The sequence below is a fragment of the Williamsia sp. CHRR-6 genome (genome assembly GCF_018474015.1).
Lineage (GTDB): Bacteria > Actinomycetota > Actinomycetes > Mycobacteriales > Mycobacteriaceae > Williamsia_A.
Genome location: NZ_JAHCSG010000002.1, coordinates 400990 through 515210, shown reverse-complemented (window position 1 = coordinate 515210; position 114221 = coordinate 400990). Strand labels below are relative to the sequence as shown.

At 67.2% G+C, this 114221-nt stretch carries 119 protein-coding genes and 2 tRNA genes (2 of these 121 only partly in view); 54 read left to right on the top strand and 67 right to left on the bottom strand.

All coding sequences use genetic code 11. From position 1 onward, the window contains the following. The 3 genes from KIK15_RS08335 to aroQ form a co-directional block, all read left to right on the top strand. Positions 1–441, top strand: partial view of an MFS transporter gene (locus KIK15_RS08335; RefSeq protein ID WP_214243705.1) — the 3' end only. 789 nt of this gene lie to the left of the window's left edge; the window shows 441 of its 1230 coding nt (coding positions 790–1230); its start codon lies beyond the left edge, outside the window; the stop codon is at positions 439–441. Positions 442–1030: 589 nt separating this feature from the next. Further along, positions 1031–2254, top strand: a complete 1224-nt coding sequence (locus tag KIK15_RS08330; protein WP_307851794.1) for a serine/threonine-protein kinase — start codon at positions 1031–1033, stop codon at positions 2252–2254. A 33-nt stretch (positions 2255–2287) separates the two neighbouring features. Further along, the gene (gene aroQ, locus KIK15_RS08325; RefSeq protein ID WP_214243704.1) at positions 2288–2905 is read left to right on the top strand and encodes a gamma subclass chorismate mutase AroQ; all 618 of its coding nucleotides are present in this window, start codon (positions 2288–2290) and stop codon (positions 2903–2905) included. A gap of 7 nt (positions 2906–2912) precedes the next feature. On the opposite strand, the gene KIK15_RS08320 is transcribed toward aroQ, so the two are convergent. Continuing rightward, the gene (locus tag KIK15_RS08320) at positions 2913–3572 is read right to left on the bottom strand and encodes a response regulator transcription factor (RefSeq protein ID WP_214243703.1); all 660 of its coding nucleotides are present in this window, start codon (positions 3570–3572) and stop codon (positions 2913–2915) included. Beyond that, a complete protein-coding gene (locus KIK15_RS08315) occupies positions 3569–4846 on the bottom strand; it encodes an ATP-binding protein (protein WP_214243702.1) in 1278 nt (425 codons plus the stop codon). The genes KIK15_RS08320 and KIK15_RS08315 overlap by 4 nt, the downstream gene beginning before the upstream one ends. Before the next feature lie 149 nt (positions 4847–4995). On the opposite strand from KIK15_RS08315, the gene KIK15_RS08310 reads away from it, so the two are divergent. The 5 genes from KIK15_RS08310 to KIK15_RS08290 all read left to right on the top strand — a co-directional run bounded on the left by KIK15_RS08310 (position 4996) and on the right by KIK15_RS08290 (position 9534). Next, positions 4996–6354, top strand: coding sequence for a PspC domain-containing protein (locus tag KIK15_RS08310; protein ID WP_214243701.1), 1359 nt, complete (start codon positions 4996–4998; stop codon positions 6352–6354). After that, positions 6347–6562 carry a hypothetical protein gene (locus KIK15_RS08305; RefSeq protein WP_214243700.1) on the top strand — a complete coding sequence of 72 codons (216 nt, stop codon included), beginning with the start codon at positions 6347–6349 and terminating at the stop codon, positions 6560–6562. Before KIK15_RS08310 ends, KIK15_RS08305 begins: the two co-directional genes overlap by 8 nt. A gap of 74 nt (positions 6563–6636) precedes the next feature. Continuing rightward, a complete protein-coding gene (locus tag KIK15_RS08300) occupies positions 6637–7773 on the top strand; it encodes an NAD(P)/FAD-dependent oxidoreductase (RefSeq protein WP_214243699.1) in 1137 nt (378 codons plus the stop codon). A 248-nt stretch (positions 7774–8021) separates the two neighbouring features. Beyond that, positions 8022–8567: a hypothetical protein gene (locus KIK15_RS08295; protein ID WP_214243698.1), complete on the top strand. Its 546-nt coding sequence runs from the start codon at positions 8022–8024 to the stop codon at positions 8565–8567. Between the two features lie 781 nt (positions 8568–9348). Beyond that, positions 9349–9534, top strand: coding sequence for a hypothetical protein (locus tag KIK15_RS08290; RefSeq protein WP_214243697.1), 186 nt, complete (start codon positions 9349–9351; stop codon positions 9532–9534). 44 nt (positions 9535–9578) lie between these two features. Here the strand turns inward: KIK15_RS08290 and KIK15_RS08285 are convergent, their stop codons facing one another. The 5 genes from KIK15_RS08285 to guaB form a co-directional block, all read right to left on the bottom strand. Next, a complete protein-coding gene (locus KIK15_RS08285; protein WP_214243696.1) occupies positions 9579–10787 on the bottom strand; it encodes an MFS transporter in 1209 nt (402 codons plus the stop codon). A gap of 111 nt (positions 10788–10898) precedes the next feature. Continuing rightward, positions 10899–12482, bottom strand: a complete 1584-nt coding sequence (gene guaA, locus KIK15_RS08280; protein WP_214243695.1) for a glutamine-hydrolyzing GMP synthase — start codon at positions 12480–12482, stop codon at positions 10899–10901. Positions 12483–12493: 11 nt separating this feature from the next. Beyond that, positions 12494–14278, bottom strand: a complete 1785-nt coding sequence (locus tag KIK15_RS08275; protein ID WP_214243694.1) for a GMC family oxidoreductase — start codon at positions 14276–14278, stop codon at positions 12494–12496. 77 nt (positions 14279–14355) lie between these two features. Then, the gene (locus KIK15_RS08270; protein WP_214243693.1) at positions 14356–15498 is read right to left on the bottom strand and encodes a GuaB3 family IMP dehydrogenase-related protein; all 1143 of its coding nucleotides are present in this window, start codon (positions 15496–15498) and stop codon (positions 14356–14358) included. A 40-nt stretch (positions 15499–15538) separates the two neighbouring features. Next, complete coding sequence (gene guaB, locus KIK15_RS08265) at positions 15539–17077, bottom strand: IMP dehydrogenase (RefSeq protein ID WP_214243692.1); 1539 nt, start codon at positions 17075–17077, stop codon at positions 15539–15541. Between the two features lie 194 nt (positions 17078–17271). Between guaB and KIK15_RS08260 the strand changes: the two genes are divergently transcribed. Further along, positions 17272–17661 carry a DUF5319 domain-containing protein gene (locus KIK15_RS08260; protein ID WP_214243691.1) on the top strand — a complete coding sequence of 130 codons (390 nt, stop codon included), beginning with the start codon at positions 17272–17274 and terminating at the stop codon, positions 17659–17661. 10 nt (positions 17662–17671) lie between these two features. Here the strand turns inward: KIK15_RS08260 and KIK15_RS08255 are convergent, their stop codons facing one another. The 3 genes from KIK15_RS08255 to KIK15_RS08245 all read right to left on the bottom strand — a co-directional run bounded on the left by KIK15_RS08255 (position 17672) and on the right by KIK15_RS08245 (position 20147). Then, positions 17672–18541 (bottom strand): anti-sigma-D factor RsdA, encoded by an 870-nt coding sequence (locus KIK15_RS08255; RefSeq protein ID WP_214243690.1) that lies wholly within the window; start codon positions 18539–18541, stop codon positions 17672–17674. Beyond that, positions 18538–19113, bottom strand: a complete 576-nt coding sequence (locus tag KIK15_RS08250; protein WP_214243689.1) for a sigma-70 family RNA polymerase sigma factor — start codon at positions 19111–19113, stop codon at positions 18538–18540. The genes KIK15_RS08255 and KIK15_RS08250 overlap by 4 nt, the downstream gene beginning before the upstream one ends. Before the next feature lie 212 nt (positions 19114–19325). Continuing rightward, entirely contained in the window at positions 19326–20147 is an 822-nt protein-coding gene (locus KIK15_RS08245; RefSeq protein WP_214243688.1) for a hypothetical protein, read from the bottom strand. Positions 20148–20611: 464 nt separating this feature from the next. Between KIK15_RS08245 and KIK15_RS08240 the strand changes: the two genes are divergently transcribed. Next, positions 20612–20908, top strand: coding sequence for a WhiB family transcriptional regulator (locus KIK15_RS08240; RefSeq protein ID WP_214243687.1), 297 nt, complete (start codon positions 20612–20614; stop codon positions 20906–20908). A 71-nt stretch (positions 20909–20979) separates the two neighbouring features. On the opposite strand, the gene groL is transcribed toward KIK15_RS08240, so the two are convergent. The 10 genes from groL to glmS form a co-directional block, all read right to left on the bottom strand. Further along, entirely contained in the window at positions 20980–22593 is a 1614-nt protein-coding gene (gene groL, locus KIK15_RS08235; protein ID WP_214243686.1) for a chaperonin GroEL, read from the bottom strand. Positions 22594–22699: 106 nt separating this feature from the next. Further along, positions 22700–22999: a co-chaperone GroES gene (gene groES / locus KIK15_RS08230; protein ID WP_214243685.1), complete on the bottom strand. Its 300-nt coding sequence runs from the start codon at positions 22997–22999 to the stop codon at positions 22700–22702. Between the two features lie 208 nt (positions 23000–23207). Next, on the bottom strand, positions 23208–24236 hold the full coding sequence (gene tsaD, locus KIK15_RS08225; protein ID WP_214243684.1) for a tRNA (adenosine(37)-N6)-threonylcarbamoyltransferase complex transferase subunit TsaD: 1029 nt from the start codon (positions 24234–24236) through the stop codon (positions 23208–23210). Next, complete coding sequence (rimI, locus tag KIK15_RS08220) at positions 24233–24724, bottom strand: ribosomal protein S18-alanine N-acetyltransferase (protein WP_214243683.1); 492 nt, start codon at positions 24722–24724, stop codon at positions 24233–24235. The genes tsaD and rimI overlap by 4 nt, the downstream gene beginning before the upstream one ends. Further along, positions 24721–25395, bottom strand: coding sequence for a tRNA (adenosine(37)-N6)-threonylcarbamoyltransferase complex dimerization subunit type 1 TsaB (tsaB, locus tag KIK15_RS08215; protein WP_214243682.1), 675 nt, complete (start codon positions 25393–25395; stop codon positions 24721–24723). Before tsaB ends, rimI begins: the two co-directional genes overlap by 4 nt. Before the next feature lie 6 nt (positions 25396–25401). Beyond that, entirely contained in the window at positions 25402–25941 is a 540-nt protein-coding gene (tsaE, locus tag KIK15_RS08210; protein ID WP_214243855.1) for a tRNA (adenosine(37)-N6)-threonylcarbamoyltransferase complex ATPase subunit type 1 TsaE, read from the bottom strand. Between the two features lie 14 nt (positions 25942–25955). Next, on the bottom strand, positions 25956–27029 hold the full coding sequence (locus KIK15_RS08205; protein WP_214243681.1) for an alpha/beta fold hydrolase: 1074 nt from the start codon (positions 27027–27029) through the stop codon (positions 25956–25958). Beyond that, entirely contained in the window at positions 27026–28189 is a 1164-nt protein-coding gene (alr, locus tag KIK15_RS08200; RefSeq protein WP_214243680.1) for an alanine racemase, read from the bottom strand. The genes KIK15_RS08205 and alr overlap by 4 nt, the downstream gene beginning before the upstream one ends. After that, positions 28186–29646, bottom strand: a complete 1461-nt coding sequence (locus KIK15_RS08195; protein ID WP_307851792.1) for an NAD(P)H-hydrate dehydratase — start codon at positions 29644–29646, stop codon at positions 28186–28188. Before KIK15_RS08195 ends, alr begins: the two co-directional genes overlap by 4 nt. A 2-nt stretch (positions 29647–29648) precedes the next feature. After that, positions 29649–31511, bottom strand: a complete 1863-nt coding sequence (gene glmS / locus KIK15_RS08190; protein ID WP_214243679.1) for a glutamine--fructose-6-phosphate transaminase (isomerizing) — start codon at positions 31509–31511, stop codon at positions 29649–29651. A gap of 75 nt (positions 31512–31586) precedes the next feature. On the opposite strand from glmS, the gene KIK15_RS08185 reads away from it, so the two are divergent. Further along, on the top strand, positions 31587–32432 hold the full coding sequence (locus tag KIK15_RS08185) for a dienelactone hydrolase family protein (protein ID WP_214243678.1): 846 nt from the start codon (positions 31587–31589) through the stop codon (positions 32430–32432). 7 nt (positions 32433–32439) lie between these two features. Here KIK15_RS08185 and KIK15_RS08180 read toward each other — a convergent pair whose 3' ends face one another. The 8 genes from KIK15_RS08180 to KIK15_RS08145 all read right to left on the bottom strand — a co-directional run bounded on the left by KIK15_RS08180 (position 32440) and on the right by KIK15_RS08145 (position 39429). Further along, positions 32440–32622: a hypothetical protein gene (locus KIK15_RS08180; RefSeq protein ID WP_214243677.1), complete on the bottom strand. Its 183-nt coding sequence runs from the start codon at positions 32620–32622 to the stop codon at positions 32440–32442. 16 nt (positions 32623–32638) lie between these two features. After that, a complete protein-coding gene (locus KIK15_RS08175) occupies positions 32639–34048 on the bottom strand; it encodes a hypothetical protein (RefSeq protein WP_214243676.1) in 1410 nt (469 codons plus the stop codon). Beyond that, the gene (locus KIK15_RS08170) at positions 34045–34380 is read right to left on the bottom strand and encodes a hypothetical protein (protein ID WP_214243675.1); all 336 of its coding nucleotides are present in this window, start codon (positions 34378–34380) and stop codon (positions 34045–34047) included. Before KIK15_RS08170 ends, KIK15_RS08175 begins: the two co-directional genes overlap by 4 nt. 114 nt (positions 34381–34494) lie before the next feature. Beyond that, complete coding sequence (gene glmM / locus KIK15_RS08165) at positions 34495–35832, bottom strand: phosphoglucosamine mutase (protein ID WP_214243674.1); 1338 nt, start codon at positions 35830–35832, stop codon at positions 34495–34497. A gap of 106 nt (positions 35833–35938) precedes the next feature. After that, positions 35939–36475 carry a 30S ribosomal protein S9 gene (gene rpsI / locus KIK15_RS18340; RefSeq protein WP_214243673.1) on the bottom strand — a complete coding sequence of 179 codons (537 nt, stop codon included), beginning with the start codon at positions 36473–36475 and terminating at the stop codon, positions 35939–35941. Then, on the bottom strand, positions 36472–36915 hold the full coding sequence (gene rplM / locus KIK15_RS08155; protein ID WP_214243672.1) for a 50S ribosomal protein L13: 444 nt from the start codon (positions 36913–36915) through the stop codon (positions 36472–36474). The genes rpsI and rplM overlap by 4 nt, the downstream gene beginning before the upstream one ends. Before the next feature lie 207 nt (positions 36916–37122). Beyond that, on the bottom strand, positions 37123–38454 hold the full coding sequence (locus KIK15_RS08150) for a type VII secretion-associated protein (RefSeq protein ID WP_214243671.1): 1332 nt from the start codon (positions 38452–38454) through the stop codon (positions 37123–37125). Positions 38455–38478: 24 nt separating this feature from the next. After that, complete coding sequence (locus tag KIK15_RS08145) at positions 38479–39429, bottom strand: 4-hydroxy-3-methylbut-2-enyl diphosphate reductase (RefSeq protein WP_214243670.1); 951 nt, start codon at positions 39427–39429, stop codon at positions 38479–38481. A 69-nt stretch (positions 39430–39498) separates the two neighbouring features. Between KIK15_RS08145 and KIK15_RS08140 the strand changes: the two genes are divergently transcribed. From KIK15_RS08140 to KIK15_RS08125, 4 genes are all read left to right on the top strand, one after another. Further along, positions 39499–40188, top strand: coding sequence for a lipid droplet-associated protein (locus KIK15_RS08140; RefSeq protein ID WP_214243669.1), 690 nt, complete (start codon positions 39499–39501; stop codon positions 40186–40188). After that, positions 40185–41444 carry an exodeoxyribonuclease VII large subunit gene (gene xseA / locus KIK15_RS08135; RefSeq protein WP_214243668.1) on the top strand — a complete coding sequence of 420 codons (1260 nt, stop codon included), beginning with the start codon at positions 40185–40187 and terminating at the stop codon, positions 41442–41444. Before KIK15_RS08140 ends, xseA begins: the two co-directional genes overlap by 4 nt. Continuing rightward, positions 41441–41689 carry an exodeoxyribonuclease VII small subunit gene (locus tag KIK15_RS08130; RefSeq protein WP_214243667.1) on the top strand — a complete coding sequence of 83 codons (249 nt, stop codon included), beginning with the start codon at positions 41441–41443 and terminating at the stop codon, positions 41687–41689. Before xseA ends, KIK15_RS08130 begins: the two co-directional genes overlap by 4 nt. A 119-nt stretch (positions 41690–41808) precedes the next feature. Beyond that, positions 41809–43239, top strand: a complete 1431-nt coding sequence (locus tag KIK15_RS08125; RefSeq protein WP_214243666.1) for a lipopolysaccharide assembly protein LapB — start codon at positions 41809–41811, stop codon at positions 43237–43239. A 4-nt stretch (positions 43240–43243) separates the two neighbouring features. On the opposite strand, the gene KIK15_RS08120 is transcribed toward KIK15_RS08125, so the two are convergent. From KIK15_RS08120 to KIK15_RS08110, 3 genes are all read right to left on the bottom strand, one after another. Then, positions 43244–43969, bottom strand: a complete 726-nt coding sequence (locus tag KIK15_RS08120) for a metallophosphoesterase (RefSeq protein WP_214243665.1) — start codon at positions 43967–43969, stop codon at positions 43244–43246. Next, the gene (locus KIK15_RS08115; protein ID WP_214243664.1) at positions 43870–44670 is read right to left on the bottom strand and encodes a nucleotidyltransferase domain-containing protein; all 801 of its coding nucleotides are present in this window, start codon (positions 44668–44670) and stop codon (positions 43870–43872) included. Before KIK15_RS08115 ends, KIK15_RS08120 begins: the two co-directional genes overlap by 100 nt. Before the next feature lie 251 nt (positions 44671–44921). Continuing rightward, the gene (locus tag KIK15_RS08110) at positions 44922–45506 is read right to left on the bottom strand and encodes a DUF4245 domain-containing protein (protein ID WP_214243663.1); all 585 of its coding nucleotides are present in this window, start codon (positions 45504–45506) and stop codon (positions 44922–44924) included. Between the two features lie 101 nt (positions 45507–45607). Between KIK15_RS08110 and glpX the strand changes: the two genes are divergently transcribed. Continuing rightward, positions 45608–46615 carry a class II fructose-bisphosphatase gene (glpX, locus tag KIK15_RS08105; protein ID WP_214243662.1) on the top strand — a complete coding sequence of 336 codons (1008 nt, stop codon included), beginning with the start codon at positions 45608–45610 and terminating at the stop codon, positions 46613–46615. 25 nt (positions 46616–46640) lie between these two features. Further along, a complete protein-coding gene (locus tag KIK15_RS08100) occupies positions 46641–48050 on the top strand; it encodes a class II fumarate hydratase (RefSeq protein ID WP_214243661.1) in 1410 nt (469 codons plus the stop codon). Between the two features lie 63 nt (positions 48051–48113). Here KIK15_RS08100 and KIK15_RS08095 read toward each other — a convergent pair whose 3' ends face one another. The 7 genes from KIK15_RS08095 to KIK15_RS08070 all read right to left on the bottom strand — a co-directional run bounded on the left by KIK15_RS08095 (position 48114) and on the right by KIK15_RS08070 (position 54917). Beyond that, the gene (locus KIK15_RS08095) at positions 48114–48740 is read right to left on the bottom strand and encodes a hypothetical protein (protein ID WP_214243660.1); all 627 of its coding nucleotides are present in this window, start codon (positions 48738–48740) and stop codon (positions 48114–48116) included. 34 nt (positions 48741–48774) lie between these two features. Next, a complete protein-coding gene (locus KIK15_RS18575) occupies positions 48775–48903 on the bottom strand; it encodes a hypothetical protein (RefSeq protein ID WP_284149962.1) in 129 nt (42 codons plus the stop codon). Positions 48904–49048: 145 nt separating this feature from the next. Beyond that, positions 49049–49714 (bottom strand): L,D-transpeptidase, encoded by a 666-nt coding sequence (locus KIK15_RS08090; protein ID WP_214243659.1) that lies wholly within the window; start codon positions 49712–49714, stop codon positions 49049–49051. A 231-nt stretch (positions 49715–49945) separates the two neighbouring features. Beyond that, complete coding sequence (locus KIK15_RS08085) at positions 49946–51244, bottom strand: PhoH family protein (RefSeq protein WP_214243658.1); 1299 nt, start codon at positions 51242–51244, stop codon at positions 49946–49948. A 220-nt stretch (positions 51245–51464) separates the two neighbouring features. After that, the gene (locus KIK15_RS08080; protein WP_214243853.1) at positions 51465–52298 is read right to left on the bottom strand and encodes an acyl-ACP desaturase; all 834 of its coding nucleotides are present in this window, start codon (positions 52296–52298) and stop codon (positions 51465–51467) included. A 75-nt stretch (positions 52299–52373) separates the two neighbouring features. Beyond that, positions 52374–53684: a serine hydroxymethyltransferase gene (gene glyA / locus KIK15_RS08075; RefSeq protein ID WP_214243657.1), complete on the bottom strand. Its 1311-nt coding sequence runs from the start codon at positions 53682–53684 to the stop codon at positions 52374–52376. A gap of 9 nt (positions 53685–53693) precedes the next feature. After that, the gene (locus KIK15_RS08070) at positions 53694–54917 is read right to left on the bottom strand and encodes a DUF885 domain-containing protein (RefSeq protein ID WP_214243656.1); all 1224 of its coding nucleotides are present in this window, start codon (positions 54915–54917) and stop codon (positions 53694–53696) included. A gap of 119 nt (positions 54918–55036) precedes the next feature. Here KIK15_RS08070 and coaA point away from each other — a divergent pair, with 119 nt between their 5' ends. After that, on the top strand, positions 55037–55969 hold the full coding sequence (gene coaA / locus KIK15_RS08065) for a type I pantothenate kinase (protein ID WP_214243655.1): 933 nt from the start codon (positions 55037–55039) through the stop codon (positions 55967–55969). Positions 55970–55972: 3 nt separating this feature from the next. Here coaA and KIK15_RS08060 read toward each other — a convergent pair whose 3' ends face one another. Next, positions 55973–56773, bottom strand: coding sequence for an isoprenyl transferase (locus KIK15_RS08060; RefSeq protein WP_214243654.1), 801 nt, complete (start codon positions 56771–56773; stop codon positions 55973–55975). Positions 56774–56938: 165 nt separating this feature from the next. Between KIK15_RS08060 and KIK15_RS08055 the strand changes: the two genes are divergently transcribed. Further along, positions 56939–57625 (top strand): hemolysin III family protein, encoded by a 687-nt coding sequence (locus tag KIK15_RS08055; protein ID WP_214243653.1) that lies wholly within the window; start codon positions 56939–56941, stop codon positions 57623–57625. On the opposite strand, the gene KIK15_RS08050 is transcribed toward KIK15_RS08055, so the two are convergent. Continuing rightward, positions 57586–58719: a 3-deoxy-7-phosphoheptulonate synthase gene (locus KIK15_RS08050; RefSeq protein ID WP_214243652.1), complete on the bottom strand. Its 1134-nt coding sequence runs from the start codon at positions 58717–58719 to the stop codon at positions 57586–57588. The two genes, KIK15_RS08055 and KIK15_RS08050, sit on opposite strands and share 40 nt — an antisense overlap. A 412-nt stretch (positions 58720–59131) precedes the next feature. Here KIK15_RS08050 and praA point away from each other — a divergent pair, with 412 nt between their 5' ends. Further along, positions 59132–59644, top strand: a complete 513-nt coding sequence (gene praA / locus KIK15_RS08045) for an alkane oxidation protein activator PraA (protein WP_214243651.1) — start codon at positions 59132–59134, stop codon at positions 59642–59644. A gap of 87 nt (positions 59645–59731) precedes the next feature. On the opposite strand, the gene KIK15_RS08040 is transcribed toward praA, so the two are convergent. Together KIK15_RS08040 and mca are read right to left on the bottom strand one after the other, a co-directional pair. Beyond that, the gene (locus KIK15_RS08040) at positions 59732–59998 is read right to left on the bottom strand and encodes a hypothetical protein (protein ID WP_214243852.1); all 267 of its coding nucleotides are present in this window, start codon (positions 59996–59998) and stop codon (positions 59732–59734) included. A gap of 5 nt (positions 59999–60003) precedes the next feature. Then, positions 60004–60888, bottom strand: coding sequence for a mycothiol conjugate amidase Mca (gene mca, locus KIK15_RS08035; protein WP_250324389.1), 885 nt, complete (start codon positions 60886–60888; stop codon positions 60004–60006). Positions 60889–60991: 103 nt separating this feature from the next. Between mca and KIK15_RS08030 the strand changes: the two genes are divergently transcribed. The 11 genes from KIK15_RS08030 to KIK15_RS07980 all read left to right on the top strand — a co-directional run bounded on the left by KIK15_RS08030 (position 60992) and on the right by KIK15_RS07980 (position 68208). Further along, a complete protein-coding gene (locus tag KIK15_RS08030; RefSeq protein ID WP_214243649.1) occupies positions 60992–61426 on the top strand; it encodes a DUF4307 domain-containing protein in 435 nt (144 codons plus the stop codon). 104 nt (positions 61427–61530) lie between these two features. Then, positions 61531–62181 (top strand): LppP/LprE family lipoprotein, encoded by a 651-nt coding sequence (locus tag KIK15_RS08025; protein ID WP_214243648.1) that lies wholly within the window; start codon positions 61531–61533, stop codon positions 62179–62181. A 26-nt stretch (positions 62182–62207) separates the two neighbouring features. Continuing rightward, complete coding sequence (locus KIK15_RS08020; RefSeq protein ID WP_214243647.1) at positions 62208–63002, top strand: queuosine precursor transporter; 795 nt, start codon at positions 62208–62210, stop codon at positions 63000–63002. Positions 63003–63166: 164 nt separating this feature from the next. Next, the gene (gene greA, locus KIK15_RS08015) at positions 63167–63661 is read left to right on the top strand and encodes a transcription elongation factor GreA (protein WP_214243646.1); all 495 of its coding nucleotides are present in this window, start codon (positions 63167–63169) and stop codon (positions 63659–63661) included. Positions 63662–63740: 79 nt separating this feature from the next. Continuing rightward, positions 63741–65168, top strand: a complete 1428-nt coding sequence (locus tag KIK15_RS08010) for a serine hydrolase (protein ID WP_214243645.1) — start codon at positions 63741–63743, stop codon at positions 65166–65168. Next, positions 65152–65763: a DUF3887 domain-containing protein gene (locus KIK15_RS08005; RefSeq protein WP_214243644.1), complete on the top strand. Its 612-nt coding sequence runs from the start codon at positions 65152–65154 to the stop codon at positions 65761–65763. Before KIK15_RS08010 ends, KIK15_RS08005 begins: the two co-directional genes overlap by 17 nt. Before the next feature lie 84 nt (positions 65764–65847). Further along, entirely contained in the window at positions 65848–66201 is a 354-nt protein-coding gene (locus KIK15_RS08000) for a hypothetical protein (RefSeq protein WP_214243643.1), read from the top strand. Between the two features lie 147 nt (positions 66202–66348). Further along, positions 66349–66510, top strand: a complete 162-nt coding sequence (locus tag KIK15_RS07995; RefSeq protein ID WP_214243642.1) for a hypothetical protein — start codon at positions 66349–66351, stop codon at positions 66508–66510. After that, positions 66440–66763, top strand: a complete 324-nt coding sequence (locus tag KIK15_RS18880) for a type II toxin-antitoxin system RelE/ParE family toxin (RefSeq protein ID WP_214243641.1) — start codon at positions 66440–66442, stop codon at positions 66761–66763. The genes KIK15_RS07995 and KIK15_RS18880 overlap by 71 nt, the downstream gene beginning before the upstream one ends. Positions 66764–66874: 111 nt before the next feature. Then, positions 66875–67249: a Swt1 family HEPN domain-containing protein gene (locus tag KIK15_RS07985; RefSeq protein ID WP_214243640.1), complete on the top strand. Its 375-nt coding sequence runs from the start codon at positions 66875–66877 to the stop codon at positions 67247–67249. Between the two features lie 38 nt (positions 67250–67287). Beyond that, positions 67288–68208: a restriction endonuclease gene (locus tag KIK15_RS07980; RefSeq protein ID WP_214243639.1), complete on the top strand. Its 921-nt coding sequence runs from the start codon at positions 67288–67290 to the stop codon at positions 68206–68208. A 410-nt stretch (positions 68209–68618) separates the two neighbouring features. Here KIK15_RS07980 and KIK15_RS07975 read toward each other — a convergent pair whose 3' ends face one another. The 3 genes from KIK15_RS07975 to KIK15_RS07965 form a co-directional block, all read right to left on the bottom strand. Continuing rightward, positions 68619–69497: a histone-like nucleoid-structuring protein Lsr2 gene (locus KIK15_RS07975; RefSeq protein WP_307851791.1), complete on the bottom strand. Its 879-nt coding sequence runs from the start codon at positions 69495–69497 to the stop codon at positions 68619–68621. 94 nt (positions 69498–69591) lie between these two features. Then, positions 69592–70764 (bottom strand): cystathionine gamma-synthase, encoded by a 1173-nt coding sequence (locus tag KIK15_RS07970; RefSeq protein ID WP_214243638.1) that lies wholly within the window; start codon positions 70762–70764, stop codon positions 69592–69594. Positions 70765–70772: 8 nt separating this feature from the next. After that, positions 70773–72161, bottom strand: coding sequence for a cystathionine beta-synthase (locus tag KIK15_RS07965; protein ID WP_214243637.1), 1389 nt, complete (start codon positions 72159–72161; stop codon positions 70773–70775). A 54-nt stretch (positions 72162–72215) separates the two neighbouring features. On the opposite strand from KIK15_RS07965, the gene KIK15_RS07960 reads away from it, so the two are divergent. Further along, positions 72216–73190, top strand: a complete 975-nt coding sequence (locus KIK15_RS07960) for an SGNH/GDSL hydrolase family protein (RefSeq protein ID WP_307851790.1) — start codon at positions 72216–72218, stop codon at positions 73188–73190. A 49-nt stretch (positions 73191–73239) separates the two neighbouring features. Continuing rightward, positions 73240–74460: an acetyl-CoA C-acetyltransferase gene (locus tag KIK15_RS07955; protein ID WP_214243636.1), complete on the top strand. Its 1221-nt coding sequence runs from the start codon at positions 73240–73242 to the stop codon at positions 74458–74460. 73 nt (positions 74461–74533) lie between these two features. On the opposite strand, the gene KIK15_RS07950 is transcribed toward KIK15_RS07955, so the two are convergent. Both KIK15_RS07950 and KIK15_RS07945 read right to left on the bottom strand, forming a co-directional pair. Beyond that, positions 74534–75385, bottom strand: coding sequence for a Bax inhibitor-1/YccA family protein (locus tag KIK15_RS07950; protein ID WP_214243635.1), 852 nt, complete (start codon positions 75383–75385; stop codon positions 74534–74536). 133 nt (positions 75386–75518) lie between these two features. Continuing rightward, complete coding sequence (locus tag KIK15_RS07945; protein ID WP_214243634.1) at positions 75519–76688, bottom strand: DUF5995 family protein; 1170 nt, start codon at positions 76686–76688, stop codon at positions 75519–75521. A 270-nt stretch (positions 76689–76958) separates the two neighbouring features. On the opposite strand from KIK15_RS07945, the gene KIK15_RS07940 reads away from it, so the two are divergent. The 3 genes from KIK15_RS07940 (at position 76959) to KIK15_RS07930 (ending at position 78332) form a co-directional block, all read left to right on the top strand. Beyond that, positions 76959–77032 (top strand) — tRNA-Leu (locus tag KIK15_RS07940). A gap of 65 nt (positions 77033–77097) precedes the next feature. Further along, positions 77098–77583 carry a GNAT family N-acetyltransferase gene (locus KIK15_RS07935; RefSeq protein ID WP_307851789.1) on the top strand — a complete coding sequence of 162 codons (486 nt, stop codon included), beginning with the start codon at positions 77098–77100 and terminating at the stop codon, positions 77581–77583. Beyond that, entirely contained in the window at positions 77583–78332 is a 750-nt protein-coding gene (locus KIK15_RS07930) for an SIMPL domain-containing protein (protein ID WP_214243633.1), read from the top strand. Before KIK15_RS07935 ends, KIK15_RS07930 begins: the two co-directional genes overlap by 1 nt. A gap of 3 nt (positions 78333–78335) precedes the next feature. Here the strand turns inward: KIK15_RS07930 and KIK15_RS07925 are convergent, their stop codons facing one another. Then, on the bottom strand, positions 78336–78881 hold the full coding sequence (locus tag KIK15_RS07925; RefSeq protein ID WP_214243632.1) for a hypothetical protein: 546 nt from the start codon (positions 78879–78881) through the stop codon (positions 78336–78338). Continuing rightward, positions 78878–79549 (bottom strand): TetR family transcriptional regulator, encoded by a 672-nt coding sequence (locus KIK15_RS07920; RefSeq protein WP_214243849.1) that lies wholly within the window; start codon positions 79547–79549, stop codon positions 78878–78880. The genes KIK15_RS07925 and KIK15_RS07920 overlap by 4 nt, the downstream gene beginning before the upstream one ends. 178 nt (positions 79550–79727) lie before the next feature. On the opposite strand from KIK15_RS07920, the gene KIK15_RS07915 reads away from it, so the two are divergent. The 5 genes from KIK15_RS07915 (at position 79728) to KIK15_RS07895 (ending at position 84517) form a co-directional block, all read left to right on the top strand. Continuing rightward, positions 79728–80825 carry a ferredoxin reductase gene (locus tag KIK15_RS07915; RefSeq protein ID WP_214243631.1) on the top strand — a complete coding sequence of 366 codons (1098 nt, stop codon included), beginning with the start codon at positions 79728–79730 and terminating at the stop codon, positions 80823–80825. Positions 80826–80836: 11 nt separating this feature from the next. Beyond that, positions 80837–82021 (top strand): acyl-CoA desaturase, encoded by a 1185-nt coding sequence (locus tag KIK15_RS07910; RefSeq protein ID WP_214243630.1) that lies wholly within the window; start codon positions 80837–80839, stop codon positions 82019–82021. Positions 82022–82067: 46 nt separating this feature from the next. After that, entirely contained in the window at positions 82068–82370 is a 303-nt protein-coding gene (locus KIK15_RS18335; RefSeq protein WP_250324295.1) for a hypothetical protein, read from the top strand. Between the two features lie 42 nt (positions 82371–82412). Beyond that, complete coding sequence (locus tag KIK15_RS07900; RefSeq protein WP_214243629.1) at positions 82413–83924, top strand: DHA2 family efflux MFS transporter permease subunit; 1512 nt, start codon at positions 82413–82415, stop codon at positions 83922–83924. Positions 83925–84016: 92 nt separating this feature from the next. Beyond that, positions 84017–84517, top strand: a complete 501-nt coding sequence (locus KIK15_RS07895; protein WP_214243848.1) for a DUF4395 domain-containing protein — start codon at positions 84017–84019, stop codon at positions 84515–84517. 12 nt (positions 84518–84529) lie between these two features. Here the strand turns inward: KIK15_RS07895 and KIK15_RS07890 are convergent, their stop codons facing one another. The 5 genes from KIK15_RS07890 to KIK15_RS07870 all read right to left on the bottom strand — a co-directional run bounded on the left by KIK15_RS07890 (position 84530) and on the right by KIK15_RS07870 (position 88841). After that, positions 84530–85474 carry a Ppx/GppA phosphatase family protein gene (locus KIK15_RS07890; protein WP_214243628.1) on the bottom strand — a complete coding sequence of 315 codons (945 nt, stop codon included), beginning with the start codon at positions 85472–85474 and terminating at the stop codon, positions 84530–84532. Continuing rightward, positions 85471–86058 carry a DUF501 domain-containing protein gene (locus KIK15_RS07885; RefSeq protein WP_374222831.1) on the bottom strand — a complete coding sequence of 196 codons (588 nt, stop codon included), beginning with the start codon at positions 86056–86058 and terminating at the stop codon, positions 85471–85473. The genes KIK15_RS07890 and KIK15_RS07885 overlap by 4 nt, the downstream gene beginning before the upstream one ends. Then, positions 86051–86560, bottom strand: a complete 510-nt coding sequence (locus KIK15_RS07880) for a septum formation initiator family protein (protein ID WP_307851788.1) — start codon at positions 86558–86560, stop codon at positions 86051–86053. The genes KIK15_RS07885 and KIK15_RS07880 overlap by 8 nt, the downstream gene beginning before the upstream one ends. Before the next feature lie 83 nt (positions 86561–86643). Beyond that, positions 86644–87930 carry a phosphopyruvate hydratase gene (gene eno, locus KIK15_RS07875; protein WP_214243626.1) on the bottom strand — a complete coding sequence of 429 codons (1287 nt, stop codon included), beginning with the start codon at positions 87928–87930 and terminating at the stop codon, positions 86644–86646. Between the two features lie 164 nt (positions 87931–88094). Then, a complete protein-coding gene (locus KIK15_RS07870; protein ID WP_307851787.1) occupies positions 88095–88841 on the bottom strand; it encodes a lytic murein transglycosylase in 747 nt (248 codons plus the stop codon). Positions 88842–88972: 131 nt separating this feature from the next. Here KIK15_RS07870 and KIK15_RS07865 point away from each other — a divergent pair, with 131 nt between their 5' ends. After that, on the top strand, positions 88973–89401 hold the full coding sequence (locus tag KIK15_RS07865) for a hypothetical protein (RefSeq protein WP_214243624.1): 429 nt from the start codon (positions 88973–88975) through the stop codon (positions 89399–89401). Between the two features lie 71 nt (positions 89402–89472). Here the strand turns inward: KIK15_RS07865 and KIK15_RS07860 are convergent, their stop codons facing one another. Further along, on the bottom strand, positions 89473–90195 hold the full coding sequence (locus KIK15_RS07860; protein WP_214243623.1) for a MazG family protein: 723 nt from the start codon (positions 90193–90195) through the stop codon (positions 89473–89475). Continuing rightward, positions 90192–93875, bottom strand: coding sequence for a transcription-repair coupling factor (gene mfd, locus KIK15_RS07855; protein ID WP_307851786.1), 3684 nt, complete (start codon positions 93873–93875; stop codon positions 90192–90194). The genes KIK15_RS07860 and mfd overlap by 4 nt, the downstream gene beginning before the upstream one ends. 59 nt (positions 93876–93934) lie before the next feature. Here mfd and KIK15_RS07850 point away from each other — a divergent pair, with 59 nt between their 5' ends. Together KIK15_RS07850 and KIK15_RS07845 are read left to right on the top strand one after the other, a co-directional pair. Continuing rightward, on the top strand, positions 93935–94345 hold the full coding sequence (locus KIK15_RS07850) for a hypothetical protein (protein WP_214243622.1): 411 nt from the start codon (positions 93935–93937) through the stop codon (positions 94343–94345). Beyond that, complete coding sequence (locus tag KIK15_RS07845) at positions 94342–94881, top strand: GNAT family N-acetyltransferase (protein WP_214243621.1); 540 nt, start codon at positions 94342–94344, stop codon at positions 94879–94881. The genes KIK15_RS07850 and KIK15_RS07845 overlap by 4 nt, the downstream gene beginning before the upstream one ends. Positions 94882–94894: 13 nt before the next feature. On the opposite strand, the gene KIK15_RS07840 is transcribed toward KIK15_RS07845, so the two are convergent. After that, positions 94895–95551, bottom strand: a complete 657-nt coding sequence (locus tag KIK15_RS07840) for a TetR/AcrR family transcriptional regulator (protein ID WP_214243845.1) — start codon at positions 95549–95551, stop codon at positions 94895–94897. Positions 95552–95737: 186 nt separating this feature from the next. Here KIK15_RS07840 and KIK15_RS07835 point away from each other — a divergent pair, with 186 nt between their 5' ends. Next, entirely contained in the window at positions 95738–96289 is a 552-nt protein-coding gene (locus KIK15_RS07835; protein ID WP_214243620.1) for an RNA polymerase sigma factor, read from the top strand. Further along, on the top strand, positions 96282–97301 hold the full coding sequence (locus KIK15_RS07830) for a CU044_5270 family protein (RefSeq protein WP_214243619.1): 1020 nt from the start codon (positions 96282–96284) through the stop codon (positions 97299–97301). The genes KIK15_RS07835 and KIK15_RS07830 overlap by 8 nt, the downstream gene beginning before the upstream one ends. A gap of 106 nt (positions 97302–97407) precedes the next feature. Here the strand turns inward: KIK15_RS07830 and KIK15_RS07825 are convergent. Then, positions 97408–97482: transfer RNA gene (locus KIK15_RS07825), tRNA-Gln, on the bottom strand. 67 nt (positions 97483–97549) lie between these two features. Then, positions 97550–98305 carry an SDR family oxidoreductase gene (locus KIK15_RS07820; protein ID WP_214243618.1) on the bottom strand — a complete coding sequence of 252 codons (756 nt, stop codon included), beginning with the start codon at positions 98303–98305 and terminating at the stop codon, positions 97550–97552. 279 nt (positions 98306–98584) lie between these two features. Here KIK15_RS07820 and glmU point away from each other — a divergent pair, with 279 nt between their 5' ends. The 3 genes from glmU to arsC are packed head-to-tail and all read left to right on the top strand — an operon-like array spanning position 98585 to position 101448. After that, entirely contained in the window at positions 98585–100114 is a 1530-nt protein-coding gene (gene glmU, locus KIK15_RS07815) for a bifunctional UDP-N-acetylglucosamine diphosphorylase/glucosamine-1-phosphate N-acetyltransferase GlmU (RefSeq protein ID WP_307851805.1), read from the top strand. Continuing rightward, positions 100111–101088: a ribose-phosphate diphosphokinase gene (locus KIK15_RS07810; protein ID WP_214243616.1), complete on the top strand. Its 978-nt coding sequence runs from the start codon at positions 100111–100113 to the stop codon at positions 101086–101088. The genes glmU and KIK15_RS07810 overlap by 4 nt, the downstream gene beginning before the upstream one ends. Positions 101089–101103: 15 nt before the next feature. After that, the gene (arsC, locus tag KIK15_RS07805; RefSeq protein WP_214243615.1) at positions 101104–101448 is read left to right on the top strand and encodes an arsenate reductase (glutaredoxin); all 345 of its coding nucleotides are present in this window, start codon (positions 101104–101106) and stop codon (positions 101446–101448) included. Positions 101449–101459: 11 nt separating this feature from the next. On the opposite strand, the gene KIK15_RS07800 is transcribed toward arsC, so the two are convergent. Next, positions 101460–101909 (bottom strand): limonene-1,2-epoxide hydrolase family protein, encoded by a 450-nt coding sequence (locus tag KIK15_RS07800; RefSeq protein ID WP_214243614.1) that lies wholly within the window; start codon positions 101907–101909, stop codon positions 101460–101462. Between the two features lie 324 nt (positions 101910–102233). Here KIK15_RS07800 and KIK15_RS07795 point away from each other — a divergent pair, with 324 nt between their 5' ends. From KIK15_RS07795 to KIK15_RS07780, 4 genes are all read left to right on the top strand, one after another. Beyond that, entirely contained in the window at positions 102234–102899 is a 666-nt protein-coding gene (locus KIK15_RS07795) for a 50S ribosomal protein L25/general stress protein Ctc (protein ID WP_214243613.1), read from the top strand. Further along, positions 102900–103466, top strand: a complete 567-nt coding sequence (pth, locus tag KIK15_RS07790) for an aminoacyl-tRNA hydrolase (RefSeq protein ID WP_214243612.1) — start codon at positions 102900–102902, stop codon at positions 103464–103466. A gap of 74 nt (positions 103467–103540) precedes the next feature. Next, positions 103541–104599: a beta-ketoacyl-ACP synthase III gene (locus KIK15_RS07785; protein ID WP_214243611.1), complete on the top strand. Its 1059-nt coding sequence runs from the start codon at positions 103541–103543 to the stop codon at positions 104597–104599. Between the two features lie 30 nt (positions 104600–104629). Further along, positions 104630–105646, top strand: coding sequence for a beta-ketoacyl-ACP synthase III (locus KIK15_RS07780; protein WP_214243610.1), 1017 nt, complete (start codon positions 104630–104632; stop codon positions 105644–105646). A 42-nt stretch (positions 105647–105688) separates the two neighbouring features. Here KIK15_RS07780 and KIK15_RS07775 read toward each other — a convergent pair whose 3' ends face one another. Beyond that, the gene (locus KIK15_RS07775; RefSeq protein ID WP_214243609.1) at positions 105689–106558 is read right to left on the bottom strand and encodes a type IV toxin-antitoxin system AbiEi family antitoxin domain-containing protein; all 870 of its coding nucleotides are present in this window, start codon (positions 106556–106558) and stop codon (positions 105689–105691) included. Positions 106559–106684: 126 nt separating this feature from the next. Between KIK15_RS07775 and KIK15_RS07770 the strand changes: the two genes are divergently transcribed. After that, entirely contained in the window at positions 106685–108271 is a 1587-nt protein-coding gene (locus KIK15_RS07770; protein ID WP_214243608.1) for a peptide chain release factor 3, read from the top strand. Here the strand turns inward: KIK15_RS07770 and KIK15_RS07765 are convergent. The 6 genes in view from KIK15_RS07765 to KIK15_RS18570 are tightly spaced (at most 50 nt apart) and all read right to left on the bottom strand, a layout consistent with a single transcriptional unit that may run on beyond the window. Next, the gene (locus KIK15_RS07765; RefSeq protein WP_307851785.1) at positions 108268–108984 is read right to left on the bottom strand and encodes a 2-phosphosulfolactate phosphatase; all 717 of its coding nucleotides are present in this window, start codon (positions 108982–108984) and stop codon (positions 108268–108270) included. The two genes, KIK15_RS07770 and KIK15_RS07765, sit on opposite strands and share 4 nt — an antisense overlap. 32 nt (positions 108985–109016) lie before the next feature. Then, positions 109017–110027 carry an enoyl-CoA hydratase/isomerase family protein gene (locus tag KIK15_RS07760; protein ID WP_214243607.1) on the bottom strand — a complete coding sequence of 337 codons (1011 nt, stop codon included), beginning with the start codon at positions 110025–110027 and terminating at the stop codon, positions 109017–109019. Positions 110028–110077: 50 nt separating this feature from the next. After that, positions 110078–111898 (bottom strand): ABC-F family ATP-binding cassette domain-containing protein, encoded by a 1821-nt coding sequence (locus KIK15_RS07755; RefSeq protein ID WP_214243606.1) that lies wholly within the window; start codon positions 111896–111898, stop codon positions 110078–110080. Between the two features lie 22 nt (positions 111899–111920). Then, positions 111921–112841 carry a 4-(cytidine 5'-diphospho)-2-C-methyl-D-erythritol kinase gene (locus KIK15_RS07750; RefSeq protein WP_214243605.1) on the bottom strand — a complete coding sequence of 307 codons (921 nt, stop codon included), beginning with the start codon at positions 112839–112841 and terminating at the stop codon, positions 111921–111923. Between the two features lie 11 nt (positions 112842–112852). Continuing rightward, positions 112853–113749 carry a 16S rRNA (adenine(1518)-N(6)/adenine(1519)-N(6))-dimethyltransferase RsmA gene (rsmA, locus tag KIK15_RS07745; RefSeq protein WP_250324374.1) on the bottom strand — a complete coding sequence of 299 codons (897 nt, stop codon included), beginning with the start codon at positions 113747–113749 and terminating at the stop codon, positions 112853–112855. Then, positions 113713–114221 carry the final stretch of a transglycosylase family protein gene (locus tag KIK15_RS18570; protein ID WP_307851784.1) on the bottom strand. It continues 613 nt past the right edge of the window, so only the last 509 of its 1122 coding nucleotides appear in the window; the start codon falls outside the window, past its right edge; its stop codon occupies positions 113713–113715. The genes rsmA and KIK15_RS18570 overlap by 37 nt, the downstream gene beginning before the upstream one ends.

Sequence of the window (114221 nt, the reverse complement as noted above, 5' to 3'; positions counted from 1 at the left end):
AGCTACACGATGATCGCAGTCGGTGGCCTGCTGGGTACCGCCGTGTCACCGACACTGGCCGCGCGGGTGCCGATCCCCACCATCACCATCGGTGGATTGCTCATCGGCGCAGCCGGATTCGCCGGGTGGATCTGGGCGCCGAGTTTCGTCATCGGGTTACTGGGTCTGGTGGTGTTCCAGACCGGCGGCACCGTGGTGATCCTCAACGCCATCACCGTGCGCGCCCGTCTCACCCCCGATGCGCTGCAGGGACGGGTGAACACCACCGCCCGCATGGTGGCCTGGGGTGGGCAACCGATCGGTGCCTACCTGGCCGGCGGCATCGTCGGGATCATCGGGGTGACCGGCACCCTGTCGGTGGGGATGAGCATCTTGCTGATCACCGCCGTCGCCGCAGCCTGCTCGCCGCTGCGCCACATCGGCCGCATCGCCGACCACTGACCGTCGCGGCCGCCGACCCGGCAACCCCGTCGGTTGGGCGGAAGTCCGCATCGGTTGGGCGGAAGTCCGCATCGGTTGGGCGGAAGTCCGCATCGGTTGGGCGGAAGTCCGCGTCGGTTGGGCGGAAGTCCGCATCGGTTGGGCGGAAGTCCGCGTCGGTTGGGCGGAAGTCCGCGTCGGTTGGGCGGAAGTCCGCGTCGGTTGGGCGGAAGTCCGCATCGGTTGGGCGGAAGTCCGCATCGGTTGGGCGGAAGTCCGCATCGGTTGGGCGGAAGTCCGCGTCGGTTGGGCGGAAGTCCGCGTCGGTTGGGCGGAAGTCCGCATCGGTTGGGCAAAAGTCCGCATCGGTTGGGCGGAAGTCCGCGTCGGTTGGGCGGAAGTTCGGGTGGGCTCACATGGTCAACCTCAGTTTCGGCCCAGTCGACGGGAGTTACCGCCCAGTCGATGCGGTTTTGCGCCCAGTCGAAGGGAGTTACCGCCCAGTCGACGCGGTTTTGCGCCCAGTCGACGCGGTTTTGCGCCCAGTCGACGGGAGTTACCGCCCAGTCGACGGGGTTGTTCGCCGGGTCGGTCCACTAATCTCACTGAGGTGACCGCCCCCCGCACCCCCCGCCAGGTACCCGGTCCAGGATTTCTGGTCGCCGGGCGGTACCGATTGCGCTCCAAGCTCGGTGGCGGCGGTATGGGCTCGGTGTGGCTGGCCACCGACCGGGTGCTCGACCGCGACGTGGCGGTGAAACAGGTGGTGTCCACTGAGGGGATGAGCGACTCCTCGGCCGAGGACCTACGCGCCCGCGCACTGCACGAGGGCCGGATGGCGGCGCGCCTGAACCATCGCAACGCGATCGCCATGCACGACATCGCCGTGGAGAACGGTGAACCGTGGCTGGTGATGGAGTATGCGCCCTCGCGTAGTGTCGCCCAGATCCTGCACACCATGACAACGCTGCCGGTCGCGCTGACCGCCCAGATCGGGGCGCAGGTGGCCGCTGCGATGGCCGCCGCCCACGCCCAGGGCATCGTGCACCGAGACATCAAGCCCGGCAATATCTTGATCACCAACACCGGACGTGCGGCAGGCACGGTCAAGATCTCCGATTTCGGGATCTCGCGCGCCGTCGACGAATCACCCGAAGCCGCCGGCAGCGTGATCACCGGCACCCCAGCATATTTCGCGCCGGAGGTGGCCAGGGGCGCCGAACCCACCGAATCCTCCGATGTGTACTCACTCGGCGCCACCGTTTACACGATGGTCGAAGGTGAACCACCGTTCGGTGTCGACGAGGATTCGATGGTGCTGCTGCACCGTGTGGCGCGCGGCGTGATCAATCCGCCCACCAAAGCCGGACCGCTCACCCCAGCGATACTGTCAATGCTGGAACCGAGTCCGGCCAAACGCCCGACGATGGCTGCGGCCCGAGATCAGTTGGCGCGAGTCGCCGCCGGCCCTGGTGGCAATCCGGCGCTGATTCTCAGCTCACCGCTTCCCAAGAGCGACACCGGAATACCGATCTGGGGTAGCTCCGGCCGCGCCGGCACCCGCACCGGTCGCAGTGCCCCACGAACCGAATCCGGCTTGCCCGCAGCGCAACCCACGCCGGTGCGCCCGACCACCAGACCCAGCCCCGCTCCACCGCAGGCCCCCCAGCCCACCGTACCGAGTCCCACCCCGCAGATCCCCACCCCGACGAGAGCAACCCCGACAAACACCACCCCCACGAACACCGGGGAATCAGGCATATCACCCCAAATCATCGGCGCCGCAGTGGTTGCCGTCATCGTCGTGGTCCTCCTCATCCTGCTGGTGGTGTGACCTCCCCGGGGCGAGCACCCTAAGGTGGGTCATATGAACAAGCACACGACGCTCGCTGTCATCCTGGCCACCGCCGGCGTGCTGTCCCTGGGGGCCACGGGGGCGGTAACGGCAACTCCACTCGCTCCACCGAGCACCACCGCACCCCTCAGCAGCACCGCAGCCCACCCTCGGTTCGACCGGCTCACCGATGCGATCGCTGCGCGGGCCGGAGCCGCCGACATCGTCGCCCGGTCGAAGTGGGTCACCAAAGCACCCATCGACGATCCCGCCCGCGAGGCAACGGTGATCTCCGCGGCAGTTGCGGCCGCGGCGGCCAAGGGCATCTCGGCCGCCCGCGCCACCGCGGTGTTCACCGATCAGATCGAGGCCAGCAAGATCGTGCAGCGTGCGTTGTTCGCCTACTGGCAGGCCAATCCGGCTGCGGCACCCACCACTGCGCCTGACCTCGCAGTCCCCCGGGCAACCATCGACGCCCAGTCGGCCATAATTGTCACCGAGCTGGGGACGACCGCCTCTCTGAGCACATCGCCGCGCTGCCTGGGCGCGTTGACCAAGGCCACCCAGCGCACCATCCGCACGGCCAAGCTCGACGTCCTGCACGTCACCGCTCAGCTGCGCGCGGAGAAATCCATCTGCCAGCGCCGCTGAGGCGCGGTCAGTCGATCTGTCGGCGCGCGGCCCACCGGGTGAGCGCGTTGCGGTTGGACTGCTGGGTCTTGCGCAGCACGTTGGAGGCGTGCGTCTCCACCGTCTTGACCGAGATCACCAGTTCCCCGGCGATCTCGCGATAGGTGTAGCCGCGTGCCAACAGCCGCAACACCTCCAGCTCGCGCGGGGTCAATGAGTCCAACTCGGGGTCCAGCCTCGGTTCGGGAACTGCCGACCGGCCGGTGAACGAGTCCAAGACGAAGCCGGCCAACCGGGGGCTGAACACCGCGTCGCCGTCGGCCACCCGTCGGATGGCTTGCGCCAGTTCAGGTCCGGCGATGGTCTTGGTGACGTAGCCGCGGGCGCCAGCACGGATGGTGGCTATCACGTCCTCGGCGGCATCGGACACGCTCAGCGCCAGGTACACCGGCGCGCTCGATCCGCGCGAGTCGGCGACCCCCTGGATCACCGCAATGCCGCCGCCGTCGGGCATGTGCACATCGAGCAACACCACATCTGGTGCAGCGGAGACGATCCCGGCGATCGCCGCGGCCACGGTGCCGGCCTCGCCGACCACTGCCAGGCCCGCCGCGGTGGACAGCTCGGCTCGCACGCCCGAGCGGAACACCGCATGGTCGTCGACGAGGAACACGCGAACCTCGGTCATGAGGCTGCCTCCGGGCTGGATGTTCGCGGGATATGCAGGGCGACCTCGGTGCCCGACTCCGGGCTGGATCGGATGGTGACGGTGCCGCCGTGTCGCTGCACGCGACCGCGGATCGATCGGGCGATGCCGTGGCGGTCCTGCGGCACCGCATCGGGGTCGAAGCCTGCACCCCGATCGCGCACGAACACCTCGACATGCTCGGGTGCCACCTCCGAGTAGAGGTCGACCCGTCGCTGCCCAGAGTGCTTGGCCGCGTTGATCAATGCCTCGCGGACCGCCCCCACCAATGCGCTCCAGCGGGGCGAGTCATCTGGCCAGGTGAGGTCGCCGACGGTTACCACGTTGACTTCGATCGCGAACGAGTCCTCGACCGCCGCGGCCACTGCCTTCATGGCCGCAGCCAACGAGCTCGCCGCATGCGCAGTCTCACCGAACAGCCAGTCACGCAGTTCGCGTTCTTGCCCGCGTGCCAGCCGAACCACCTCGTCGGGGTGGTGGGATTGTCGTTGGATGAGCGCCAGGGTCTGCAGCACCGAGTCGTGCAGGTGAGCGGCGATCGCATCACGTTCGTCGGCTCGGATGCGGGCGGAGCGCTCGGCGTCGACGGTGCGCAGCAGCCGCGTCCACACCGGAACCGTCAGCAACACCACCCCGAACAGCGTGGCGAGCACCGCGAGGATGGTGGTGTCGAGGCCCGATGTCGACCCGCCGGTTGCCAGCACCGCGACCACCAGCCCAGCGATGACGAGTGCGCCACCACCAACCACCCGGGTCAGGGTCAACAGCCTCGACGTTCGGGACGGCCCAGACGAGTTCGACCCAGGGGAATCTGCGGTATTCGGCGCCGGGTCCACCTCCCGCCACACCACGGTGACCCCGATGGCCACCACCACCAGCGGCACCAGATAGCGGATGGGGGTGCCACCGCCGACCAGCCCGACCACCAGGACCGCTGCGATCCCGACTGCGGCCAACCCGTAGGCCTGGGTGCGTTCGGCGCGGCGTGGGGCGTCGGTGTCGGTGCCGGCCGGAGTCACGAACCACAGCAGTCCGTAGGCGACCGCGCCGGCGCCGGCCAGCGCGCTGAGCACCACGAAGACCACACGCACCCGAAATGGATCCACCCCGAGGTGATCGGCCAGGCCACCGGCCACCCCGCCGATGATCCGGCCACCAGCGCGACGATGCAGCTGCGGCAGACTGGCCGCCGGGCGCAGGTGACCCGGCTCGGGTTGCGGCCATCCCGACACCTCGGGCCGACCTCGGGTTCTCATGCAGCGATCCTGACACGGGATCGGCGTCGTCCACATCAGGGACAGCCCTGAGGTGGGGGTGCAAAGATCAGGTGTTCTCAGGGTGATCCCCGATGGTGTCGGCTGCCGAGTCATCACAGGATCAAAGCCATGAACCTGGAGATGAACTCATGACCGCACCCCACACCGACCAGACCCGACCGCCCGACAAACCGATCGACACGTCCCTGTCGACGGCGACCATCAAACGCATGTGGACCACCCGCCCGGTCCGCGACGACGGTTCGATCGCCGGTGTGGCCACCGGTATCGCTCGCCGATTCGAGGTGGACCCGAACGTGGTGAAGGTGGCGTTTGTGGTGGCGGCCATCTTCGGCGGCAGCGGCATCTTCGTCTACGTCTTGGGCTGGCTGTTCCTGCCCGACGTCAGCGCGCCCGACGGTCTGAGCCGCCGAGAGCGACGATCTGTGCGCGAGAAGATCAGTCGCTCGGGAGTGGGCTCGGGTCCATCGACGGCGATGATCATCACGCTGGTGGTGATCGCGATCATCTTCATGCCCGATGTGCCGTGGGAATCCGGCGGTCTGGTCGGTACCGCGTTGCTGGCGCTGGCGTGGTGGCTGCTGTACCGACGCAGCCCGATCCCCCGTCCGGGTACCTCAGCCGACACCGTGGGCCAACCGCGGTCCCTGGTCGATTCGGCGCTGGCGTCCTGGAGCACCGCGCCAACGACCGCTCCGACGGCTACCCAGGCGCCGTCGGCCAGTCCGATACCTGATGGCTCCGATCCGACCGTCGCGGCCGACCGTGTCGACCTGACCAAACCGGGCGACCCCAACGCAGACGCATGGGACCCCCCGATGCCGTATTCATCTGCCCCGCAGTGGGATCCGATGCCGACCGCAGCCGCGGCACCGACCACCCCACTGCAACCGTGGACTCCGCCGCAGCCCCGTCGACGGTCTCGGGTCACCCCGATCACGCTCGGTGCCGCACTGTTGGTGGGCGCGGTGGGCTGCGCTTGCGCGCTGGCCGGCGCCGACTTCTTCACCGCCACCAGGGTTTTCGCCCTGGCACTGACGGTGGTCAGCATCGGCCTGCTGGTCGGGGCGATGCGTGGACGTGGATCGGGTCTCATCCCGGTGGTGATCGTGCTGGCGATCACGGTGATGATCAGTGCTGCCGGAGACGCTCGATCGTGGCCGTCGGGCGGCAACGGCGAACGCAACTGGATTCCGCGCTCGGAGAACGCAATCGCATCGCGCTACGAGCTGAGCCTCGGTTCGGCCAAACTCGATCTGCGATCGGTCACCCTCACCCGAGATCGAACTGTCCGGGTGGAGGTCGGCATCGGCGAGGCAAAGGTGATCGTCCCGGCGGGCATGAACGTTCGCGCGCGGTGTTCGGTGTCGGTGGGCGACACACGCTGCCCCGACGGGCCAGACGGTGGCCGCGACGGGACCGCAGGTCCAATCCTGGAGATCGACGCATCGAGCAACATCGGACATGTGGAGGTGTCCCGTGGCTGACAACCAAGCACCGAGATCATCTGAGATCTCCCCGGTCCGTATGGTTTTCGCCCTGCTGGGACTGGCGGTGGGACTGTGGGGGCTACTGGGTGCCCCGGACATCGGTGGCAGCGACATCGTCCGCTGGGGCGCGGTGGCCGCGGCGGCGGTCGTCGGCATCGGACTCATCGTCGCCGGCGGACTGCGCTCCCGCGACGACCAGCAGTAGCGCCTGCCACGTCGTTGGCGACTGGTATCGGCGCGGGAACACGGCCACCATCGGACCCAAGGAGGTAGACGACCATGACCGATCATCACGTGATCGTCATCGGAGCGGGCTACGCAGGCTGCATGGCCGCGAACCGACTGCAGGCAACCGGCGCAGCGCAGGTGACGCTGGTCGATCCGCACCCACAGTTCGTCGAACGCATCCGGCTGCACCAGCTCGCCGCGGGGACCGGCGGCGCGACGATCGACTTCTCGACGCTGCTGCATCGCGGAATCGAGCGCGTGCAGGCCACGGTGGGCAGGATCGATGCGTCCTCACGTACGGTGCACCTCGCCGACGAACGGGTCCTGACCGGCGACGCCGTGATCTATGCAGTCGGCAGCGGTACGGCAACGTCGTCGGTCCCGGGAGCCGACGACGTCGCCTACCGGGTGGGCGATCTCGCCCAGGCGCAGGCGTTGGCGCAGCGACTGGCCACCGCACCTGACGATGCCCGCGTCGTCGTGGTCGGCGGTGGGCTGACCGGGGTTGAGGTGGCGGCCGAATTCGCCCAGGCGCATCCTGCGCGCGTGGTCACGCTCGTCTGCGGTGGCAGCCTGGTGCCATCGGCTGGAGTTGCGGGCGCACGCTCGGTGAGCCGACGCCTGCGCCGCCTGGGAGTGGAGGTGATCACCGACGCCACCGTCAGCGAGGTCCATCCCGCAGATGTCGTCCTCGGTGACGGCCGCTGCCTGCGTGCCGACATCACCGTGTGGACAACGGGTTTCGCCGTCCCACAGCTGGCGGCCGACAGCGGTCTGGCTGTCGACGAGATCGGTCGGCTTCGTGTGGACGACCGTCTTGTCAGCGAGACCGACCCGTGGATCGTCGGCGCTGGTGATGCCGTTGTCGTCGACGGTATGCCGCTGCGGATGAGTTGCCAGTCCGCGCTGCCGCTCGGGGCGCAGGCCGCCGCCACGGTCACCGCGTTGCTGTGCGGTGCCCGCCCTGATCGGGTGAGTCAGGGGTTCGCTGCACAGTGCATCGGGCTGGGCCGCGGAGGCGGCACGGTGGTGCTGACAGATCGCCGCGACCGTCCCCGCCGGTGGTACCTCGGTGGTCGAGCTGGAGGTGTGGTGAAGGAGCAGGTCTGCCGGATGACCGTTCGATGGATCACGGGCGAGGGCCGTCGCGGCGGCTCGTACTCGTGGCCGAGCGGTCCGAAATGCTGAACGTCGGTCACCGCACACTCGCACACGATGGTCACACCAACGCCCAGGTGCTAGTGGGCGGTCCAATCACGCAGAGGCCAGTGCGGAGATGGACTACCGCGCGATCCCGAGCTACGAGCGAGGATCTATAGGCGTGGCCAACGGCACATCTTCCATCCCAATGACCATCTATGTGATCGCCCGCGGCCGTCGGCTCAACCACAACATCGGGAGGACCATTGTCAACTGGCGGAACAGCTGAGGGGCCGGTGGCCGACCTACTCCAGCTCGTGACCAGGCCGGCGAATCCCCATCTGCCACCGATTGATTGGCAGCAGGCGTCTGAGCGTCTGGGCTTCACCCCTCCCGCCGATTACCAATGTCTGGTGGAAGCCTACGGTCCAGGTGCATTCGAAAGTGAGATTTCACTGTGGATTCCCGATGGTCCGGAAGGACTCGAGCTTTTCGACATGCGGGCCGAGGCGACAACCTACCTCGCGGAATGCAAAGACTGGGTGACCACAGACTTCACCGAATGGGTAGAACCAGACGGGTCACGACACCCGATCACGCTCGGGCCTGATCCGATCCCATTCACCGCGTGGGGTGGCGGGTCAGGCGGTGCCACCGGCTACTGGCACATGCTCGGTGATGATCCCAACCTCTGGCCTGTCCTCTACACAGACCTGCGCGGACTGTGGGCCTATCACCGGGGCGGTGTCGGCGCGTTCCTGTACGACGTGATCACGGGCGGGTTCGCACTCGAAGAACTTCAGTTCGAGTTCCCCGACGGACCCACCTTCGAAGTCTGGTGACTCTCACGACATAACCACCCTGATATGACGGCCGACGCTCGCCTGGATGCCGAACCTGTGTGTAGCAGCTACCCGTGAAGCGCGGCCGGGTCGTCGTTGAACCGGTCCTGGATATTGTTCGACTATGGAACATGATGACTTCGAAAGCGGGCTTGATCGCTTCCACCGCACTTCCGCCCACTTCTGGAAGCCGTGGGAGGGGGGCTGGGAAGGTGCCAAAGGCGCGACGCCGCCGGAACCCTGGACGGTAGCCGTCACGGCCGTATCCTCCGACATGTCCGCATACCCTGTCCCAGTTGAAGGAACTAGGTTTCAGAACATGGTGTGGCTATTGTCGATTTCGGAAGAACACTCGCTGGTAATAATTGAAATGCGTCCAAACCGCGACCTCGATGGTCCATCTTTTATCGCAACTGACGAGGCAGATCTCGACCGAACACCAGAGTCCGCGACAGCGTGGCTAGGAATGCTTATCCAGGATGAACTAGCATCAGATCATCGCGTGCTTTGGCCGGAGATAGATGGCCGAGTTCTGTCGCCCCGACTAGTGAGAGATCGGGCAGTGTGGACTTCATCAGACGGTCCTGTCGTTGAGATCGGGAGCCTGTCGCAGCTAGCTATCCCGGGCCGCAGATGTGAGCAAATCGAATAGATCGGCGACGGCAATCGAGAACGCTGATTTGGATGGAAAGTCGCGCAAGGCGTATTGGAAGCCAGAACGCGCGACACTATTCAGACCGAAATACTTCTGGCTCGGCTCTCTAGTCAATAGGATCTGCGCATGACGCGAAATGACATCGAGATCGCCGCCTACCTACGGATCGACCCCATGCCATTCGTCCTGCAGGATGGGTCCACCGATCAATGCCTCAGTGGTGGCGTGAAATGCTTCGTCGGGTTCACCTACGACCTCTTCCAGCGAATGGACGAATGGCTGAGCTCCAAAATCGAAGCGCCCCAGATGTAGTTCCGATTCCTGATCAGAGGCGAAAAAGTCCTCGTCAGTCTCCCTCACGATTCATCACTCACCACGGCATCCCCTCGCGACGAGTAGCCCATCCTCACAGCAGCCGGAACAAGAAAGACCGGTATCACGGACACTGCGAGCAGGATTCCGGCGAAGATCATCGAATCTGTCACGCCAAGCCATGCGAGCAGGAACCCCGCAAACCCCAGACCGAACGGAGACAGCACCTGATTTCCGAGCGCGTCAACGGCCAGGACACGACCAATAGCGCTGGGCTCGGTGTTTTCCTGTAGCGCGGCGACCCAGTACACGGCAAACCACGACAGAGCGTACCCATTGATCAATGACGCCACAGCGAGCACCACCCAACTGGCACCCGCTGCAAGCGCGATGATCTCAACGTACTGAACCAAAACCAAACCAACAGCAACCCGTCCGCGAGATCGATCCTTGATCTCAGGTATCGCTACAGACCCTGCCAAGGCGCCCGCCGCTCCCGCACCTATCACCACACCGAATGCGGTCGAGTCATTCGCAAGAAGAGTCGCAGTCGCGACGTAGACCAACCCGATGACAGTCGAGACCTGTATAGCTCCTTGAGCAATCCACGCAGCCTGCCAAGGGTGTGCGAAAACATGGCGAACTCCTGCGGTCGCCAACGCCCAGACAGGCTCATCCGTTTTGCCCTGGCGCACCGAGACTCTGACACCCACTAGTGTCGCCACACTCAGCAGGCAGGTAGCCGAAACAAAAAGAATGCCGGCACGCGGCTCCCCCAGCCCCGATATCGCCCCACCCAGCGGAGCGCCCAGCAAGCCAGCGGACCGACTGCCCAGCGACCTCAATTTATTCGCAACCCGCAACATGCCATCGGGTGCAAGCTCCATCACCAGCGCCGAGTAGCTCGGACGGTATAAACCTTGACCCAATCCGTATGCACCGGACGCGATGACCACCATCACAAAGTTCGACTGCCCCAGACCAAGCCACACAACCAGCGCTGCCCCGAACCTGGCAACATCGCACCCGATCACGATGGTGCGATCCGACAGTCGATCGAGAACGAAACCAGCTGCCAGCAGCGACAACACCGCGCCGAGAGACACAGCAGCCATTCCCAACCCCACCAGGCCCGCACTCTGCTGCGCCAGCGCAACAACGAGTACGACCAGAAAAGCGGAGTCACCGATTCCACTCACAAACTGACCGAGCCACGGTACAACGAATGTCCGTGTCCTCAGCAGCTCAAGCACCGGCCTAGAGTACTGCCGTTGTACTCACGTCTCCGCGCCTGCCGCAGGCCAAGAAACCCCACCACGGACCGAACCGAATGAAGCTCTTCATCACCTATCCCGGCAGAGCCATCATTCCCATTCGATGGTGCCCGGGGGCTTGCTGGTCACGTCCAAGACCACCCGGTTCACCTCGGGTACCTCGTTGGTGATGCGGGTGGAGATCACCTCCAGCACCTCATAGGGCACCCGCGTCCAGTCGGCGGTCATGGCGTCCTCGCTGGAGACCGGTCGCAACACGATGGGGTGACCATAGGTGCGGCCATCACCCTGGACACCGACACTGCGGACGTCGGCCAACAACACCACCGGACACTGCCAGATGCTGTTGTCCAAGCCCGCGGCGGTCAGCTCCTCACGCGCGATGGCATCCGCGGTGCGCAGGATGGCCAATCGGTCGGCAGTCACCTCCCCGACAATCCTGATGGCCAGCCCCGGTCCCGGGAACGGTTGGCGCGCAACGATCTCCTCGGGCAGACCGAGTTCGCGACCCACCGCGCGCACCTCGTCCTTGAACAACAACCGCAGCGGTTCGACGAGGGTGAACTCGAGATCCTCAGGCAGGCCACCGACGTTGTGGTGGCTCTTGATGTTGGCCGTCCCGCTGCCGCCACCGGACTCCACCACGTCCGGATACAGCGTGCCCTGGACCAGGAAGTCGACAGTCTGACCGCTGCTCGCCCGCTCGCCCAGCACCTCGGTCACCGCACCCTCGAACGAGCGGATGAACTCGCGGCCGATGATCTTTCGCTTGTCCTCGGGATCACTGTGGCCGGCGAGTTCCCGCAGGAACGTCTCCTCGGCGTCGACGGTGACCAGCCGCGCCCCGGTGGCGGCGACGAAATCGGTCTGCACCTGCTCACGCTCCCCGGCACGCAGTAGCCCATGATCGACGAACACGCACGTCAACCGGTCACCGATGGCCCGCTGGACCAACGCGGCAGCCACCGCAGAATCGACACCACCCGACAGCCCACACAAAGCGAGGCCAGTCTCGCCGACCTGCGCCCGCACCTGCTCCACCAACGATTCGGCGATGTTGGCCGGTGTCCAACTCGGCTCCAGCCCAGCTATCTCGTAGAGGAACCGCGTCAACACCTGCTGACCGTGCGGGCTGTGCAACACCTCGGGGTGATACTGCACCCCGGCCATGCACTTCTCCACGTTCTCGAACGCAGCGACCGGCGCACCCGGGGTGGACGCGGTGACGGTGAACCCGGCCGGCGGCTGCTGCACGGCGTCGTTGTGGCTCATCCACACCGGCTGGTTCTCGGGCAGCCCAGCGTGCAACACCGAGTCACCGGTCACCGTCAACGTGGTCCGACCGAACTCGCGGCCACCGGTGTTGGCCACCACGCCGCCGAGTTCCTTGGCCATGGCCTGATACCCGTAGCAGATACCGAACACCGGGATTCCCAACTCCAACACCGCCGGGTCCAACTCGGGGGCATCCTGCGCGTACACCGAGGCCGGTCCGCCGGAAAGCACAAGCGCCACCGGATTTTTGGCGCGGAACTGCTCGATGGTCGCGGTGTGCTCGATGACCTCGGAGTAGATCCGCGCCTCCCGCACCCGCCGCGCGATCAGCTGGGCGTACTGCGCGCCGAAGTCGACGACGAGAACGGGACGGGGCGCAGAGGCAGAAGCGTCGGTCACAAGGGGTGAGTCTATGCGCTGACCTCGTCGCGGCTCGGTTGCGCCACCTGCACCGGGCGGGTGTGGGTCACGGCGACGATGGGCAACCGCAGGGCGCCGGGCGCACCGGCTGGGACCACCGGCGCGATCGGTGCCACCGCGTCGAGGCGACGGTATAGCTGTCCCTGCGCGGGACGGGTGTCGGCCTGATTCTTGTTGGGCCACAACGACATCGCCCGCTCAGCCTGCGCTGTGATCGACAGCGACGGGTTGACGCCGAGGTTGGCGCTGATGGCCGAGCCGTCGGTGATGTGCAGGGTCGGATAGTTCCACACCCGGTGATACGGGTCGATCACGCCGGTGGACGGCTTGTCGGAGATGACGCAGCCACCCAGGTAGTGGGCGGTCATCGGCATGTTGAACACATCACCCCAGGTGCCGCCGGCCACCCCACCGAGGGTCTTCGCCACGCGCTGCGCAGCCTCGTTGCCCGCCGGGATCCAGGTGGGGTTGGGTTCGCCGTGGCCCTGCCGGGAGTTGACGAACCGCCACGGCCCAAACCGCTGCACAAACGTGGTCAGCGAGTTGTTGCGGTTCTGCATCACCAGCAGGATCACCGTGCGCTGTGACCAGTGCCGCACATTGGTCAACGACACGATGGTCCGCGGGTTCCGACGCATCTCGTCGATCAGTTTGAGCACCCGATTGCGACCGGGTTCGCCGTCGGTCAACAGCGTCTGCAACAACCCCATCGCATTGGAGCCCTTGCCGTAGCGACACGGCTCGATGTGAGTGTCGGCCGCCGGGTGCATCGAGGACGTGATGGCCACACCCTCCGAGAAGTCATCGGACGGATCGAGCTTGGTGCGCATGGCGCCGAGGATCGATTCGGAGTTGGTGCGCGTCAATTCGCCGATGGCATCGGAGATCTCGGGCAGAGTGCCGTCGTCCTTGGCCAGATGCATCAGCCGCTGGGTGTTGTAGGTGCCTGCGGCGACGATCACGTGATCAGCGGTGAACGTGCGGCCACGGCGCATCCGCGCGAACGGGCCGGTGCGCTCAGTCTGCACCGCCCACCGATCGCCGGGTCGGCGCTGCAGCCCGGTGACAGTGGTGCGGTCATAGATCACCGCGCCGTTGCTCTCGGCCAGACCCAGGTAGTTTTTGAGCAGGGTGTTCTTGGCGCCCACCCGACAGCCGGTCATGCAGGAGCCGCATTCTGTACACGCGGTGCGGGCTGGCCCGGCACCACCGAAGTACGGGTCAGGCACGGTCTCACCAGGGGCGCCGACACCGCCGGCCTTGGCCCCGAAGAACACTCCGACCGGGGTGGGGCCGAACGTCTCCCCCACACCCATCTCCTGCGCGAGGCCCTTGACGATGCGGTCGGAGTTGGTGAACGTGGGGTTGGTGACCACCCCGAGCATGCGTCGAGCCTGCTCGTAGTGCGGGGTCAGCTCACCTTCCCAATCGGTGATGTGGCCCCACTGCGGATCGGTGAAGAACGGGGTGGGCGGCTTGTACAGGGTGTTGGCGTAGTTCAGCGAACCGCCGCCCACACCGGCACCGGCCAGCACCAACACATCGCGCAGGGCGTGGATGCGCTGGATGCCGAACAATCCGAGCTTGGGCGCCCACAGGAACTTGTTCAGCCGCCAGCTGGTGGTGGCCATGTCCTCGTCGGCAAACCGTCGGCCGGCCTCGAGAACCGCTACGCGGTAGCCCTTTTCGACCAGTCGCAGCGCACTGACGCTGCCGCCGAAACCCGAACCGATGATCACCACGTCGTAGTCGGATCGACCGGAGCCACGCGCCATTGCTGCCCTGCCCTTCGTGCCGGCGCGTCAGTTATGTGTGACGCGCGTCAACAGCAAAGGTTAGCGCAGGTGTGACCTCAATGACAGGCCGACAGCCCCACCTTCTGGAATTCCTTCAGATCGGAGTAGCCGGCCTTGGCCATCGACCGCCGCAGCCCACCGACCACGTTGAGCTGGCCGAACGGCTCCGACGACGGACCGTGCAGCACCACCTCCAGGCTTGGCCGGTCAGCGGGTTGCGCGACCTGCAGCAGCGCCCCGCGCGGCAACGACGGGTGCGCGGCCGCAGCGGTCCAGAACCAGCCCTGTCCGGGCGCCTGCTCCGCTGAGGCCAGCGGCGTACCCAACATCGCGGCATCCGCGCCGCAGGCGATCGCCTTGGCGAGGTGACCGGAGGTGTGGATGTCGCCGTCGGCGATGACGTGCACATAGCGCCCGCCGGTCTCGTCGAGGTACTCCCGCCGGGCAGCGGCCGCATCGGCGATGGCCGTCGCCATCGGCACCCCGATCCCCAGCACCTCACCGGTGGTGGTCGAACCCGCAGTGGACCCGTAGCCGACGATCACCCCGGCGGCACCGGTGCGCATCAGGTGCAGTGCGGTGCGGTGATCGTGCACGCCACCGGCGACCACAGGTACGTCCAGTTCGGCGATGAACGTCTTGAGGTTCAACGGTTCTCGGTCTCCGTGGGAGACGTGCTCGGCGGAGATTATGGTGCCGTGCACCACCAGCAGATCTAGGCCGGCCGACACCAGCGCCGGGGTCAGCGCCTGAGCGTGCTGGGGACTGACCCGCACCGCGGTGGTCACACCGGCCTCACGCACTCGGGAGACGTTCTCTGCCAACAAGCCGGTGTCGAGTGGGGCGGCGTGCAACTGCTGCAGTCGACCGATCGCCGCCGCCGGGTCCTCCCGCTCGGTGGCCAACGCGACCACCTCAGCGATCTTGGCTTCGACATCGCGGTGCCGCGCCCACAGCCCCTCGCCGTTGAGCACCCCGAGGGCCCCGAGCCGACCGAGCTCGATGGCCGACTCCGGGGACACCAGCGCGTCGGTGGGGTGCGCCAAGATCGGGGTGTCGAACCGGTAGGCGTCGAGCTGCCAGGTGGTCGAGACCTCCCGCGAGGACCGGGTCCGCCGCGACGGGACGATGTTGATGTCGTCGAGGTCGAAGGTCTGGCGGGCGGTCCTGCCCATGCCGATGTCCACGATGTCACGCATCGATGCGCCCTTCTCAGATAGCTGATCAGCGAACGACAGATCAGCGCGAATAGTAGTTGGGAGCCTCGACGGTCATGGTGATGTCGTGGGGGTGACTCTCCTTGAGTCCGGCGGAGGTGATCTGCACGAAGCGCGCCTCCTGCAGGTCCTCGATGGTCGCCGACCCGGTGTAGCCCATGGCCGCACGCAACCCGCCGCGCAACTGGTGGATCACCTGGGTCAGTGGCCCCCGGAACGGCACCCGGCCCTCGATGCCCTCGGGCACCAGCTTCTCCTCCGAGAGCACGTCGTCTTGGAAATAGCGGTCCTTGGAGTACGACTTCTTCTCGCCGCGACCCTGCATGGCCCCCAACGACCCCATGCCGCGGTAACTCTTGAACTGCTTGCCGTTGACCAGGATCAACTCACCGGGAGCCTCGGCGGTCCCGGCCAGCAGCGAGCCGACCATCACCGTCGAGGCACCGGCGGCCAGCGCCTTGGCGATGTCACCGGAGAACTGCAGTCCACCGTCGGCGATGACCGGCACCCCGGCCGGCTTGCACACCGCGACCGCCTCCATCACCGCGGTGATCTGCGGGGCACCCACCCCGGCGACCACCCGGGTGGTGCAGATCGAGCCGGGTCCCACACCGACTTTCACCGCGTCGGCACCCGCATCGACCAGGGCCTGCGCGGCCTCGCGGGTGGCGACGTTGCCGCCGACGATCTGGACCCGGTCGCCCACCTCTGCCTTGAGCTTGGACACCATCTCCAGCACCAGCCGATTGTGAGCGTGCGCGGTGTCGACGATGATCACGTCGACACCGGCGTCGGCCAGGGCCATCGCCCGCACCCACTGCGAATCGCCGGTCCCGATCGCCGCGCCCACCAACAGCCGACCGTCGGAGTCCTTGGTGGCGTCGGGATGTTGCTCGGTCTTGACGAAGTCCTTGACCGTGATGAGACCGGTCAGCTTGCCGTGGCCATCGACGATCGGCAGCTTCTCCAACTTGTGGCGGCGCAGCAGACCCAGCGCGGCCTCGGCCGAGACGCCCTCCTGGGCGGTGATCAGCGGCGCCTTGGTCATCACCTCGGACACCGGCCGCGACTGGTCCACCTCGAAGCGCATGTCCCGGTTGGTGATGATGCCGAGCAGGTTGTTGTCGTCGTCGGTGACGGGCAGACCCGAGATACGGAAGCGCCCACACATGGCGTCCACCTCGGCGAGGGTGTTGGTGGGCTTGCAGGTGACCGGGTCGGTGACCATGCCCGCCTCCGAGCGCTTCACCGTCTCCACCTGTTGCGCCTGCTCGTCGATGGAGAGGTTGCGGTGCAGCACACCCATCCCGCCGGCGCGGGCCATCGCGATCGCCATCCGCGATTCGGTGACGGTATCCATCGCCGAGCTGACCAGCGGCACCTTCAAGCGGATCTCCCGAGTGACCTGCGAGGAGGTGTCCACCTCGCTGGGGATCACGTCCGATGCGGCAGGCAGCAACAGCACATCGTCGAAGGTGAGACCCAACATCGCCACTTTGCCGGGGTTGTCGCCACCGGTCCAGGCTCGGGTGGGGACCTCGCGTTCGATCGCATCCGTCATCGCCAGATCAGCCTCTCCAGGTGAACCCCACGGGTGAAAAAGCCACGTCCGATGGCTCGTTCGTTGTGTGCGGCCATCGTATCGGCCGCAGCGGTGGCGACAGAATCGACGCACTCGCGCGTCCTGCCGACCGGCTTACGCGCGCCGCGGTCGGGAAAGTAGCGCCCGGATGACCTGCTGACTACGGTGGTCGTGTGCGAGATCACCTGCCTCCGGGCCTGCCCCCGGATCCGTTTGCCGACGATCCCAGTGACCCGTCTGCGGCACTGGATTCCGTCGAGCCCGCACAACCACTCGACGCCGACGAGCGCATCGCGGTGGAAGAAGATCTCGCCGATCTCGCCGTCTACGAGGCGCTGCTGGCCCGCCGCGGTGTCCGCGGCCTGGTGGTGATCTGCGACGACTGTCAGCAGGACCACTACCACGACTGGGACATGTTGCGCGCCAACCTGTTGCAGCTGCTGGTCGAGGGGACCGTGCGCCCGCACGAACCTGCTGTCGATCCCTGCGCCGATTCTTACGTCACGTGGGACTACTGCCGCGGCTACGCCGACGCGATGATGCACACCGCCGACGAGGACTGAGTTTCGCCGATCAGCCCCGCGGGGCCGGAGTCGTCGTCGTGGTGGTGGTCGTGGTGGTGGTCTCCGACGGCTCGGTGGTCGTGGTGACCACCGACGGCGCCGACGAGGTCGACGATGGGGCGCTCGGGGTGGTCGCAGGCTGCGAGGGCGACGGCGATGGCGAGGTGGATCCGCCGGTCACCTGCGGCGGCACCTGCAGAGGCGGTAGACCCGACACCGACGGCAGATTCGACAGCGAGGTCAGCGGGTTGTTCGGGATGGACCCGACCTGCCCGGCCAATCGCTGCACCCAATCCTGCATCCGCTGCGCGGAGTCGTCACCGGCGAGCTCGCCGATCCGGGTCTGCGCCTTGACCAACAACTCGGCCGCCTTGCGCTTGTCGCCCACTGACAGCGCCTGCTCGGCCTGCTCGAGGTCGGACTGCACACTGGCCGACACCACCGACTGGTTCTTGTCGGCCCCGAAGACGAATTCTTTGATGCCGTACAGCGGGTCGCCGGGTTGTGCACCTTGTGAGACCACGGTCAGGCCACCGAAGGCGATGACGCCGATGGCGGCCGCACCCGCCACGATCTGCAACCGACGAGTGATCCCGCGGCGCGAGGATGATTTCTCAGCATCGGCGAGGGCGGCCTCAACCTGCGCCAGCGTGGGCGAGGTGGGCATCGCGGTGGCATCGATCTCCTGACGCCACCCAGCCAGCAGGGTGGCCACCTGATGATCGGCCGAGGCAGGATCCCACCCACGCGGGAACTGTCCCCGCGAGAGCGCGTCGATCAGCTCGTCGTCGGCCCGCACGGCACGGAAATCAACCGACTCGGCCATGGAGGGCCCGTCGGGATCAGAAGCGAAGGGCACCTTCCGGTCACGACCCGTCATCTGCCCTCACCTGCTTTCATCATCTCGCTCTTCAACTTGTTCAACGCCCTGTGTTGTGCCACCCGAACCGCTCCGGGTGTGCTGCCGACCGCCGCGGCTGTCTCCTCGGCGGACATACCCATGACCAAGCGGAGAACGAGCACCTCACGCTGCTTGTCCGGCAGCCTGGAGAGCAGTTCGTTCATTCGCCGACCTGCGTCGGCGTTGAGCGCCATCTGCTCGGGCCCATCCCCCACATCCATCGTCTCCGGCAGGACGTCCACCGGATCGGACTTGATCCGTGATGCACCTCGATGAGCGTCGGCGACCTTGTGGGCGGCGATGCCGTATACGAAGGCCATGAACGGTCGACCTTGATCGGCGTACTTGGGCAATGCGGTCATGACGGCCATACAGACCTCCTGCGCCACATCGTCGGCGGACAGCGTGTGCCGTTCACCGGCACCCACCCTTGCGCGGCAGTACCGAACCACCAGGGGCCGAACACTCTCGAGAACATCGGAGAGAGCGGTCCGGCTGCCCCGCCGTGCGGCGGCGACAGCGCGATCCAACTCATCACCTGTGAGAATCATCGTCGCGTGGGGTTCCTGTGTTACATGAGCCCGTTCACACCGGGCCGGTGTGCACTGGGCTTGGTGAAGCGGTGGGGCCGATGGTCGCGGTCGACCGGTCTGGTCAGCTTAGCCAGCGATCGTTGGAATCACGTCGCACGATCGCAACATCAGCACCACCGATGACAGGCAATCGCGACGCAGCTCACATCAAACACCACCCGAGGGGTCCCTCACTCGAAGGCCCCGCCGCGGACGATGAGCTCACGTCGCAGTTCCTCGGCTCGGTCGGCCGCGGCCGCGTCCCCACCGAGCCCGCAGAGCATCGTCTCGGCGGCCCATTGCAACGGCATCTGTCCCAGCTGCGCGGCCCGCTGCGCACAGTCGCGCGCCCGCGCCCGCGCCGAGTCCACCTGACCGTCGGCTGCAGCGACCGCGGCCGCGATGAGATCGGTTTTGAGTCGATGCCGCGCCGATGGACACCTCTGCGCGGCGGCCAGCGGTGCGGTGAGCGCCAGCGCCGCGCCCGACGCGTCGCCGCGATAGAGGGCCGTCTCGGTGTGCACCCACCCGCAGCGCAACCGCGAACGCGGGACCCAGTGCCATGTGCCGTCGCCGTCGGCGGCGTGCACCGCGCCCGCGAGCAGCGCGTCGGCCCGATCGAGGAGCCGGTCGGTCACGTCGAAACGGCGCAGGCCGAGGTTGTCCGCGGCGGCACCCACCAGCGCATCGACCCGGGCCGACACCAGTTCGTCGGCCGGGATCTGTCGCGCGGGTCCGTGGGAGAGCAGGTCGGCCAGCAGGCGCAACGCCTGCCCGTCGAGGGCGAGGGCTAGGTCGTGGCGTCCCCCCTGACGCAGATGCGAGGCCCGCGTGGTCGCCGCCCGAGCGTGCCGCAGCCCAAGACCCGGGCCACCCGGCGCCGCCGTGGCCATGATCTGCGCGAGCAGGCGCGCAGCGGCTCCGTAGTACCCGAGTCCGCCCCAGGTGACTGCGGCGACCCAAGTGCGGTCGGGGTGCTCGCCGAAGGCTTCGGCGAGCGAACCATCGATCATCGACTTATCCTCACTGTGCCCCGAATTAGCGAAAATTTAACTTTGGACGCGGCACTGTTTCATTGCCGTGCATGTCACCAGGATGTCACCCGCAGATGTTCGGCGTGTTAATCGTCAGTGTGGTCGGAAATCTTGTCCGATACCCGCCGACGTCGTGAGATCTCGCTGTCGTGACCATGAAAAGCACCTGTGAGGTGCATGTTCACCGACTGCGGCCGTGCGCCGCTCCGGCGGGGCGCCCATCGCATAACACGTAGGCAACAAGACATCTGGCGTTAACATCAGCGGAACCGCAAGCATTCTGCTCACCTGTCCGAGGCTTGTTGACTGATTTCTCCGGTGTGTTTACGTTTGCCCGGTCGGGCGGGAACAACGACGTACTCGAATCCGGAGAACAGCAACATCCACGGCCACCACGTGTCCGTGGGTGCACGCCGAGACAGCCACGTCGAAGGAGCATCAGAATGCCTCAGCCAAATCACCTTCCAGGGCCCAACGCAGACATCTGGGACTGGCAGATGCAGGGCCTGTGCCGCGGCGTCGACTCGTCGATGTTCTTTCATCCCGACGGGGAGCGCGGCCGTGCACGGGCCCATCGGGAGCGTCGCGCCAAAGAGCTGTGCCATCAGTGCCCGGTGATCGCGCAGTGCCGCGAGCACGCGTTGGCGGTCGCCGAGCCGTACGGCATCTGGGGCGGGCTGTCGGAGTCCGAGCGCGGGATGCTGATGAAGCGCGGCCTCGGTCGGCGGATGGCCGGCTGATCCGGCTGAACCAACGATGAGGGGCACCCGGGTGATCCCGGGTGCCCCTTGTTCGTGCTGGTGGCGCTGCGCTAGTGGCTGTGCCCGTGACCGGCGTGCCCGGCTGGTTCGGCAGGCTTGTCGACCACCGCGCTCTCGGTGGTGAGCACCATACGGGCCACCGAGGCGGCGTTGACCACGGCCGAGCGGGTGACCTTCACCGGGTCCACGATGCCTTCGGCCAGCAGGTCGCCGTAGGTGAGGGTGGCGGCGTTGTAACCGTGACCCTTCGGTGCGGCGGCGACGGTGGCGGTGACCACCGAGCCATCGGCCCCGGCGTTGGTGGCGATCCAATGCAGCGGGGCCTTGACCGCGGCCCGAACCACTGCGACACCCAGCGCCTCGTCGCCGGTCAGCGACGCCTGCAACTCGTCGAGCACCGAGGACGCCTGCACGATGGCCGAGCCACCCCCGGGGATGATGCCTTCTTCGACAGCAGCCTTGGCGGCCGAGACGGCGTCCTCCACGCGATGCTTGCGTTCTTTGAGGGCGGTCTCGGTGGCCGCACCGACGCGGATGACCGCGACGCCACCGGCGAGCTTGGCCAGCCGCTCGGCCAGCTTCTCACGGTCCCATTCGGAGTCGCTGGCCTCGATCTCGCGGCGCAGCTGCTCGGTGCGGGCAGCGATGTCGTCGCTGGTGCCCGCACCGTCGACGATGGTGGTCGAGTCCTTGGTGACCACCACGCGTCGAGCCGAGCCCAGCAGCTCCAGGCCGGCCTCGGCGAGGGTGAGCCCGATGTCGGTGTTGATGACGGTGCCCGCGGTGACCACGGCGAGGTCGTCGAGGAACGCCTTGCGCCGGTCACCGAAGAACGGCGCCTTGACCGCGACGACCCGGATGGTCTTGCGGATGGCGTTGACGACGAGGGTCGACAACGGCTCGCCCTCGATGTCCTCGGCCACGATCAGCACCGGCTTGCCTGCCTCGGCGATCTTCTCCAGCAGGGGAAGGAAGTCGGGCAGCGAGCTGATCTTGTCGCGGTAGAGCAGCACCCGCGCGTCCTCGAGCACGGCCTCCTGGCTGTCGACGTCGGTGACGAAGTACGGCGAGAGGAACCCCTTGTCGAACTGCACGCCCTCGGTGATGTCGAGTTCGGTGGTCAGGCCGGAGCCCTCTTCGACGGTGACCACACCGTCGGCGCCGACCTGGCTCATGGCCTTGCCGACCATCTCACCGATCTCCGGGTCACGCGAGGACACGGTGGCCACCTGGCCGATCGCCTCGGCACCCTGCACCGGGGTGGCCGCAGCCAGCAACGCCTCGGCGATGGCGTCGGCAGCCTTGGCGATGCCCGATCCCAATTCGATGGGGTTTGCACCGGCGGCCACGTTGCGCAGGCCGCTGTGGATGATCGCCTGGGCCAGCACGGTGGCGGTGGTGGTGCCGTCGCCTGCAACGTCGTTGGTCTTGGTGGCCACCGACTTGACCAGCTGGGCGCCCAGGTCCTCGAACGGGTCTTCCAGGTCGATGTCGCGGGCGATGGTGACGCCGTCGTTGGTGACGGTGGGGCCACCGAATGCCTTGGCCAGCACCACATGTCGGCCGCGGGGGCCAAGAGTCACCTTGACCGCGTTGGCGAGTTTGTCGACGCCACGTTCCAGGGAGCGACGCGCGGTGTCGCTGAATTCGATGTTCTTGGCCATGTTCTGGCGTTCTCCTTTGTGGAGGTGTGGGTGATCAGACCTAGGGATGAAATGGATCCGCCCCGGGCCCCGATGAGGGAGCGCCGGGGCGGGACACCATGCGGAATTACTTGGAGACGACCGCGAGCACGTCGCGCGCCGAGAGGATGAGGTACTCCTCGCCGGCGTACTTGATCTCGGTGCCGCCGTACTTGCTGTAGATGACGGTGTCGCCTTCCTTGACGTCGACCGGGACGCGGTTGCCCTGCTCGGTCACGCGGCCTTCACCGACGGCGATGACGGTGCCCTCCTGGGGCTTCTCCTTCGCCGTGTCAGGGATGACCAGACCGGAGGCGGTCGTCGTCTCAGCCTCGTTGGCCTGGACGAGGATCTTGTCCTCGAGCGGCTTGATGTTCACGCTCGCCACGATGTGAGCCCTCCACTTTCGGGGTTTGCGGGCCGGGTGTGCACCCGGCCCTGCTTGATGGGTGTTTCAACGCGTACGGCGCCTCGCTCGGTCCCGTCGTCGCGGGTGCCGGGGCCGGTCTCGGTGCCACCTGGCACTCTATACGTGCGAGTGCCAGCACTCAAGTACCCGCGAGTGCCAGACGTCGGGCCGTTGTCCTCGGCCGCGGTCAGTAGGCGCTGATCTGTACCGACATCGACGGATCGGTGGCCACGGTCAACGCCGAGGGCGGCGCTCCACCGGCGATGACATGGGCGCCCAGCGTGGCGATCATGACGCCGTTGTCGGTGCACAGGCGCGGACGCGGGACACGCAGGGTGATCCCGGCGTCGGCGCAGCGCTGCCGGGCCAGCGACCGGATCCGGGAGTTCGCGGTCGCCCCACCCCCGAGCACGAGGGTGTCGACGCCGGTGTCGTCGCACGCGCGGACCGCCTTCATGGTCAGCACATCGGCGACCGCCTCTTGAAACGACGCCGCGACGTCGGCCAACGGGATCGGGTCGCCTGCACGCTGACATTTCTCGACGAACCGCGCGACCGCGGTCTTGAGCCCACTGAACGAGAAGTCGTGGCGCGCATCGCGCGGACCGGTCATCCCACGTGGGAACTGGATCGCTTCGGGATCGCCGTCGCGGGCCGCGGCATCGAGCGCCGGACCGCCGGGATAACCCAGGCCGAGCAACCGAGCCACCTTGTCGAAGGCTTCGCCGGCGGCGTCGTCGACGGTGGTACCCAGCTCGACGATCGGTGCACCGAGGTCGTCGACCCGCAGCAGATGGGTGTGCCCGCCCGAGACCAGCAGCGCCACACAGGGTGGCATCGGACCGTGTTCGAGAGTGTCCACGGCCACGTGACCACCGAGGTGGTTGACCGCATACAGCGGGACATCCCACGCTGCGGCATAGGACTTCGCGGCCGCCACCCCCACCAACAGGGCACCGGCGAGACCGGGACCGATGGTGACGGCGATGGCGTCGGGGCGGTCGATGCCCGCGGCGGCCCGGGCGCGCCGCATGGTCGGCACAATCGCCTCGAGGTGAGCCCGGGAGGCCACCTCGGGGACCACCCCGCCGAAACGGGCGTGTTCCTCGACGCTGGAGGCCACCTCGTCGGCCAGCAATGTGGCTGCGCCATCGGCGAATTCCACGATGCCCACCCCGGTCTCATCGCATGAGCTCTCGATCCCCATCACGATCACGACGAAACCTCCTGCGCCACAGCTGTTCCCAGTTCACGGGCGCGGGGTCTACGCATGGTGTACGCATCGGCACCGCTGGGCTGATAGTAGTTCCTACGCACGCCGATGATCTCGAACCCGTTGCGGCGGTAGAGCGCCAGCGCCGGGTCGTTGTCGGTACGCACCTCGAGGAACACCTGCGCGTCGGCGTCGTCGGCCACAGCGAGCAGCGCGTCCATCAGGGCACGCCCGTGGCCGCGGCCCTGCTGCGCGGGGTCTACCGCGATGGTGTGGATCTCGCACTCCCTGTCGTCCACGGTCCCCAGCAGCGCGATCCCCGCGTAGCCGATCAACTGCGAATCATCATCGCGCAGAGCGAAATACCGATTGTGCGGCGCGGTGATCTCGGCGACGAACGCCTGCGCGGGCCACGGCGAGTCGCCGGCGAAGATCTCACCTTCCAGCTCGGCGCACCGGGCGACATCGCTGCGGCGCAACTCGGTGATCATCGGGCCCGGTCCTTGGGTTCGACCGCATCAGGTCGACGCAGGTACAGCGGTACCACGGCAGACTCCGAGACACCCGAGCGCAGCGCTGATGCGGCCACCTCCACCAGGCCCGCGGGGGTGGGTGCGGCTGCGGTCGCGGGGACGTCGGTGACCAACGCGGCATGATCCGGCGAGCCGAGCACGGTGGTGGCCGCGACGATCTCGGGATTGGTGGTGAGATCGGCCGGCGCCGACACGGCGGGCCCGGCGACCCGGCGACCGTCGGTGTAGGTGGCCCAGTACACCTCGCGTCGCCGGGCGTCGGTGATGACCGCGACGCGGGAGCCACCCGCGCCGGCGACAGCCGCGATCGCATCCAGCGAACACACGCCGTGCAACGGCAGATCGAGGGCGTCGGCGAAAGCCGCCGCCGTGGCCATCCCCACCCGCAGTCCGGTGAAGGGACCGGGGCCGCAGCCCACCACCACCGCGCCCAGGTCGGTGCGCGCCACGGCGGCCTCGGTCAGGCAGTCGAGGATCAGCGTCGTCAGGATCTCGGCGTGACCACGGGCGTTGTCGACCAGACGCGCAGCCAGCACCGTCGCGCCTGCGGGGTCGGTGCGCTGCGCATCAAACGCGACGACACCGGCGACCACCGTGGCGGTGGAGGTGTCCAGGGCGAGGACGAACACAGTTGCTCAGCCTAGGCGATCGGCGCACACCGATCCGTCGAGTGCCACCCACCCGTAGCTGACGGTGCGCGCCTCGTGCAGATCGCCGACATCGGGGGCGCCGGCATCGAGGTGATCGGGATCTGGGTGGGGTGTGCCTTCGGCCCGGCGCAACCGGATCAGCAGGTGGCGATCGGTGAGCCGTTCGGCCACTCCCGCACCCCATTCGACCACCACCACGTTGTCGCAGAGTTCGGTGTCGAGGTCGAGGCCGTCGAGATCGGCGAGCACGTCGGCATCTGTCGACCCCAACCGATAGGCGTCGACGTGCACCAGACCCACCCCACCGGCCCGGCCCGGCCGATGTGTGCGAGCGATGACGAAGGTGGGCGAACAGATGCGTCCGCGCACCCCGAGTCCGGCGCCGATCCCCCGGGTGAGTGCGGTCTTGCCTGCGCCCAGCGGCCCGTCGAGGATCACCAGGTCACCGGCGCGCAGATCGGCGGCCAGTTCCCGACCGAAGGCCTCGGTGTCGGCGACCGTCGGCAGGTCCCGGCGCTGTGGCAGCGGCCCGGTGGCGGTCACCGGGTGCCCGCCGAGTAGGCGTCCACGCTGCGCACCACCAGCTGTTCGACGGCGGTAGAGATGACCTCGGGTTGCTCCAGCAGGACCAGGTGCCCGCAGTCGGGTACGCCCACCAGCTCACTGTCAGCAAGTCCGGCGTTGAGGTCCACCGAGTTCTGCAGCGGCGTCACCATGTCCTCGTATCCGCAGGCCACCACCGTGGGGATACCCGAGAGCACCGGCAGCGCCGCGGTCTCGTCGTGGCTCTCCAACGACCGCAGGAAGTTGACGATGGTGTCGATCGGGGTGTGTTGGATCATCGCGGTCACGAACGCGCTCATCGCCGGAGAGTGGAACTTCGACCCGAAACTGGCCGCGGTCAGCACCGGTGAGAGCACCGAGCGGGTCACCCCACGCCCGGCCTGCACCGTCCTGGGGGCTTGGCGAACCGCCAGGCGGAACGCGTCGATCAGCGGGTTCTGCAGCCCCTTGCCCAGGCCGGCCTCGGTGATGCCGCGGGCTGCGGTGGCAATGAGCCCAACCCCGATCACCTTGTCTCCGAACAGCATCGGCTCCCGAGTGGCCAGGCTCATGATCGCCATCGCCCCCATCGAATGACCCACCAGCACCACCGGGGCCTCGGGGGCGACCACCCGCAGCACAGTGGCGATGTCGGCGCCTAGTTGGGCGATGGTGGCGGTGTGCGCCGGCGCCGGACCCGACCGGCCGTGACCGCGGTGATCCAGGAACACCAGGCGCACCCGATCACCGAGCGCCTCGACCAGGTCGATGCGTTGGAAGTGCCAGCTGGCCATGCTGAGGCTGAAGCCATGCGAGAACAGCAGCGTCACCGGGGCGTCGGCCGGTCCGATCTCTCGGATCGCCAGGGGCACACCATCATCGGCGGTGACGATGCTGGCCCGGTCGTGGTACACCGCCTCGAAGTCTTCGGTGCCGAACCGATCTCCGGTCTTCGGTGTGCGCCGGGCGAGGTTACGAGCCACTCCGCCGGCGGCCACCGCCCCGAGCGCGGCGAACCCGGCCACCCCGGCCAGGATCCCCAGATGTGGGCGGCGTGCCGATGGGCTCATCGCGTCTGTTCCCCTTCACTGACGGTCTCCGTTGCGCGACCCGGCACCTCACCCACGTAGCGGCGAACGGTGCGGCCCCGTATCCCGGTGATGATCTCGTAGTCGATGGTGCCGATCAGATCGGCCCAGGTGCGGGCGGTCGGTGCGGAATCGTGTCCCACCCCGAACAACTCGGCGCGATCACCCTCATGCACGTCGGAGTCGAGACCTACGTCGACGACCATCTGGTCCATACATATCCGGCCCACGCCAGGGTAGCGACGACCCCCGATGCTCACCTCGATCCGATTGGACAACAGCCGGGGTACCCCGTCGGCGTACCCGGCGGGCAGCAACGCCAGTCGGGTGTCGCGATCGGCGGTCCAGGTGTGCCCATAGGACACGCCCTGCCCAGCGCAGACCCGTTTGACCGAAGAGACCTCGGCGCTCAGGGTCATGGCCGGGATCAGACCGTGGTCATGCGGCAGCGGTGAGAACCCGTAGAGGGCGATGCCGGCGCGCACCAGGTCGCGGGCCAGGTCCGGACGCGCAAGTGCAGCAGCTGAATTGGCGATGTGCACCAGCTCTGGGGTCACCCCGGCGCGCGCCAGGTCGGCCACGCACGCGTCGAGCCGAGCGGCCTGCAGATCGTTGAGCGGATGGTCGGGCTCGTCGCCCCGCGCGAGGTGACACATCATGGCGCGCAACCGGATCGAGCCGTGCGCCACTGCGGTGACCAGCTCGCCGCGCAGGGCGTCCCACTCGGCCGGGGCAACGCCGTTGCGGGACAGCCCGGTGTCGACCTTGACGCTCACCACGGCCGGCACCGACAGCGCGCAGGCCGCGGCCAGCACCTGCTGCAATTGTCGGACCGATGACACGGCGATGTCGACGCCGGCGGCCACCGCCGGGACGAAATCGGTGCTCGGCGTGTGCAACCACGCGGTGACCGGGGTGTCGATTCCCGCCGCCCGCAGCGACAACGCCTCGGCGACGGTGGCGACACCGAGATCGGTTGCGCCCGCGGCGATCGCCGCCTGCGCGACCGGCACCGCACCGTGCCCGTAGCCGTCGGCCTTGACCACCGCCATCACCGCCGACCCGGCGCGGTCGGCGACGACGCCGACGTTATGGGCGATGGCGGAGAGGTCGATGGTCGCCTCGAGCGGGGCTGGGGTCATGGCAATCGAGATTGTCCCACCGCGGGGCCGATGGCCTCGGGGGCGACCCCGATTCGGATGGCGCCGATGGCCCCACGCACCGCAGCCAGCAGATCCGATGCACCGATCGGAGCGCCCGCCGCCGCCAGCGCCGCCGCCCGGGCGTGCACGCGGGCGGCGGCTGCCCCGGCCGACGGCGCGTCGATCCCGGCCGCGAGCAGGGCCCCGGCGAGCCCGGAGAGCACATCACCGGCGCCGGCCGTGGCGGCCCAGGACGATTCGGCGTCGTTGACCACGGTGGGGCCGCGCGGATGGGCGATCACGGTGATGCGGCCCTTGAGCAGCACGGTGGCGCCGAGGTCGGCGGCGAGTTCTTCGACGGCGGTCACTCGGTCGGCGGGTACCGGGGCGCCGGTCAACCGAGCGAACTCCCCGGCATGCGGGGTGAGCAGGGTGGGTGCGGTGCGCTCACGCACCCAGTCCAGGTGTGCAGCCAGCACGGTGATGGCGTCGGCATCGACGAGGACCGGTACGTCGTCGGCCAACACCCGCGCCAGGGTGGCGGCGGCGGTGGCATCGGTACCCGCTCCCGGACCGATCACCCAGGCCTGTACCCGACCCACCGACTCCAGATCCGGGGCCACCACCACCTCCGGGTGCGCCGAGACGACCTGTGCAGCTGCCGAACCCACGTATCGCACCATCCCCGAGGTGGCTGCGACCGCGGCCCCGACGCACAGAATCGCAGCGCCGGGATAGCGATCCGATCCGGCGATCACCCCGAGGACACCCTGGGTGTACTTGTCGTCGCCAGGGCCCGGCACCGGCCACAACACCCCCACCTCTGGATCGCTGAATGTGACCAGATCCGCTGTCGGACAGGTGATCCCGATGTCGACCACCTCTACCCGACCGCAGACCGGTGCGGCCAGCACATGCGCGCGGCGGCGCACCCCGAAGGTGACCGTGACCGCCGCACGTACCGACGGGTCGTGCACCACCCCGGTGTCGGCGTCCACCCCCGAGGGCAGGTCGACGGCGACGATCGGGGCGCTCACCTCGGCGAACACCGCAGCCACCCGGGGCCGGAGTGGCCCGCGACCGCCCAGACCGACCACCGCGTCGATCACCAGGTCGCATCCATCCGGTAGCCGCGTACACAGCCGACCCCCGCAGCGGGTGAAAGCGGTTGCAGCGCCGCGGTGTACCCGTTCTGGATCGATGAGCAGCGCATGCACCTGCACGCCGCGTCGGGCCAGTCGGGCTCCGGCGTAGAGCGCGTCGGCGCCGTTGTCGCCGGTGCCCACGACCAGCCCCACCTGCGAGCCGTAGACGCGGCCGCACCGTCGGCGCAGCTCGGCGAGCACCACCGTCGCCAACCCGGTACTGGCCCGCCGCATCAGCACGCCGTCGGTCAACAGACGTCCGGTCGCGGCCTCGGCCGCCCGGATGTCGTCGGCTCGGTGATGGCCGATCACGGCTACTCGACCGTCACCGACTTGGCCAGGTTTCGCGGCTTGTCCACGTCGTAGCCGCGCGCCTGCGCCACCTCGGCGGCGAACACCTGCAGCGGCACCGTGGAGACCAACGGCTGCAGCAGGGTCGTGGTCTGCGGGATCTCGATCAGGTGGTCGGCAAAGTCGCGCACCGCCAGATCACCCTTCTCGGCGATGACGATGGTGCGCGCGCCCCGCGCTTGGATCTCGCGGATGTTGCTGACCATCTTCGAATGCAGCAGGGGACGTCCGGTCGCCGAAGGCATCACGATGATGACCGGCAGATCGTCCTCGATGAGCGCGATGGGCCCGTGCTTGAGCTCGCCAGCGGCAAACCCTTCGGCGTGCATGTAGGCCAGCTCTTTGAGCTTGAGTGCACCCTCCAGCGCCACCGGGTAACCCACGTGGCGTCCGATGAACAGCACCGTCGGCTTGTCGGCCAGCGAACGGGCAAGCGCGCGAACGGGTTCCACGGTTCTCAGCACCTCCTCCACAGCGGCTGGCATGCGTTCGAGCTCGGCAAACTCACGCGCCACCTCGTCGGGGTACTTGGTGCCACGGGCCTGCGCCAACGCCAGACCGACCAGGTAGGCCGCCGCGATCTGCGCCAGGAAGCACTTGGTGGAAGCCACACCGATCTCGGGACCGGCGTGGGTGTAGAGCACCGCATCGGACTCGCGGGGGATCTGGGCGCCGTTGGTGTTGCAGATGGCCAACACGCGCGCCTTCTGTTCCTTGGCGTGGCGCACCGCCTCGAGGGTGTCGGCGGTCTCCCCGGACTGCGAGATGGCCACCACGAGGGTGGACCGGTCGAGCACCGGGTCGCGGTAGCGGAACTCACTGGCCAACTCCACCTCGACGGGCAGTCGCGTCCAGTGCTCGATGGCGTACTTGGCCAGCATCCCAGCGTGATACGCAGTGCCACAGGCGATCACGAACACCTTGTCCACGTCGCGCAGATCCTGATCGGTGATGCGCTGCTCGTCGAGCACGATCCGGCCGTCCTGCAGGTGACCGGCCAGGGTGGCGGCCAGCGCCTGCGGCTGCTCGGCGATCTCCTTGAGCATGAAGTAGTCGTGGCCGCCCTTCTCGGCCGCCGCGAGGTCCCAGTCGATGTGAAAGGGGGTGCCGGTGCGTGGGGTGCCGTCGAAGTCGGTGATCGTGTACGAATCGGCGGTGATCACCACCACCTGGTCGTGTCCGAGTTCCACTGCCTCCCTGGTGTGTTCGATGAACGCGGCCACATCGGAACCGACGAACATCTCACCCTGGCCCACCCCTACCACCAACGGTGTGGACCGGCGGGCGGCAACGATGGTCCCCGGGTGATCGGAGTGGGTGAACACCAGCGTGAACGCCCCCTCGAGTCGGGCGAGGACGGCGTAGGCGCTGGCCACGAAGTCACCAGCGTGCGCCCCGGCGGTGTATTCCAGGTCGAGCAGATGAACAGCGGTCTCGGTGTCGGTGTCCGACCCGAACTCCACCCCGGCGGCCTCCACCTCGGCGCGCAACGCCGCATAGTTCTCGATGATGCCGTTGTGCACCACCGCGAACTTGCCGTCACGGCTGACGTGCGGGTGGGCGTTGCGATCGGTGGGACGACCGTGGGTGGCCCACCGCGTGTGCCCGATACCGGTGGTACCGACGAATCCCGAGCGCCCCAGCGCCGCGAGCTGCTTGTCCAGGTTCTCCAGCCGACCGGCCTTCTTCTCCACCGCGGTGCCGCCGTGACCATCGAGAATGGCCACCCCGGCCGAGTCGTAACCCCGGTACTCCATCCGCCGCAGCGCCTCGACGACGATCTCCAGGGCGTCGCGGCCCCCCACGTATCCGACGATTCCGCACATTCGGATCAGGGTACTGTGCGCGCCCACCCTGCCGCCCTCGGTGCAGATCCCTGCCGGTGTCATAGGCTCGTGGGCGTGACCTCGGTGAAGAAGCTCTACAAGCGGCTGTCGCGGCGTGGACCGCATCGTGTGTTGCGCGGCGACATGGCGATAGTGGGCCTGCCCGGCGTGGTGTACACCCCCGAGTCAGGCACGAACCTGCCCGCGGTGGCCTTCGGACACGGCTGGCTGACCACGTCCAAGCAGTACACCGACACCCTCGAGCACCTGGCGTCGTGGGGCATCGTGGTGGGTGTCCCCGACACCGAGCGCGGACCATTGGGTTCGGACCGCTCGCTGGCCGCCGATCTCGAGACCACGCTGCAGATCCTGTCGTCGGTGCGCCTGGGTTCCGGTGCCATCACCGTGCACACCGAGCGGCTCGGACTGGTCGGCCACGGTCTGGGCGCCTCGGCCGCGGTGCTCGCCGCCGGCGACTCCCCCCGCGCCAAGGTCCTGGCCGCGCTGTATCCCTCGCCCACCAGCAAGGCCGTCGAACCCGCAGCCCGCCGCAGCCGGCTGCCCGCGCTGGTGCTGGCGGCCGGTGACGATCTGGACGGGTTCACCTCCAACGCCCTGACCGTGCGCACCACCCTCGGCGGCGATGCGGTGACGCTACGCAGCGTGCCCAAGGCCGGTCGACGCGGGCTGGTGGAGGGCTTCTCGGTGCGGAAGTATCTCGGCGACGGATCGGCTGACAAGCGCACTCAGCGCGACACCCGCGCCATCCTGACCGGGTTCCTGCTCGCCCACCTCACCGACGACAAGACCTACCGCGGCTTCGCCGATCCCGACGAACAGATCGGTTCGGCGACCGTCATCGACCCCGACAGCCTCGAGGCCGACGACCGCGACCAGATCACCAAGCTGCTCCGCAAGTAGGCTCGGCTCACCGCCGGTCGTCGTCGGTCTCGTCGTCTTCGTCGGGGTCGAGATCGTCGGGATCGGCCGGTGGCGCGGGCACCCAGGCGTCGGCGGCGGCGGTCAGCGCGGTGCGGTAGGACTCCAGATCAGCTGTCATCGCCCGAGTCACCCGCTCGGCGAGCAGTTCGATCTGATCAGCCCCGTTCATCAATCACCAGCCCGGTTCAACGGTCACCCGCAAGGGCCAACCCACCGGGTTCGCCCGCGTCGGGATACCCACGCGGAGTGGGGGTGTGGACGTCGGCCCGCTCGCCGATGAACTCACGAGAATCGGGCTCGACCGAATCCTGCCCCGACGACTCCTGACCCTCTGAATTCGGCCCCGACGAGTCCTCCGCAGGGGTGTTCTGCCCCGATGAGTTCTGCGGCGGTGGCGGGGATTGCGCCGGCGGGGCCCCCGACACCGGATCGGTGGCGAGGTTCAGCTTCGGCGAATGTGGCTGCGCCCCAGACGAAGCAGCAGGCTCAGTGGGGCTGGCCGGCGGGTCATGCTGGGCTCGCGGGTCGTGCGGGGTGTGCGGGTCGTGCTGGGCTCGCGGGTCATGCTTGATAGTCGAGTCGTGCGGGGCTGCGGTGTCGGCGGGGCCGCCGTCGTGGGCCACGGGGTGTCCGAGTACACCGAGCGGCCCCGTGTGGTCCCCGGTCGAGTCGGGGTGCAACACCATGTTCAGCATCGATCCCACCGCGTCGGTCACCGACCCCACCGCGGCCGGGATGGCAGCGCTCGCGGTGCTCAGCACCTGTCCGATCGCAGCCAGCGGATCGGCGGCCGCGCGCGTGACGCCGGGCGAACTCGCGGATGTCGCTTGTTCCTCCGCGCGTCGCTGCGGGCCGCGGGGTGTCGCCGGCGTCGATCCGGCACCGGCTTGGGCGACCGGCCGGGGTCGCGGTGGCGTGACCGCAGCCATCGGCGCCGGTCGATGCCATCTGACCTGCGGATAGCGGGGGATCGTCACCTGGGCCAGAGTGTCGTTCAGGGTGGTCAACATCGGGCGGATGGCGTCATGAGACCGGGTGGTGGCCCCACGGAACAGGGCGAGCTTGGCGGCGATCTCACGGGCCGTCGCGACCGAATTGCGTTGCGCATCAGCGGCGCTCAGCGTCGCCAGGGACTGGCCCAGCAGAGTCGTCGAGGGTATCGCCACCAGGTTCTGGTACTTGGTCTGCAAAATGCCGACCATCGCGTGCAGCATCGACTCGGCCGCACGTTGGGCGGTCCGGATCTGCTCGACGGAGACGGTGGCGGCACCGATGTGGGTGTCGATGGCAGCGCTCGCGGCGGTGGCCGACCGTCCGGTCCAGGCCGTGGTCATCGCGACGCCCCGCGAACGCAGGTCGGCAATCGCCTGATCTGCAGCGTCGCCGGCGCGCGCCAACTCGTGAGCGTCAGCGGCCAACGCGGCTAGGTCTACCCCTTCGGATCGGTCGAAGTCGGTGGTCAACTCGGTTGCCGTGGGAATGTCGACCCCGACCAGCAACGCGATGGGCCGCAACTGGTCGAAGTAGCCGATGACCGCCCGCGCCTGGGTGCGTAGCGCGGCGAATCGGGGGTCGGTGGTGGGGTCGGTGATCACCGCTGGGTTCCCGCCACCCGGATCTCGCCGCCGACGGCGTCGTCGGTGTGCTCGATCTCAGCCGCCGCCGCGCGGACACCCGCGGCGACACCGCGCATCGAGCTGATCATGGCGTCGAGCGCAGCGACCACCTCCGCCATCTCGGCCAGATACCTACGGCCCTGGTCATTCAGGTCGGCGGGCACCGCATCCGGGCCGAAGCGGGGTGACCGGAGCGCGGCGCGAGCGGCGTCGAGCCGGGTGGCGGAGGCATCGACAGCGTCGGCGACCGCGGCGACCGCGCCACGGTCGATCCGCATCTGCTCGCCCATCCGGCCTCCTCTGACCGCCACGCCGTCTCCTCTCACCGCCGCGCCTGCGATGTCGGGCGTGGCGATGTTAGGACGTCGATCCGGCCGATCTGGTTCCACCTGACATCTGTCAGACTAGTCCGGCGCAGGCGGGTGTCACCGCCCGACGGCTCCGACGACCTCGGCGATCCGTCCGGCGATCTCCTGGGCGTGATCGGCGGTGCCCGCCTCGACCATGACCCGCACCAACTGTTCGGTTCCCGAGGGCCGCAGCAGGACTCGACCAGCATCGCCGAGCTCGGACTCGGCCGCCACCACGGCGTCGCGGACCGACGGCGCGGTGGCCACCGAGTGTTTGTCGGCGACGGCAACGTTGATCAGCACCTGCGGCAGCACGGTCAGCACCGAGGCCAACTGGGCCAACGACTGCCCGGTGGCGGCCATCCGCGCCATCAGCGCCAGCCCGGTCAAGACTCCGTCGCCGGTGGTGGCGAAGTCGGGCAACACCACATGCCCCGACTGTTCGCCACCGATCGAGAATCCGCCGGATCGCAACTCCTCCAACACATACCGATCCCCCACGGCGGTGGTGCGCACCTGCACACCGGCAGCACGCATGGCCAGGTGCAGACCCAGGTTGCTCATCACCGTGGCCACCAGGGTGTCCTCGCGTAGGGTGCCCGCATCCCTCATGGCCAGCGCCAACACCGCCAGGATGGCGTCACCGTCGACCAGGGTGCCGGTGTGATCGACGGCCAGGCAGCGATCAGCGTCACCGTCATGGGCCAAACCCAGATCCGCTCCGTGTTCGACGACCGCCTTGGCCACCACGTCGATGTGAGTCGACCCGCAACCATCGTTGATGTTCACCCCGTCGGGTTCGGCGTTGATGGCGATCACGGTGGCCCCGGCCTCCCGGTAGGCGTGCGGCCCGACGACACTGGCGGCGCCGTGCGCGCAGTCGACCACCACGGTCAACCCGGCCAGCGAGGTGGGTACGGCAGAGGCAAGGTGCGCAAGGTAGGGATCGGCGGCGTTCGGGACGTCGGTGATCCGGCCGATGCCCGCGCCGGTCGGCCCCGCCTGAGGCGCGGCCATCGCTGCTTCGATGCGTTCTTCGACGTCGTCGGGCAGCTTGTGCCCACCTGCGGCGAACAGCTTGATCCCGTTGTCGGGCATCGGATTGTGGGAGGCGGAGATCATCACACCGAAGTCGGCGTCATGGACCCCGGTCAGGAAAGCCACTGCGGGCGTGGGCAACACACCTACTCGGATCGCGTCGACACCGGCGGCGGCGAGGCCCGCACACACCGCCGCCTCGAGCATCTCCCCCGAAGCGCGTGGGTCGCGTCCGATCACCGAGCGGGGTCGGCGTCCGGGAGAGCCGACGGCCAACACACGTGCCGCCGCGGCCGCCAGCGACACCGCCACCTCCGGCGTCAGGTCCGAATTCGCCAGTCCCCGAACACCATCGGTACCGAACAGTCGTGTCATGAGGTCCCCTCAGAAAACAAACGAGCAGGTGCTCACGGCGTTGTTCTCGCCAGAGCACCTGCTCGTCGCGTGGTTCACAAACGAGATGTCTGCGTGGGACGCAGCGTCAGCGCTTGGAGTACTGCGAGGCCTTGCGGGCCTTCTTGAGTCCGTACTTCTTACGCTCCACCGCACGCGGGTCGCGGGTGAGGAAGCCGGCCTTCTTCAGGGCCGGACGATCATCCGGGGCCACCTCGATGAGGGCGCGGGCGATGGCCAGGCGCAGCGCACCGGCCTGACCCGACGGTCCACCACCGACCAGTTTGGCGTGGATGTCGAAGGACTCGACGCGCTCGACGGTCACCAGCGGAGCCTTGATCAGCTGCTGGTGCACCTTGTTCGGGAAGTACGCCTCCAGGGTGCGACCGTTGAGGGTGAACTGGCCGCTACCCGGCGCCAGCCGCACCCGCACGACCGCCTCTTTCCGACGGCCGACGGTCTGCACCGGGCGGTCGAGGACGATGGGGGCGGCAGCCGCGGCCGGGGCCTCGCTGACCTCGGTGCCGGTGGCCTCGTCCACGACGTAGTCGTCGCTGGCGACCTCGACCTCGGGGGCCTCGACCTCAGGGGCCTCGGCGGCGGTGTTGTCGACGGATTCGGTCACTGGGACACCTGCTTGATCTCGTAGGGGGTGGGACGCTGGGCGGCGTGCGGGTGCTCGGGGCCTGCGTAGACCTTCAGCTTGCCGAACATCGCCCGACCCAACTTGGTCTTGGGGAGCATGCCGTTGACGGCCTTCTCGATGACCCGCTCGGGGTGGGTCTCGAGCAGCTGCGCAGTGGTGCGCGAGGACAGACCACCCGGGTGACCCGAGTGCCGGTAGTTGAGCTTGGTCTGGGCCTTGTTGCCGGCCAGTGCGACCTTCTCGGCGTTGATGATGACGACGAAGTCGCCACCATCCATGTGGGGGGCGTAGGTCGGCTTGTGCTTGCCGCGCAGCAGATTCGCGGTCTGCACGGCGAGCCGGCCGAGCACCACGTCGGTGGCGTCGATGACGTGCCACGCATGCGTGATGTCACCGGCCTTCGGGGTGTAGGTGGACACAGGTGTTCCGTTCCGTCGATGTGGAGCTGGTCGGATGCGGCGGCGGGGACCTTCCCGGCGACCAGTGGGGACCCGGGACCCGGATTACCCGGCCGGACGATCGCGAACGCGACCGCACCAGCGGGTGCCGTGCACCAGCGGTCCAGAGTACGTGGCACCAAATGGGGAGTCAAAACGCAGCTACCAGCACCGTTGGGGCGCTAGGCGTCAGTTCAACGGGGCGATCTGCACCGTTGCGACGGCCTTTTCGCACTCGGCGTCGATCTGCTGTCCCCCGCTGCCCGGCTGGCAGCCCACAGACACCTGCAGCGCGGCGCCGACCACCACGTACCAGCGGATGGGGGCGCCGGACCCAGGTGTCTCGCGGTAGCTGATCACCGTCCGCCCGGCGAAGGTGGTGCTCGGGGAGAACTCGGTGGCCGCGGTGGAGGCGCTTTGCGCGATGCGGTTGCTGATGCTGGTGGCCACCGAGGCCAACGTCGAGTCGAGGCGCACCGCGAACTGCCGCACGATCAGGCGCCGGTCGTCTCCACGGGCGGCCACCGTGGCGAACGGGATGGCGCCCTTGGCGTCGGCGGCGTCCTTGGTCACCGTCCACGTCGCGGGCACCTCCAGCGTGGCGCGGCCCAGCGCGACGCTGGTGTAGGCGGCCGGCGCCGAGGTGGGTCCGCCGGCCCGGCTCGGTGTCTGCTCACCACGCCACGGCGCGGCCACCACCACCGCGATCACCAGCGCCACCACCAAGGCCGCTGCCACCACCCCGCCGACCACGGCGGTGCGGCGGGAGGCCTCGGGGGCTCGTCGGCCCGGATACGGCGCCACCTCGGTGACCGGGGGCTCCAACACTCGACCACCGAAGCGGTGCAACAGAACTCGCTCGGCGGCCAGCACTCGCCCGGTGGGTGTGTGGTCCTCGAACAGGTGGATCGCCGCGGATGCGCGGTCCCGCTCCTCGGCGTCGACGATGACCGCCTCGATGTCGTCGGAGATGAACCGCTCGACCGCGGCACCGTCGGTGTAGGCAAGGTACTGCGAGCTCTCGATCTGCCAGCCCTGGGCGCCGCGCGTCACGCGATGGCACTCGAACTGGGTGGGATGGCACTCGACGATCGCGCAGATCTGGGCCGAGGACTCCATGTGCGATTCGGCCAACAGCGCCGCCCGGGGCGCCAGCGAGATGTCGTGGACCCCGAATCGTGCGGCCGCGTCGGCCAACGCCTCGGTGAGCATCGGGACGTGGGCCTCCCAGGATGCGGGGTGGGCCAACACCAGCGCCGGTGCGCGACCGGCCGCATCGGGCATCGGCGGCCGCCCGGTGGCCAGGATCTCGCCCAGCGCCATGGCCCAGGCTTCGCGGTTGGGTCGGCGCACGCCCGAGACCAACACCGAACCGTCGGCGATGGCGTCGACGAGCCCACTGACCCGCAGGCCCGGCTTGCCTGCCATCTCCAGGCGGGAGAACGCGATGTCGATGACGGCGGCGCGACGTCGGAACAACGGCGCCCCGCGCGCCGCAGGACTGAACGTGGGTGCGGTCACCGTGGAGTACGCGGCGTCGAGGCGTCAGCCGGTGACGCGGGCGGGCCGCAACTCACGGGGCAGCGCGAAGGTGAGCGTCTCGTTGGCGGTGGTCACGGTCTCCACGGTGTCGAATCCGTTCTCGGCCAACAGGTCCAACACTCCACGCACCAGGACCTCGGGCACAGATGCGCCCGAGGTGACGCCGACGGTGCTCACCCCGTCGAGCCAGGCCAGGTCGACCTCGCGCGCGTAGTCGACCAAGTGCGACGCCGACGCCCCAGCCTGCAGCGCCACCTCCACCAGCCGCACCGAGTTCGACGAGTTGCGGGAACCGACCACGATCACCAGGTCGCATTCGGGCGCCATCGCCTTGACCGCGACCTGACGGTTCTGGGTCGCGTAGCAGATGTCGTCGCTGGGTGGATCTTGCAGCAGCGGGAACCGTTCCCGCAGCTTGGTGACCGTCTCCATCGTCTCGTCGACCGAGAGGGTGGTCTGCGACAGCCAGATCACCTTCGACTCGTCGCGCACGCTGACGCTGTCCACCGACTCGGGGCCGTCGACGAGCTGGATGTGCTCGGGTGCCTCGCCGGCGGTCCCCTCCACCTCCTCGTGGCCCTCGTGACCGATCAGCAGGATGTCGTAGTCGTCGCGCGCAAAACGCTTGGCCTCCTGATGCACCTTGGTGACCAGCGGGCAGGTGGCGTCGATGGTCCGCAGGTTGCGTTGCGCCGCACCCTCATGCACCGCCGGTGACACGCCGTGCGCGGAGAACACCACCAGCGCACCCTCAGGCACCTCGTCGGTCTCGTCGACGAACACCACACCCTGCTCGGTGAGGGTTTCCACCACGTGACGGTTGTGCACGATCTCCTTGCGGACGTACACCGGTGCACCGTGTTTCGCCAGGGCGGCCTCGACGGTCTCGATGGCGCGGTCGACGCCCGCGCAGTAGCCTCGCGGTTCGGCCAGCAGCACTCTCTTGGCAGTCATACCTCACAGACTACGGCGTGTGCAGGCCCATTTGTGGTCAGCGCATGCGCGATGAGGCACAGTTGTCACATGATCCGCCCACCGTTTGCCGCGCGCGTCGTGACCGGCCTCATCGTCACGGCCATCGAGGAGACCCGCAAGCTGCCGCACACCGCGGTCACGCTGCCGATGACCGCCGTCAGCGAGGCCCTGCAGGTGGCCATGCGCCTGCAGCAGGGCATCGCCGAACTGGCGATCAAGGGCGACCAGACCCTGGAGCTGATCTTTCATCGCCCCGAGGAGCAGCCCGAGTGGGCGGTGTTCGACGAGGACGACGATCTCTACGAGGAGGACGACGACGTTCCGGCCGCCCCCAAGGTGGCCAGCCCACCGGCTGCAGCGGCGGCTCCCGCGACGACCACGGCCGTCGCTGCGGCCGCACCGACACCCGATCTGGACGACGACGACCCAGAGGCGAGACCGCTGAGCGAGGCGGCAACCGCCGCCGCGAAAGGGCGCTTCGCGCTGTACAGCTCGGCCCCCGAGACGGTGTTGCGCTCGGAGGTGGAGGCCTCCCCCAGCGCACCGGCACCCGATGCCCCCGAGATCGTCGAGTACCTCGACTACGACGCGTTGACGCTGGCCCAGCTGCGGGCCAAGATCCGCACCGTCGAGCTGGCCGACCTCGAGGCGCTGGCCGAGTACGAGCGAACCCACCGCGGTCGCGCGCCGTTCCAGACCATGCTGGAGAACCGGATCACCGCCGCGTCGTCGAAGTGACCGGTTCGATCGCGAAGTCCTCACCGGAGGCGCCGTGGCCGGTGCGCACGCTCAACACCAAGATCGGCGACTGGGTGCACCGGTTGGGCGAGGTGTGGGTGGAGGGCCAGATCACCCAGATCAGTCGGCGCCCCGGCACCAAGACCGCCTTCCTGCAGTTGCGTGATCCCGCGGCCGACATCTCCATCACCGTCACCTGCGGCCCGCAGGTCCTCGACCGCAGCGAGGTGCCGCTCACCGAGGGCATCCGAGTGGTGATGGCCGGGCGGCCCAGCTTCTACACGGGACGCGCCACCATTTCGTTGCGGGTCACCGAGATCCGGCCGATCGGCATCGGCGAGCTGTTGGCGCGGCTCGAGCGGTTGCGGCGACTACTGGCGGCCGAAGGCATGTTCGATGCAGCGTTGAAACGACGACTTCCGTTTCTGCCCGGTGGTGTCGGACTGATCACCGGACGCGCGAGTGCCGCCGAACGCGACGTGGTGTCGGTGGCCACCGCGCGCTGGCCGGCGGTACGAATGGTGGTGCGCAACACCCCCGTTCAGGGACCGACTGCGGTGCCCGCGATTCTCGAGGCGCTTGCCGAGCTGGACGCCGACCCCGCGGTGTCGGTGATCATCATCGCCCGGGGTGGGGGCAGCGTGGAGGATCTGCTGCCCTTCTCCGACGAGACGCTGTGTCGGGCGGTGTCGCGGATGAGCACCCCGGTGGTCTCGGCGATCGGTCATGAACCCGATCACCCGATCCTCGACCTGGTGGCCGACCTGCGTGCCGCCACGCCCACCGACGCCGCGAAGAAGGTGGTGCCCGACGTGCCCGCCGAGCTGGCGCTGCTGGCCGAGTTGCGTTCGAGAAGTGCTGGGGCCCTGCGCAACTGGGTGGGTCGCGAGCGACACGGCCTGGCTGCGTTGCGCGGGCGGTCGGTGTTGGCCGATCCACATAGGATGATCGACGCATTCGCCGCAGCGGTGCAGCGCGACCGCCACGAGTTGCGTCGGGAGATCGCGCGTTACGTGGGCCATGAGGAACAGCGGGTGGAGAACCTCGCCAGCCGGTTGGCCACCCTGGGTCCGGCGCAGACACTGGCCCGCGGGTATGCGGTGGTGCAGCGGGTGTACGGTGACGAGCCCCCGGTGGTGGTCACCTCGACCAAGGAGATGCCGATCGGGTCGGAGCTGCGGGTGCGGGTGGCCGATGGCGCGATGCGCGCGGCTGTGATGGGCACCGACAAGAAGGCAGGGGAGACAGGGTTATGACGCCGGGCCGCGACAGCAGCGATCAGCAGGAGACGCCGGTGGCCGAGTTGGGCTACGAGCAGGCCCGCGACGAGTTGATCGGCGTGGTGCGCACTTTGGAGCACGGCGGCCTGGATCTCGATGCGTCACTGAATCTCTGGGAACGCGGAGAAGCACTGGCGCGACGGTGCGAGGAGCACCTCGAAGGCGCCCGCGCCCGCATCGAGACCGCCCTTGGCGACGCCGACGGCGACGACGAGAACTGATCACCGCTCCCGGGGTGTCTGGCTCAGCTCTATCCCTGTGCCCTCGCCCTCCCTTCACCGTTTTGGCAAAAGCGCTTTCTTCGGCGTGTCGTGGAGCGGTTTCTGAGTATTGTTCATCCATGACCTCTGCTCTACCCCTTCATGTGTTCATCGCAACTCCGGGCGATTTGGGCAACGAGCGCGCTGTCGTCCGGAGTGTCATATCCCAGCACAACGCGTTGCAATCGACAGAGGCCAGTTGCTTCAAGTTGGTCGGTTGGGAGAGCGTTCGGGCAACCGCACAGCGCCCACAGGAGGCGATAAACGAACTAATCGGCGAGTGCCACTTCATGTTGGTGTTGTTCAGGAAGTCCTGGGGAAGCGAACCGGGAAGCCCGTGGGGCTATACCTCCGGCACCGAGGAAGAACTCTTCACAGGGCTCCTGCAGTTGGGGCAGGACCATAGGTTGTTGCGTGACATCTGGGTCGCGTTCATCGACGAACCGGAGCGTGACCCAAAGATCACGCAGCTCCAAGATCAGATGAAAAAGACGCACTCGTTAATGTACGAGACCATCCAGGACACCGCAGCACTCAAGTGCAAACTGTCAGACCGGCTTGGCGGCTGGGTGTCACACGTCGGATCGAAGGTGGCACGACATGTCGATCTCATCCCTTCTTCCGGGCGGGACTTGCTCCAAGCATCCAGGTGTCTTCGCGACGGTGAGAAGCTGATCGAGCTAGGGCAGCTCGAAGCTGGCCGTGGTCAACTTCGTAGGGCATCAGAGCACGGTGGGCCACCTGAGCAACTTGCGTACGCCAAGTGCCTCGAGCACGCGGGCGAATTGGACGCCGCACAAGGCGAAGTCCAGAAGGTTATCGACTATTTTGCGGCCAATCCAGGCACGCTACACACGCCCGCAGCAGCCAACGCGTTCGCAGCGCTTGCTGGGATCTCGCGCCGGAGGGGAGCGAAATTCGAAGCAATAAGTCAGCTTGAGCATGCCTTGACTCTGGTGAGCGGGGACGACCGGTATTCGTCTACTGTCCGATGCCGCATTTCCGACGAACTCGGGCTCGCGCATCAAAAGGTTGAAGAACTGGATGCCGCAGCCGAACAATTCGAGGCGTCGCGAGCTGAGCGCGACCAACTAGGTGACGAGCAAGGAAGATGTCAATCGCTTGTTAACTTAGCCCGCGTACACGTCGCGCGCGGCGATCTCGATTCGGCTCAGAAATGCGCTGATGACGCCCTGCTTGGTCTCAATGGCTTCCCGTCGACCGCGCTTCATGCGAACGCGGAAATACTCCGCGCTCAGATCCTGCTGCGGCTCGGCCGCGCCAGCGAGGCGCTCATTGGCACCGAGAGGGCGTGCGTCATCAACCAACAAATAGGAAACCGCAGGGGCCAGGCTATCTCGCATCTGGTATCTGGGCAGTGCCACAAAGCGGCCGGAGGATTAGATCATGCGATGGAGGAATTCAAGGAAGCGTTAAGGATTAACGAGGATATAGGGGACGAAAAGGGTATGAAGATATGCGAATGGCAAATTAAAAACATAAACCAATAGCCTGTCAGGCCCCTTGTTTGTCGTTCGAAACTATGCGGCCATGTGCGTCTACCTGAGTAAAGGTCTTCGCTGGCCAACAGAAGATGGTTAAGCGACCAGTCGGAGAGCCACAGTCTGTGTCTAGATGTGCAAAGGTGCTCGTAACTAACGGCAGTGGCCCGACTGGAACGTGCGCAGCGATCCTAAAGCGCATGTCGGTGCCACCTGCGGGGCTGTGTGAGGCAATGACACCCGATGTTTCGTAGGTGTCCTCCATGCTACGGAGGAAGCGGAGGTGTGTCGCAGGCAAATGAACACGGAGGTCCGCGAGCACGTCAGCGCCGACACGCCCACCGACATACGATCGGATCGTTCTGGCGCCGCCCATCTTTAGAAAGGCGGTGAGATCCCCTGTTTCGAGGGCGGTGAGCATCTCCGCTTCATGATTGCCACGCAGAACAGTGGCGCGACCAGAACCCACGAGATGTAATAGCCGTTCGAGTACAGCACAGGAATCGTATCCCTTATTAAGGTAGTCACCCAGGAAGACGATATGTTCGATCATCGGGTCGTCCGCTATGGCTCGAATAGCACCGTCTAGTGCAGCCAGATTTCCGTGGACATCGCCGACGAATGCTGTTTGTCTAGAACTCACAGAAGAATCTTTCCAATCTCTGCGTAGTCGTCTCCGCGCCCCACAACACCCAGCGCCATGAAAGCAATCGAAAGCAGATCGCCTGGATTCTCCCATTCGTTCACGATCAAAGCCTCGAGAGATCCGTGACGATTCGAGGGGACCGCATGTCCGAAATACGTTTCGAGACGCCCGACACAGGCATGGTAGTCCCGAACTGAGGCCTGCTCGTGGTGGCGCGATGCCAGGAGGCCAACGAGTGCGGGATCCCGATGCCGCTGCGCAAGTTCACGCACCGAGAAGCACGGCGAGTCCACCGAGATCGCCTGTGCGTACAAGGTGCTCCGAAGCAAATAGCGCGCCTCTCGCAGGAGTCCTGGGAGGTATTTGGGTAGATCCGGGTGCGGCGACCCGAACACCTCGGACATCACCTCCACGCGCGCAAATAGCCGCGCAGTATCAACTTCTCCCATAGCCGCCACGGTCGCAGAAAGTTCACCCGATCGGTCCACGAGGATCTTGGCGTCGCGCCTCAAATGCGCCCCGAACAGAGTGCCGATCCCCGTCGCGAGCTGATCCCTCGTGTAGAAGCTGAGACTGACAGCGCCACTTGACACGGATGGGCGCGGCTTTTCGACCAACGCGAGGAGGTCGAGGTCCGAATCGAGTACGGCATCGCCTCGCGCTCGACTGCCATACGCCAGGAGCCCCTCCACATCCCTTCCGAGTTGCGGCAATTCCGAAGCGATGGTTCTGGGCACACCGAGACTCACGAGTTCTTCGATTGCATCCGCTCGATCAACAGGTCCACCCAGCATCTCGATCCGCCGCCCCTCCCGGCCCAATCACATCTCTAGTCGGCCCTTAGGGCCGTGGGACGTACTCCGAAAGACCCGATTGAGTGTCCAGCGGTCGTTTCGAGCTGTCGCCAACAGTGTATGATACGGCTTGTTCTACGTTTCCATCACAATTACCACAATAAGGTATCAGCACATTATGACGGTGGCTTATGTGGACTTTGGCTACCCGTTTCTCATCCGCCTGGTGCCATAGAAATCCGCTACCGCGTCTAGCCGCTGGGGCGCGGCAGCGAGTTCGCCTTGACGACCGGGGCCGCTGCAGCGGCGGCGGCCAGGGTTCGGAAATCGTCGTCACCGGCCCTGCCGGACAACCCGATTCGGACGTCACCGAAGTTGGCCACCCAGATCTGGCGCTTGCTGCCGTCGGAGTACTGCACCCATTGACGGCCGCCCACGTTCACGGTCCCCTTGCCCACCGCTTGATCGGTGCTCAGCAGTCCCACCAGCGAGTCCTCGGGGGCGTTGGTCTGCGAGTACTGAATGTAGACACCGTTGTTGGTGATGAAGCCGCTGTTGCTGACCACCGTGTTGTCAACGGGTTTACGGCTGCCCGAGTTCGGCTTCCACCCCGCGGGAATCTCGGGGAGCCGGATCGGGAAGCCGATGGTCGAGGCGTCGGCGGTGAGCCCGGCGCGGATGTCGTAGGCGGGTGTGCGGTCTTCGTCGGCCTTGCCGGACAAACCCACTGCGCAGTTGCCAGACACCGCCGCGATGATCACGCAGATCACCAGCAGCGGGATCAAGGACCAGATCATGTCTTTGTGATCGGTGAGAATGCGGGGTTTGGCAGCCACCCGTCCAGTATCCACCCTGCGCATGACAGGATGGTTCGCGATACCTGGTGGGGCTTCTAGCTGGTGATCTGCCCCACAACCCCACATCCCAGGAGGCCCCGATGTCCGATTCCACCCGCACACCCCAGGCGCCGGACCGAAACCTGGCGATGGAACTGGTGCGCGTCACCGAGGCAGCGGCGCTGGCGGCCGGCCGGTGGGTGGGCCGCGGCGACAAGAAGGGTGGCGACCAGGCCGCCGTGGACGCCATGCGGGAGTTGCTCTCGACGGTGTCGATGCGCGGAGTGGTGGTGATCGGTGAGGGCGAGAAAGACGAAGCCCCCATGCTCTACAACGGCGAAGAAGTGGGCAACGGCGAGGGGCCTGAGGTGGATGTGGCCGTCGACCCGATCGACGGCACCACGCTGATGGCCGAGGGCCGCCCCAACTCCATCGCGGTGATCGCGGTGTCCGAGCGGGGCACCATGTTCGACCCGTCGGCGGTGTTCTACATGGAGAAGATCGCCGTGGGCCCCGAGGCTCGCGGCGCCATCGACATCACCCAGTCGGTGGAGTGGAATGTGCGGTCGGTGGCCAAGGCCAAGGGCATCGAGGTCGGTGACACCAGCGTGGTCATCCTCGACCGACCGCGGCATGCCGATCTCATCGCGCAGGTGCGCGACGCCGGCGCCAAGGTGCGGCTGATCTCCGACGGTGACGTGGCCGGCGCGGTGGCCGCAGCGGGCGACTACAGCACCATCGACATGTTGATGGGCATCGGCGGCACGCCCGAAGGGATCATCACCGCGGTCTCGATGAAGTGCATGGGCGGAGAGATCCAGGGACGGCTGTGGCCGCGTGATGACGCCGAGCGGCAGAAGGCCGTCGACGCCGGGCACGACCTGGGCCGGGTGCTCACCACCGAGGACCTGGTCAGCGGCGAGAACATGTTCTTCTGTGCCACCGGGGTGACCAATGGCGACATGCTGCGCGGGGTGACCTACCGCCCCACGGGGGCCACCACCCGGTCGCTGGTGATGCGGTCGAAGTCGGGCACCATCCGCCGCATCGAGGCCGTGCATCAGCTGGCCAAGCTGCGCGAGTTCGCCTCCATCGACTTCGGCGTCTGACCGCGCCGTCGATAGGCTGACGTCCATGAGCAACGATGCCACTTCCGAGTACCGGATCGAACACGACACCATGGGCGAGGTCCGCGTGCCCATCAACGCCCTGTGGCGTGCACAGACTCAGCGTGCGGTAGAGAACTTCCCCATCTCGCACCGACCGTTGGAGCGCACCCAGATCCGTGCGATGGGCCTGCTGAAAGCGGCGTGCGCACAGGTGAACCTTGACCTCGGACTGCTGGATGCCGAGAAGGCCAACGCGATCATCGCCGCGGCCACCGAGATCGCCGACGGCGCCCACGACGACCAGTTCCCCATCGACGTGTTCCAGACCGGTTCGGGCACCAGCTCGAACATGAACACCAACGAGGTGATCGCATCCATCGCCAAGGCGGGCGGGGTGGAGGTGCACCCCAACGACCACGTCAACATGTCCCAGTCGTCCAACGACACCTTCCCCACCGCCACCCACGTCGCGGCCACCGAAGCCGCTGCCACAGACCTGATCCCGGCACTGCAGCACCTGCACTCCGCACTCACCGACAAGGCTTCGCAGTGGCGTGAGGTGGTCAAGTCCGGGCGCACCCATCTGATGGACGCGGTGCCGGTCACCCTGGGTCAGGAGTTCGGCGGGTACGCCCGCCAGGTGGAGGCCGGTATCGAGCGGGTGCAGGCATCGCTGGTGCGCGTGGGTGAGCTACCCATCGGTGGCACCGCGGTGGGCACCGGACTCAACGCGCCGGCCGGTTTCGGCACCAAGGTGGTCGCAGATCTGGTGTCACGCACCGGTGTCGAGCACCTGAGCCTGGCCAAGGACAACTTCGAGGCCCAGGCCGCACGTGATGGTCTGGTCGAGTTGTCGGGTGTCCTCAAGACCGTCGCGGTATCGCTGACCAAGATCGCCAACGACGTGCGCTGGATGGGTTCGGGTCCGCTGACCGGTCTCGGTGAGATCCGTCTACCCGACCTGCAGCCCGGCAGCTCGATCATGCCCGGCAAAGTCAATCCTGTTCTGCCCGAGGCGGTCACGCAGGTGGCCGCGCAGGTCATCGGCAACGATGCCGCAGTCACCTGGGGCGGCGGCAACGGCGCCTTCGAGCTCAACGTCTACATCCCGATGATGGCCCGCAACGTGTTGGAGTCGCTGAAGCTGCTGGCCAACGTGTCGCGGCTGTTCGCCGACAAGTGCATCGTGGGCCTGGAAGCCAACACCGAACACCTCAAGACCTTGGCCGAGAGCTCACCGTCGATCGTCACCCCGCTCAACTCGGCCATCGGCTACGAGGAGGCCGCAGCGGTGGCCAAGCAGGCGTTGAAGGAAGGCAAGACGATTCGCCAGACCGTGATCGATCGCGGTCTCATCGGCGACACCCTCTCCGAAGCCGAACTCGACACGCGCCTCGACGTGCTGAAGATGGCCAACCTGGACCACCAGCGATAGGTGCGCTCCGCGCCCGTGAGCGTTTTTGGAGGGCCTACCCTCCAAAAACGCTCACGGGTCGGATCAGCCGGTGGCGCTGCGCTGCAGGTGGTTCAGTGCGTCGGGAGGCAACAGACCACCGGGCAGCGTGATGCCGGTTGCTCCGATCGAGCGGTTGGGTAGGTAGAAGCTCTGGCCGACGCGCTTGGGCGGCTTGATCAGCGCGAAGTGGATGTTCTGAATCCCGTGCGGGCTGGTGATCACCACCGAGTTCGGGGTGAAACCCAACGTCCACGAAGCGCCGGGCGCGGCGACCTTACCGTACTTGAACCGCAGCGACAGGAAACGAATCCCGAAGAGAAGCGCGAAGATCACGCCCCATCCGACGATCGGCTTCAACGCGCCCGCGCCGCCATCACCGTCAGCGACGTTGAGCAGCACCAACCCGAGCACCACGACCACCGCGATGGCATCGAAGATCAGGGCCAGCGGCTCTGTCGTCCACGCCACGAAGGTGTCGCGCGCCAACCGCCCGGCGTCACCGGGACCAGCCACCCACCGATAGTGCACCGGCGGCCCGTAGGCCGGCTGCGCCTGGGGATACGGCTGCTGCGGATACGACGCCTGCGGGTACTGCTGCAAGGGATACGGCTGCTGGGCGTACTGCGGCTGCGCATACGGCTGCTGAGGGTCTGGTTGCTGCGGATACACAGTCGCCTTTCGATCGATCGACGCCCGAAACCCCCTACCGCTTGAGCAGGAAGAAGGCCGGCTTCAGCTTGTAATCGTAGGTCAGCAACGCACCGAAGCGAGTCTCCCGGTTGTTCAACGTGCGCGGATCAGCCGACAGGTCGCGAATGCTGTAGATGAACACCGGACCGGCATAAGTCCGATCCGACGATGCGGCTCAGACCGGTGGCGATGACCGTGCTGCCCGGCGACGCGCGCTTGATGGCTGGATAGGTGGCTCGCAGCACACGCGCCAACGCCCCCCGGTGAACCCATACGCCGCCGCCGACTCACGCTCGGACAGAGGCCAACCCGATCGTGATCACCGGATCGGCGTCGGGGTCTATCCATCGCAGGATCGCGATCATCGTCGCCTTGTCCACCGCCACGCAGCCCAGCGTCGGGTTTCCGTCGGTGACGTGCAAGAAGATCCCCGAGGCGTATCCCGCGCGGCGCGCGGGGTTGTGAGCGATGTTGATGGCGTAGTCGTACACCGGGCCGCTGTCGTACAGGTTCTCGCTGTCTCCACCGGGGCTGTTCACCTGACGGACGTGGGTGTTGTACGTGGGCGAGCCGGGCAGCTCATCCCACCAGTCCTGCCGATCTGCCTGGAAATACGGAAGTTTGGTGCCCGGGTTCGGCTCCCGGCCGAATCCCTGATCGAGGGCGAAGGTCCCCTCTGGAGTCCGGGGGACGTTGTCGGCGGGGAAACCGATGCCGGCGCTGCCCACCCGTGCAGGCACCGGCCCGATCACCGCCACCCACACACCGTTGCGTCGCTGCCACGCGGTCACCGTGCCCACCGTGGCCGATTGCGTGTCCACCATGACGGCAACCATCTGCGTGGAAGTGGGGAATCCCGGCGGTCCAGACGCATCAGGTGGCGTGGCCACCGGCACCGCGCCTGCAGGTGCCAACCCCAGGGCACCCGACAGGACGGCGACAGCGACCGACATGGCGAGCACTGAGCGGAACATCACACGGCGTTCCAGTCCCACACGCCACATCGACAACATACGTAACTCTGACACCATCAGAGTATGCGGACAAACCGACCGGCGATCGATCTCGGCCACATCACGAAGTGACCACAGATCGACCACCAGCCGGCTCGCCACGCTCCCGGCGCAGCCCCGACCTCGCCCGCTCGCTACGCTCCCGGCGCAGCCCCCGACCTCGCCCGCTCGCTACGCTCCCGGCGCGAACTCCTCGAGCATCTCCGTCACCAGCGCCGCGATCGGCGACCGCTCGCTGCGGGTGAGGGTGATGTGCGCGAACAGCGGGTGACCCTTCAGCTTCTCGATCACCGCAGCCACACCGTCGTGCCGACCCACCCGCAGGTTGTCCCGCTGGGCCACATCGTGGGTGAGCACCACACGCGAGCCAGAACCCAAGCGCGACAACACCGTCAGCAACACGTTGCGCTCCAACGACTGGGCCTCGTCCACGATGACGAACGAGTCATGCAACGAACGGCCCCGAATGTGGGTGAGCGGCAACACTTCCAGCATCCCGCGGCTCAACACCTCTTCGATCACCTCCGTCGAAGCCAAGCCCTCCAACGTGTCGAACACGGCCTGAGCCCACGGGCCCATCTTGTCGGCCTCACTGCCCGGCAAGTAGCCGAGTTGTTGTCCGCCAACGGCATACAACGGTCGAAACACCACCACCTTGCGCTGGGTCCGACGCTCCAGCACCGCTTCCAGACCCGCACACAACGCCAGCGCCGACTTGCCGGTACCCGCCTTGCCGCCCAGCGAAACGATGCCCACGTTCTCGTCGAGCAGCAGATCCAGCGCCACCCGCTGCTCGGCCGAACGGCCGCGCAGCCCGAACGCCTCCCGCTCGCCGCGCACCAACTGCACCTGCTTACCTGCACTCACCCGCCCCAAGGCACTCGATGATCCACCCAGCAGCCGAACGCCGGTGTGGCACGGCAACTCTCGTGCGGCATCGACATCAGTGACGCCATCGGCGAACAATCGGTCTATGTCGGAGGAATCGACGTCCACCTCGGCCATCCCCGACCAGCCCGACACCACCACATCCTGTGCGTGGTACTCGTCGGCCGACAGTCCCACCGCACCCGCCTTCACGCGCAGCGGAGTGTCCTTGGAGACCAGGGTGACATCGAGCCCCTCGGCTCGAAGATTCAACGCACACGCCAAGATCCGCGAGTCATTGGTGTCGGTACGAAAACCCGAGGGCAGGACAGCCGGGTCGGTGTGGTTGAGCTCCACCTGGACGGTGCCGCCCTCGTCTCCGATCGGTACCGGCAGATCCAGCCGACCGTGTTCCAGCCGAAGGTCGTCGAGCATCCGAAGAGCCTCGCGCGCAAACCATCCCAGTTCATGATGGTGGCGTTTGCCTTCGAGTTCGCTGATCACCACCAGCGGAAGGACCACCTGGTGTTCGGCGAAACGCGTCACCGCCCACGGGTCGGACAGCAGCACAGAGGTGTCAAGGACGTAAGTGCGTGTGGTCACTTCAAGGCTCCTCGGCCGTCGCGGCACCCGCGCGGCGTTGCTCGAGCTGACCGGGCCGGCACTGGGACCGGGGCCGGCCCCCTCGCGGTATGTGACCAAACCACGAATGAACCTCCCGAACGGACCACTTCCCCGCAGCCCGTCAACCGCCAACGTACGCGCGGGGCCGCCCGTAGGGCTTTCACCGACGCCGCGTGTTCGTGAACAGTTGGTAACGCAGTCAGCGACTACGCGCGAGCAAGCCCTGACGTGCCGCCTCGGCCTGCGGACCGAGACCGTCGAGGGAACGCAGCGACAACCCGTCGACCAGCGTGGTCACCGCAGCGTCGATCGCGGCGTCACCGGAGAGATCGCCCAGCAGGGCGTACTCATCCTCGAAGTCCGCGATGTCCCCACCGATCGGGTCGGCGTCGCCCACGGCGGCGGCGATCTCGGTGACCACGGCGTCGGGCTGAGCGTTGAGACCGGTGTTGAGGAACGCGATGAACGTGTTCGCCTGGATCACGTCGTCGTCGGCGATGCGCAGCAAGATCTGACGCAGCGGCTCGTCGTCCACCAGCGCCGCCAACGCAACACAGAACTGGTTGCTCAACAACTCGTGTACCGCCATCAGCGCCAGCACCCGAGCGGGCCCGAAAGACGTACGGGCCGTGCTGTTCTGGGCAAAACCCTGGGTGACATGCTGCATCCGCCGGTCCTCGACCACCTGCGGATCGATCTGTCGGGTGACCACCAGGTGATCGCGTAGTGCGATCGCATGGCGGTTGTCCTCGGCGGTCCAGCGACCGACGAACTCACGCCACTCCGAGAACGGCGGGAAGTGGATGGCCAGCACCCGGTGGAACGACGGCAGGTTGTCCTTGGTCAGCAACAACGCGAGCAGGGCAGCACGCAACCGCGGCGCGACGTGGGAATCCTTCGGGGACCAATCGGTACCACCCAGGAAACCGAAGTTGCGGCCCTCGTCCCACGGGACCAGGTCATGCGGATTCCACGCGACGTACGCCTGCTCATGTTCCAGGGCGATCTCGGGCAGCGCCTTCTCCAGCACCATGATCAGCTCGTCGTGGGCGTTGTTGGTCACCTGATCACCATAGAGAACCGCAGCGGAACTGCTAAATCTCGGCGATCAGGCACGAACGGGGGTGGAGAGCATGCCCCACTCTTCCAGACCGTCATACAACGGGAAGTCCAACGCCAGCTGTGACACCCGCGCCCGAAGAGTGGCCACATCAGCGCTCTGACCTGCGGTGAGAGCGGTTGCAATGATGTCGCCCACCTCGGCGAACTGCGCGGCACCGAAGCCTCGGGTGGCCAGCGCCGGGGTACCGATCCGCAGGCCTGAGGTGACCATCGGCGGACGAGGATCGAAGGGGACCGCGTTGCGGTTGACCGTGATGCCCACCTGATGCAGCAGATCCTCGGCCTGCTGGCCGTCGAGCTCGCTGTGCCGCAGGTCGACGAGGACCAGGTGTACGTCGGTGCCGCCGGTCAGCACCGAGATCCCGGCACCGGCCACATCCGATCCCATCAGCCGCTCGGCGACGATCTTGGCGCCCTCCAGCGTGCGCTGCTGCCGATCGACGAACTCGTCGCTGGCGGCGATCTTGAAGGTGACGGCCTTGGCGGCGATCGCGTGCATCAGCGGTCCACCCTGCTGGCCCGGGAACACTGCCGAGTTGAGCTTCTTGGCCCACTCCTGCTTGGCCAGGATCAGACCCGAGCGGGGACCACCGAGGGTCTTGTGCACGGTGGTCGACACCACATCGGCATAGGGCACCGGCGACGGATGCACTTTGGCCGCAACCAATCCCGCGATGTGCGCCATGTCCACCCACAGATGCGCGCCCACCTCGTCGGCGATGGAGCGGTAGGCCTGGAAGTCGAGGGTGCGCGGGTAGGCCGACCAGCCGGCGACGATCACCTTGGGCTTGGACTCCAGGGCGATCTCGCGCACCCGGTCCATGTCGATGCGGAAGTCCGCTTCGCTGACACCGTAGAACACGTTCTCGTAGAGCTTGCCCGAGAAGTTCAGCCGCATGCCGTGGGTGAGGTGGCCGCCGTGAGCGAGGTCGAGACCCAGCAGCGTCTCACCGGGCTCCATCAACGCCATCAGGACAGCCGCGTTGGCCTGGGCGCCCGAATGTGGTTGCACGTTGGCGAATTCGGCGCCGAAGAGCTCCTTGGCGCGGTCGCGAGCGATGTCCTCGATCACGTCGACGTACTCGCAACCGCCGTAGTAGCGGCGACCCGGGTAGCCCTCGGCGTACTTGTTGGTCAGCACGCTGCCCTGAGCCTGCAGGATCGCGCGCGGCACAAAGTTCTCCGAGGCGATCATCTCCAGCGTGTCGCGCTGTCGACTCAGTTCGCCGTTCATCGCGGCGGCGACGTCGGGATCCACTTCGGCCAGGGACGCGGTGGTCAGGTCATGCAGAGTCATGACCTCAGTCTAGGGCGACAATTCCGCCCGCAACGCCGCCGGGGTCAACGGCTCGTCGAGCAGCCGACCGAACCGCTGCAACCGACTGTCCGGCCGGGCTGGGTCGGTGCCGGCGTCCAACCACGTCCGCAGCAGCCGATACCCCTCCACATAGGTGCTGGTGTAGGCCCGCCACAGCGGACTGGACAGGAATCGCAAGGCCTGGCGCGCGTTCTTCTCCGGCGACAACGACCAGGTCCTGAGGTAGTCCACCACCGTGTCGGCGTCGGCTCCCCGATCGTGCATCAGCAGCGCCGCGTCCTGCCGCACCGACTGCAGCCCTACGCTCGCCTTGCCCAACCGGAGGGCCCGCTCGCCGTCGAACCGCAGCCCGAGGTCGGCGTAGATCTCCTGCGCCCACTGGGTCCAATCCGGCCCCATGGCCGCGACCAGCGCGTGGTCGGCCAGTCCTTCGGCCATCAGACACTGTGGCGTGTTCACCAGGAAGATGCTCTGCTCGCGTTGCCCGGCGCCGACGAGCAACTGCTCCTTGCGGCAGTGCTCGGTGTGGTGGCCGGGGTAGGCCTCGTGGGCGATCAGATGCGGCAACGCCGACATGTACTGCGGCAGATCGGTGTTGATGGCCACCGTCGAGCGATAGTCGCCGAGGTAGTAGTTGAAGCCCGACCACGGCTTGTCCGAAACCACCTCGAAGTCCACGATCTCAGAGTCGGGCAGCGGGTAGATCTCGCGCACCCGCTCCCGCAGCGCCGAGCTGAACGCCGCCACACAGTCACCCACCCGCTCGGCAGGGATCTGGTCGGCAGTTCGGTGCGCGTGCAGCCGCTGCGCCAGGTCGCCGGAACCACCCAATGCTTCCGACATCTGCAGATGCGCCTGCCGGTAGGTCTCGGGGTCACCGAGGGCGATGTCGACGTCGAAATACTGGCGTACCTCGTCGACGAAACCGATCTGCTCACCGGCGAACCGACGCGCCGAGCATTCCATCGCCCGCAGATGTGCGGCCACGAACTCGCCACGGGCCGGCGGCAGGTCGCTGGACTCGATCTCACCACGCAACCCCACCACCCGCCCAACCAGCTCCGCGGGCTCGGGGGCCGGCGCTGCGGCCACCTGTGCACGCAGCTCGGCAGGGCCGGTGTAGGCGTCGACAAAACCCTCTTCGAGCCGGTCGAAGGCCAATCCGACACGCAGGTATTCGGTGACGAGGTCGTCGCTGTTCACGTGATCCACGCTACGTGGACCACCCCCGAGTTTCGATCCGCAACGGCATTGGCGACACTTGAGGGCATGCCGCGCGTACCCGGGACCATGCGACGAGCCGCTCTGTGGCGGCGCAACCGCGAGCATCCATGGCACGGGTGACCGAGCCGAGCCCGTACATCGAGCTCGACCGACCCCAGTGGCGGCAGCTGCGCGAATCGGTGCCGCTGGCGATGAGTGAAGAGGAGCTGCGCAGCTACCGCGGCCTGGGCGAACAGATCGACCTGTCCGAGGTGGCCGATGTCTACCTCCCGCTCTCGCGTCTGATCCACCTGCAGGTGGCAGCCCGGCAACGCTTGTTCGCCGCCACCTCCACCTTCCTCGGCGAGAGTCAGCCCGACCGGCAGGTCCCGTTCGTCATCGGCGTGGCCGGCTCGGTGGCGGTGGGAAAGTCGACCACCGCGCGCGTGTTGGCTGCACTGCTGTCGCGGTGGGAGTCACACCCACGCGTCGACCTGGTGACCACCGACGGGTTCTTGCATCCCACCGCCGAGTTGGAGCGGCGAGGGTTGATGCACCGCAAGGGATTTCCCGAGTCATACGATCGCCGGGCGTTGCTGCGCTTTGTGACCGAGGTCAAGTCCGGCGCCGCGGACGTGAGTGCGCCGGTTTATTCGCATCTCACCTACGACATCGTCAAAGACCAGCACCACCACATCCGTCAACCCGACATCCTGATCCTCGAGGGTCTCAACGTGCTGCAGACCGGACCGCGGCTGATGGTCTCGGACCTGTTCGACTTCTCGGTCTACGTCGACGCACGTATCGAGGACATCGAGACCTGGTATGTGTCGCGGTTTCTCGCCATGCGCTCCACCGCGTTCGCCGACCCGAACTCACACTTTCACGCCTACGCCTCGCTGAGTGACAACGAGGCCGTGGCCGCGGCACGCGAACTGTGGCAGGGCATCAACCTGCCCAATCTCGAGCAGAACATCCTGCCCACCCGGCCCCGAGCCACCTTGGTGCTGCGCAAAGACGCCGACCACTCGATCAATCGGGTGCGGCTACGCAAGATCTGAGCGTCAACGACCGAACCGGCGGCTGCGTGCGGCGTAGTCGCGCAGTGCCCGCAGGAAATCCACTCGACGGAACTCCGGCCAGTACGCGTCGGTGAACCAGATCTCCGAGTACGCGCTCTGCCACAACAAGAATCCCGACAGCCGTTGCTCACCCGAGGTGCGGATCACCAGATCAGGATCGGGCTGGCCGCGGGTGTAGAGGTGGGAATCGATGGCCTCGACGGTGACCGACTCGACCAGCTGATCCACGGTGACCGCGTCGACGGTGTCCATGTGTGCCGGCACCCGCTCCACCAGCAGCGACCGCACCGCGTCCACGATCTCTTGGCGTCCGCCGTAGCCGACCGCGACGTTGACCCGCATGCCGCTGCGGCTGACGGTGCGTTCCTCGGCGGTCTTGAGTCGACGCGCAACGCGCACCGGCAGCTGATCCAGGGTGCCGACGATACGAACCCGCCAGTTCTCGTCCGGCGCAGCGATCTCATCGACGATGTCGGGCACGATCTCCATCAGCGCCTCGAGCTCATCAGATGCGCGCTGCAAATTCTCGGTGGACAGCAGGTAGATGGTCACCGTCTCGATGGACAACTCCGTGCACCAGCGCAGCATGTCGGCGATACGCTGCGCGCCCACCCGATGGCCGTGGCTGACGTCTTCGAAACCCGCCTCACGGGCCCATCGGCGGTTGCCGTCACAGATGATCGCGATGTGGCGCGGCATCCGCTCAGGGTCCATGAGCTGCACCAACCGACGCTCGTAGACCCGATACAACGGGCCACGGATGCCGCTGGGAATCACCTTCACGAAAACCGGCCTCACAGATTCGTCTCGGCTCGACCACCCCGTGCCGGCGGCCCTTCGTCGGTAGAGACTACCCCGATCTCAGTGACCGATCCGAAACATTGGAACAGCAAACCTACGCTACCGTAGGTAGGAGTCGTGACAAGGCCGCAACCTGGGAGGTATCGCATGGTTCTCGACCAGAGCGCTGAGTCGACCGAGATCGTCGATCTGCGGCCTCGCATGCGGGGATGGATCCACCTCTATTCGGGGGTGGTGGCGCTGCTCGCCGGCATCACCCTGGTGGCAGTGTCCTGGTCGCTGGTCGGCCCGGTCGCCGCGGCCGCATGCGCCATCTACGCACTCACCGTGGTCGGGGTGTTCGGGGTCAGCGCCACCTACCACCGCGTGCACTGGACCAGCCCGGCCGCACGGATGTGGATGAAACGCGCCGACCACTCGATGATCTTCATCTTCATCGCCGGCAGCTACACCCCGTTCTGCGTGCTGGGACTGCCCCCTCCGACCAAATGGATTGTGCTGTCGGTGGTCTGGGGCGGTGCGGTGGCCGGGGTGATCCTGAAGATGGCCTGGCCCCGGGCTCCTCGGTGGGTGGGGGTGCCGCTGTATCTGATCCTCGGCTGGACCATCGTCGTCGTGCTGCCCACACTGCTGCACCAGACCGGAGTGGCCGTGATCGTGCTGCTGGCCGTCGGTGGCGTGTTCTACAGCGTGGGCGCAGTCCTCTACGCCACCCGCTGGCCCAACCCGTGGCCCACCACCTTCGGCCACCACGAGTTCTTCCACGCCGCCACCGTGGTGGCGGCGTTGGTGCATTACGTGGCCGTGTGGCTGGTGGTGTTCGGCGCGAACTGAACCGGTGGGGCCGCCGATCGGCGAACCCCGACCGCCTCGGCCAACCCCGCCAGTACCTCCACCGTCACCGCGAGGTCCATGCAGCGATCGGTGACCGACTGGCCGTAGACCAGTGGCCGCGCGCTCGGCGACTGGGCGCCGGCGACTAGGAAGCTCTCCAACATCACCGCGGCGATCGCGGTGGTGCCGCCCGCGATCTGATCGGCGACCTCGCGTGCCACCTGCGCCTGGCGCAGGTCGTCTTTGCCGGAGTTGGCGTGTGAGCAGTCGATCATCAGACGCATCGGCAGACCTGCGCGGGCCAGCTGCGCGGTCGCCGCAGCCACCGAGTCGCCGTCGTGGTTGGGGCCGCAACGGCCACCACGCAGGATGACGTGACAGTCCCCGTTGCCGCGGGTCTGCACCACCGCCGCCGACCCGGCGTCGTCGACGCCGAAGAAGACGTGTTGCGCACCGGCGGCCACCACGCCGTCCACGGCCGCGGACACGTCGCCGTCGGTGCCGTTCTTGAAGCCGACGGCCATCGAGAGCCCGGAGGCCAGCTGCCGATGCACCTGCGACTCGGTGGTGCGGGCCCCGATGGCGCCCCACGCGACGGCGTCGGCGATGTACTGCGGACTGGTCGGTTCCAGGAACTCGCACCCGACCGGCAGTCCCACGTCGAGCACATCGAACAGAAGTGAACGGGCCGTGCGCAATCCGCGCTCGATGTCGTAGGTGCCGTCCATCCCGGGATCGTTGATGAGACCCTTCCACCCGACCGTGGTGCGCGGCTTCTCGAAGTAGACGCGCAGCACGATCTTGAGGCGATCAGACAGCCCGACGGTTGCCGCGGCCAGCCGCCGCGCATAGTCCAGGGCCGCTACCGGATCGTGTACCGAGCAGGGTCCGACCACCACCAGCAGCCGGTCGTCGCGGCCGGCGAGGATGTCGGCGATCTCGTCGCGGTCACGCTGCACCTGGCGCGCCCGATCGGGCGTCAACGGTAGTGCTACGCGCAGGTCAGCCGGCGAGGGCAGGCGGCGCAACGCCTGTACGCGGCGATTGGTGATGTCCTGCGCGGGTTCGGTGGTGGGGGTGACGGTGCTGGTCATGACGGCCTTTCGAATCTCTCGACGGGCACGCGCATGACGGTTGCATCCGGTGCCCTGGACAACAAAAAAGCAGCGACCGTGGCGGTCGCTGCTCGGGCTCCGGGAGGTGCGGTCAGGCGTCGTTCAGGTCAGACGCTCATCGACGGCTCCACCCGGAGCCTCGATAAAGCGCCAGCTGTGACCGGCTGAGTTCCTACCCATGGCGCAGACCATAGCAGGTGGGCCGGCGACCCCGACGGCACGTTTCGATACCGTCGGTAACGTTTCACATGTGTTACGAAACCGTTAGCCATCCTTTGTGGAATCGCCCAGAGATGTGCAATCGTGCACATTCTGTGATCGGGGTAACTCTAGGTTCGCTCTCGGGTGTTCGGAGCACCGCACGCCCCACTTTGATCACGGAGGACAGCCAATGAAGGTTTCATCTCCCATCCGCACCCGTCGCATCGGTGCCGTCGTTGCCGCCGCAGCTGCGGTCGCCGGCATTGCCGTCGGAGCAGGTCCTGCGGGCGCAGCGACCATCTCCCCGGCCGGAGTGCCGTTCACGGCACCGGGCACCATCACCGTCACCTCGCCCGCATCGTTCGGTGCGCCGGTGGACTGCTCGATCACCCTCAGCGGCACGGTGGCCGCCGATGGCGCCTCGGCGTCGATCACCAGCGCCACCACATCCGGCGCCAGCGCGCTGTGCAACCTGCCCCAGGTGACCGGACTGCCGTGGACGCTGACCCCCACCAGCACCACGTCGGGCACAGTGAGCAACGTCGGCTTCACCATCAGCGGTCAGTCCTGCGGTCCGGCCACGCTGACGGGCTCGTTCGACAACCTGACGAACACGTTGTCCTCCACCAACCAGTCGCTACCCGGCAACTGCACCATCAACAGCCTGTCGGTGGTCCCCAACCCGGCGTTCACGCTGAGCTGACCTCACGGCGCAACGCACACGGCCCCGAGACCGACGATGGTCTCGGGGCCGTGTGTGTTGCCCGGGTTGCTCATATCCGGTTGTGCCTCAAGCGATCCCGCCGCCGGGCGGGGTGTCGTCGCGCTCACGAACCACTCCGGCCCGATCGGTGCCCTCATCGGCAGCCTGATCGGCCTCAGGGGCATCGCGCGAGAACGACGTGGGCAGCTTGCGCAGATGCTTGTTCATCGACCGCATCAAGAACACCGTCGCCACCAGCAGCAGGAGCACCAACAGCAGCCCCAGCGGGGAGGCCTTGCCGAACTCGGGTCCGTTGGCGTCCTTGGCCATGACGTCGGCCAATACATAAGTCATCGAGGTCATCGGGAACCACCGCCTGTAGTCGGGTCCTCGGAGTCGGCGACGATCCCAGCGAACAGATCGGTCTCGGGTATGGCAGTGCTCACCCTGGTCTTGCCCAACTCGAACTCCTCGGTGGGCCACAACCGCTGTTGCCATTGCATCGGCACCGCGAAGAACACACCGTTGGGGTCGATCTGGGTGGCGTGTGCGCGCAGCGCCTCGTCGCGCAACGGAAAGTACTCACCGCAGGTGATCTGCGTGGTCACCCGCCCCATGACGTCGCCGCGGCTGGGATCCCACTTGGCCAGCCACTCCTTGTACGGGCTCTCCTGCCCGTGCCTTTCGAACTCGTCGGAGAACCGCACCATCCGGTCACGGATGAAGCCGTGGGTGTAGTAGATCTTCGAAACCTCCCATGGCGCACCGGCTTCGGGGAACCTGTCGGGGTCACCGGACGCCTCGAACGCGGCCATCGAGACCTCGTGGCAGCGAATGTGGTCGGGATGGGGATATCCGCCGTGCTCGTCGTAGGTGATCATCACGTGCGGGCGGAACTCACGCACCACGCGGACAAGCGCCTCGGTGGACTCCTCCAGCGGGACCAAAGCGAAACAGCCCTCCGGCAACGGCGGCGGCGGATCACCCTCGGGCAGACCGGAATCGACATATCCCAACCAGGTCTGTCGCACTCCCAGCGCGGCTGCCGCGGCCGCCATCTCCTCCTTGCGCACCTCGCCGATACGGTCGCGGATACCCGGAACGTCCATCGCAGGGTTGAGGATGTCGCCCCGCTCGCCACCGGTGAGGGTGACCACCAGGACCTCGTGACCCTCTTTGACGTACTTGGCCATCGTGGCCGCACCCTTGCTCGACTCGTCGTCGGGATGGGCATGTACCGCCATCAGCCGAAGGCCACTCACCACTAACATCCTCACGTCACGGTGCTGCCACCTCGCTACCTGCGGATGGGCCACACCTCGTCGACACCATGATAGGTATGGAGCCATGACGAACGGCGGCTCACTCCCCCCTGGGCGATATCCCGCCGAACAGTCGGCCGATAGCCGACGTCGGTGGGTGATCGCCCTGTCGGTCGTGGTGGTGGCGGCCGGGGTCGGGATCGCGTGGCTGGGCTACGACCGATTCGCCGATCCGCCGGTGTCGGGTGAGGCGACCGGCTACGAGATCCTCGACGACTCCACCATCGACATCCAGTTCACCGTCACCCGCCGCGACCCGTCCAACCCGGTGGCATGTGTGTTGCGGGCGCGATCCAAGGACGGCTCGGAGACCGGCCGCCGCGAGATCTTGATCCCACCGAGCAACTCCACGCAGGTAGGCGTCCGATCGCAGGTGCGCACCTCCCAGCCGCCGGCCATCGCCGAGGTCTTCGGCTGCACCGAGAACGTGCCCGCGTACCTGAAGGCCGTCGGGAACTGACCCCGGAGGTCACGATTTCATAACTGCCCGTTCGATGCGCTAACGACGACGTCCGGTACTGCGAGATACCAGAGTCTGGTCCACATCGCGACAGGAGCTCCCTCATGCGCACGCGCCCCGCTTTCCTCGCCACGCTCGCCCTGGTCGTCGCACCGCTGGGGACGGCTGCATGTGGCGACGAATCCACCGCCACCACCGCGACCTCCACCAGCACGGTCACCCGCACGATCACCCCGGACGCGCAGGCGCCCGATGCCCAGGCGTCCGATGCCCAGGCGTCTGCGGGGCGACCTGCGACCGGGGGAACCGATGCCGGCGCCCCGGAAGGCACCTTCACCACCACCCCGTGTGGGCCACGACCACTGAGTACCGCGGTGATCAACGCGGCCATCGCGCGTATCCCCACCGACGGCCCCGCCTACCGGTGGACTGCAGAGGGATCGAACTTCAACTCGTGCAACGCCATCTCCTACGTCGAGCTGGCCACCGATCGGGGAACCGGCTCGTCGCCGTGGCAGCTGATGATCTTCGACTCGGCCGGGGAGTTCCTGGGCACCGGGGTGAGATGCAACCTGCCCGGCCAACAGGTGACCGGAGCCGGACCCGATCACATCGACGTGCGCTACCGCTACTCCAAGCCGGGCGAGAGCACCGCAGGCGGAACCGGTGTCGCGTCGGTGTCCTTCCGCTGGAACGGATCTCGCGTGGTGATGGTCGGCACCCTGCCCACCGAGCTCACCTTCGACAGATGCTGATGCGCGTGCGGGTCTAGTCTGCCCCCATGGTTTCTCCGACAACTCAGTCTGGGCAGCCGGTGTCGCACTCTGGGGGATCCCAGCGGACCTCGCGTCCGGCGGCACCGGCCTTCGCCTCCCTCTCCAGCCCCTACTTCCCGATGCTCGTCGCCGTGTTCGTCGGCGTCATGCTCATCAGCAACATCACCGGCACCAAAGGGGTGCTGCTCTTCCCGTCCCTGCACCTTGACCTGGGTCCGATTAAGCTCGACGGCCTGGTCACCGACGGTGCGTTCTATCTGTTTCCACTGGCCTACGTCCTCGGCGACGTCATCAGTGAGGTCTACGGCTTCCGCGCCATGCGCCGGGTGATCGCCAGCGGGTTCGCCGTACTGCTGCTGGCCTCGGCCTGCTTCTGGCTCACCATCCATCTGCCTGCCGCGGACTTCTACGACGGCCAGGACGCCTTCAAGACCGTGGCCGGCGTGGTCCCACAGTTCTTGCTGGCCGGCTTGGCCGGCTACCTCGTCGGCGAGTTCCTCAACTCGTTCGTGCTGGTGAAGATGAAGGAGTACAGCGGCGAGCGACACCTGTGGGCTCGTCTGCTGGGTTCGACCGTGGTCGGTGAGTTCTTCGACACCCTGGTGTTCTGCTCGATCGCAGCCAGCGCGCTGGGCATCAGCACCGCCGGCGACTTCATCAACTACACGGTGGTCGGATTCGTCTGGAAAACGTTGGTGGAACTGATGATCATGCCCCTCACCTACGCGGTGGTGCGGTACCTCAAACGTGCCGAACCCTCGTACCAAGAAGCGTTGGCCGCCACGACCACAAACCCCTGACCTATCAGCACAGATTTCGGTCATCGACCCCACCACCTGGTAGTCTTGACCGACACACGGCTCCCGTTGGGGCCGTGTTGCTGCATTTAGGCACGTGCCCGCCGTCGTCGGCGGCGCGGCGTGGCCCGGCGAGCGGGCACCACTAGTTTCGAAGGAGTGACACCATGACCGACACCCAGGTGACGTGGCTGACCCAGGAGTCCCACGACCGGCTCAAGGAAGAACTCGACTCGCTGATCGCCAACCGCCCGGTCATCGCCGCCGAGATCAACGAGCGTCGCGAAGAGGGAGACCTCAAGGAGAACGGTGGCTACCACGCCGCGCGTGAGGAGCAGGGCCAGCAGGAGGCGCGTATCCGCCAGCTGCAGGAGCTGCTGAACACCGCCAAGGTGGGCGAGGCACCCACGCAATCCGGTGTGGCCCTTCCCGGTTCAGTGGTCAAGGTCTACTACGACGGCGACAAGTCCGACACCGAGACCTTCCTCATCGCCACCCGCGAGGAGGGTGCCAACGACGGCTCGCTGGAGGTCTACTCCCCCAGCTCGCCGCTGGGTAGCGCCCTGATCGACGCGACCGTCGGCGAGACCCGCGAGTACACCGTGCCCAGCGGGGCGACCGTCAAGGTCACCCTCGTCAGCGCGGAGCCGTATCACTCCTGAGCGGCAATCACCGCAGGCCAGGCGGCCCGCTGTCAATGATCCGTTGACATCGTCCCGGGTTGCGCGCCATGCTTCTGGCATGCGCGTCAACCTGGGATTGACATCTGCGCTCGCGAATCGAGCGATCATCGTCGCGGTCGTGGGACTGCTCGGCGCCACTGCGGCCTGCTCCACCGACCGCGCGGCACCATCGGCGCCGCGTACCTCGATCGCTGCCGCACCGGTGCCCACCGGTGCGGCCGTCGAACAATTGCGATGGTTCGTCAGCGTCAGCCCACGTCTGGCACCGGGGCAAGTTCCTTTGCCCGACAATGAGTTACGAGCCCGATTCAGTGACGCTGCCTATCGCGGCCTGGGCGGTTCGGCGGCGGCGATCAACGCAAAGTTGGCTCCGTTCGCCGACCTCACGCTGGAGTTCCTGAGGGCGGCCGACACGCCAACCACCGCACATGCAGTGGTCGGCTCCGCCGGGGGGGACTTGGCCGCGACAGTGACCGTGGACGCCGACGGTCGGATCAGCGGCCTGCTGTTCACACCGCGACCCGCCGCACCCGCGAGTTGGTCGCAGCTGGACCAACGCCTGCGTGCCCTCGCACCACGGGCATCGATCGCTGTGGATGAGATCGACCCGACCAGCGGGGTCGCGCCGCGATGCCGACCGGTCCACGGGGTCGACCCCGACACTCGACGGCCACTCGGATCTGCCTTCAAACTGTATGTTTTGGGCGCGTTGGCCGATGCGGTGAGGGCCGGTCGCATCCGGTGGGACGACAGTGTCGCCGTGCGCGACGACTGGAAGAGCCTGCCCTCGGGGGTCCTGCAGAACGACCCGGCCGGCACTCGCATCAGCTATCGCCGACTCGCTGATTTGATGATCTCCATCAGCGACAACACCGCCGCCGACCACCTGATCAACACGCTGGGCCGCTCTGCGGTGCAGAGCGTGCTCACCCGTTTCGGCAACTCCGATCCCGCCGCATCGACCCCGTTCTTGACCACGCGAGAACTGTTCGTGCTCAAGACGTCTCGCTACCCGCAGGACGCACAGGCCTACCTGGCCACACCGCCCGACCGTCGTGAGCAGGCCCTCTCGGCGCTGGCCGACACCCCGTTCGGCGACACCGCCTCGTGGGTGGCGCCCCGCGAGATCGACCGTCTGGAATGGTTTGGTTCGCCGAGCGACATCTGTCGGGCCTTCGCCGGCCTGACCCGTGCGAGCGCCACTGCCACCGGGGCGCCGGTGGGGGCAGCGCTGTCGATCAACGACGGCGGGTTGTTGTTGTCGCCGACCGCCTTCCCCCGGGTCTGGTTCAAGGGTGGCTCCGAGCCCGGCGTGCTCACCCTGAACTATCTGGCGGGCACGCCCGACGGGCGCATCGTCACCGTCTCGACGATGATCAGCAACCCGACCGCGCCGATCGAGGAGAACACCGTCATCCCCGAAATCCAGTCGATCATCCGCGGCGCCGTGGCCCTGGCTGTGGCGGGCGATGAGCAACCCCGCTGACGACCAGGCCACGGTCGAGGTCCTCCGACAGAGTCTCGCGTTGATCATCGACGCGTTGCACCCCGATGGCCGGGCGGATTCGTTGGCAGCGCTCGCGGCCGCTGACAGCGCCACAAGCGCATTGGCCGACGCCCAGAGTGCCTTGGTCGCGCGGGCCCGTGGCGCCGGGCACACGTGGTCTGAGATCGGCGACATCCTGCGCATCAGTCGGCAGGCGGCCCAACAACGTTTCGGCGCACGTGCCGTTCCGGTCCCTGATCGCCGGCCGGTGCTCGCCGCCCGCACCATCGCAGATCTCTGCGCCGCAGGCGACTTCGCGGCTGCGCGCGCGGACTGGACTGATCAGATGCGCGCGGCGGTCAGCCCAGAACAGCTGCGCGACCTGTGGCGCTCGATCGAAAACGATGCCGGCGCACTGCAACTCATCGGTCGCGCGAACACCGGATCCCGAGGTCCCTACCAGGTGGTCGACCTCCCACTGATCTTCCACCACGGCCCGGTCTGGATGCGAACATCGTTCACGCACGCGGGAAAGGTCGCCGGACTGTTCCTGCGGTTCAGCGCATTCGACGACGACCCCGCTCTGGACGACTGAGCACACCAGCGGTTTCACCGATTCCTGTCCCACCCCTCACCGCTGCTTCAGAGTTCCCTTAGACGCCGCCGGTGTAGTGGAGTCATGACCGAAACAGTGATCGTCACCTTCGCCCCACAGTCCGAGCCCGGCACCATCACCGAGACGCTGCTGTCGCGGGGATACCGCGTGGTGGCCACCGGCCCACACCTGCCCACCCTGTTCGAGGCCGTCCGGCTGGTCGGCGGGGGGCTGCGGTCGATCGTCGTGGCCGACCCCGAGGAACTTCCCCGTGTGGTCGAGCAGACCGTCAAGCGCTACGGGTCGGTGATCGCCATCGTCGACGGCTCGGTGTCGGCCGGCGAGGGCATATCGCGGCGTCGGAGATCGCAGACCCTGGCGCAGGACAACGAGACGACGGCCACTGCGGTCGTCTTCAACAGCCTCGACGCCGCGTAGAGCGATTGACCGCCATTGTTTTGTACGTTTTCATTGTGCACTTGCGTGCACGAGCGAACACGCGATTCCGGTGTCCGGGCTGCGCGACCGGCTGTCTGCGGTCGTCGATGACCCGCCCACCCATGGCAAAGCGATAGCCGGCACGGCGTGCCCGTCGCCGTTCTGATGGGATTCGACGCGTTCGAAGCATTGCTCGACGACCTCGATGACGCCGACGGCTACCGCGCTCTCGCCAAGCATGATGCAGACGGCTCGGAGAACGACACCATCCCCCAGGAACTCGCCGCGCGGGACCTCGGAGTCGCGTGACATACGCCGTCACCCGCACCCGGACAGCCGACAAGCCCTCAGCGGCATCGAGAAGCGCGACCGACTGCGGATCGAAGGCGCGATCGCCCTGCTCGCCGAAACCCCACGACCATTCAACGCCACGAAGATGGTCTGCCATACCGACAAATGGCGGATCCGCATCGGCGACTGCCGGGTGCTATCAGCCATCACCAAAGAATGTCTCACGATTCTCGTAATCCACATCGCCCATCGGCTCGACGTGTATCGCTGACCTGCGCGCAGCAGGGCGGCCTCGCCCGGCCACCGCGTCCACTGTGCTCAGATGTGTCCGTGACCATCGGTATGTTAAGTACAACTCATTGTCGCACCGAGGGGACTGTCGATGACTTTGAGCAACCGTGACCGCATGGGCAAAGCTGTGGAATTGCTCGGCTCCACGCTGAATCGGTTTCTCACCGTGACGATCGATTCCGAACTCCCCGACGGCACCACGCGGGTCGATCTGCTGCGCCTGAAGGACGATGTCCGACCATGCCAAGCCGAGCGCGCGTACAACGCCGACGACCCGTCAAACAGCTTCCGGATGATTACCGACAATATCGCATGCAACTATCGCCGCGGCTGGTATCCGTTCGACCAGCATCTCTCCCGGCTGCACCAGGCGTACGCCACCGAAGTCAAGGACATTTGCAACTTGCACGCCCACATGGAGGCGCTCGACAACGACGCCGCCCCATCGCGCGCTCGAAACCAGTGAGTTGCTACTCACCGCCATCCGGCGGTAGAAAAATGCCCGTGTACATCCGAGACGCCGTCACTGCTGAGCAGAACGCCGCAGCACGAATGCGCGATCTCGGATTCGCTGATGCCCGCACAACCCCACCGGGCGCCGACAAGGGCATCGACGTAATATCCGAATCGGCGCTGGCTCAGGTGAAGTGGCGCGGTGCCCAGGTGCCGCGGTCTGACATCCAACGTCTCTTCGGCGCGCGTGGAACCCGCACACACCTCGCTCTGCTGTTCTTCTCAGCAAGCGGCTACAGCAAAGCCGCCGTCGAGTGCGCCAATGACCTCAACGTCATGCTCTTCGAGTACGCGCCCGATGGCTCCATAACGCCACGAGGTCACGCCGCGCACCACCACATGCAAGCACTCGAGGACCAGCGACGCAGACATGAACACGCAGAGCGGGAGCGTTTGCGTCGGGCGCGCGAGGCGCGCGAACGTGAAGCCCGCGAACGTGAGGCGCGCGAACGTGAAGCCCGCGAACGTGAAGCCCGCGAACGTGAAGCCCGCGAACGGGCGGCTCGCGAGCATGAGGCCCGCGACCGTGCGGCTCGCGCCCAATCCGAGTCGGCCCCACCGCAGTGGCTCCCGCCGGGCGACCAACTCATGTGGCAACACCGGCCAGCTCAAGCGTCGCCACACTGGACCCCGCCACCACAGGACCTCAGCAAGCGGCGGCCGACGAACCCCAGCTCAACTGTTCGCAGCGTCGGGTGGGTAGTTCTCATTGTGCTGGCGTTCGTTGGGTCCTTGTGTGGGCTCCTTTTTGGTGCCGTCGCCATCAGCTTTCTGTTCGACAACGTTCCGCTCGTGAACCGACTCCTTGGATTGTGGCTCGGAGGCATGTTTGCCGCCGTGTGCTTCGCTCCGCTCGTTTTCGTAGTGCGCAAGACTCGGCGTCAGAAGTCACGACAATACGGCGGCAAATAGACGAGACCGCCGGAACCCTCGCGGTGTCGACGGCCTCGCCATCGCGGGGTGATGCGTGGCGGTGGGCTATCCCATGGGAGCCAACGCCTCCGGGGATCCAGTGTTGTGCTGTCCGTCCACGACTGCCAGCGTCGCCGTCGACTTCTCGACCGCGGCCTGCGGCCGCCGCGGACGACCAGGGCCACGCTTCCGCGGCCCCGCGATGAGCGTTCGACCTCGAACTGGCGGAGGGTTTTGGCGTCGACGCAAGCGCGCTGCGCGTGCGCGATGAGATCCGACAACTTGGCGGTGTCGGTGGTGTCGGCGGCGAGAAACTCTTCTCGGCGCCGCGTCACCACCTGGTGGCGTTCGATGAGCTGGGGCAGCCTGATGCTCGCATCATCGCATCACAACGATGGAGCGCGGGGCTCTCACTCGCGTACACGCGCGGCGAACGCGTTCGCCACCTCGGCAGAGATCCGACCACGATCACTGACCTCGAAACCGTTGGCACGGGCCCACTGTCGGATGTCAGCAGCGGCGGCCGAAGGCCTCACGACATCGGGGCGCGTGGCCGGGCGTTCGGTATCAATGGCGGACGCTCCTTGCGTCAACCGCCATTCGTGTTGTGCGGCACCGAGAAACCGATACGTCCGTTCCTGCGCCATCTTTCGGTTATCGCAGAACACGATGCGTACCGCGGGGAAAGCAACCTGCATCTCGGCGACTGCCTCGGCAACCGCTGAGCCCGAGGCGAATTCGAGGTCAAAAACCTTGGAGTAGCCCGACTCCACGACCACTGCGGCCCGGAACACCGACGACATCTCCGCGAGGTTGTACTTCAGGGTGCTCTTGAGGAGACTGCTCGCCAGATCGGCAACGCTCTTGCGTTCCACTGTCGCGACCATCACGTCTGCGTCGAAGACGGCGTAGTCACCGACAGCCAGGCGCTGCTTTCGAACGCTCGCCTGCTGATGTCCAAAGGAGTACGCGTACTTCTCACCCGAGTCGACGACGATATCGAGCACCGCGCCGTGCGCACGGGCGGTGGGCAGGGTGACGTTCGGGCGAGCTTGTCTGGCGGTGCGGCGCGACTGCCAGAAGACCATTTCGCGGCCGCGGGCGCGGGTGACGACAATCGGCGACCGGCTCTCGCGCGCGCGTTCGGCCACAATGTCGATGGCCGCACCCCGCTGTCCCACCGACCGCAGCGGCACACGCCCGATGACCTCGACGTCGCCCGGCCACTCGTCGACGCGATGGCAGTAGATCTTCGCCTCGCGCGGCCAGGTGTTCTTGACCTTGAACACGATGCCATTGCGGCCCAATAAAACCCGTATCAGTTAGGGCAGCGTGGAGTCGGCCTCCGGGTTGAAGGCGATCAGCAGGTCCGCGATCACGGCGTCAGCTCAGCGCGTTCTCCACATCACCGAGCAGATCCGCGATGTCCTCGATACCCACCGACAGCCGCACCAGATTCTCGGGCACCTCCAACAGTGACCCGGCCGTCGAGGCGTGGGTCATGGCGGCGGGATGCTCGATCAACGACTCGATGCCGCCCAACGACTCGGCCAGCGTGAAGATCTCGGTACGGGCGCAGAACTCCTGCGCCCCAACGGCTCCCCCGGCCACCAGCACCGAGAGCATGCCGCCGAACCGCTTCATCTGTCGGGCCGCCACCGCGTGGTTGGGATGATCGGCCAGGCCCGGGTACAGCACCTTTTCGATCTTGGGATGGCCGAGGAGGTAGTCGACGATCTTCTCGGCGTTGTCGCTGTGCCGATCCATCCGCACCGCAAGGGTTTTGATGCCACGCAACGTGAGATACGCGTCGAACGGCCCGGGCACCGCACCGGCGCCGTTCTGCAAGAAGGCCAGGTCGACGTCGAGTTGTTCGTCGTCGGTGACGATGGCACCACCCACCACATCCGAATGCCCACCCAGATATTTGGTGGTCGAATGCAACACCACATCGGCACCGTGGGCCAGCGGTTGCTGCAGGTACGGCGAGGCAAAGGTGTTGTCCACCACAAGTTTTGCACCGCCGGCGTGCGCGACCTCGGCGAGCGCGGAGATGTCACCGATGTTGAGCAGCGGGTTGGTGGGCGTCTCCACCCACACCAGCTTGGTGGACGGGGTGATGGCGCCGCGCACGGCATCCAGATCGCTGACCGGGGCCACCGAGTAGGTGATGCCCCACTGGCTGAACACCTTGTCGATCAACCGGAACGTGCCGCCGTAGGCGTCGTTGGGGATGACCAGGTGATCACCCGGCCGCAACCGGGCCCGCAGCAACGCATCGGTGGCTGCCATGCCAGAGGCGAAAGCACGCGCATACGAGCCCCCTTCGATGCCGGCGAGGTTGCCCTCCAGCGCCTGGCGGGTGGGGTTGCCGGTACGGGCGTACTCGAACCCGCCGCGCAGATTCCCCACCCCGTCCTGGGCGAAGGTGGAGCTGGCGTAGATGGGGACGTTGACCGCACCGGTCAACGGGTCGGGCTCGTATCCGGCGTGGATTGCCTTGGTACCGAACCCTTGCCAGCGGGTTGCGTCGACCCGGCTGCGCTGTTCACTCATGAGTGGTCCTATCCCTGGGTGCTGACGTAGGCCAGCAGGTCGTGTCGGGTGAGCACCCCGATGGGCTTGCCATCCTCGACGATCATCAAGGCATCGGTGTCACGCAACGCTTTTCGCGCCACCGACAATGGTTCACCCGCACCGATGAGGGGAAACGGTTCGCCCATGTGCGCCGACACCGGGTCGGCCATGCTGGCCCGTCCTTCGAAGACCGCGCTGAGCAGCTCACGTTCGGTCACCGCACCAGCCACCTCACCGGCCATGATCGGCGGCTCAGCACCGACCACCGGCATCTGCGACACCTCGAACTCACGCAGGATCTCGATCGCATCCCGCAAGGTCTCCGACGGGTGGGTGTGCACGAAATCGGGTAGCGCACCGGACTTTCCGCGGAGGATCTCCCCGACCAGCGGCTCGCCGGCCTCCTTGCCGTCGAGCGGGGTGCGCAAAAACCCGTAGCTGCTCATCCACTTGTCGTTGAAGATCTTGCTCATGTAACCGCGGCCGCCGTCGGGCAGCAGCACCACCACCACCGCGTCGGGGCCCTCGCGCTGGGCCACCTGCAGCGCGGCCACCATCGCCATCCCGCACGACCCGCCCACCAACAGGCCCTCCTCACGGGCCAGGCGTCGCGTCATCTCGAAGGAGTCGGCATCAGAGACCGCGATGATCTCGTCGGGGATGGACGGGTCATACGCGGTGGGCCAGAAGTCTTCTCCGACGCCCTCCACGAGGTAGGGGCGTCCCGTGCCGCCGGAGTACACCGACCCCTCGGGGTCGGCGCCGATCACCTTCACCCGACCGTGTGAGACCTCCTTGAGGTATCGCCCGGTGCCGGTGATGGTCCCACCGGTGCCCACGCCGGCCACGAAATGGGTGATGGTGCCGTCGGTGTCGGCCCAGATCTCCGGACCGGTCGTCTCGTAATGACTCTGGGGGCCGGCGGGATTGGCGTACTGGTTGGGTTTCCACGCACCGTCGATCTCACGCACCAGCCGGTCGGACACGCTGTAGTAGCTGTCGGGGTGCTCTGGCGGCACCGCGGTGGGACACACCACCACCTCCGCGCCGTAGGCCTTGAGCACGTTGCGCTTGTCCTCGGCCACCTTGTCCGGGCAGACGAACACGCAGTGGTAGCCACGCTGCTGGGCGACCAACGCCAACCCCACGCCGGTGTTGCCCGAGGTGGGTTCGACGATGGTCCCACCCGGCTTCAGCTCACCCGAGGCCTCGGCGGCGTCGACCATCTTGACCGCGATGCGATCCTTCGACGATCCACCGGGGTTGAGGTATTCGATCTTGGCGGCGAGCAGACCCGATCCGGGCTGGATGACCTTGTTGATCTTGACCAGCGGGGTACCGCCGACCAGGTCGACGACGTGATTGGCAATGCGCATGGCTCCATCGTCTCAGACGGCCGAGCCGAGCCCCACCTCCGATAGGCTGGCGGTGTGCCTGCAACAAGTCGTGTGGTACGCGACATCGCAACTGCGGTGGTCGCCACCGCAGGAAGCGCTGGTGTCGGATGGGCCGCATACGCGTTTCTCACCGGGCAGGCCCGTGCCGCCCGCACCGTCATCCCCCACCGCACCGACAACGCCCCCAACGGCGACGGGATCTACGGGGCGGACGGATCCGGTCCACTGCGCGTCACCCGCGCGCACCCCTACGACGTCCACCTGATGGTGTTCGGTGACTCCACCGCCGCCGGGTTGGGCGCCGAGACACCCGACGAGACCCCCGGGGTGATCCTGACCCGCATGCTGGCCGCCGAGACCCGACGACCGGTGCGGCTGAGCACCAAGGCCATCGTCGGAGCCACCTCGCGGGGCCTCTCCGGTCAGGTGGACGCGATGTTGGTGGCCGGCAACAAACCCGACGTGGCGGTGATCCTGGTGGGCGCCAACGACATCACCGCCGGCAACCGCATCGGGCAGTCCGCGCAGCGGCTCGGTGCCGCCGTGCGGCGGCTGACCGAGTCGGGCGCGCACGTGGTGGTCGGCACCTGCCCGGACCTGGGTGTGGTGACCGCCATCCCGCAACCGCTGCGTTCGGTGGTGCGCGCGCTCGGACGACGGTTGGCGGCTGCCCAGACCAGCCAGGTGCTGGTCGGTGGAGGGCGGCCGGTGCCGTTGGCCGACCTGTTGGCACCGGAGTTCCTGGCCGCGCCCGAGCGGATGTTCTCAGCCGACAAGTACCACCCGTCAGCGGCGGGCTATCACCTCGCCGCGTCGACGCTGTTGCCCGAAGTGCTGGCCGCCATCGGCGAATGGGGCGACGGGCCATTGCCCAAACCGCCGACGGTCTCGCAGTACGCAGAGAACAATCGGCTGATGGTCCGCCTCCGCCAGCAGCTACGTCGACCCGTCCGGATCGTCGGCAACGGACTCGACGCCGACGATTCGTCGCCACGCTCGATGGCGTGACATCGCCACACCCCCAGGTCTCGACCACCACGTCCCGAAAGGACACCTCATGCCCGAAGCAGTGATCGTCTCCACCGCCCGCTCTCCCATCGGCCGCGCCGGGAAGGGGTCGCTTCGAGAGATGCGCCCCGACGACATGGCCACCCAGATGATCCAGGCGGCCCTGGCCAAGGTGCCGTCGCTGGACCCCACCGACATCGACGACATCCATCTCGGGATCGGTCAGCCCGGCGGTATGGGTGGCTTCAACATCGCCCGCGTGGTGGCGGTGCAGTTGGGCCTGGACACAGTGCCCGGTGTGACGGTCAACCGCTACTGCGCGTCGTCGCTGCAGACCACCCGGATGGCGTTCCACGCCATCAAGGCCGGCGAAGGTGACGTCTACATCTCGGCGGGCGCCGAAAGCGTGTCCAGCTTCGCCGTGGGCAGCGCCGACGGCTGGCCCAACAGCAAGAACCCGCTGTTCGCCGCAGCCGAGGAACGCACCGCGAAGACCGCCGAGGGTGGCGCGGGCCCATGGACCGACCCGCGTGAGCAGGGCCTGATCCCCGACGTCTACATCCCGATGGGCCAGACTGCCGAGAACGCCGCCAGCCTGACCGGCATCTCCCGCGAAGAGCAGGACCGCTGGGGTGTGTTGAGTCAGAACCGCGCCGAGGCAGCCATCAACTCTGGGTTCTTCGCCCGCGAGATCTCCCCGATCACCCTGCCCGACGGGACCGTGGTCGACACCGACGACGGCCCCCGCGCGGGCACCACCTACGAGAAGGTGTCGCAGCTGGCGCCGGTGTTCCGGCCCGACGGCACCATCACCGCCGGCAACGCCTGCCCACTCAACGACGGTGCGGCGGCCGTGGTCATCATGAGCGACACCAAGGCCAAGGAGCTGGGGCTCACCCCGCTGGCCCGCATCGTGGCCACCGCCGCCAGCGGTCTGTCGCCGGAGATCATGGGCCTGGGTCCGATCGAAGCCATCCGCAAGGTGTTGGCCACCGCGGGCAAGACCATCTCCGACATCGACCTGGTGGAGATCAACGAGGCGTTCGCGGTGCAGGTGATCGGTTCGGCCAACGAACTGGGCATCGACCACGACAAGCTCAACGTCTCCGGCGGTGCCATCGCGCTGGGTCACCCGTTCGGCATGACCGGTGCCCGCATCACCGCCACGCTGCTCAACAACCTCACCACCCATGACAAGACGTTCGGCATCGAGTCGATGTGTGTCGGCGGCGGTCAGGGCATGGCGATGATCGTCGAACGCCTCAGCTGAGCGCGAGAACGCCTGACAGACGACACGGACCCCGCACCAGCCGGTGCGGGGTCCGTGTGTTCGACGGTGTCGACTAGTCGGAGTTGATGAAGCTCAGCAGTCGCAGGATCTCGACGTAGAGCCACACCAGGGTGACCGTGAGACCCAGCGCGATTCCCCAGGCGGCCTTGGCCGGGGCACCCGCGCGGATCAGGCGATCGGCTGAGTCGAAGTCGATGAGGAAGCTGAACGCCGCCAGACCGATGCAGAACAGCGAGAAGGCAATCGCGACCGGTCCGCCGTCGTAGAGCCCCAGGCCACTGCCGCCGTTGAACAGACTGACCACCAGGTTGCCCAGGATCAACACCATCACGCCCACCATCGCGGCGAACAACATGCGGGTGAACCGTGGGGTCACCCGGATGGCGCCGGTCTTGTACACCACCAGCATTCCGGCGAACACGCCGAAGGTACCGAGGATCGCCTGCCCGATCAGGACGCCTGCCGACACGCCGGAGACGACGAAGTTGGCGAAAACGTAGGAGATGGAGCCGACGAACAGGCCCTCGAGCCCGGCGTAGGTGAGGACGATGCCCGGGTTGTCCTGCTTACGCCCGAAGGAGGCGATGAGCACCATGATCAACCCGCCGAGGCCGCCGATCAGCAGCAGCGGGAAGGCAAGTCCGTTGTTGGCGTGGACCAAGCCATAGGACACCGCAGCGCTGGCGATCAGCACGCCCAGTGTGGTGGCGGTCTTGGTCACCACGTCGTCGATGGTCAGGGCCCGCTGGCCCACCGGTACGCCCGCGCGGGCGTAGGGGTCCACCTGCTGATCCAGCATGGCCGACTGCGCGCCCTGCATTCCGGCGCCGAAGCCGGCGTAGCCGCCGGGGTTCTGGTTGTCACGGACCACTCCGCGCATCACCGGGTTGGTGGATTCTCGCACCGTTGCCGTCCCTTCATCGTCATGCTAGTCCGACCGCAGATACGTTCGGCCGGGTTTCCTACCAGGTCAACGACCGGGAGTGAGCCCGAGTTCCCCGCCGACTTTACTAGTTCTTGAACTTTGCCGCATCAGGTCACCTGCGGTTCTCACCCGGTTGTGGACGTGGCCAGCATTCTTCGCGGGCGATGTCGTAGCCGGTGTCGAACGCGCGCAGACGCTCACCCTCGATGTCGAAGTAGAAGGTGCGCAGTACGAACTCGCGCACCTCGGGCAGCACCCGCGTGCACCACCGCAGGATCCGCATCTCCATGCCGCCTGGCACCTCGACCATCAACCGCTGCAGTGCGTTGCGGTAGATGACGCCGAGCCGGATGTAGTCGGCCCGGAACTCCTTGTAGTGCCGCGTGTTGCGAAAGTTCTGGGCGTAGACCTCGGCGAGGGCGCGGGGCATGGTCTCGAGCATGTGCGCGCGCGACGCCGACACCACCCCGACGGCGATGCACCGGAACGGCCGACGGGCGTCTGACTCGTCGCAGCGACCCAGGGCCGCACGCCATCGGGTCGAGAGCGGACCACCGCTGCGGTAGGCGTGCATCGTGGTGACGTACTGCCTGTGGATTGCGATGAGCAGGCTCAACGCCCAGTCCGGGTTGGCGAGTTGGCCCGCGTCGATGATCGAGAGGTACTCCTCGGTGGTCAGGGCCACCAACCGCGCAAACCACACCTTGGGATCGCCGGCCGCACGCAACTCCTCGGCCAGGCGCTGCTGCATCGCGAGGTGACGTGCCGCCTCCGACCGCAACTGCTCGGTGTGGGTCTGTACCGGGACCGTGGGTCGGTACGTGCGCTGCAGGGTGGTGACCTGCGGCAACACTCGCGACCGCTCGCTCAGGCTCAACAGCGACTTCTGCACTTCTCGGCGTACCGTCTGGCTTGCCAGAAGTGAAATCCCGGAGGCGAATTCGACATCGAGGGCGACGCGTACCGCACACCCGGCCATGGTGGGCGTGATGTCGATGCGGCAGTGGTGGCCACGCAACAACGGCCAACCCTTGAACACCTCGTACTCGAAACGGCGGGGCTCCTCGGCATGGGTGACGACCTGGTGGACGGTGGCACGCACGGGTGTGGAGATGACCACCTCGCGAACTGCGCCCACCCGATCGACACGATCGGAGCCGCCGGCATCCGACGACAGAGTCCGTGTGGTGGACCAGGTGTTGCGCTGAGCCGGATCGGTGATCAACACCCATGCCTGCTCGGGCGAGCAGGTGAGCTCGGCCTCGAGGTCGATGGTACTCATGCGTTTCCCCTCACCAGCCCTGGTTCGCACTGTCGGTGCGACGTAAGGACCGGCACGACAGTGGTGTGGTCGGAACCAGATTCGAGCCGGGACCCCCACCGGCTCCCCAAGACTGACACACCCCACCCACCACCGCGAGGACCGTTACACGTTCCTGGGAACTGTCACAAACGGTGGTGACACCCATTGTCGAAGTCCGCACCTGATCAGGGACGTACCCCAGACCAACTGCACCCGCCTGCGACCGCAACGGATACCGTCACCTGAGTCGCCCCCATAGCCCAATTGGCAGAGGCAGCGGACTTAAAATCCGCCCAGTGTCGGTTCGAGTCCGACTGGGGGCACCGGTGTCGAGAAGCCGATCACCCCGATCAGCGCTGGACCGGGCGGCCGAAGCACAATTGTGTCCGTGACGATCTCCCCCTCGGCCATCACGGTGGCCAGTGTCGACTGGGACCACCCCGCCGCGGCAGCACTGCGCAACGCGATGACCGCAGAGATGTCGGCGGTCTACGGCGACCGCAGCGTGCCACCCGGCGTGCTGAACGTGGAATCCGACGCGGTGCGCTGGACCGGGCTGGCCTGCGACGCCACCGGTCGTGCGGTGGGACATGCCGCGTTGCGCACCCGCGGACAAGACATCGAGCTCAAGCGGATGTTCGTCGAATCCGGTTGTCGTGGAATGGGTGTGGCACAGGCGCTGCTCGACGCGACGCATCAGGCAGCCCGAGACATGGGATACACGACAGTGATCTTGCAGACCGGGGACCGTCAACCCGACGCCGTGCGACTCTACGAACGCAACGGCTACCGCCACATCCCGGTGTTCGCGCCCTACGACCAGATCTTCTATTCGATCTGCATGGCCAAGGACCTCCTGGCCACACTGAACTGATGTCACGCATATCGCTTGCCACCCACAGCTCCCGCCGAGTCGCTGCCGCACTGGGCAGCCTGTTCCTGGCCGCCACGGTGCTCACCGCCTGCGGCGATGACAACCCGTCGCGCTCAGCCGATCCCGAGGCCCCGTCGATCTCGGTCAGCGGGACCGGCGAGGTACAGGGTGTCCCAGACACCTTGACCGCCACCGTGGGCGTGGAGACCACCGCAGCCGACGTCAGCGGTGCCATTGCCGCAGCCGGGCAGCGCGTCAACGCCGTCACCGCAGCCGTCGTCAAGGCCGGAGTCGCACGCGCCGACGTGACCACCCAACAGGTGTCCCTCACCCCGCAGTACGCCGGCGTGACACCCGGTGGTGCCCAGTCCATCTCGGGCTATCAGGCCACCAACTCGCTGCGCATAACGGTCCGCAAGCTCGATACCGCCTCCACGGTGCTCGGCGACGCGGTGGCCGCCGGCGGCAACGACAGCCGACTCTCGGGGGTGGCATTTCGCATCGACGACGACTCGAAGCTGATCACCGACGCTCGCGCACGCGCCTTCGCCGACGCCCGCGACCGCGCCGATCAATACGCCGGCCTGGCCAAGCGGAAACTCGGACGAGTCCTGTCGATCAGCGAGAACATCTCCGGTCAGACCCAACCCCTCGACGCCCGCTCATCGCAGGCCTCGACCGCGATCCCGATCGAGCCCGGCAGCCAGACCGTCACGGTCTCGGTGAGCGTGAAGTGGCAGCTGGACTGATCGTCAGTAGAGGTAGACCACCGCGTTGACACCGCCGGTGCAGGTGACGATCTTCGCCTGTGCGGCACAGAGCATCTCGATGTCAGCACCAGTCTCGGGACTACGCGCAGTGATGGGCCGCGGCAGCTGCCCGGGGCGGCCGCTGCGCGCATAGGCCGCCCGAACCTCCTCGGCGAAGCCACAACTCGTGGCACCGGTACCCACCGACGACGCACGGTAGAGCCCGGTGGGCGGGTATCGCACCGGACACGGGGTGGACCCGTCGGGCGCGCCGGCGACGGTGGGTCCCGGTGCCGCGCTCGCCGACGATTCCGGGGCCTGCGATGACGGCGACTGCGCAGGATCAGCCGTGCGCTGCGCGGGATCTGTCGGGGATGAGGTCGAGGCGATCGGCGCGGCCGGCGACGCGGTCCCCGAGGTGGTCGGCCGGGCAAACGCGATCACCGACACCGCGATCACCGCCGCGACGCCCAACGCCACCCCGGCGACGATCAGCGGGCGACGGTCCACTGTGGTGGGAGTCGGATCGGCGGCGTCAGGCTCGCTCACGTGGCGCGCCAGGCGTTCATCCCGAGGATCACCAACACCAGCTTGCGCTGCGTGCGACCGATCAGCTCAGAGTCTTCGTCGCTGTCGCGGCGGCGGGCATCCAACAGTTCGGCCACCGCCTGCAGCATCACGTTGACGATGAGGTCGGCCGCCAACTCCAGATCCTCGGCACGCCACCGATCCATCTCCGGCAGCCGCGAGAGGTCGATGGCCAACTCCTTGACGAAGAGCCGCAACTCGGTGGAGATGGCGCGCCGGATCTCAGTCACCCCACCGTGCTGTTCACGCACCAGGAACCGGAACTGCCCCTCGTTCTCACGCACCTGCCGCACCAGGATTGCCAAGGAACTGTGCACGGTGGGCACGGCATCGCGTGCGGCCAGATCACGGCGGCCGTCGCGAAGCATCTTGCGCAGCACCCGCATCGAATCCTCGACCAACGTCACACCGAGGTCTTCCATGGACGCGAAGTGACGGTAGAACGCTGTGGGCACGATGCCCGCGGCCTTGGCCACCTCACGCAAGCTCAGGCTGGCAAAGCTTCGATCGCCCACCAGGATCAACGTCTCGTCCAGCAGCGCCTGCCGGGTACGGCTCTTGCGAGCCGAGCGGCTTTCGGTGGCGTCGACGGCAGCTGAGCGGCCGGCCGGCCGGCGCGCTGACGTCAGATCCCTGGAACGAGACACCCGGCAAGTGTAGGCAACCACCCCCGTGTGATGGCTGTTACAGGACCGAGATCTTGACCATGTGGGGCGTCAGGGTGAACTCTGTCAGTGCACACCTGTTCACCCAAATTCGTCGCCCCACGCCGGGCGTCGAGTCCGTCTCCCCGGAATGGAGGACGCGATGTTCGATCGCCTCCCCAAGGTGCTCGGCTCGGTGATCGAGGCCACCCTCGCCCCCCACCCGGTCGACCGCTACCTCGAGCTGGTCGACCCGATGATCACCTGGAGCGACCTGCGCGCCCGGATCGTCGACATCGAGCGTCGGACCCCCCGCACCATCACCCTCATCCTCACCCCTACCCGCCAGTGGACCGGATTCACTGCCGGACAATATGTGCAGCTCAGCGTGGTGATCGACGGCGTACGCCAGACCCGTTGCTTCTCCCCCGCCAACGCCGAGGGTGGTCGCGGTGGCCGCATCGAGCTGACCATCACCTCCCACGACGGCGGACTCGTCTCGCGGCATCTGCGCGAGAACGCCCGAGTGGGCGACGTGCTGGGCCTCACCCCGGCCGTCGGCGACTTCTGCATGCCCACCCCGCGACCGGCTCGGATGCTGTTCGTCAGCGGCGGAAGTGGGGTTACACCCGTACTCTCAATGTTGCGCACGCTTGTCGCCGAGCGGCACCGGGGCGCGGTCGACTTCGTCCACTACGCCGCCACGCCCAACGATGTCGTCTACGCCGCCGAGGTCGACGACATCGCACGCGCACACCCCGAATGGAACATCCGGACGGTCTACACCCGCCGCGACGGCGAGATCGGCCATCCCCGTGGCCATTTCGTACCCGCCCACCTCGACGAGCTGGCGCCCGATCACCGATCGGCAGAAGTCTTCGTCTGCGGTCCGGCCGGACTGATGGCCGCGGTGACCGATTACTTCACCGACCTCGGACGCGCCGAGGCCGTTCACAGCGAGGCGTTCACCGCGCCGGCCACGTTCGCCCCCGATCCCGACCAACCCGTGTCAGGCGAGCTGACGTTCACCGGTGCCCGGACCACCGCCGCCAACGACGGCCGCACCATCCTTGAGCAAGCCGAATCGGCAGGCCTCACTCCCGAATTCGGCTGCCGCATGGGAATCTGCTTCTCCTGCACCGCCCCAAAGAAGTCTGGCTGCACACGCAACGTGCTCACCGGGGAACTCGACACCGACAGCGACACCCACATCCAGATCTGCGTCTCCGCTCCCGTCGGCGACGTCGAGATCGATCTCTGAAGGAGTACGCGATGACGATCACCGAATTGCCCACCGCCCGCACCGGATCGCAGCCTCCCGCGCGTCGCGACGACGCCACCCCCGGTCAGCTCGTCCTCACCCACGAGCAGGTCGAGGCGCTGGGTCGCGAACTCGACGCGCTACGCGCCCGCGTGGTCGCCGATCTCGGCGAGGCCGACCGCGAGTACATCTACAAGATCATCAAGGCCCAGCGCACCCTCGAGGTCGCCGGTCGGGCGATGTTCTACTTCGGGTTCTTCCCGCCCGCCTGGGCCGCCGGCGTGGTAGCGCTGGGTGTGTCGAAGATCCTGGACAACATGGAGATCGGCCACAACGTCATGCACGGCCAGTACGACTGGATGCGCGAGCCGTCGCTGAACTCTCGCGAGTTCGAGTGGGACACCGTGTGCCCGGCTGATCAGTGGCGCCACAGCCACAACTACATGCACCACACCTACACCAACATCCTCGGCGAGGACCGCGACATCGGGTACGGCATCCTGCGCATGGACCGCGACCAGCGGTGGAATCCCTACTACCTGGGCAACCTGCTGTGGGCCAGCGGTCTGATGTTCGCCTTCCAGTGGGGCGTCATGCTGCACGACCTGGAGGTGGAGAATCTGGTGCGCGGCAAACGCCGCTGGTCAGACATCAAGGGCCTGGCAAAAGGCATGTGGCGCAAGGCAAGCCGGCAGGTCCTCAAGGACTACCTGGTGTTCCCCGCGCTCACCGGGCCGCTGGCGCCACTCACCCTGGCCGGCAACGCCAGCGCCAACCTGGTGCGCAACGTGTGGACCTTCTCCATCATCTTCTGCGGCCACTTCCCCTCGGGCGTACAGACCTTCACCCCCGAGGAATGCGAGAACGAGACCAAGGGACAGTGGTACCTGCGTCAGATGCTGGGTTCGGCCAACATCATCGGCAGCCCGCTCTTCCACATCATGAGCGGCAACCTGTCCCACCAGATCGAGCACCACCTGTTCCCCGACGTCCCCGCCAACCGCTACCCGACCATGGCCCCCGAGGTCCAGGCGATCTGCGAGAAGTACGGATTGCCCTACAACACAGGCACTTTCAGCCACCAGATCTTGTCCACCTGGAAGAAGATCGCCAAGCTGTCGCTGCCGAATTCCATGGTCTCCGACGACGTCGAGTTCAGTGTTAAGGTCGAGCCCAAGAAGGCCGACGTCGCCTAATCCATGTCGCCCGACGGTGGCGTCTGCGGCAGAGTTGGAGTGAGTGATGGTCGGCAGGTTCGAACGCAACAAAGACCTCCTGCAGGAGGTTGTCGAATCCACCGCGGCGCATGTGGGACGGATCGCGACCATCATCACCGGCGCTGTCGTGGACGTCACCCGGGAAATCGGTGACCTCATCTCCGACGGCGTCGAGATGCGTGAGGCGGCAAAGAAAGCCCAGCTCGACGATCGGCATGCGGTCCACAACGAGTCCAGGCTCGACGAGCTGGCCGATCGCTACGCCGATGACGATCCCGACGACGAGGCTCCCGACACCGACGACAAAGACGCCCACAGCCGCAGGTGACCACGCTGCTCGTGTCACACGGCCGGGATACGCTCTGACACTATGAGCACACAATCCGCCTCCGCCGCCTCGCCGATCACCCGGTTCCGGGGTCCGGCGATGGCCGTGCTGACGTTTGCGATGTTCATGGACCTGCTCGACGTGACCATCGTCAACGTCGCACTGCCGGCCATCCGCTCAGACCTCAACGCGTCGGCCAGCCAGCTCGAATGGGTGGTCGGTGGATACGTGTTGGCGTTCGCCACCGTGCTCATCACCGCGGGCCGCCTGGGTGACCGCTATGGCCGCCAACGCGTGTTCATCACCGGCATAACGGGTTTCACCATCGCCTCGTTGTCGGCCTCGTTGGCCCAGAGCGGCGACATGCTGGTGTACTCCCGGGTTGCGCAGGGGCTGTTCGCCGGGCTGATGGTGCCGCAGGTGCTGGCCAGCGTGCAGGCGCTGTACAAGCCGCGGGAGCGGGCGCCCATCTTCGCGATCATCGGCGTGGTCACTGCGCTGGCCGCCGTGATCGGACCGGTGCTGGGTGGCTGGCTGGTCACCAGCAACCCGATCGGGGGACAGTGGCGGGCCATCTTCTACCTCAACATCCCGATCGGGATCGTCATCGTCATCGCGGCAGTGATCCTGGTGCCCAACACTCGCGCCGCGCGACCGTCTCCGCTGGACCCCCTGGGCGTGGTGCTGGCCGCCGGCGGCATCCTGCTGATCGTCTATCCGCTGGTCGAGGGTCGCCAGCTGGGATGGCCGTGGTGGTCGTTCGTGATGATGGCGGCCTCACCGGTGGTGCTGGCCCTGTTCATCGTCAACGAGCGGCGCCACTCGCATTCCGACGACATCGCCGCCGACAGCGCGATGATGCCCCTGCGGTTGTTCACCCATCGCGGGTTCGCGGGGGGCGTCGCGGTTCAGTTCTTGTTCCAGGGCTCGATCAACGCGTTCTTCCTCATCCTCGCGCTGTACGTGCAGACCGGGTTGAATTTCAGCGCCATCGCCTCGGGCGCACTGACCTTGCCGTTCAGCCTCGGTGCCATGACCGCAGCCGGACTGGCCGTGCGGTTGGTCAGCAGACTGGGTCGGTTGTTGCCACTGATCGGCGCAACCCTCATCACCATCGGCACCGCGGCCACCATCTACGTCCTGCACTCGACCGGCCGCGACTACTCGGCCTGGGACACCGTCATCCCGATGGCCATCGCCGGGTTCGGGTTGACGATGACCGTGGTGCCGCTCTACGACATCGCGCTGGCCGCTGTCGACGAACGGGACTCCGGTGCCGCATCCGGCGTCTTCGGCACGTTCCAGCAGGTCGGCGGCGCACTCGGCGTCGCGATCGTCGGAGTGCTGTTCTTCGGTGCCGCCGGTCGATACACCCAACCCGAGTTGGTCCACGCGCTCGCCGTCGCGTCAGCGGTGCCGATCGTCGGCTACGCCCTGGCGGCCGCGTGCTCGATGCTGCTGCCCAGCATCAGCGCGGTGCGCGCACATCTGGCCGCCGTCGAGGCCGCCACCGATGACGATCTCGACGACACCACGGTGCCCGCACAGGCCTAGCCAGGAATCAATATTCCCGGTTGCCCACATCTGCTCACTCTGAGGGCAATGTTTGCTGGTCACACGGCGTGACGGCTATCGTCGGGCTCGTGATGCCCTCATCGCTGAAGTTCCCCAACCCGGTCAACGAGTACGCCGCGCGCGTCACCGCGGGATTGGTGGTGGTTCTCGCCATCGTCACCATCGTGATCGATCATCCGATCGCGTACGCGATCCTGGCCGGCGGATTCGCACTGCGGGTGATGTCGGGACCCAAGCTCTCGCCGCTGGCGATCCTGTCGGTGAAGGTGTTGGTGCCACGCCTGGGCAAGACGAAGATGGTGCCCGGCCCACCGAAGCGGTTCGCCCAGGCGATCGGACTGACCATCACCGCCACCGCACTGGTACTCAGCCTGCTCGGCTACGGACTGGCCGCCCAGATCACCGTCGGCATGGTCGTCGTCGCGGCCTTCCTGGAGTCAGCATTCGGGATCTGCCTGGGGTGCATCATCTTCGGGTTCCTGCAGCGTCGCGGGGTCATCCCGCACAGCGTGTGCGAAGCGTGCAACAACATCTCCCTGCGTCAACCTGCCACCGGCGCGTCGGCGCAGTAGCGCCCTCGGTGGTCAGCTGATCGACAGCGCGATCCCGTCGAGAATGTCGTGCTCACTGACCACCATCTCGGTGATACCTGCCTGCTCCTGCAGCACGCGGGCGAGTTCGAGGGTGACCACCGATCCGCCGCCGATCACATCCACCCGACCCGGATGCATGGGGCCCAGCGCCGACCGTTGCTCCCGAGTCATCGCGATCAACCGCTCACACACCTCGCGTAGCGCATCGAAACCCACGACCGACCGGTGGATCTTCTCCGCGTCATAGGTGTCGAGTCCAGCGGCAAGTGCGGCCAACGTGGTCATCGTCCCAGCCACCCCCACCCAGGTGCGTGCCTGTGCCACAGGCACCACGGCGAAGGCTGTGGCCAACTCGTCGCGAGCGAACCCCCGGGCCCGCTCGACCTCATCCGGGGTGGGCGGGTCGGAGGCCAGTGCCCGCTCGGTCAACCGCACACAGCCGATGTCGACCGAGCGGGCCGCGCTCACGCCGTGCTCACCGGTGCCCAAGACCACCTCGGTCGATCCGCCACCAAGGTCGGTCACCACGAAAGGTCCACGAGCAGAATCGAATTCACCGACCGCACCGGCAAACGACAGCCGCGCCTCCTCGTCGCCGGTGATCACCTCGGCCACACTGCCCGCCACCACCGGGCCCAACAGCTCACGGGTCATGCCGAAGAACTCGTCGCGGTTGGCCGCATCACGCGTGGCCGAGGTGGCCACCATCCGCACCGCGTCCACACCCGCGTCGACCATGATGGCGGAGTAGTCGGCCAGCGCGGCTCGGGTGCGTTGCAGCGCGGCCTCGGTGAACCGTCCGGTGGCGTCGACGCCTTCACCGAGCCGGACCACGCGCATCTCCCGGTGTACATCGACCAGACCGTGATCGGTGGTGCGCGCGATGAGCAGCCGGATGGAATTGGTTCCGCAATCCACGGCGCCGACGATGCTCATTGCAGGTCCTCCTCGGTCAGATGCGGGTAGTCGGCCATCTGCGGCCAATACCTGGGGATGGCGCTGCCACGTAGGGCCGGCCCGTAACGCGATTCCTCCGCCGCCAGGGCTACGGCTTCGTCACCGAACGGGTTCACACCCACACCTTTGGCCAACGAATGGGCCATCAGCACGTGCAGGCACTTCACCCGATCCGGCATGCCACCACCGGTGAAATCGGTTCCCAAGGAATCGATCTCGTTCCGTTCGGCCAGATACGACTCGTGCGCTCGCCGGTAGTGCGCGGCCAACTCGGGGTCGTGGGCCAGCCTGCTGCTCATCCGTCGCATCACCCCGGCCGACTCCAATCGGCTTGCGGCCGCGGTCAATCGGGGATCGGTCAGGTAGTAGAGCGTGGGGAACGGGGTACCGTCGGGCAGCCGTGGCGCGGTGGTCACCACCGCCGGGATCCCGTCGGGGGTGCGGTAACTGACCGCCAGCACGCCGCGCGGCGTCCGCCCGAGCTGTTGCGCGATCACCTGCAGGTCGGCCGGATCGACCGGCGAGCGCCCAGCTCCCGCCGGGCCGCTGATCGACTCAGCCACCGGGTGGTGTGGTCACAGACCCCAGCAGCTTGCTGTACCAGGGGTCGCCGGCACGCTGATCGGCCCGCTTCTGCGCATCGGATTTCGGCGGTGCCGACGGGTAGATCATCACCAGCGCGTTGTCACCGGGGTCGACGTAGCCCAGCCGTTCGCGGGCCAGACGCCGGATGGTGGCCGGGTCCTGCTGCTCGTCGACCTTCTGCTGCAGCTGGGCAACCTGTTGCCGCAGTGCGGCATTGGACCGTTGCACCTGATCGACCTCGGATTGCTGGGAGAAGAAGGTGCGCACCGGCACCGCCAGGGTCAGCGCCACCACGCTGAGCACCAGGGCCACGATGACCACACGCTTGGGATCGAGCCGACGGCCACGACCGACCCCGGCGCGTCGCGGCGTGTCGGCGGCCGGGGGGTCGAGGTCGGTCGGGGTGTCGTGCGCGGGGTCGAGGTCGGGCACGTCGAGATCGTCGTCTGACACTGCCGCCGCACGGGTACGCCGGCTCACGCCCGGACGGGCCGGGCGTCGCCGCTGCGGTGACGTACCTGATCGTGACGCCATGTCGTGTCCCCCCACCGTGGTCGGGCTGCTCAGCCCTCGTACGCGAACCGCGGGAACGCCAGGTCACCCGCGTAGCGGGCGGCGTCGCCGAGGGTCTCCTCGATGCGCAGCAACTGGTTGTACTTGGCCACCCGCTCGCTGCGGGCCGGGGCACCGGTCTTGATCTGACCGCAACTGCACGCCACGGCGAGATCGGCGATGGTGGTGTCCTCGGTCTCCCCAGACCGGTGGCTCATCATGGTCTTGTATCCGTTGCTGTGGGCCAGCGCCACCGCATCCAACGTCTCGGTGAGGGTGCCGATCTGATTCACCTTGACCAGCAGCGCGTTCGCGGCGCCGCGGTTGATGCCCTCCTCCAGGCGCTCGGGGTTGGTGACGAACAGGTCGTCGCCGACGAGCTGCACCTTGTCGCCGATGGCCTCGGTCAGCGCCACCCAGCCATCCCAATCGTTTTCGTCCAGCGGATCTTCGATGGACACCAGCGGGTAAGCGCCCACCAGCTCGGCGTAGAACGCCGACATCTGCTCGGCGGTCTTGGTCTCCCGCTCGAAGGCGTAACCCGTTCCGTCGGTGTAGAACTCGGTGGCCGCCACATCAAGGGCGAGAGCGATGTCGGTTCCGGGGGTCAGGCCGGCGCCGGTGATCGCCTCCAGGATCAGGTCTAGCGCGGCCTTGGTGCCGGCAAGGTCGGGGGCGAAGCCACCCTCGTCACCCAGCCCGGTGGACAGGCCTTTGGCCTTGAGCACCGACTTGAGTGAGTGGTACACCTCGGCACCCCAGCGCAGCGACTCCTTGAAGGTGGACGCCCCGACCGGCGCGATCATGAACTCCTGCACGTCCACCCCGCTGTCGGCGTGGGCGCCACCGTTGATGATGTTCATCATCGGGACCGGCAGGATGTGGGCGTTGGGTCCGCCGATGTAGCGGAACAACGGCAGCCCGGCCGACTCGGCGGCACCCTTGGCCACGGCGAGGGACACCCCCAGCAGTGCATTGGCCCCCAGTCGGGACTTGTCGGCAGTGCCGTCGAGGTCCAGCAGCGCCTGATCGATGACTCGCTGCTCGTCGGCCTCGTAGCCGATCACCTCCGGCGCGATCTCACCGAGTACAGCCTCCACGGCCTTGGTGACACCCTTGCCGCCGTAGCGGTCACCGCCGTCGCGCAGCTCCACGGCCTCGTGCTCGCCGGTGGATGCACCAGAAGGAACTGCCGCGCGCGTGAACGTGCCGTCGTCCAGGGCGACCTCGACCTCAACGGTCGGATTGCCTCGGGAGTCGAGAATCTCTCGTGCCCCCACCTGTTCGATGATCGCCACTGATTGCCCCTTCGTCGTCATTCCTCGCACGCGCCGACACGCCGAAGGCGTCGACAGGTGATGCCGCGTCAAGACTAGTGCCCCCGGCCGGGGTTATCGGCGCTGACTCGCCCAGCTGGGCAGGTCGGTCAGTGCGCAGTCGCCAATCGGTCGCTAGGCAGCGGTCAGAAGGCCACGCCCACCGAGTAGGCGTTGGCGTGGTCGCGCACGTTCAACAGGTAACTGCGGGAGGCGTTGTAGGTCAATATCGCCTTCTGCCACCCTGCCGCGGTGCTCAGGTCGCCACCCGATACACACAGGTAGCGGGCCGCTGACAACGCTGCGTCGTCGATGTTGTCGGGGTCGGCCCGACCGTCACCGCTGGCGTCCACGCCGTAGCGCAGCCAGGTCTGGGGGATGAACTGGAACGGCCCCATGGCGCGGTCCAGGGTGGCGTCGCCGTCGAGGCGACCGCCGTCGGTGTCGCGGATGCGAGCGTTGCCGTTGGTGCCGTCGAGCTGCACGCCGCGGATCCTCGGGGCCACCGCACCGTCGGGTGCCACGGTGGATCCACGGTAGGTACCGTGCCTGCTCTCCACGGCGGCCACACCCGCCAGCGTGGTCCAGGTGAGTCCGCATTCGGGGTGTTGCTGGCGCTGTATCTCGGCCGCGTTGCCGTAGGCCTCCATCGAGGTCAGCGGGATGCCCATGTCCTGGGCCAGCGGCCGCGCCCACGCCTGGAGTCGATCGGAGGTGCGACCGGGGGCGTTGATGTCGAAGTAGGGCACGGCGGCCCCAGCTCCCGGCGGCACGCCGTCAGGGATGGCGACCGAAGGCTTGCTGGGCAGATCGACGCACGCGGTCGCCAGCAGGGCGATCACCCAGCCCAGCGCCACCGCACCGATCGTGCGTGACCGGCGAGATCTGCCCACCCTGTGCACCGCCTTCTGCGTTCGTGAGTTCGTGGATTCGTGCGCTCACACTGTCAACTACCGAGTCGCCGCCGTGGTTCCCACGCCCGGACGACGGATCTGACGCGGCGCCGTGTGGGTAGCGTTGGGGCGTGGACATCGACCGCTGGCGCAGCCGACTTCCGGTCCGCCGAGCGTCCGACGGCGAGATCATCGGGTGGACCGTGAGCAGTGACGGCGACCCCTACTCCGAGCGTGTCGACGCGGTGAACCCGGTCGGGCAGGTGGTGGCAGCTGGCGTGGACACCGCCGACGCGACCGACATCCTGGCCGCCCGCGGATTGGCGTCGTTGACCGAGCCGTGCTGGGCGCGCGCCCCGATCCCCATCACCCGCGACACCGATTTCACACGGCCACAACCGGATTGGCGCTGGCGACGGGTGGCGATGACTCAGCTCGACGACAACGAGGTGTGGATTCGCGCCGCCTACCCCCACCACATCGAACGCTTCACCGAAGTACCGCTGCGGCTACCCGCCGACGACATCCTGCACCACCATCCACCGACCACCGACGAGTGAGACCGATTGTGGTCGCGACCCGACATCGATGTTCTCCTGAGGTGATCGACAGAACGGCCTGTCGGCCGACGTCATGGGGACGACGGGCTGATCACCGACGGTTCGCCGAGCATCCGGCGCCAGTCGGCGGCGGTGGGGGCCCTCACCCCGGCGGCACGCAGCGCCGACTCGGCGGCGCGTACACGGGCCATGAAGTCGACGATCCGACAGCGCTGACGGTCCTCGACACTGCCGTCGGGGTCGGCGGCCAGCGCCGCGGTCAGGTCCACGGTCAGCACTGACGCGGGGATCAGGTCGTGGGGAAAGCCGGCCGCATCGAGACGTTCCATCACCTTCTGGGTCAACGCCAGCGCCGGTTGCGAGGTGGCGACCCCGTCGAACACCGACATCCGCGCTTTCTCGGCGGCCTTGGTCGTCTCCCAGTGTTCGATCTGGGCCGCCAGGTCGGTGTCTCCGGCCAGGACACCCGCCGATCGCGCCGAGATCTTGGCGGTGAACGCGCGCGCCACGTCGTCGATGTCGAACGGCTGCACGGGATCATCGGCGGCGATGCGCGCATGGAACAGCACCTGCAACAGGATGTCGGCGAGTTCCTCGAGGAGGTCGGCACGACTCCCGCCCTCGATGGCGTCGAGCAGTTCGTAGGTTTCCTCCAGGAGATACCGACGCAGCGAGTCGTGGGTCTGCGCCGCCTCCCAGGGTCCGATACGACGGAGCCGATCCATCAGTTCCACCGCGTCGAGTAGGGCCTCCCCCGACCTGCGACCGCCTGCGCCGGAGCCGGATCCGGTCATGCCGGTTGCTCGATGACCGGACCGCGCATGTCGCGCGAACCCGGGTCGGCGCCGGTGATGACCGACAACAGGTCGGCCACCACCTGGATCAACTCCACGTCGCGCACGCGGTCGCTACCCACGCCCCCGGTGCGCGGGATGGGCATCGTCAGCACCGAGGTGGCCTCGCGGTAGGTGGTCCCCGGATAGACCCGACGCAGCCGGATCTGTTGGCTGTCGAGCAGATTCACCGGCGACACCTTCACTCCGGTGCCCGCCACCCCGATCTCGGTCACCCCCACCTCACGCGCCAGCAGCCGCAGCTTGGCCACCGACACCAGGCGCGACACCTCCGCAGGCAACGGTCCGTAGCGGTCCAGCAGTTCGTCGACGACGGCGGTGATGTCGGAGTCGTCGAGTGCCGCAGCGAGTTTGCGGTACGCCTCCAGCCGTAGCCGGTCGGAGTCGACGTAGTCGGCCGGGATGTGGGCGTCGACGGGCAGGTCGATGCGCACCTCCCGCTTCTCCTCCGAGGTGATGGGTTTGCCGTCGGCGGCTGCCCGGTAGGCTTCCACCGCCTCGCCGACCAACCGCACGTACAGGTCGAACCCGACACCGGCCACGTGACCGGATTGTTCGGCGCCCAACACGTTTCCGGCGCCACGCAGCTCGAGGTCCTTGAGCGCCACCGCCATCCCGGCGCCCAACTCGTTGTTCTGGGCGATGGTGGACAGCCGGTCGTACGCGGTCTCGGTGAGCGGCTTGTCGGGACTGTAGAGCAGGTAGGCGTATCCGCGTTCGCGGCTGCGGCCCACGCGGCCGCGCAGCTGGTGCAGCTGCGACAACCCCAGCGCCTCGGCCCGGTCGACGATGAGGGTGTTGGCGTTGGAGATGTCGAGCCCGGTCTCGATGATGGTGGTGCACACCAGCACGTCGAACTCGCGGTTCCAGAAACCGGAAACGGTGCGTTCGAGCTGGTCCTCACCCATCTGTCCGTGCGCCACCACCACCCGCGCCTCGGGCACCATGTCCTGAATCTGTTTGGCGGTCTTGTCGATCGAGCTCACCCGGTTGTGCACGAAGAAGACCTGCCCGTCGCGCAACAGTTCTCGGCGGATGGCGGCGGCCACCTGCTTGGGTTGGTAGGCGCCCACATAGGTGAGCACCGGATGACGTTCCTCGGGCGGGGTCAGGATGGTCGACATCTCCCGGATGCCGGCCATCGACATCTCCAGGGTGCGCGGGATGGGCGTGGCCGACATGGTCAGCACGTCGACGTGGGTGCGCAGCGACTTGATGTGCTCCTTGTGCTCGACTCCGAAACGTTGTTCCTCGTCGACGATCACCAGACCGAGGTCTTTCCAGCGCACCCCGCTCTGCAGCAGGCGATGGGTGCCCACCACGATGTCGACACTGCCCTCGGCCATCGCGTCGATGGTCTCGCGGGATTGCGCCGCGTCGGTGAACCTGGACAGACCTTTGATGGTGACCGGGAACCCGGCCATCCGCTCGGTGAAGGTCTGCAGATGTTGTTGGGCCAGAATGGTCGTCGGCACCAGCACGGCCACCTGCTTGCCGTCCTGCACCGCCTTGAACGCCGCACGCACCGCGATCTCGGTCTTGCCGTAGCCCACGTCTCCGACGATGACCCGGTCCATCGGGACGGGTTTTTCCATGTCGGCCTTCACCTCGGCGATCACCGTCATCTGATCGACGGTCTCGGTGAACCCGAAGGCGTCCTCCATCTCGGCCTGCCAGGGCGAGTCGGGCGCGAACGCATGGCCGGGCGCGGCGTGACGCGCCGCATACAGGGCCACCAACTCTCCGGCGATCTCACGAACCGCTTTGCGCGCCTTGCGTTTGGTGTTCTGCCAATCCGACCCGCCCAGCTTCGACAGCGCCGGCTGTTCACCACCGACATACCGGGACAGCTGATCGAGGGAATCCATCGGGACGAACAACCGGTCACCGGGCTGGCCGCGTTTGCCCGGCGCGTACTCCAGCACCAGGTATTCCCGGCGTGCCCCACCGATGGTGCGCTCGTTCATCTCCACGAACCGACCGATGCCGTGCTGATCGTGGACAACCAGATCGCCTGCGGCCAACGCCAGCGGGTCCACCTGGTTGCGGCGTTTGGCGGGCATCTTCTTGCCGTCGCGCACCCCCGCCACCCGCGACCCGGTCAGGTCGGCCTCGGAGACGATCACCAACGACGCGTCAGGACACACCAATCCGCTGCGCAAGGTGCCGCACAGCACCGAGACCACACCCGGCGCGGGCTGCGATCCTGCTTCGATCAGGGTGGCCGGAACCTCGGCGTCGCCGAGTCGCTCGAGGTAGCGCTGGGCAGTTCCCTTGCCCTGCACCACGATCACGGCTCGACCCCCTGAGGCCACGTGCCCGCGCAGGGATGCGAAGGTGGACGCCACCTCGTCCTGCGCACCGCGAGGTGCCGGGCCCGGCGACACCGCCAGCCGCACAACGGTGTTCGCGTCCTGATCGTCGTCATCGCCGAGCTCGTCGTCGGGGATGGCGTCAAGCGGGGTCATGGTCCACCACGGGCGCCCGGCCGCGACGGTGGCCTCGTGGACCGCGGCGATGGGCCGATAGCTGCTGGCCTGCAGATCGATTCCGCCGAACGCCGCCCCGTCGACGGGGGCGTCGCCACCCACCGCGGCCGCTGTCCACGACGCCTCCAGGAACTCCTCGCCGGTCTTGGCCAGATCGGACGCACGGGTGCGCACCTTCTCCGGGTCCAGCACCACCACATGCGTTCCGGCGGGCATGATCTCGGTGAGCAGCTGCATCTGCCCTGGGACCAGCACCGGGATCAACGCCTCCATCCCGTTGACCGGGATGCCTTCGGACAGTTTGCTCAGCATCTCGACCATCGACCGGTCGCCGCCGTCGGGATCGATCAGGTCCGCAGCGCGGGCCCGCACCTCGTCGGTGAGGATCAGCTCGCGACACGGATGCAGGTGGACCAGCGCGGTGTGCACCTCGGGCTGGCTGCGCTGATCAGCCACCGAGAAGGCACGCAGCTCGGTGATCTCGTCGCCCCAGAACTCCACGCGCACAGGGTGATCGGCGGTGGTGGGAAACACGTCGAGGATGCCGCCCCGCACTGCGAACTCACCGCGACGGCCCACCATGTCCACCCGCGCGTACGCCAACTCGACCAACCGGGCGATCAATTCGTCGAAGTCGAACTCCACGCCCTCGCGCAACGTGATCGGCTCGGTGGATCCCAGTCCGGGAGCCATCGGTTGCACCAACGATCGGACCGTGGTCACCACCACGCGCAGGCGCGGACCGTAGGCGTCGTCGTCGGGGTGCGCCAGCCGGTAGAGCACCTGCAGCCGCGCGCCGACGGTGTCGGGGCTGGGCGAGAGCCGTTCGTGCGGCAGCGTCTCCCACGACGGGAACTGCGCCACCGCCTCGCCCATCATCTCGCGCAGTTCGGTGGTCAGGTCGTCGGCCTCGCGTCCGTTGGCCGAGACCACCAGCAGCGGTCCGCCCGAGCTGACAGACGCTGCCGCCGCGAGGACGAACGGGCGTGCGGCGTCGGGGCCGACGATGTCGAGCCGCCGGCGTCCACGCAGACCGGTGACGGCCGCGATCGCCGAATCAGCGATGGCCGCCTCGGCCACACCTGCCAACGGTCGTGCGGTCGGATCTGCCGTTGTCAGAGGTGCAGCCACGCCGTCGATGGTAGGCAACTGCGTTGCCAGCGGTCACAGCGCGGTGCCATGATCGCGGCATGGGTCACACCGCAGCATCGTCGGCGTCGAAACCACAGCTGGTGCAGACCGTGGAACAGCTGCGGGTCATTGTCGGCGTACCCATCCAACGAGTGGCCGACAAGGTCGCCGATCGGTTGTCCTCGGTGCACCGGGAGTGGATCGCGAGGAGTCCGTGGGCGGCGCTGGCCACCACTGACTCCGGTGGCAATCTCGACGTCTCACCCAAGGGCGACACCCTGCGGATCAACGGGACGGCCCGGATCGTCTGCGACGCAGATTACTTCGACGACATGATCGTCAAGGGCAACCGCCCCATCCTGGCCCTGGAGGTACGCGTCGAGGAGGTCTTCTTCCACTGCACCGACCTCGCCGAACTGCAGGAACACTATCGACCCGAGAACTACTCGGCGCGCCTGTACCGGTCGTGACCATCACCATCCGCCCCGCGGTGGCCGCCGACTGCGTCGAGATCGCCGAGATCTACCGGTACTACGTGGACAACACGGTCATCACGTTCGACTACGACTCGCCGACCGCTGCGGCCTGGGAGACCAAACGTGCCGGAATCGTCGCGCGGCGTTGGCCTTTCATCGTCGCGGTGGACAGCACCGACGGCGCACCGGGTCCTGATCGGGTGGTGGGGTTTGCCTACCTCGGTGATTTCCGTGGCAAGCGAGCGTTCGATTGGACCACCGAGGACACCATCTACCTGCACCCTGACGCCACCGGCGCAGGCCTGGGGTCGATGTTGCTGACGGCGTTGTTGACCGACCTGGACACCACCGCGGTACGCCGGGTGATCGCGGTGATCGCGGAGTCACCGGCGTCGATCCGCTTGCACGCCAACGCCGGATTCGTCGAGTCGGGCACACTGCACCGCGTGGGTTTCAAACACGGCCGCTGGGTGGACTGCGTGTTCATGGAGTACGACGTGCCCGGGGTCGATGGTCCGCCACCGGTCTGATCGCCTGCTGCGGTCAGGGGTGCTCAGCGTCGCCGTGATCGATGGTCGGATCTTGATCCAGTCCCGACAGTCCGTTCCAGCACAGGTTGACCAGGTGCGCGGCGACCACTTCCTTGGCTGGTTCGCGGACGTCGAGCCACCACTGCGCGGTCACCGACACCGCACCCACCAGCGCCTGGGCGTATAGCGGCGCCAGGCTGGCATCGAAACCGCGGCGCTCGAAATCGCCGGCCAGCAGGTGCTCCACCTGCCCGATGGCGTCGTTGAGCAGGCTGGAGTACTTCGCGTCGGCGCCGGTGCTGGGTGAGCCGTGCACCAGGATGCGGAAGCCGTCGGTGCGCTCCTCCATGTAGGTCAGCAACGCCAACGCGACCTTCTCCACCCGGATGCGTGAACGGTTCTGGGTGAGCGAGGCGGTGATCATCTCCAGCAGGGTCTCCATCTCCCGGTCGACCACCACGGCGTACAGGCCCTCTTTGCCGCCGAAATGTTCGTAGACAACGGGTTTGGACACCGATGCGCGTTGGGCCACCTCCTCGATGGAGGTGCCCTCGAAACCGCGCTCGGCGAACAGCCCGCGCGCCACCTCGATCAACTGCGCGCGCCGCTGCGCACCGGTCATGCGGGCGCGAGGCGCTGCGCCGGTGTCGCCGTGTTGCTGGTTGGGCATGGTTCCCCACTGTGGTGCGTGGTCGTCGATGGTCACAAGACCTTCAGCACCCTATTCGACATCAGCGAGCAGGCCCACGTCAGATCTCTACCCTGGGCAAAGAGACGTCGTGGACAACAAGTGAAACGCTGACCCCCGCTGCGGGCAGGTATGTACGTGCAACCGACAACAAGGGATCACCTTCTCGTGGCCGACAGACCCCCGCCCGTCCTCAACCAACTCCTGGTCGAAGAGCTCTACACCAGCACCGCACACCGGCTGCACAATTACGTGGCCCGCCGTGTCGGGGCGACCATCGCCGACGACATCGTCGCCGAATCGTTCCTCATCCTGTGGCGCGAACGAGCTGGACAGCCCTGCGACGCCGACGCAGCACGGGCCTGGCTGTTCGGCGTGGCCACCAACCTGGTGCGTCGACACGCTCGGGACGAGGAGCGTCGCCTGCGAGCCGGGATTCGCGATCACCGAGCCGAGTCGCCACCCGAGGACGACTTCGACCGGGCCACCGCCGAACTCGACTCACGGGCGTTGGCCGGGCCACTGCGCCGCATGCTCGCCGACCTGCCCACCAACCAACGCGACGTGTTGATGCTGGTCGCCTGGGGCGATCTCACCCCCTCGATGGCCGCAGCCGCGTTGTCGATTCCCGAGGCGACCGCCCGTTCCCGACTGCACCGCGCCCGAAACCGCATCAAATCCAGCCTCAACACCTATCTGAAGGACCGCTCCCATGGCTGACCACGACATCACCGACGCTCAGCTCGACTCCGCACTGGCCCACCTCAACGAACAGGAACCCACCATGACCCAGCAGGCGTTCGACAACGGACTCACCAGGCTGCGCGCGGCCACCACCGAAACAGCGGCACCCCAGGACGAACTCCATGAACGCCGCCACCGGCGTGTCCGGCCGGCGATGGTCGCCGCTGCATCGGTGGCCGCCGTGGCCGCAGTCGCCGTGGCCGTCCCGCTGTTCAGCACCTCGAACTCCGCCCCCGCCTCGGCGGCCACGCTGCTGGAGAACACCGCCGACCGCACCACCGATTTTGCCCCGAACCCATATCGCCACATCACGATTCGCGAAGTCGGCATCACCGTCGGCCAACCCGGCAACACCGCCTACCGCGAGTCCACCATCACCGAGCAGTGGACGCCGCTGGACCCCACCTCCACCTGGGTCCTGCGTCAGCAGCTGGCCGCGCCCTCCCAGTGGCTTGCCGGGCGCGCCGGAGCCGGAGCCCCGCCCGCCCCGATGGTGGCCGGTACCTACAAAGCGAGCTGCGGGCGGTTCAGTTACACCGCAGGCGTGGACCGGTGCGCCCAGACCGGCTGGGACAACCCGCAGCCCAGCTTCATCAAGACACTGCCCACCGAACCGACCGAACTGTTCAACCGGCTGGTCCGCGACGCCGGTGGGATGAAGCCGGCCGCGATCTTCGACCTCGCGCAGGAATCGCTGCAGAGCGGGCTGCTGCCCGCGCAGAACCGGGCCGCATTGTTCCGGGCCCTGGCCAAGGTCAAGGGCCTGACGGTGACCTCCGACCGGGTCACCCTCGACGGCCGGACCGGGACCGGGGTGGGTGTGCGCATCGGCACCGACGACCACGAGATCGTCATCGACCCGGGAACCGGCAACTACCTGGGCTCGCGTGTCGTGGTGGCCGCCGACGACGGCGTCCTGCAGGCCGGCACGGTACGCCAATCGAGCAGCGCCACAGTCGAATCGGTGTCGACGGCCCCCACCGCGTAGTCCGGCGTCGACGCAACAACCCCCGAGTCCACGATGGACTCGGGGGTTGTTGGCAGGTCAGGGGCTGCGGATGCTCGCTCGAGCTGAGCCAGCGCAGCCGGGCCCTTGGCTCCGCCACCAGGACTCGAACCTAGAATGCCTGAACCAAAATCAGGAGTGTTGCCGATTACACCATGGCGGACCGGCACCCGAGGGCGCCGACTGAGATTGTGCCACGAGTGGCACGCTGCAGTCTGCTTGCGATCCGGTCAGTCCTTGGGACCGCCCGCGACGTAGAGGACCTGACCGGAGACGAAGCCGGCACCCTCGCTGGCGAAGAACGACGCAGCATGGGCGATGTCGTCAGGTGCCCCCACGCGGGCCACCGGAATGGCGGCAGCGTTGGCGGCGATGAACTCGTCCCACTCCATGCCGACCCGCTGGGCGGTGGCCTTGGTCATGTCGGTGGCGATGAAGCCGGGGGCGATGGCGTTGGCGGTGACACCGAATTTGCCCAGTTCCAAGGCCAGGGTCTTGGTGAAGCCCTGCATGCCGGCCTTGGCGGCAGCGTAGTTGGCCTGGCCGCGGTTACCCAGGGCCGAGGTGGACGACAGGTTGATCACGCGACCGAACTTGGCCTCCACCATGTACTTCTGGGCCGCCCGGGTGACCAGGAATGCACCGCGCAGGTGCACACCCATGACGGCGTCCCAGTCGTCGACCGACATCTTGAACAGCAGGTTGTCGCGCAGGATGCCCGCGTTGTTGACCACCACGGTGGGCGGACCCAACTCCGCGACGATGGTGTCGACGGCAGCGGTCACCGACGCCTCGTCGGAGACATCGGCACCCACCCCGATCGCCGTTCCGCCCGCCTCGGTGATGGCGGCCACGGTGTCAGCGGTCGACTCCTTTGTCAGGTCGAGTACCGCCACGGCCAGACCGTCGGCGGCCAGACGCTGCGCCACCGCCGCCCCGATGCCGCGACCAGCTCCGGTCACAATTGCTGTTCTGCGTTCGCTCACTATCTCGACCTTTCCCGCGACTACCGGGGTCTCGGCTGACTCCCTGGCTGTGGACAGTTCTACCAGTGCGTAGGATCGCACCCGATCACGCTCGGTAGCGCCCCGCACGTCAGGAGTCATATGTCCATGTCGACAGCGTCAGGGTCGACAGGTCCGAGGACTGGCAGCGGCTCCACCGCAGCGCACGGTTCACCCGCGGCACCCACCACCGGTGCCATCCCAGCCGGTCGACGACCAGCCCCGCGCGCCACGGCCGATACCGTCACCGCCCGCCGTGCCATCCCCTCGGCCGTCCTCGTGCTCGCCGCCGGGGCGGGTACCCGGATGCGCTCGAGCACACCCAAGATGTTGCACCGCATCGCCGGACGCACCCTGCTCTCCCACGTCCTGCACGCCGGCGCCGGCATCGACCCCACCCATCTGGTGGCGGTGATCGGCCACGAGCGCGAGCAGGTGGCCGCAGCCTGCGCCGACATCTCCGCCACCCTGGGCCGTCCGATCCGCACCGCGGTACAGGAGGTGCAGAACGGGACCGGTGGCGCCGTGCGCGCCGGGCTCGCGGCCCTGCCTGAGGACTTCCGCGGCATCGTGGTGGTGACCGCAGCCGACGTGCCGCTGCTCACCGGGCACGCATTACGCGCCCTGGTCGATCACCACATCGGAACCCGCGCGCAGGTCACGTTGATGACCTCAACCGCAGCCGATCCCACCGGCTACGGCCGGGTGTTGCGCACCCAGGACGGCCAGGTCACCCAGATCGTCGAGGAACGCGACGCCACCCCCCAACAGCGGCGCATCACCGAGGTGAACTCCGGGGTCTACGCGTTCGACTCCGACGTGTTGGCGGCAGCGCTGAGCCGACTGACCACCGACAACGCCCAGGGCGAGATCTACCTGACCGATGTGGTCGCCATCGCACGATCCATGGGAAAGACAGTGCACGCCAACCACATCCGCGATGCTGCCCTGGTCGCCGGATGCAACGATCGCCTGCAGCTGTCCACGCTGGGGGCCGAACTCAACCGCCGCATCCTCACCTCGCTGATGCTGTCGGGCGTCACCGTCGTCGACCCCAGCCACACCTGGGTGGACGTCGACGTACAGGTGGGTGTCGACGCCACCCTGCTACCGGGCACCCAGCTGCACGGTTCGACGGTGATAGGTGAACACGCCGTGATCGGACCCGACACCACCCTGACCGACGTCGTCGTCGGCGAGGGTGCGCACGTGATTCGCACCCACGCAGACTCGGCACGCATCGGCGCCGGTGCGCAGGTCGGTCCGTTCGCCTATCTGCGGCCGGGAACCGACCTCGGCGCCGACGGCAAGATCGGCACCTTCGTCGAGGTCAAGAACTCCACCATCGGCACCGGCACCAAAGTCCCGCACCTGACCTACGTCGGCGACGCCACCATCGGTGAGCACAGCAACATCGGCGCCTCGAGCGTGTTCGTCAACTACGACGGGGTGAGCAAGAACCGCACGGTGATCGGATCGCACTGCCGCACCGGGTCGGACACCATGTTCGTGGCCCCACTGACCGTCGGTGACGGCGCCTACACCGGTGCCGGTACCGTTCTCACCCGGGATGTGCCGCCGGGGGCACTGGCGGTGTCGGGCGGACGCCAACGCAACATCGATGGATGGGTCGAGGCCAAACGACCCGGCACCTCTGCGGCGCGGGCCGCCGCGCAGGCGCGCGGCGAGCACGGAACACCCCCCGAGGACACCCCCTCACCGGATATGACACCACCGGATATGACACCACCGGGTGAACCGGCACCGAAGACAGGAACGGACGAGCTGTGAACTGGACGACCGACAATCAGAAGAACCTGATGCTCTTCTCCGGCCGGGCTCATCCCGAGCTGGCCGACGCCGTGGCGGGGGCACTGGGTATCGAGGTCACCCCGCAGACCGCGCGCGACTTCGCCAACGGCGAGATCTTCGTCCGGTTCGAGGACTCCGTCCGCGGCTCGGACGCCTTCGTCCTGCAGAGCCATCCCGCGCCGCTGAACAAATGGTTGATGGAGCAGCTCATCATGATCGACGCGCTCAAGCGCGGATCGGCCAAGCGCATCACCGCGATCCTGCCGTTCTACCCCTACGCCCGCCAGGACAAGAAGCACCGCGGTCGCGAACCGATCTCGGCTCGCCTGGTCGCCGACCTGCTCAAGACCGCAGGCGCCGATCGCATCATCACCGTCGACCTGCACACCGATCAGATCCAGGGGTTCTTCGACGGTCCCGTGGACCACATGCACGCCCAGGGGCAGCTCGCCGACTACGTGCGCACCCACTACGGAACCGCCAACCTCACCGTCGTCTCGCCCGACTCCGGTCGCGTGCGGGTGGCCGAAAAGTGGGCCGACTCCCTCGACGGGGCACCGCTGGCCTTCATCCACAAGACGCGAGATCCGTTGGTGCCCAACCAGGTCAAGTCCAACCGGGTGGTCGGCGAGGTGGAAGGCCAGATCTGTGTGCTGATCGACGACATGATCGACACCGGTGGCACCATCGCCGGTGCGGTCCGGGTGCTCAAGGACGCCGGCGCCGGCGACGTCATCATCGCCACCACCCACGGGGTGTTCTCCGATCCGGCGGCCGAACGACTGGCCAACTGTGGCGCCCGCGAGGTGATCGCCACCGACACGCTGCCCATCGCACCGGAGAAGCACTTCCCCACCCTCACCGTGCTCTCCATCGCCCCGTTGCTGGCCCAGACCATCCAGCAGGTCTTCGAGAACGGGTCGGTGACCAGCCTGTTCAACGGCGTCGCCTGAGTTCGGCCCGATCAGATGGGCCAGGTGCGGATCTACCACAACCCGAAGTGCTCCACGTCCCGAAAGGCGTTGCAGCGCATACGCGATACCGGCGTGGAGCCAGAGATCGTCCGCTATCTCGACACCCCACCGACCCGGGCCGAGCTCGCGGCCATGATCACCGCAGCCGGACTCACCCCGGCGCAGGCGGTGCGTCGCCGCGAAGCACTGTTCGGTGAGCTGCAGCTCGCCGGCGCCGACGACGACGCCCTGCTCGACGCCATGGCCGAGCACCCACGGCTGATCGAACGGCCCTTCGTGGTCACCGACACCGGTACCCGACTGGCCCGACCGGTCGAGTCGATCGACGAGATCCTCTGACGAGAGACTGTTCAGCGGGCAGGCATCTGGGCGCGCATCGAAGGCACCAGCACCCCGATCACGCCGCGCCCGAACGCGCCGAGCAGATCACGCGCCGAGATCCGGTCGGTCCAACTGACGATCTTGCCGTCGACCACCGCCGCGGTGCCGCGCACCGAGACCTGCACCCGTAGCCGACCCCGGACGAAGGCATCGGTACGCGCGGTGAGCACGGTCGACCCGGCACAGTCGATGGAGTGGATGACGGCGTCATAGGTGGTGCGGCCTGCGGCGAGGCGTGTGAGTCGGCGACCCACCGCGGCTCGACCGGTATGCGCCGGTCGCCACCCTGCGCGGAAGGTGACATCGCGGCTGAGGAGGTGTTCGGCGAGTTCCACGTCGCCGAGGCTCAAAGACTGCAGGAACCGGATGGTGACGTCCTCGGGCGACCACAGCAGACAGTGGTGCTGCTCGATCGTCATCGCCGGCACCTCGCGTCCCGTGGTGGTGGTGGCGCCTGGATCCAAACGCCCGAACGCCCATGCTCCGCGTGATGCGCAACACCTCAGCCAACGCGACATGACAGCTCGGCAAACTTCTCGAAGTGGCGTGGCAGCACCCCGCTCCGATATGGTGACCGGCGTTGTCCCGGCGAGGGCCGATCCGCATCGGATCGGCCGTGATCGGCGTGGCGGATTTCGTTTCTCTCCCGGTAGGGGGTGTGGACGGCGTCGCCTGTGCTGCTCGCCTGGACCCACCCGCTCACGTCGGCCACCCGCGGTCGACGACCGACACAGGAGAAACACATGGCCACCCAGGCTAATCCGCTCGCCGTCACCGCCCGCGCGGAGCGCGGCAAAGGAGCTGCCCGCCGCGCTCGTCGCGCCGGCAACGTGCCCGCCGTCCTCTACGGCCACGGCAGCGACCCGCAGCACCTCAACCTGCCCGCCCTCGAGTTCGCCGCCATCCTGCGCAACAACGGCACCAACGCCGTCATCGAACTCGACATCGAGGGCACCAAGCAGCTGGCCCTGACCAAGCAGGTCGACGTCCACCCCGTCCGCAGCTACATCCAGCACGCCGACCTGCTGGTCATCAAGCGCGGCGAGAAGGTCACCGTCGAGATCACCGTCGTGGTCGAGGGCGACGCCGCCCCGGGCACGCTGGTCACCCAGGACACCAACACCGTCGAGGTCGAGGCCGACGTCATGTCGATCCCCGAGCAGATCGTCGTCTCCGTCGAGGGCGCCGAGATCGGCACCCAGGTCACCGCGGGCGACCTCGAGCTGCCCTCGGGCGTCACGCTCACCGCCGATCCCGAGACCCTCGTGGTCGCGGTCAACGAGGCTCCCACCGAGGAAGACCTCGAGGCCGACGGTGCCGGCGACGCCCCCGCCGAGGGCGAGTCGGAGAGCGCCGACGACGATACCGATGCCGACGACGCATCGGGAGACGACGCGGCCGACGAATAAGTGCACCTGATCGTCGGACTGGGCAACCCCGGACAGCGGTACTCGGCCACCCGACACAACATCGGCGCGATGGTCGCCGACGCGTTGGTGATGCGGGCGGGCGAGAAATACCGCGTGCACAAGCGTTCCGGCGCCGACACCGCCACGGTGTCGGTGGCCGGGACGTCGGTCCTCGTTGCCCGTCCGACCGTCTTCATGAACGAGATCGGCCGTCAGGTCGGCCCGTTGGCGTCGTTCTTCTCGATCGACCCCGAAGATGTCATCGCCGTGCACGACGAACTCGACATCGACTTCGGGTTGGTGCGCCTCAAGCGTGGCGGCGGCGAAGGCGGACACAATGGCCTGCGGTCGATGTCGTCGGCGTTGGGTTCGCGTGACTATCTGCGGGTTCGACTGGGCATCGGGCGTCCGCCCGGTCGACAGGACCCTGCCGACTTCGTTCTCAAACCGTTCGCCTCAGCCCAGCGCGCCGAGGTCGATCTGATGATCGCCAACGCCGTCGACGCCGTCGACCTACTTCTCACCCATTCACTCGAAGACGCCCAGAACACCGTGCACGCCTGGTGAGCCGGACTGTGGACAGACCACCGCACCGACACATTCACGACGCGCTCCACCGCAGTACCTAAGGGGAATTCATCATGGCCAGCATCAAGGTCAACGCCACCGTTCCGAACGTCGCGATGGTGGGGATCGGCGCCTACCGCCCGACCCGCATCGTCAGCAACGACGAGGTGTGTCAGACCCTCGACTCTTCCGACGAGTGGATCTACGAGCGCAGCGGCATCCGCAACCGCCGCTACATCAGCGGCGACGAGACCGCCCGGTCGATGGCGGTCGCCGCCGGTGAGCGGGCGATCATCAACTCCGGGATCCCGCGCGAAGAGATCGGGATGGTGCTGCTGTCGACGCTGAGCTGGACCACCAAGATCCCACACGGTGCCCCGCAGGTCGCCTACGACCTGGGAATCAACGGCGTCGCCGCAGTCGACCTGGCGTCGGGGTGTTCGGGATTCGGCTACGGGCTGGGGATGGCGGCCGACCTGGTGCGGGCCGGAACCTCGAAGTATGTGCTGCTGATCTGTGTGGAGACCCTGTCTGTGGTGCTCGAACCCACCGACCGCAGCACTGCCTTCATCTTCGGCGACGGCGCCGGCGCGGTGGTGGTGGGTCCCAGCGAGGAGAACGGCATCTCCCCCACCGTGTGGGGTAGTGACGGCGAGAACGGCGAGGCCATCGGCCAGAACCACGACATGCTCAGCTACATGGACCGCGCCCAGGAGTACCAGCGACGCGACCCCGAGACCGATCCGTTGGACCGGATGGTGGTCACCATGGAGGGCCCTCGGGTGTTCCGGTGGGCCGCGGTGACGTTGCCGCGTGCGCTGAAGTCGACGCTGGAGATCTCCGGGATCACCGCCGACGACATCGACGTGTTCATCCCGCACCAGGCCAACGCGCGGATCAACGAGTTGATGAAGAAGAACCTTGGCCTGCGCGACGACATCCCGATGGCCAACGACATCGAGAACACCGGCAACACCTCGGCGGCGTCGATCCCGCTGGCCATGGAGGAGATGTTGGCGACCGGCAAGGCCACCGGCGGTCAGACCGCGCTGCTACTCGGCTTCGGCGCCGGGCTGAGCTACGCGGGTCAGGTCGTCACCCTGCCACCGGCCCCGCAGATCACCTCGTTCTGATAGGACTGTCTGCGAGGAAAGGACTCCACCATGGCACTGATCTCAGACACCACCGGAACCCAGAAGGTCGGCATCCTGGGCATCGGTGCCTACCGCCCGTCACGAGTGGTCACCAACGACGAGATCTGCGAGCGGATCGATTCGTCCGACGAGTGGATCTACACCCGCACCGGCATCAAGACCCGCCGCTTCGCCGCACCGGAGGAGACCGCCACCACCATGGCCGTCGACAGCGGGCGCAAGGCCATCGCGAATGCGTTGATGCAGCCCGGTGACATCGATGCGGTCATCGTGGCCACCAACACCCACCTGCTGCTGGCGCCGGCAGCGGCCACCGATGTAGCCACTCAGCTGGGGGCCAACGGTGTTCCCGCATTCGACATCACCGCCGGGTGTGCCGGGTTCGGTCACGCGATGGCGGTGGGTGCCGACCTGATCCGCGGCGGCAGCGCCACCAACGTGTTGGTCGTCGGATCGGAGCGGCTGTCGGTCACCATCGACATGACCGACCGCGGCAACTGCTTCATCTTCGGTGACGGCGCGGGCGCGGTGGTGCTCGGTCCGGCCGAGGAGCAGGGCGTGGGCCCGGTGGTGTGGGGCAGCGACGGCTCGCAGTACAGCGCCATCAAGCAGGACATCGACTGGTACACCTTCCTCGAGGGTGACCGCGTGCAACGCCCGTACCTGCGCATGGAAGGCACCGCGGTGTTCCGGTGGGCCGCGTTCGAGATGGGCAAGGCCGCTCAGCGCGCGCTGGAGGCCGCCAAGGTGGGCGCCGAGGACATCGACGTGTTCATCCCGCACCAGGCCAACTCGCGGATCAACGAGTTGCTGGCCAAGAACCTGCACCTGCGCCCGGGTACCCCGGTGGCAGGCGACATCGAGTTCACCGGCAACACCTCGGCCGCCTCCATCCCGCTGGCCATGGAGAACATGCTCTCCACCGGTCAGGCCAAACCCGGTCAGACCGCGCTGCTGCTGGGCTACGGCGCCGGGCTGAGCTACGCCGCGCAGGTGGTCACCCTGCCCCCGGTCCCCTTCGAGTGATCTGTCGTGGTTTCTCCCGCCCAGCGGGACACACCACGACATTTATCGCCGATGCAGCGCTGTCCGTATCGATGCAGCCACGTGGTCGGGGCGTGAGGTCACATCGGCCCACGTGAAGCGCAGCACGCGCCACCCGACGTTGACCAATGCATTCTGTCGCGATCGGTCGCGCTGAAAGGCTGCGGCGTCGCTGTGAAACGCCATCCCGTCGATCTCGACGATCAGCCGGGCCTGCACGAACACGAGGTCGCCCACGTAGCCGTCGACCTCGACGTTTGCCTGCCATCCGTTGATCCCAGCCTGCCGCAGTACGCGGTGTACCCGGTGCTCGGCCTCAGACCTGGCTCCTGACTGCGCCGCCTCCAGCACTCGTCGGGCCGACGTCGCACCCCGTCGCAGGGGATATCGGCGGTGAACCGCCCACAAGCCGTCGAGAGTCACTCGCCGTCGCAGCAACGAGACGTCGAGCAGGGCCACGTCAGCCTCGCAGGCCGCAGCCTCCAGCACTGCGAACTCGGAGGTGACCACCCGCAGCCCCGAGAGCTCGACCACGTCACGAGGGTCGAGTTCACGATGCGTCAGCCGCAGGCCGGGGATCCGACCGCCGCTGCGGCCTCGCGGCGCGATGACCGCGATGACGCGGGGTGCCGAGCCGGCGATCCCGTGCCACCACGCCGCCGCCGACCCGGCCAACACCGCCCCCTCCCCCACGCGCGCACACGCGATCCGCATCCGCGCCCGGTCGTCGAGCCTGCGATCGTCGACCACGTAGATGCCGCGGCCCACGCATCGCCATTCGCCGTTGTCGACCCGTCGACCGACTGCAGAACCGCTGAGTCCCAACCTCAGCGCCTCCTTCCGGGTGATCACGCCGTCGCGCTCTGCGAGGTGACGTCTGAGTTCTGCCCCCATGTGTCATTCGACGGCGCCAGCGTGCCGACCGGTTCCCCCGTCCGACAGGTGTCGTGGATTCTCCCGCCCAGCGGGACACACCACGACATTTACGGGTTGGAAAGCCGGTCGCGTACCCTCTGACCAGTGAGTACCGCCGACACCCTCGCGCGTGAGGTAGCCCGTCGCCGCACCTTCGCCATCATCTCCCACCCCGACGCCGGTAAGTCGACCATGACCGAGGCGCTGGCGTTGCACGCCCGGATGATCAGCGAGGCCGGCGCCATCCACGGCAAGGCCGGTCGAAAATCGACCGTCTCGGACTGGATGGAGATGGAGAAGGCGCGCGGCATCTCGGTGAGTTCGACTGCGCTGCAGTTCAACTACGAGGGCAACGTGATCAACCTCGTCGACACCCCCGGTCACTCCGATTTCTCCGAGGACACCTACCGGGTGCTCACCGCCGTCGACGCCGCCGTCATGCTCATCGACGCGGCCAAGGGCTTGGAACCGCAGACGCTCAAGCTGTTTCAGGTCTGTCGCCACCGTGGGATCCCGGTGATCACCGTCATCAACAAGTGGGATCGCCCCGGGCGCACCCCGCTCGAGCTGATCGACGAGATCGGCGAGCGCATCGGGCTCACCCCCACACCGTTGTTCTTCCCGGTCGGAATCGCCGGCGATTTCCGCGGTGTCCTGGACCGCCGCACCGGTGACTACATCCGCTTCACCCGCACCGCCGGTGGCGCGACCATCGCACCCGAGGAGTTCCTGTCTGCTGAGGCGGCCGCTGACCGGGAAGGCGAGGAGTGGACCACTGCGGTGGAGGAAAGTGCCCTGCTCTCGGAGATGGGCCAGGACCACGACCAGGAGATGTTCCTGGCCGGTGAGACCTCACCGATGATCTTCGCTTCGGCGATGCTGAACTTCGGGGTGCGCCAGCTGTTGGAGACGTTGGTGGAGCTGGCCCCACCGCCTGCGGGACGCGAATCGGTCGACAAGGCTGAGCGCGAGGTGACCGACCCGTTCAGCGCCGTGGTGTTCAAGGTCCAGGCCGGGATGGACTCCTCGCACCGAGATCGCTTGGCGTACATGCGGATCGTGTCGGGTGAGTTCGAACGCGGCATGGTGGTCACCCACGCCCAGACCGGAAAACCGTTCGCCACCAAATACGCCCAGGCGGTCTTCGGTCGCGAGCGTTCCACCGTCGACACCGCCTACCCCGGTGATGTGGTGGGTCTGGTGAACGCGATGGCGTTGGCTCCCGGCGACACCCTCTACACCGAGACCAAGGTGCAGTTCCCACCCATCCCGTCGTTCGCGCCTGAGCATTTCGCCATGCTGCGCGCTCAGAGCGCAGGCAAATACAAGCAGTTCCGCAAGGCGATGGACCAACTCGACTCCGAGGGCGTGGTTCAGGTGCTGCGCAACGACATTCGAGGTGACGCGGCCCCGGTGCTGGCTGCGGTGGGACCGATGCAGTTCGAGGTGGTCACCGCCCGGATGATGACCGAGTTCGGGGTGGAGACGTCCCTGGAGGGGCTGGGGTATTCGCTGGCCCGCCGCACCGATGCCGACAGCGTCGACGAGTTGAATCGCCAACGCGGCGTGGAGGTGTTCACTCGCAGCGACGGCGCTCTGCTGGCGTTGATCAGCGACAAGTGGCGTCTGCAGTACATCGTCAAGGAACACCCGACACTGACCCTGGAACCTCTGGTCGCCACCGCCGACTAGACCGCGACAAACCTACCCGAATCGAGTACGGGGACAACGGCACTCGAGTCGACCTCGGCCGCTGTGCAGACATCCTGCGGATACCCCATGTCCATGAGTTCCCGGCCGGATGTCGTCTCGGCGAGACGATCGGCCACGTCTGCACCCGCCACCGACGCCCAGGCGTCGGCGGCCATCTGGGCTTCTGGAGACAGTGACCATCCGCTGTCGGCCAAGCCGGAGATCACCGCGCCCGCGCCCCAGAGATCTTCGACTGCAGGCCGCAACGAACCATCCGGCCACCGCTCCCCCGCGGCGATCACAGCGACGGCCGCGTCTCGTCTCGCGGTGATGGCCAACCGCCTCGACACCGCGCGATGATTACGCAAACACGCTGCGACACAGCCGCTGCCGCTGGTGGCGATCGCATGCGCGATTGCCGATCCGTTGGGCGAAGGCAACACGATCCGCGCGGGTGGATCGACAGCGTCACGAATGCTGTTCGGCGACAGGCTGACACCACTGCCCGCCGAACGAGGCTGGGCCAGAACTGCATCGACCCGTCGGGCCAGTTGGTCGGCGTTGTCGTCGGTCATCGACAGCGGGTAGACCTCGATGCCCCGATCGGCGGCCACCGTCACTGCCGTGGTGAACGACAGCACATCGACGACCACGACGACCTCACAGTGCGGGGCCAGGCCTGTAGCGCCGATGGGCCCCCACTCGAAACGCACGCGCGCACCTGCCTGGTACACCAGGAGGTCGATCAGGCTTCGCCGATCAGGGCCGCGACGACAGCGGCGTCGACCTGCTCGACGGTGTCGGGCGAGAACGATGGGTTGCGATCCTTGTCCACCAGCACCGCGCGCACCCCCTCGACGAAATCGTCGGTGGCGGTGACGTTTTCGGCTGCGGTCAGCTCGCGGTCGAAGCACTCGTTGAGCTGGCTGGTCGCACCCAATTCCAGCAGCCGAGCGGTCACCAGCAGGCTGGTCGGCGAAGCCGCACCCAGCAACCCGATCATCTCCCCGGCCCACTCGTCCCCGGTCGCCCCGCGCAAGCCCCCCAGGATCGCGGGAACCGAGTAGCCACTGAAGTAGTCGGCCACCTTGGCCAACGGCAGCGTGGTCTCCGGGGCATCGGCGTCGATGCCGGGACCCAATGCCTCGAGCAGCGGGGCGCCCGAACGGATCGCGTCGGCGACCGCGGCCAGCCGATCCGACGGCACGTAGTGCGTGGCCATCCCGACGGTCACCGCATCGGCACCCTTGACCCGAGCACCTGTGAGCCCCAGCCACATTCCCACACCGGCGGGTAGTCGGGGTAGAAAGTAGGTGGCACCGATGTCGGGGAAGAATCCGATCGCCGTCTCCGGCATGGCCATCAGCGCGCGGTCGCCCACCACGCGAACCTCACCGTGCACGCTGATGCCCAGGCCACCGCCCATGGCCGCACCGTCGATGATCGACACATACGGCTTCGGGTACTCGGCGATGAACAGGTCCAACTCGTACTCCGAGGAGAAGTACTTCACGTTCGCCGCGTGATCGCCGGCGATCGAGTTGTCCCGGATCGCCCGGATGTCACCACCGGCGCAGAACGCCCGCTCGGACGCCGAGGTGACCAGCACGGTCTGCACGGCGTCATCGTCGGCGAAACGGTGCAGCGCCGCCGACATGTCGTCGATCATCGTCTGATCGAGAGCGTTGAGGGCTTTGGGACGGTCCAGGATGATCTCGCCGACGCCGTTGTCGACGCGGGTCGCGATGAAGGTCATGACAATCACCCTAGCCGAGCGCTCGCTCGGGCCACCGGGCAGCGTGATCGTCAGCCGAACTGCTCGGCCAACTCCAACCACTGCGCCTCGGCGGTCTCCTTCTCGGCCACCACCTGGGCTAGTTCGGCGTCGAGGGTACGCAGCCGATCGGCGTCGGTCGCAGCCTGCGCCAGCGCGGCGTGCAACTGCTGCTCACGCTCGTCGAACTTGGCGATCTGACGTTCGAGCCGCTTCATCGACTTCTGCGCCTCGCGCTGCGCGGCGGCATCGACCTTGCCTGCGTGGGCGGCCGACCCACCCGCCGACGAGCGCGCGGCGGCTTGCGATGACACCGGAGTCCCGCTGTCGGACAACGCAGCTCGCCGCGCCAGGTACTGCTCGATGCCCCCGGGCAGATTGGTCAGGTCCCCGTCGCCGAACAACGCCCAGGTGGAATCACAGATCCGCTCGATGAGGTATCGGTCGTGGCTGATGACCACCATCGTCCCGGCCCAGCCGTCGAGAATGTCCTCGAGCTGTTGCAGGGTGTCGATGTCGAGGTCGTTGGTGGGTTCGTCGAGCAGCAACACGTTGGGCTGGGCCATCAAGACTCGGGTCAACTGCAGCCGTCGACGCTCACCACCGGACAGATCGCGGATGGGGGTGCGCTGGCGCGCCGGGGCGAACCCGAGGCGTTCGGCCAACTGTCCTGCCGATATCTCCTTCTCCGCCTTGGTCCCTGCGCCGATGGTGATGTGACCGGCCACGTCCTGCACCGCTTCGAGCACCCGCATCTCGGTGGGCAGGTCATCGAGTTCCTGACGCAGCCACCCGATGGACACGGTGGCACCCTGCTTGCGACGACCCGGCGCCACCTCCACCTCACCGGCCAAGGCGCGAAGCAACGTGGTCTTGCCCGAGCCGTTCACCCCGACCAGACCTATCCGCTCGCCCGGCTGCAGACGCCAGGTCAACCCGTCGAGCAACAACCGATCGTCAGGGGTGGACAGTCGGGCGTCCTCGAGTTCGATGACGACCCGCCCCAGGCGTCGCTTCGCGAACGCCGAGAGGGCCACACTGTCGCGTACCGGCGGCACGTCGGCGATCAGCTTCTCTGCCGCCTCGATTCGGTAGCGGGGCTTGGACGTTCGCGCCGGCGGGCCGCGGCGCAGCCAGGCCAGCTCCTTGCGGGCCAGGTTGCGGCGCCGCTCCTCGGCGGCATCGGCCAGCCGCGCCCGTTCAGCGCGGGCGAAGATCCAATCGTTGTATCCACCTTCGTATTCGGCCACCGCGCCGTGGGCGACCTCCCAGGTTCGGGTGGCGACGGTGTCGAGGAACCAGCGGTCGTGGGTGACCACCACCAACGCGCTGCGCCGGTTGACCACATGCTCGGCCAACCACTGCACGCCTTCGACGTCGAGGTGGTTGGTGGGCTCGTCGAGGATCAACAGATCCAGCTCTTGCACCAGCGCGGCGGCCAGTGCCACGCGGCGCTTCTGGCCACCGGAGAGCGCATCAACCGGACGCTGCAGGCCACCGTCGAGACGGTCGATACCGATGCCCGCCAACACCTCTCGCACCCGCACATCCGAGGCCCACTCGTGTTCGGCCAACCCCAGCGGCCCGACCACCACGTCGCCGACGGTGGCCCCGGCAGGCAGCTCACCGCGCTGGGTGACCACGGCCATCCGCATGCCCCCGGCGTGCGACACCCGCCCGGAATCGGGTGGTTCGATGCCGGCCAGGATCTCCAACAGCGTCGTCTTGCCGCCACCGTTGAGACCGACCACCCCGATCCGCTGTCCCTGCTGCACACCGAGACTCACCGATTCCAGCAGCGGCGTGATGCCGAAACTCTTGGAGATCTTCTCGACGTTGACCAGATTGCTCACGCGGACACACCCATCGACGACCTCATTCGGATTCGACCACTCGCGCACCGGGTACCGGACCGACTGCGGTGCGCACCGATCGACAGACCCCGGCCCCGGACAGTTCAGCGGCCACACCGACGGCGTGATCGGCTCCGGCACACAGGAACACACAGGTGGGACCCGATCCTGACACGATGCCCGCCAACGCACCGGCATCTACGCCGGCACGCAGCGTACGGCGCAGCGGCGGCATCAACGACACCGCGGCCGGTTGCAGGTCGTTGACCAGCAGCGGCGCCAGTCGAGTCGGGTCGCCCCCGGCCAACGCTTTGAGCAGCTCGTCGGGAGCGCCTGCGCGGGTGGGGGTTTCGCGTTCCCGCAGCAGATCCAACTCGCGGTAGACATCAGGGGTGCTCAGTCCCCCGCCGGCCATCGCGATCACCCAGTGGAACTCGCCACGCGCCAATGCGCTGACCAACTTCTCGCCGCGACCGGTGCCCAACGCGGTACCGCCGTGCACCGAGAACGGCACGTCGCTGCCCAGCGCCGCCCCGATGCGCTGCAGGGCATCACGATCGAGGTCGACCTTCCACAACCGGGCCAACCCCACCAACACGGCTGCGGCATCGGCACTTCCACCGGCCATCCCGCCGGCCACGGGGATGCCCTTTCGGATCTCGATGGCCACGTCGGTGTCGATGCCGGTGGCGTGAGCCAGGGCGTCGACCGCCGCCCAGGCGATGTTGGAGCTGTCGGCGGGAACGCCGCGCACGGTGTCCCCCAGCAGGGTGATCGAGCGAGTGTCGGCGGGCTGCACGGTCACCTCGTCGAACAGCGACACCGCATGGAACACGGTCTGCAGATCGTGGTAGCCGTCGGCACGCAGGTCACCCACACCCAGGTGCAGGTTGATCTTGGCGGGGGCCCGCACCACCACGGGCCGGGGAACGACGGAGAGCACGAGTGTCGAGCCTAGTGCGCGTGGGCGAGTCGGACGAAGTCGGCGATGTCGAGACGCTCACCACGCAGGGTCGGGTCGATGCCGGCGGCCCGCAGTCGACGCTCGGCCTCGGCCGCCGATCCGGCCCACCCGGCCAGTGCGGCGCGCAGAGTCTTGCGTCGTTGCGCGAAGGCGGCATCGATGACCGCGAAGACCGTACGGCGGGTGGCCTCGTCGATCGGCCACGGCTGATCCAACCGGTCGATGCGCACCAGACCCGACTCCACCTTCGGTTCGGGCCAGAACACTCCGGCGCCTACGGTGCCGGCACGGCGGACCGATCCGAAGAACCGGGCCTTCACGCTCGGCACCCCGTAGATGCGACCGCCGGGGGTCGCCGCCAGCCGCTGCGCGACCTCCAACTGCACCATCACCAGCGCGGTGCGCACGGTGGGCAGCTGCGCCATCAGGTGCAGCAGCACCGGCACCGCCACGTTGTAGGGCAGGTTGGCGACCAGAGCGGTGGGTGCAGCAGGCAGGTCGGCGGCGGTGATCGTCAACGCATCGGCCTGCACGACGGTCAACGCATCGGCGCGGGTGGGAGCATGTTCGACGACCGTGGCCGGGAGCGCATCGGCGAGCACGGGATCGATCTCGACGGCCACCACCGAGTCGACCACGTCGAGTAGCGCCAGCGTCAACGAACCCAGACCCGGACCCACCTCGAGCACCACGTCATCGGCACCCACGTCGGCGGCCGCGACGATACGACGGACGGTGTTGGCGTCGTGGACGAAGTTCTGCCCCAATGTCTTGGTGGGACGCACGTCAAGCTGCGCGGCCAGCTCACGGATACGAACCGGTCCGAGCAGCCGGACCGGTTGCGGTTCGGTCAGTTCAGGCCCAGCTTGGCAGAGCAGGACGGCCAGGCGCCCCACCCTTGAGCAGCCTGCGTCTTCTGGGCGATGGCGATCTGCTCCTCGCGGGTCGCGAGGTCGGCGCGCGGGGCGTATTGCCCGCCACCCCAGCGCAGCCACGTCCCGGCGTCGAACTGCACGCCGCCGTAGAAGCCGTTGCCGGTGTTGATGGCCCAGTTGCCACCTGCCTCGCAGGCGGCCAACGCGTCCCACACCGATCCGGCGGGCACCGCAGGCGGGCCGGGCTTGGTGCCCACCGCCACCTGGGCGGCGACTGCGGGCGTGATCTCCACCGCACCGGTCTTGATCTTCTTGATCGTTTTGCCGTTGACGGTGGTGACCGAGTAGCTGACCTTCTGGGTGCCGGGTTTACCGGGCACCTTGACCTCCCGCTTGTCCTTGATCAGCTCGGGGTCAGGGGTCTCGGCGTCGGGTGCGGTGAGTGGCTCGGTCACCTCCACCTGCTCGGTGCGCACGCGGGTCA

Coding starts and splice junctions, on each gene's coding strand:
- KIK15_RS18880 (WP_214243641.1), top strand. CDS start 66,440: ATGATGCAGACGGCTCGGAGAACGACACCATCCCCCAGGAACTCGCCG.
- KIK15_RS07965 (WP_214243637.1), bottom strand. CDS start 72,161: ATGCGCATTGCCAATCACGTCGTCGACCTGGTCGGCGGTACCCCGCTG.
- groL (WP_214243686.1), bottom strand. CDS start 22,593: ATGGCCAAGAACATCGAATTCAGCGACACCGCGCGTCGCTCCCTGGAA.
- KIK15_RS08250 (WP_214243689.1), bottom strand. CDS start 19,113: ATGATTCTCACAGGTGATGAGTTGGATCGCGCTGTCGCCGCCGCACGG.
- KIK15_RS08080 (WP_214243853.1), bottom strand. CDS start 52,298: ATGGTGCTGGAGAAGGCGCTGCCCGAGATCGCCCTGGAACATGAGCAG.
- KIK15_RS08275 (WP_214243694.1), bottom strand. CDS start 14,278: ATGGCGCGTGGCTCCGGTCGATCCGACTACGACGTGGTGATCATCGGT.
- KIK15_RS08040 (WP_214243852.1), bottom strand. CDS start 59,998: ATGACTTATGTATTGGCCGACGTCATGGCCAAGGACGCCAACGGACCC.
- KIK15_RS08310 (WP_214243701.1), top strand. CDS start 4,996: ATGACCGCACCCCACACCGACCAGACCCGACCGCCCGACAAACCGATC.
- arsC (WP_214243615.1), top strand. CDS start 101,104: ATGGGCCAGGTGCGGATCTACCACAACCCGAAGTGCTCCACGTCCCGA.
- KIK15_RS08030 (WP_214243649.1), top strand. CDS start 60,992: ATGACGAACGGCGGCTCACTCCCCCCTGGGCGATATCCCGCCGAACAG.
- KIK15_RS07785 (WP_214243611.1), top strand. CDS start 103,541: ATGGCCAGCATCAAGGTCAACGCCACCGTTCCGAACGTCGCGATGGTG.
- guaB (WP_214243692.1), bottom strand. CDS start 17,077: ATGACGGATGCGATCGAACGCGAGGTCCCCACCCGAGCCTGGACCGGT.
- KIK15_RS07775 (WP_214243609.1), bottom strand. CDS start 106,558: ATGGGGGCAGAACTCAGACGTCACCTCGCAGAGCGCGACGGCGTGATC.
- KIK15_RS07860 (WP_214243623.1), bottom strand. CDS start 90,195: ATGACCGGATCCGGCTCCGGCGCAGGCGGTCGCAGGTCGGGGGAGGCC.
- KIK15_RS07890 (WP_214243628.1), bottom strand. CDS start 85,474: ATGAGCATCGTCGGCGCCGTGGATTGCGGAACCAATTCCATCCGGCTG.
- glpX (WP_214243662.1), top strand. CDS start 45,608: ATGTCCGATTCCACCCGCACACCCCAGGCGCCGGACCGAAACCTGGCG.
- praA (WP_214243651.1), top strand. CDS start 59,132: ATGAAGGTTTCATCTCCCATCCGCACCCGTCGCATCGGTGCCGTCGTT.
- KIK15_RS07780 (WP_214243610.1), top strand. CDS start 104,630: ATGGCACTGATCTCAGACACCACCGGAACCCAGAAGGTCGGCATCCTG.
- KIK15_RS08010 (WP_214243645.1), top strand. CDS start 63,741: ATGCGCGTCAACCTGGGATTGACATCTGCGCTCGCGAATCGAGCGATC.
- KIK15_RS08100 (WP_214243661.1), top strand. CDS start 46,641: ATGAGCAACGATGCCACTTCCGAGTACCGGATCGAACACGACACCATG.
- KIK15_RS07955 (WP_214243636.1), top strand. CDS start 73,240: ATGCCCGAAGCAGTGATCGTCTCCACCGCCCGCTCTCCCATCGGCCGC.
- KIK15_RS07800 (WP_214243614.1), bottom strand. CDS start 101,909: ATGACGATCGAGCAGCACCACTGTCTGCTGTGGTCGCCCGAGGACGTC.
- KIK15_RS07910 (WP_214243630.1), top strand. CDS start 80,837: ATGACGATCACCGAATTGCCCACCGCCCGCACCGGATCGCAGCCTCCC.
- KIK15_RS08290 (WP_214243697.1), top strand. CDS start 9,349: ATGACGCGAAATGACATCGAGATCGCCGCCTACCTACGGATCGACCCC.
- KIK15_RS07945 (WP_214243634.1), bottom strand. CDS start 76,688: ATGAGTACCATCGACCTCGAGGCCGAGCTCACCTGCTCGCCCGAGCAG.
- KIK15_RS08125 (WP_214243666.1), top strand. CDS start 41,809: ATGACCTCTGCTCTACCCCTTCATGTGTTCATCGCAACTCCGGGCGAT.
- glmM (WP_214243674.1), bottom strand. CDS start 35,832: ATGACACGACTGTTCGGTACCGATGGTGTTCGGGGACTGGCGAATTCG.
- KIK15_RS08130 (WP_214243667.1), top strand. CDS start 41,441: ATGACGCCGGGCCGCGACAGCAGCGATCAGCAGGAGACGCCGGTGGCC.
- KIK15_RS08005 (WP_214243644.1), top strand. CDS start 65,152: ATGAGCAACCCCGCTGACGACCAGGCCACGGTCGAGGTCCTCCGACAG.
- greA (WP_214243646.1), top strand. CDS start 63,167: ATGACCGACACCCAGGTGACGTGGCTGACCCAGGAGTCCCACGACCGG.
- KIK15_RS08120 (WP_214243665.1), bottom strand. CDS start 43,969: ATGGGAGAATCCAGGCGATCTGCTTTCGATTGCTTTCATGGCGCTGGG.
- KIK15_RS07930 (WP_214243633.1), top strand. CDS start 77,583: ATGTCACGCATATCGCTTGCCACCCACAGCTCCCGCCGAGTCGCTGCC.
- glyA (WP_214243657.1), bottom strand. CDS start 53,684: ATGACTCTGCATGACCTGACCACCGCGTCCCTGGCCGAAGTGGATCCC.
- KIK15_RS08050 (WP_214243652.1), bottom strand. CDS start 58,719: ATGACCAGCACCGTCACCCCCACCACCGAACCCGCGCAGGACATCACC.
- KIK15_RS08000 (WP_214243643.1), top strand. CDS start 65,848: ATGACCGAAACAGTGATCGTCACCTTCGCCCCACAGTCCGAGCCCGGC.
- KIK15_RS18335 (WP_250324295.1), top strand. CDS start 82,068: ATGGTCGGCAGGTTCGAACGCAACAAAGACCTCCTGCAGGAGGTTGTC.
- KIK15_RS08115 (WP_214243664.1), bottom strand. CDS start 44,670: ATGCTGGGTGGACCTGTTGATCGAGCGGATGCAATCGAAGAACTCGTG.
- KIK15_RS08315 (WP_214243702.1), bottom strand. CDS start 4,846: ATGAGAACCCGAGGTCGGCCCGAGGTGTCGGGATGGCCGCAACCCGAG.
- KIK15_RS08245 (WP_214243688.1), bottom strand. CDS start 20,147: ATGATCGATGGTTCGCTCGCCGAAGCCTTCGGCGAGCACCCCGACCGC.
- KIK15_RS08300 (WP_214243699.1), top strand. CDS start 6,637: ATGACCGATCATCACGTGATCGTCATCGGAGCGGGCTACGCAGGCTGC.
- KIK15_RS07850 (WP_214243622.1), top strand. CDS start 93,935: ATGGGTCACACCGCAGCATCGTCGGCGTCGAAACCACAGCTGGTGCAG.
- KIK15_RS08090 (WP_214243659.1), bottom strand. CDS start 49,714: ATGTCGGTCGCTGTCGCCGTCCTGTCGGGTGCCCTGGGGTTGGCACCT.
- mca (WP_250324389.1), bottom strand. CDS start 60,888: ATGGCGGTACATGCCCATCCCGACGACGAGTCGAGCAAGGGTGCGGCC.
- coaA (WP_214243655.1), top strand. CDS start 55,037: ATGGCACGGGTGACCGAGCCGAGCCCGTACATCGAGCTCGACCGACCC.
- KIK15_RS07760 (WP_214243607.1), bottom strand. CDS start 110,027: ATGACCTTCATCGCGACCCGCGTCGACAACGGCGTCGGCGAGATCATC.
- glmS (WP_214243679.1), bottom strand. CDS start 31,511: ATGTGCGGAATCGTCGGATACGTGGGGGGCCGCGACGCCCTGGAGATC.
- KIK15_RS07795 (WP_214243613.1), top strand. CDS start 102,234: ATGGCCACCCAGGCTAATCCGCTCGCCGTCACCGCCCGCGCGGAGCGC.
- KIK15_RS07895 (WP_214243848.1), top strand. CDS start 84,017: ATGCCCTCATCGCTGAAGTTCCCCAACCCGGTCAACGAGTACGCCGCG.
- KIK15_RS08240 (WP_214243687.1), top strand. CDS start 20,612: ATGCCTCAGCCAAATCACCTTCCAGGGCCCAACGCAGACATCTGGGAC.
- KIK15_RS08145 (WP_214243670.1), bottom strand. CDS start 39,429: ATGACTGCCAAGAGAGTGCTGCTGGCCGAACCGCGAGGCTACTGCGCG.
- KIK15_RS07840 (WP_214243845.1), bottom strand. CDS start 95,551: ATGCCCAACCAGCAACACGGCGACACCGGCGCAGCGCCTCGCGCCCGC.
- KIK15_RS07830 (WP_214243619.1), top strand. CDS start 96,282: ATGGCTGACCACGACATCACCGACGCTCAGCTCGACTCCGCACTGGCC.
- KIK15_RS08205 (WP_214243681.1), bottom strand. CDS start 27,029: ATGAGCCCATCGGCACGCCGCCCACATCTGGGGATCCTGGCCGGGGTG.
- KIK15_RS07985 (WP_214243640.1), top strand. CDS start 66,875: ATGACTTTGAGCAACCGTGACCGCATGGGCAAAGCTGTGGAATTGCTC.
- alr (WP_214243680.1), bottom strand. CDS start 28,189: ATGACCCCAGCCCCGCTCGAGGCGACCATCGACCTCTCCGCCATCGCC.
- KIK15_RS08180 (WP_214243677.1), bottom strand. CDS start 32,622: ATGAACGGGGCTGATCAGATCGAACTGCTCGCCGAGCGGGTGACTCGG.
- KIK15_RS07900 (WP_214243629.1), top strand. CDS start 82,413: ATGAGCACACAATCCGCCTCCGCCGCCTCGCCGATCACCCGGTTCCGG.
- KIK15_RS08025 (WP_214243648.1), top strand. CDS start 61,531: ATGCGCACGCGCCCCGCTTTCCTCGCCACGCTCGCCCTGGTCGTCGCA.
- KIK15_RS07970 (WP_214243638.1), bottom strand. CDS start 70,764: ATGAGTGAACAGCGCAGCCGGGTCGACGCAACCCGCTGGCAAGGGTTC.
- KIK15_RS08140 (WP_214243669.1), top strand. CDS start 39,499: ATGATCCGCCCACCGTTTGCCGCGCGCGTCGTGACCGGCCTCATCGTC.
- rimI (WP_214243683.1), bottom strand. CDS start 24,724: ATGATCACCGAGTTGCGCCGCAGCGATGTCGCCCGGTGCGCCGAGCTG.
- aroQ (WP_214243704.1), top strand. CDS start 2,288: ATGAACAAGCACACGACGCTCGCTGTCATCCTGGCCACCGCCGGCGTG.
- KIK15_RS08320 (WP_214243703.1), bottom strand. CDS start 3,572: ATGACCGAGGTTCGCGTGTTCCTCGTCGACGACCATGCGGTGTTCCGC.
- KIK15_RS08020 (WP_214243647.1), top strand. CDS start 62,208: ATGGTTTCTCCGACAACTCAGTCTGGGCAGCCGGTGTCGCACTCTGGG.
- KIK15_RS07915 (WP_214243631.1), top strand. CDS start 79,728: ATGTTCGATCGCCTCCCCAAGGTGCTCGGCTCGGTGATCGAGGCCACC.
- KIK15_RS08055 (WP_214243653.1), top strand. CDS start 56,939: ATGGTTCTCGACCAGAGCGCTGAGTCGACCGAGATCGTCGATCTGCGG.
- KIK15_RS08270 (WP_214243693.1), bottom strand. CDS start 15,498: ATGCGTGACATCGTGGACATCGGCATGGGCAGGACCGCCCGCCAGACC.
- KIK15_RS08255 (WP_214243690.1), bottom strand. CDS start 18,541: ATGACGGGTCGTGACCGGAAGGTGCCCTTCGCTTCTGATCCCGACGGG.